The sequence below is a fragment of the Exiguobacterium sp. s161 genome (assembly GCF_018619045.1).
In the GTDB taxonomy this organism is placed as follows: domain Bacteria; phylum Bacillota; class Bacilli; order Exiguobacteriales; family Exiguobacteriaceae; genus Exiguobacterium_A; species Exiguobacterium_A indicum.
In genome coordinates, this window is record NZ_JACSNH010000004.1 from 1 (window position 1) to 115,343 (window position 115,343).

Genomic DNA, 115,343 nt, shown 5'->3' on the forward strand with positions numbered 1-115,343 from the left:
AGTCACGATTGACGAAGCTTGCGCTTCATTCGTTTTTGTATTCCGTAGAATACGATTTTTGCCTCATCGTTCAGTTTTCAAAGTTCGTCCGCGCCTGTTTTGGCGACTCAATTAGAATACCAAGTCTGAAACAAGAAGTCAACAACTTTTTTTGAAATTGTTTTTCTCGTTTGTTTCAAGCGCTTGTCGTTGTTAAGGACATGTAATAATATATCATGCGTTTTATTATTGTGCAACACTTATTTTAAAATTGTTTTTAAAATCATGAACAAGCCTCTTGAACCTTGCGATTCCGGCTCAAGAGGCTGTTTATTCCCTATTAATCCATCAACTGAATAATACTATGTTGTCGTTCTTCCATTAAATCAATGATCGTCATCCGTCCTTGTTCTTCATAAGAAATGACAGGTCGATCAAAGACTGGATTCTTTCGCGTGATGGTTGCAATCTTTCCGTTACTCATCAGCACGCGATCACCGACTTCTATTGGTAGAAGTAATTGTCCGAGCAACAATACATACTTTGAGCAATATTGCATCGGTCTTGCTTTCAAATGACGATAGGCATCAAACGGCGTATAAGCTTCCCGATACGGACGCCAACTCGTCATTGCAGCAAAGACATCCGCTACGATGAACAATCGTGTGTGATCTGCGATCTTATCTCCTTTTACCTTTAAAGGGTAACCTGTTCCATCTAAACGTTCATGATGTTGAACAATTAAACGATTTACTGTATCAGAGATGATCGTCTCCTTTTGCAAGACTTGATACGCCATAGCCGGGTGACGTTGAAAAATTTCTTGTTGCATCGCTTCATATCGTTTCGTGTGACGCCATTCCATGATTCGCGCTAGTCCATAGTCTGCAAAATAGGATGCGGTCCACAACTCATGAATCATTTTCCGTTCTTTTCCGACTGCTTCCGCCAGCATTTGCGCAATTGCCCCTCGATAAATGGCATGTCGCACTGTATAAGCTTCCGTTCCCCGCTCTAGGAAGAATGGTAAGACATCTTGTCTCGTAATCCGTTCTGGGACGGACTGTTTGACCCAACTCAAGGCTTCGTATACATTCGGCTTCATTCCTTGTTCCCATGACATGAAGACTTTATTGTAAAAGCGAATAAATTCTTCAAAGGGATGTTCCACATGGGCTTCAACTGTTTCAGTCTGCACTTGTTCATCTTTACTGAAATCAGGTCGATCTTCAATGACGACTTCCTTAATTAAAAAACGCTGGATTCGTCGTAACTCATCGCTTCCTATTTTTTTCCCTGCTTCTACGATCGGATGATCCGTATGTAAATAGATGGATTCAGTCAAACGATCCCCGATGCGTAATTGGTCACTTGCCACTCGCATATCGCTTCGTTCCTTTCTCTTCTTTCTATATATGTAGATAAAAGCAGCAGAGTAGTATATCACTCTGCTGCTTTCTTGCTGACGTCTTGCTTACTCTTCCGCTTCTTCTGGAACATCCGATTCGACTACATTCTCTTCAGACACGATGTCAGTGTCTTCTTCCATTTCATCAGTCTCTTCTCGTTTCAGTTTGGCAACCGTTGCAACACGGTCACCTTCTTCAATTCGAATGACCTTCACCCCTTGGGTATTCCGGCCGACACGTGAGATGTATTGCGAGTCTGTCCGAATGACGATCCCGCTCTCTGTCATGATCATGATGTCATCGTCGACATCAACGATTCGCATGGCAACGATTTGACCGACACGTTCCGTCACCTTACTCGCGATCAATCCTTTACCACCACGAGACTGGCTACGAAACTCGGTCATCGGTGTCCGTTTACCGAATCCTTTTTCCGTAATGACAAGAACATCTTGGGCATCACGTGCAAGTTCCATCCCGACGACGAAATCGTCTGGACGTAACGTCATCGCTTTGACACCACGAGCGCCACGTCCCATCGAGCGGACATTCGTGATTGGGAAACGAATCGCTTTCCCACTTGTTGAAACAGCAAAGACTTCATCGTCCGTCGATGCGAGACGAACCGATGTCAACTCGTCGTCTTCAAACAATCGAATCGCGATCAAACCGTTTTTGTTGATCCGTGCGTACGCAGACAACGGTGAACGTTTGACGCGTCCTTTACGTGTCATGAAGATCAATGATTTTTGCTCATCTTGAACGACTTCTTCCATTTCGAGCGTTTCTTCCGTCTCTTCAATCTCTCCCTCAATCACCTCGACAGGTGCTTCAGTTGCTTGTTGCTCCTCGAGATAACGTTTGAAGTTGACTGGAATCATCGTCTCGACCTTTTCGTCGCGTTCGATTTGGATGAGGTTGATGATCGGTACACCTTTTGATGTCCGGCTCATCTCCGGTACTTCATATCCACGAATCCGGTAGACTTTTCCGCGGTTCGTAAAGAATAGGATCGTATCATGAGTCGAACAAGATAAGAGACGCGTGACGTAATCCTCGTCATTCGTTCCGATTCCCTGAACCCCACGTCCGCCGCGACGTTGTGTCCGGTACGAATCCGTCGTCATCCGTTTGATGTAGCCACTGCTTGTCAACGTGATGATGATATCCTGTTCCGGAATCAAATCTTCGTCTTCGAATTCGATGTGGTCCATGCGGATTTCCGTCCGACGTTCGTCGTTGAAACGTTCTTTCAACTCCTCAAGTTCTGTCCGGATCAAATCAAGCAAGACTTCCTCACTCGCAAGGATGCGGTTCAGTTCCGCGATCAATTGCATGATTTCGTCATACTCTGCTTCAATTTTCTCCCGCTCAAGACCTGTCAGGCGTTGCAAGCGCATATCAAGAATCGCTTGTGATTGTTTCTCGGATAACGCAAAATGCTCCATCAACTGTTCACGCGCTGCGTCCGCTGTCCGGTTCCCGCGGATGATTTGAATGACTTCATCCAAATGATCGAGTGCAATCCGTAGACCAGCGAGTAAGTGTTCACGTGCTTCTGCTTTTTCGAGATCGAACTGTGTCCGACGACGCACGATTTCTTTTTGATGCTCGAGGTAATGATAAAGCATTTCCTTGAGCGTCAATGTTTTCGGACGTCCGCCGACGATCGCTAGCATATTGACACCAAACGTCGTTTGCATCGACGTCTGCTTATACAAGTTATTTAAGATGACGCTCGCATTTGCGTCACGACGGATTTCCATGACGATGCGCATACCGCGGCGATCTGACTCATCTCGTAAATCGGTGATACCTTCGATCTTTTTCTCGCGAACGAGATCGGCAATCTTTTCAACGAGGCGGGCTTTATTGACCTGATAAGGCAGCTCCGTCACGATGATCCGTTCCCGGTCTTTTTTCGTCTGTTCGATTTCAGCTTTCGCACGGACGATGATTGAGCCACGTCCTGTCTCATAAGCGCGACGAATCCCGCTACGACCAAGAATTTCACCAGCTGTCGGGAAATCAGGTCCCGGAATGTGCTGCATCAGTTCTTGGATCGTGATTTCTGGGTCGTGCGACAAGGCTAAGACACCATCGATGACTTCGCCAAGCTGATGTGGTGGAATGTTCGTTGCCATTCCGACCGCAATCCCGCTCGAACCGTTGACGAGTAAGTTCGGGAAGCGTGACGGTAAGACTTCCGGTTCGCGTTCCGAACCATCGTAGTTATCTTTGAAATCGACTGTGTTTTTGTTGATATCGCGAACGATCTCCATCGCGATTTTTGACATACGAGCTTCCGTATATCGCATTGCAGCCGCCGAGTCCCCATCGACAGACCCGAAGTTTCCGTGTCCATCGACGAGTTCGTAACGGTAGCTGAAGTCTTGCGCCATGCGGACCATCGTGTCATAGACGGCAGAATCCCCGTGCGGGTGATACTTACCGATGACTTCCCCGACGATACGGGCAGACTTTTTATGTGGTTTATCGGCACGAATACCGAGGTCGTTCATCGCATAGAGAATCCGGCGGTGTCCGGGTTTTAAGCCGTCCCGTACGTCCGGAAGAGCACGTGCGACGATGACGCTCATCGCGTAGTCCATGAAGGACGTACGCATCTCTTGACTGATATTAATATCCTTGATGATTCCGTGATTTTGTTCGGACATGCTTCTGGCCACCCTCTCTGTTCAGCGTTAAATATCCAGGTTCTTGACGTAATGTGCGTGTGATTGAATGAAGTCGCGTCGTGGTTCGACTTGATCTCCCATCAAGATATCAAAGACTTCATCTGCTTCGATTGCATCTTGAAGCTCGACACGCAACATTTGACGACCACTTGGATCCATCGTAGTTTCCCAAAGTTGCTCTGGATCCATCTCCCCAAGACCTTTGTAGCGCTGAATGTCGTACCGTGCGTTTTCAGGAAGCGCTGCAAGCGCCTCTGTCAATTCACGTTCGTTATGCACGTACGTGATGTTCTTCCCTTGTTTGATCCCGTATAGCGGTGGCTGAGCGATATAGACATACCCATGCTCGACAAGCGGACGCATGTAACGGTAGAAGAACGTCAACAAGAGTGTCCGGATGTGGGCACCATCGACATCGGCATCGGTCATGATGATGACTTTGTGATAGCGTGCTTTTTCGATATTGAACTCAGAACCGATGCTTGTTCCGAGTGCCGTGATGATCGTCCGAATCTCATTGCTTCCGAGAATCTTATCAAGACGTGCTTTCTCAACGTTCAAGATTTTACCGCGAATCGGTAAGATCGCTTGGAAATGACGATCGCGTCCGGATTTCGCAGAACCACCCGCCGAGTCACCCTCAACGATGTACAATTCGGAAATCGAGGCATCACGTGACGAACAGTCGGCCAGTTTACCTGGAAGCGAGCTCACTTCAAGAACACCTTTACGGCGTGTCAATTCACGGGCGCGTTTCGCTGCCATCCGGGCGCGTGACGCCATCATCCCTTTTTCGACGATTGCGCGTGCATTCGTCGGGTTTTCGAGCATGAACTGCTCAAACGCACCAGAGAAGAGTGAATCCGTAACCGTACGCGCGTCGGAGTTCCCGAGTTTCGTTTTCGTCTGACCTTCGAACTGTGGGTTCGGGTGTTTGACGGAAACGATCGCGGTCATTCCTTCACGTACGTCCTCACCGGATAACGTACCGTCCGCATCCTTCATCAAACCGAACTTCTTCGCGTAGTCATTGATGACCCGTGTCAGAGCTGTCTTAAAGCCCGTCTCATGCGTACCACCCTCATGCGTCGGGATGTTGTTCGTGAACGAGTAGATGTTTGACGCAAATCCGTCGTTATACTGAAGCGCGACTTCGACTTCGATGCCGTCTTTTGTTCCGTGCACATAGACCGGTTCCGCATGAACGACTTCTTTTGAACGGTTCAAGTGTTCGACGTAAGACTTGATCCCACCTTCGTAGTGGAAGCTACGCGTCATCGGCTCATCCGCACGATCGTCCGTGATGATGATCTTCAAGCCTTTGTTCAAGAAAGCAAGTTCCCGCAGGCGTGTCGCTAGCAAATCATAGTCATACTCGAGCGTCTCTTGGAAAATCTCACCGTCTGGGAAGAAACGAATCGTCGTTCCTGTCTCTTCTGATGTTCCGATGACTTCGAGATCTTGCGCTGGTACACCGCGATGATACGCTTGGTAATACAGCTTCTCGTTCCGTTTGACGAATACTTCAAGTTTCGTCGACAGGGCGTTAACGACCGAAGCCCCAACACCGTGTAGTCCACCCGATACTTTATATCCGCCGCCGCCGAACTTACCACCGGCATGGAGGACTGTCAAAATGACTTCAACGGCAGGACGACCCATCTTCTCTTGAATGTCGACTGGAATACCACGTCCGTTATCCTCGACTAAGATCGAGTTCCCTGGTTCAATCGTGACCTTGATCGTGTCACAGTATCCTGCGAGCGCCTCATCGATCGAGTTATCGACAATCTCCCATACGAGGTGATGGAGACCCTTTGATGCCGTCGAGCCGATATACATCCCTGGACGTTTACGTACTGCTTCTAATCCTTCAAGTACTTGAATCTGATCGGCACCGTACCCTTGTTCCAATTCCATATCTTCATGATTACTCATCGGTTTTCTCACCTACTGTTTCTTTATATGATGTCTCTTCCAAATCGACCGTCCCTTGTTTCACGTGGAACAACTTCGCTTGGTTGATCGTTTCATGCGCAATCCCGTCGACGCTTGTCGTCGTCAGGATCGTCTGGACCTTTTGTTGCATCGTATCGAGCAAATGTGTTTGACGATGATCATCAAGCTCGGATAAGACATCGTCGAGCAGAAGAAGTGGATATTCCCCTACTTCCTCATGAATCAATTCGATCTCCGCAAGCTTTAACGAGAGAGCTGCTGTTCGTTGTTGTCCTTGTGAACCATACGTTTGTACGTTTCGTCCATTGACTTCCATCTCGAAGTCATCGCGATGTGGTCCAAACAACGTAACTCCTCTTCGGATTTCATTTTCTTTTATTTTACCAAACTTCCGCGTGTAGGACGCAGTCATTCCTTCGACATCGAGTAATTCGTCGCCGAATGTGTCCGAACGATAGATGAGCGCGAGTTCTTCCTGTCCACGACTGATTCCGTCATGAATCGGTCGTGCCCACTTTTCGAGTTGGGCCATGAAATGATGCCGGCGCTGAACGATTTTAACGGCTAGCGTAATCATTTGCTCCGTCAAGATATCAAGGAAGGTCTCGTCTCCTCCCTTCATGGACAGTTGTTTCAGCAATGCATTCCGCTGCTTCAACACTTTCAGATACTGGCTCAATTCATGCAGATAGACCGGGCTGACTTGACCGATCTCCATATCGAGAAATCGTCGGCGGACTTGTGGACTACCTTTGACGATATGCAAATCTTCTGGGGCGAATAAAACGATGTTCAGTGCCCCGACATAATCACTCAAGCGTCGTTGCTCTAGATGATTCAGCTTTGCTTTTTTCCCGCGACCCGAGATGACGATCTCTTGAACATGGGAGCCGGTCCGCTTGACGACACGTCCTTCGACGCGCGCTGTTTCCTGGTCCCAACCGATCAGTTCCTTGTCATGCGTCGTCCGGTGCGACTTCGCGAGAGCGAGGACATAGATCGCTTCCAATAAGTTCGTCTTCCCTTGTGCATTTTCACCAATCAGGACATTCGTTTTTTCGGAGAATGACAGTTCGAGTGCGTCATAGTTGCGATAATGACTGAGTCGGACTGAATCCAGCCGCACGTTAGTTGCCCTCGTTCTTGATGATGAACTGACCGTAGTCTTCTACATCAATGATGTCTCCATCCCGTAATTTACGACCACGTCGCTGATCGACCTCGCCGTTGACTAGAATCGGTACCTCTGCTAAAAACGGTTTGGCTTGTCCTCCGCTTGAGATGATATCCGATAGCTTCAGGAACTGCCCTAATGTGACGTATTCCGTTGTAATTCTGATTTCTTGCATGGATTGACTCCTCCTACCTACATATTATAAATGACGTACTCTTTATTGTACTAAACATTGAGCGATTTAGCAAAATCCCCGAACGTATATACGGTATACGAAAAAGACGGGTCCGATGTCGAAACGATCGAACCCGTCTTATCACGTATTTTGTGTTGATGCTTACGCCGTCCGTACTGGAAGAATCAGTTGCAGGACGTTATCTTGATCGACTGGATGCAAGATGAATGGACGAATCGAACCCGTGAACTGGATTTCGATATCTGTCGCGTCAAGCGCCTTCAAGGCATCCATCATGTACTTCGAGTTGAACGAGATTTTCAGCTCTTCTCCTTCAAGCGACAGGATGCTGACTTGCTCCGAGACTTTCCCGACTTCTGGTGAATGCGAAGAGATCTCGACCGCTGTCGTTCCTTCAGCTGCGAACTTGATGACATTGTTACGGTCCTCACGTGCAAGCAGCGACGCGCGATCGATCGCTTGAAGCAATTCTTTCGCATTCATGCGGACAGCTGTCCGGTACTCTTCTGGAATCAAACGTGATGTATCCGGATAGTTTCCGTCGAGTAGACGCGAGAAGAAGAGGACGTGCTTCATCTTGAACAAGATTTGTTGGTTCGTGATCGTGATATCCACATGACCATCCCCAAGCAACTTCGATAATTCATTTAAGCTCTTCCCTGGAACGATGACGTTCTGGAACGAGATATCTGTATCTGTCTCAAACTGAGCACGACGAAGGGCTAGACGGTGACTATCTGTTGAAACACACGTCAAGATGCCTTTGTCAGCTGAGAAGTTCACACCTGTCAGAACAGGACGTGTTTCTTGAACAGCGACAGCAAAGCTTGTTTGACGAATCATCGAACGTAAGAGATCAGCCGGTAAACGGAAACGTTGTCCCCCATCGACTTGCGGAAGGCGTGGGAACTCATCTGGATCAAGACCGTTCAAATGGAATTCCGCTGTTCCTGACTGGATCCGTGTCATGAAGTTCGGTGAGACTTCGAGTGTGACTTCGTCTTTTGGCATCTTTTTGACGATATCGCCGAAGAAGCGGGCATTCAAGACGACACTACCAGCACGGTGAACCGTGACATAAGATGTTCCATTCTCTTCTGCATAGATCGTCCGTTCAATCGAGATTTCTGTATCGCTTCCTGTCAGCGTCATACCATCTCCATGAGCTTCGAGTTTGATTCCTGTCAGAATCGGAATCGTCGTGCGGGATGAGACCGCTTTGGCTACATCTTGTACTGCTTGAATTAAAGCTTCGCGTTGAATGGTGATATGCATATCGTCGTTAGACTCCTCTCGAAAATAATGGGCATGCGCCCATCATAACATAATAATATATTTTTTTAATAATAGTCTTAGGGGCTGTGGATAGTGTGGATAAGTCGGTGGATAACTTGGTATAAAGCCAAAAACGGTGTGGATAAGTTGTGGATAACTACCCTACTTTATCCACATGTTTATCCACAGTTTTATGAATGCTTCAATTCATGTTTGATTTGTTCGATGACTTTTCCCGTTTCCCCATCCGATTTGATCAACATGCTGATCTTTTCATGGGCATGGATGACGGTCGTATGGTCGCGTCCCCCGAATTCTTCTCCGATTTTCGGTAAAGAGCTTTCTGTCATCTCACGCGAAAGATACATCGCGATTTGACGTGGGAAGGCAATCGATTTCGTTCGTTTCTTCGCCTTCAGATCATCAAACGGCAAATTGAAGTGCTTACTGACCGACTCCTGGATGTCACGAATCGTAACTTTACGCGGTTCAGCGACCGGCATGATGTTATGCAAGGCTTCCGCAGCAACATTTGGATCGATTGGTCGTCCGACGAGATTCGCATAAGCGATAACGCGGGTTAACGCCCCTTCGAGCTCCCGAATGTTCGTATCAATTTGACTTGCGATGTAAAGCATGACTTCGTTTGAGACGTCAAGTTGCTCCGCATTCGCCTTTTTCCGTAAGATCGCAATCCGTGTCTCGAGATCCGGTGGCGTGATGTCGGTGATTAATCCCCATTCGAAACGAGAACGAAGCCGATCTTCAAGCGTTGGAATCTCTTTTGGTGGTCGGTCACTTGAGATGATGATTTGTTTTTGGTCGTTGTGCAGGGCATTGAATGTGTGGAAAAACTCTTCTTGCGTCTGTTCTTTGCCCGCAAGGAACTGGATGTCATCAATTAAGAGGACATCGATGTTACGGTATTTATTTCTAAACTCAACCGTCTTATTATCACGGATGGAGTTAATGAAGTCATTCGTAAAGCGTTCAGAAGAGACATAGGCAATCCGTGTCCCGAGATTTTGATCTTGAACGTATTGTCCGATGGCATGCATCAGATGGGTTTTGCCAAGACCAACGCCACCATAGATGAAAAGCGGATTGTATGCTTTAGCAGGCGCTTCCGCAACAGCAAGTGAAGCGGCATGCGCAAAACGGTTCCCCGATCCGATGACGAATGTATCGAACGTATACTTCTCATTCAATTGTCCGAGTTCACTCATCGTCAATTCCTCTGTTGGTCTCCGCATGTTCGATGGACGCGATTTCGGAGTCGGTGTTGCCTCAACACGTTCCTCTTCTTGTCGATCGAGCATTTTCTTCGCTTGTCCCTCTTCGATGAACTGAATATCGAGTCGGCTTCCTGTTACTTCCTCAACTGTGTCTTCGAGTAAAGATAAGTACTGGCGCTCGAGCCATGTCACCGTAAATGCAGCTGGTGCTGAAACGAGTAGTGTCGTTCCATTTAGCGTGACGCCTTCTGTGGATTTCAACCACATATCATAACTAGCTTTCGGTGTTCGTTCCTCTTCCTCGATCACAGATAAGACATTATGCCAAAGTTCGGCAGCGTTTTTCATAAATACCCCCCTTTTTTTATCAAGATAGAAAATTTTTGTACACAGGCTTATACACAGACAAAGTTAATGAAGAAACTCGACTTATCCCCATAACGTAAAAACTGTGGATAACGTTATCCACAGGCAGTTGAATCTGTGTATAAAGTTATCCACAGGGTGTGTATAACTTGTTTTGTCCTGAACGATCAGGATCATGTTATGCACAATTAGTGTATCAAAAGAAATGAGCCCTGGCAATGGTTGGAATGATTTATCCACAAGTAAATTAAACCGTCCACAGGTAGTTACCCACAAGCTGTGGATAGTGTGGATAAATTGTGGATAAGAGGTGGATAACTTTTCAAAAGAGGAAGCGTTGAAAAAGAGTTATTCACAAAATACAAAAGAAGTGGAAAAAGGAAATCCAAAATCGAGGATTGACGTCGATTTTAAAAAATACTATCGTAGACAAAGTGAAGAGTTATCCACGGAAAGTGTGGATAATGTGGATAAGTCTGTGGATAGGTGGATAAGTCTACACACATCCCCTCTATGACCCATATGTATTCTATCGCGTAATAGAGTTTGCACAGTCGAATCCTATTGCCTGTTTTCAAACTAGAACTCCCTTAAGCAGGACAAGAAATCTTCTGAACTTTCATTGACAATGCCACAATCAGTTTATATAATGTACAAGACTGCCTTAAAGTAGAAAATAACAATTGGTTATAAAGATCTTTTAAAGGAGGTGCAGACGAATGAAACCAACTTTCAACCCAAACAACCGTAAGCGTAAAAAAGTTCACGGATTCCGTGCGCGTATGGCTACGAAGAGTGGCCGCCGTATCTTGGCTGCTCGCCGTCTTAAGGGCCGCAAAGCCTTGACTGTCTAATGCATTGATGCATCCATCACTTCGGGCATGGTCCGAGGTGATTTTTTTTTATGTTTTTTCGTGTGTTCGTGCTTTTGTCACATGCGCCCTATCGCGTCGCATGTTTATTCTATGATATGATGAGAGACGACGAATTTTCGTAGTGTCAGGATGGAGTGTGAATAAGGTGAAGAAGGAATACCGCGTCAAGAAAGACAAGGAGTTCCAAGCGGTGTTTACTAAAGGAGCCTCTGTCGCAAATCGGCAATTTGTCGTGTATGCCTTGAAAAAGGAGCAACAGACTCACTTTCGGGTTGGTTTATCCGTCAGTAAGAAAATCGGGAATGCCGTCGTCCGGAATCAGGTGAAACGGTATCTTCGGGAAGCATGCCAACAGCATGAAGCCTCGATTGCCCCGAATTATGATTTGGTGATCATCGCGCGCAATCCGGCCGCGAAGATGACCGCGCAAGAAGTGGCTGACAGTCTCCGTCACGTCCTCAAACGTTCCGGTGTCTGGATGCGATCAAAAAAATGAATCGTAGCAATGCATCCTGTTGATTTGTACGGCGCTCCCTTTCCTTGCCTTACTATAGAAGAAGATGGCGTTCGACAAAGCGTAAACAATTTCTAGGAGGAATTATGAACAAGAGAACTAAGATTTGGTTAACTCTCGGACTCATGTCCGTGCTCGCGATCGTATTATCCGGCTGTACACCTAGCACGTATGGTACAGGTGAACCGATCACAGCAGACACAGAAGGTTTTTGGAAACATTACTTCGTTTGGCCGATGGCGTGGTTGATTCGTGAGATTTCACAGTTCTTTAGCGGTGATTACGGTATCGGAATCATCATTACGACACTTCTCGTTCGTCTTGTCATCCTTCCATTGATGATCAAACAAACGAAGAGTATGGGTGGAATGCAAGTCATCCAGCCTGAAATGATGAAGCTTCGTGAGAAATACAGCTCAAAAGACCAAGAGACGCAACAGAAATTGCAACAGGAAATGATGAAGCTCTACCAAGAGCACAACGTCAATCCACTCGCAGGCTGTTTACCGATCTTGATCCAAATGCCGATCTTGATCGCGTTCTATAACGCCATCATTTATACACCGGCTATTTTCCAACACACATTCCTCTGGTTCGACCTTGGTAAACCGGATCCATTCTTCATCTTGCCGATCATGTCTGCGGTACTGACGTATCTGCAACAAAAGATCTCGATGGCAGGTCAAGAAGACAATCCACAAATGAAAATCATGCTCTACGTCTTCCCAATCATGATCTTCATCATGGGTGTTACACTCCCATCTGCCCTTTCGCTTTACTGGGTCGTCGGTTACATCTTCTCGATCATCGTTACGATCGTCATCATGAAGCCGATGCGTGAAAAGATTAAGTTGCAGACGGAAGCAACAATGGCTGCTAAACGTGAAAAAGAAGCAGCACAAGCAGCTCCGGCTCCTAAAAAATCGAAAAAGAAACGCTAATACGTGAAGAGCGACGCTTTGTTTTGACAGAGTGTCGCTCTTTTTCTTTTGCGTCATTTCGTGTATAGTTGTTTCGTTATACCCATTGCAACGATTAAGGATTAAATACTCATAAAAAGACAGAAGAAAAACGAGGTGGAAGAACGGATGATGGAATTTGATACGATTGCCGCGATTTCGACGCCGATGGGAGAAGGGGCGATTGCGATCGTGCGCTTATCAGGTCCTGATGCAGTCGCTGTAGCCGACCGTGTTTATAAAGGGAGCAACCGCTTGACGGAAGTACCAACCCATACGATTCATTACGGGAAATTGGTCGACCATGAGGCGGACCGTGTCGTCGATGAAGTGATGGTGAGTGTCATGCGCGCACCAAAGACGTTTACACGTGAAGATGTCATCGAATTGAATTGTCATGGAGGAGTCGTCGCGGTCAATCGTGTCCTCGAACTCATCCTCGCCCAACCGGAAGTCCGGCTGGCGGAACCTGGTGAATTTACGAAACGTGCGTTCTTGAACGGACGCATCGATTTATCACAAGCGGAAGCCGTCATGGATCTGATCCGGGCGAAGACGGACCGAGCGATGCATGTCGCCGTCAGTCAGATTGAAGGACGTCTCTCGAAACTCGTCCAAGACTTACGTCAACAATTGTTACAGACGATTGCTGCGATTGAAGTCAACATCGATTACCCGGAATACGATGCAGAAGAGATGACGCAACAGATCGTCGAACGTGATGCGGGTGCTGTCCGCGCGATTTTAGCAGAGTTATTAACAACGGCACGCCAAGGAAAAATCTTGCGCGAAGGGTTATCCACAGCGATCATCGGTCGACCAAACGTCGGAAAGTCGTCTTTGCTCAACACATTGGTGCAAGAAGCAAAGGCCATCGTCACGGATATCGCGGGAACGACGCGCGATACGATTGAGGAATATGTTAACGTTCGCGGTGTACCGTTGAAGTTGATTGATACGGCAGGGATTCGTGAGACGGAAGATATCGTCGAACGGATGGGTGTCGAAAAGTCACGTCAGGCTTTAAAGACGGCCGACTTGATCTTACTCGTCCTCAACGGAAACGATGTTTTGACGGATGAGGACGTCTTGCTGTTTGAAGCGATCAAAGGGATGAACGCGATCATCATCGTCAACAAGAGTGACTTGACGCAACAGATTGATTTAGCGCGTGTCACGGAACTTGCTGATGGTCGACCAATCGTCACGACATCCTTGCTCGAAGAAGCAGGCGTCAACGATCTCGAAGCAGCGATTGCGAGTCTGTTCTTTGAACAGGGTGTCGAAAGTCAGGATATGACGTACGTCTCAAATGCGCGTCACATCCAGCTCATCAAACGAGCGAGTCAAATGATTGAAGATGCTCTCGGTGCAGCAGAAGCAGCGATGCCGATCGACATGGTACAGATCGATTTACGACGAGCGTGGGATACGCTTGGCGAAATCAATGGTGATACAGCACAGGATAGTTTATTGGATCAGTTGTTTTCGCAGTTCTGTCTCGGGAAATAACTTGAGACGACTGCGTGTGGAATAAGAAGGAGGAACCAGTACTATGGCTTATCAAGCAGGTGAATTCGACGTCATCGTCGTCGGAGCCGGACATGCCGGCATCGAAGCCTCTCTTGCTGCGGCACGAATGGGCTCGAAAACGGTCATGTTGACAATGAATCCCGATATGGTCGGATTCATGTATTGCAACCCGTCGATCGGTGGTCCAGCAAAAGGAATCGTCGTCCGGGAAATCGATGCGCTCGGTGGCGAAATGGCACGCGCGATCGATGCAACGTATATTCAAATGAAAATGTTAAACACATCAAAAGGTCCTGCCGTGCGAGCACTACGGGCACAGGCGGATAAATTCGAATACCAAAACCGAATGAAAAAAGCGCTCGAGGATGAGCCGAATCTGCTCTTACGTCAAGCGCTCGTCGAACGGTTATTGATTGACGACGAAGGACGTTGCGTTGGTGTCGTCACGAATACAGGGGCGGAGTACCGGGCGAAAGCGGTCATCATCACGACAGGAACGTTCATGCGCGGAAAAATCATCATCGGTGAATTGTCATACGAGAGTGGTCCGAACAATCAGATGCCGTCGATCAATCTATCGAAACATCTTGAAGAACTCGGATTTGAGCTCGCGCGTTTCAAGACAGGTACACCACCACGAATCGACGGGAAAACGATTGACTACTCGAAGACGGAGATCCAACCAGGTGACGAAGTAGCACTTCCGTTTAGTCATGAAACGACTCAGATGATCACGGAACAGATTCCATGCTGGTTGACGTATACGACGGAGTATACGCATCAATTGATCGATGCGAACCTGCACCGCTCCCCGATGTTCTCTGGAATGATCAAAGGAACAGGTCCACGTTATTGCCCATCGATCGAAGATAAGGTCGTCCGGTTCAACGATAAACCGCGTCACCAAATCTTCCTTGAGCCAGAAGGTCGCGATACGGAAGAAGTCTACGTGCAAGGATTATCAACAAGCTTGCCGGAAGACGTCCAACACGATATTCTCCGCTCGATTCCAGGGCTTGAGAATTCAGAAATGATGCGTCCTGGTTATGCGATTGAGTACGATGCCGTTGTTCCGACACAACTCTGGCCAACGCTCGAGACAAAACGGGTTCCTGGTTTATTCACAGCGGGTCAAATCAACGGAACAAGTGGGTATGAGGAAGCAGCGGGGCAAGGAATCATGGCAGGGATCAATGCCGGACTACAAGTCCAAGGCAAAGAACCACTTATCTTGTCACGTTCACAAGGCTATATCGGTGTCATGATCGATGATCTCGTCACGAAAGGTACGAACGAACCATACCGTCTCTTGACGTCACGCGCCGAGTACCGGTTGTTGCTCCGTCATGATAATGCGGACCTTCGCCTATCGGAAATCGGACATGAACTCGGATTGATCTCGGAAGAGCGCCAAGCGAAGTTGATTGATAAACAAGAACAAATCCGTCTTGAGATGAAACGTCTTGAGAAGGTCGTCATCAAAGCGACAGCGGACGTGAATGCACAGCTAGAAGCAATTGGTGCATCACCACTCAAGGAAGCGCTGCATGCGATCACGTTGCTGAAACGCCCGGAAATCACGTATGCGATGATCGCGCAGATGACACCACCGGAAACACCACTGTCTGCAGAAGCAGCAGAACAAGTCGAAATCCAAGTCAAATATGCCGGGTACATCGATAAACAACTTGATCAAGTCGAAAAAATGATGCGGATGGAGCAAAAACGGATTCCGGATCGTCTCGATTACGATGCGATCAGTGGATTAGCGATTGAAGCGAAACAAAAACTAAACCAAGTGCGTCCGCTCTCGATCGGACAAGCATCCCGGATCTCAGGGGTAAACCCGTCTGATATCTCGATTCTGCTTGTCTACATCGAGCAAGGCCAATACGCATTGACTGCGGAGTGAACGAGATGAACCAACAGCAATTCGTAACAGCATTGGCAGCACAGGGACTTGAGGTCTCAGAACATCAGTTGCATCAATTCAAACGGTATTATGAACTGCTCGTCGAGTGGAATGAAAAGATGAACCTGACGGCGATCACGGACGAAGAAGATGTCTATCTCAAGCACTTCTACGATTCGATCACAGCAGCGTTCTATTTCGATTTCACGACGGTCACGACGGTTTGTGATGTCGGAGCGGGCGCTGGTTTCCCAAGTCTGCCGATCAAGATCATGTTCCCACATCTCCAAGTGACGATCGTCGATTCACTGAACAAACGAATCGGCTTCCTCAATCATTTGGCGACGGAACTCGGACTCGAAGGTGTCGCGTTCCATCATGGACGCGCCGAAGAGTTCGGTAAAAATAAACAATTCCGCGAACGGTTCGACGTCGTGACAGCACGTGCGGTCGCCCGGATGTCCGTTCTCGCGGAATATTGCCTACCGCTTGCGAAAGTCGGTGGACAATTCGTTGCCTTGAAGGCAGCGAAAGTCAGTGAAGAGCTCGAGGATGGTGCGATTGCCTTAAAAGTACTCGGTGGGAATTTACGGGAAAGTTTCCAGTTCCAATTGCCAGGCGAGGAAAGTGAGCGTAATATCGTTATTGTAGATAAAAAACGAACAACACCCGGGAAATATCCGCGTAAAGCGGGTACGCCTGCAAAAGATCCATTAAGCTAAACACCGTTTCACGTGAAACGATGACTGATAAAGGTGAGGTGCGCCAACGTGAGAAATGCAATTGCCAAGCTGCTCGGTAAGGGAGGGCAACCTGCTACGATCGAGCTTGACCCACAAGAGACGGTTCAGGAATTACCATTGACAGAACTTGTCGCGAACCAGTTCCAACCACGGACAGTGTTTGATGGGGACCGAATTGAAGAGCTAGCCGTTACGATCGAAGAGCATGGATTACTCCAGCCGATCGTCGTTCGAAAACAAGGAACAGGATACGAAATCATTGCGGGAGAACGAAGATACCGGGCAGTGCGCTCGCTTGGCTGGGAAACGATTCCTGCCATCGTCAAAGAGATGACGGACGAGACGACTGCTTCACTGGCATTGATTGAAAATCTGCAACGCGAAGATTTGACACCAATCGAAGAAGCGGAAGCCTATGAGCGCTTGCTTGCGTTACAAGAGATCACGCAAGAGGTGTTAGCCCGTAAGCTCGGACGTAGTCAATCGACGATTGCTAACAAATTGCGTTTGCTTCGATTGCCAACGGATGTCCGGGAAGCATTGAAGAAACGGACGATCACGGAGCGTCATGCCCGTGCGTTATTGCCGCTCAAGGATGAAGCGCTACAAGTAACGGTACTCGCTGAAATCCTGGAACGGGAATGGAACGTCAAGGAGACGGAGCGCCGGGTGGAACGATTGATGACACCACAGCCACCGAAGAAAAAACGTCATAAGAGCTTTGCTCGCGATACACGGATTGCGTTAAATACCCTTCGCGATTCTGTCGATATGATCGAGCAAACTGGATTGACGATTGAAAAAGAAGAAGTCGATTGTGAAGAATATGTAGAGGTGCGGATTCGCATCGTGAAGGCACGTCCGGAATAAGCGGTCGTGCCTTCCGCTACGTTTAGGAGAGAAGGCAAGTGAACGAATTACCTGTTCGGGCGATTCGCCCGAATCCGACTCAACCCCGGAAACGATTCAATGAAAAAGCATTAGAAGAGTTAGCCCAATCGCTCGTTCGACACGGGATGATCCAACCGATCGTCGTCCGACCACGTGATGGCTATTATGAAATCATCGCCGGCGAACGACGGTATCAAGCAGCAAGTCGAGCAGGATTCGAACGTGTACCGGTCCTCGTGATCGAAGCAGACGAGACACGCGTGATGGAGCTCGCTTTGATCGAAAACATCCAACGGGCGGATTTATCCGCGATTGAAGAGGCGATGGCGTATGCGGAGATGATCGAGGAATTCGGCATCACGCAAGCAGAGCTTGCGCAGCGTGTTGGCAAAAGTCGTTCGCACATCACGAACAGTCTTCGGTTACTACAATTGCCACTACTCGTTCAACAAGCCGTCATGGATGAGCGGCTATCGATGGGACATGCCCGTGCCCTATTGTCGCTGAAGCATCCAAAGAAGATTGAGCAGATGGCAGAACGCGTCATGGCGGAAAACTGGAACGTCCGTCGGTTGGAGCAGGCACTTCGGGAGCGAAAGGAAGCCGTCCGTCCGCAACAAGCGACCGCTGTCCAATTCGTCGAAGAGTCGCTTCGCGAAAAATACGGGGCGACGGTACGAATCAAACAAGGCAAACAGGCGGGGAAACTCGAGATTGATTTTGCAGATGAAGACGACCTCAATCGGTTGCTCGATTTGTTATTACCTGAATCGGATCAATGAAAAAGAAGCGTTCCGGTAACGGTTCGCTTCTTTTTGATTACATCGAACGTGGCGTGAAAGAAATCGTCGTCCGTGTGGATTCAGCGGAGAGTTTCGCATCAAGTAAGTGGAAGCTGTTCGCGACGAGTTCCGCTAGTTCATAAACAAGGTGTAACCGTGTGTTCTGGAGAATCATCATCTCCATGAAGCCACTGACGTTAACGACAGCCTTAATGTTGAAGTCACCGACCGCAGGCAATTCTTTTTGGACGCCGGCACCGGGTGCGAGTGGACCTTCCGAGAAGAAGACGTGCCCAACGCTTGAAAGTCGACCAAGACACGCATCAATTGCGATGACGAGCGGACGGTAATGGGTCGTTTGGATTGAGTGAATCGTTTCAGCGAGATTCAGTGCATGGACGGGTTTAGCGAGTGTACCGTAAACGTGGAGATGAGCAGGTGCTTGTTTTTCAAGGAATGTTCCGACGAGTGGACCGAGTGAGTCGCCCGTCGAACGATCAGAACCAATGCAGACGAGTACGATTGGTCGTTTTTCCTGGACTGCGGAGATTTGTTCGAATAATTGTTCAGCTAAGCGTTCTTTCGCGAACGGTTCCGTATATTCTAAAAAGAAAGAATAGGGCTTGGGCTCGTGCGAATGAAAGCGGAAATTCATCGAAATCATCCTTTCTTCTCTTGGTGTCGGTGTCGTGGTGGATTGGCAAGAGTGAAGGGTTCTTAGATGATTTTCCTTTCCCGGTTTTTCCAAAAATCTAACGTCAAAATCGGCTCTTTGGTTGAAACTCAATTAAAATCACGTATACTGTCGTAATAGAGAGAACAAGAAAGGATGAGAGAATGGCTACCAATCAAGATGTACAAGAATCCGTCGCCCAAGTCGATAAACTAATCAATCAAGTAATGGATGCGGATATGTGGATTCGTTTTGGGATGAAACTACTGATTGCGCTCATCATCATCGCGGCGTTCTATGTGTTAACGCGCGTTTTGACTGGGGCAGTCTCGCGTCTCTTTACGATTAGGAAAATCAATGAACAGGACTACTTGGCGCAACGTCAGAACGAGACATTACTGAAGTTGCTCCAAAATGCGATTCGTTACGTGCTCGGAATCGTCATGTTGTTGACGGTACTCAGTCAGTTCGGAATCAACATCACGGGTCTTGTCGCCAGTGCCGGAATCGCCGGTCTTGCGATTTCGTTCGGTGCGAAGAACTTGGTGCAAGATATCATTACCGGAGCGTTCATCATCTTCGAACGCCAGTTCAAAGTCGGAGATTATGTACGCGTCGGTGTGATTGAAGGGGTCGTCACGGAACTTGGGATCCGGACGACGAAACTCAAAGGACTCAACGGGGAGATCCACATCATCCCGAACGGTCAGATTTTGCAAGTCACGAACTATTCGGTCGACAACAGTTTCGCACTCGTCGACGTCCAAGTCTCCTATGATGAGGATCTTGAACGGGTCGAACAAGTCTTGCATGAGATCGCAGACCGGACGACGAAGAAGTATGTCGATATGTTCGTCGAACCGATTCAGATGCTTGGCGTCCAGACGCTTGGTCCTTCTGAAGTCGTCTATCGTTTGATGGCAGAAGTACCACCGATGCAACATTTCCAAGCTGGTCGTCTAATCCGGAAGGAATTGAAGCAAGGACTCGAAGAAGAAAACATCAAGATCCCGTATCCACGGATGGTCATGATGAATCCAGAACAAAAGAATGGTGGACAAACGGATGATTCCAAAAACGTATCAACTCCATGATTATGTTGAGATGAAGAAGCAGCATCCATGTGGTACGAACCGATGGCAAATCATTCGGGTCGGCATGGATATCCGAATCAAATGTCAAGGTTGCGGGGCAAGCATTTTGATGCCACGTCGTGATTTTGATAAACGATTGAAAAAAGTCTTACCAGAGTAATGAAAAGCGGATCTGATCCTCGTGATTAGATTCGCTTTTTTGTTGTCTTGCTTAAGTGGAGCGGTTGCGTTCGGTTAGGACGTGAGTAAAAAAGACGGTCGAGCTCCTTGCTTAAAAAAATTGAACTATCTATAATTGTGAAAGATGTGCTGACGTGGTGTAATCATTCTACCCACTGCGGCCGCTAGCACGGATTTCCTAGGAAATACCGAAAAGGAGGAATTCCAAGTGGGATTAACAGCAGGAATCGTTGGCTTACCAAACGTAGGAAAATCAACACTTTTTAACGCCATCACACAAGCAGGTGTAGAGGCAGCGAACTACCCGTTCGCAACGATCGACCCGAACGTCGGTGTCGTTGAAGTACCAGATGCACGTCTTCGGAAATTGACGGAACTCGTCAACCCGAAAAAGACGATCCCGACAGCATTCGAATTCACGGATATCGCAGGTATCGTAAAAGGCGCGTCTAAAGGGGAAGGTCTCGGAAATAAATTCCTCGCGAACATTCGTGAGGTAGATGCGATCTGTCAGGTCGTGCGTTGTTTCGTCGATGAAAACATCACACACGTGGCCGGAAAAGTCTCACCGATCGATGACATCGAGACGATCAACCTCGAATTGATCCTCGCAGACCTCGAGCAAGTCGAAAAACGGATTCAGCGTGTCCAAAAACAAGTCAAGTCACGCGATAAAAACGCAGCGGCTGAACTCGAAGCACTTGAAATCGTGCAAGCATTACTCGAAGACGAGAAACCAGCACGTCTCGCTGAATTGAACGAAGATCAAGCAGCTCTCGTCAAACACTTCCAATTGTTGACGATGAAACCGATGCTTTACGTTGCAAACGTTGGCGAAGATGAAGTCGCAGACGCGGACAATAACGAAAACGTCCGTCTCGTACGCGAATTCGCAGAAAAAGAAGGTTCTGAAGTCATCGTCATCTGTGCTCGGATTGAAGAAGAGATTGCAGAGCTTGAGCCAGAAGAACGTCAAGAGTTCCTCGTCGATCTCGGAATCGAAGAATCAGGTCTTGATCAATTGATCCATGCAGCATACAGCACGCTTGGTCTTGCGACATACTTCACAGCAGGTGAAAAAGAAGTACGCGCTTGGACGTTCAAAAAAGGGATGAAAGCTCCGCAATGTGCGGGTGTCATCCACTCGGACTTCGAACGTGGATTCATCCGTGCAGAAGTCGTTTCGTACGAAGATTTAGCAGCAGCAGGCAACATGGCTACAGTCAAGGAACAAGGACGTTACCGTTCAGAAGGTAAGGAATATGTCTTCCAAGACGGCGATGTCGTCACATTCCGCTTCAACGTCTAATCGAAATCGAATCGTTATTGCATAAAGCAAAATACTTTGGTAGTATTAACGAATGTGAGTAATGAATTATTGCTCCTTGCTCGAACATTCGAGCCGCCAGTCCAAGAGGAGGTGACAGATATGCGTAAATACGAAGTACTTTACATCATCCGTCCGGAACTTGATGAGGAAGCACGCAAAGCAACAGTGGAGCGTTTCAACAAAGTCCTCACTGATAACGGTGGTACAGTTGATAAAACAACTGAAATGGGTAAACGTCGTTTCGCTTACGAAATCAATGATATGCGTGAAGGGTTCTACGTTCTTCTTAACGTTTCTGCTGAACCAGCAGCTACAAAAGAACTTGACCGTCTCATGAAGATCAGTGACGATATCGTTCGCTTAATGATCACAAAAGACGAGAAATAAGCTGAAACAGGAGAGTGATTCTGATGATTAACCGCGTCGTTTTAGTCGGTCGGTTAACTCGTGACCCGGAAATGCGTTATACGCAGAGCGGGATTGCGGTAACGCGATTCACACTCGCATGTGACCGTCCTTTCACAGGGCAAGATGGGAAGCGAGAAGCTGATTTCATCGATTGCGTCGTTTGGCGCAAGCAAGCAGAGAACGTTGCTCAGTATTTGAAGAAGGGTAGTCTTGCTGGTGTAGAGGGTCGCCTCCAGATTAGCAGCTACGACGATAAAGAAGGGCAACGCCGTTATCGTGCGGAAGTCGTCGCTGATAGCGTCCGCTTCCTTGAGTCACGTAACGCGAGCCGTTCTTCGGATGGTAGCGAAGGCTACGCTTCATCTACTGGTGGAAACGGGAATGCTGCAGGATGGGGTTCACAGCAACAGCAGAACAACTCTTCCTCGCCAGCACCCGCTTCATCGAATTCGGGCTTCGGCGCTGATCCGTTCAGCGGCGGTAGTTCGATCGACCTTTCAGACGACGACCTCCCGTTCTAAGGAAATCGTCCTGAAAAATCCAAGTTAAAAAGGAGGTTAATCACATGGCACGTCGTCCAGGTGGAAAACGTCGTCGTAAAGTATGTTACTTCACGTCGAACCACATCACTCATATCGATTATAAAGACGTAGAACTTCTCAAACGTTTCATTTCGGAACGCGGTAAGATTCTTCCACGTCGTGTGACTGGTACTTCAGCGAAATACCAACGTCCACTTACAATCGCAATCAAACGCGCACGTCAAATGGCTTTAATCCCATACGTGGCTGACTGATTTCGTAGCACCATCCTCATGCGTGAGGATGGTGCTTTTTTTCGCTTCCCTTTCATCCCCTCCTGCTTTTCGGTTATAATAAACAAGTTACTAAAAATTTAAATGAACCCTATAGAGCATATAAGGAGGACACGATGGAGTCAGGTCAACAAGTATCACCGGAACGAGAACGACGCATCGTTCGCTTCATTCCGTATCTATTAATCGTCGGTCTGCTTCTCGTCGTCGCTGTACGTGAACCGATCATCTCTGCTATCGGAGCCGTCGTGACTGCCCTCCTCTTCGGATTGCACCTATTCGAAGAACGCCGTGCACGCAGGGCATGGGAGGCATACGTCGCCGGAATCTCGATGCAAGTCGAGGAGACGGGACAAGATGCGTTGACGAACATGCCAATCGGGATTTTGTTATACGATGAGGAAACCCTCGTCACCTGGTTCAATGATCCGATGCGGGAGATCTTTGATGATGTAGCGATGGGACAGACGCTCAATGAGCTCGATCCCTTATTCATCGAAATGGTCGCGACGAACGAGGACCAAGCGACGCTTGAAATCGGTGATGCCGTATATCGCGTCTTTTCAAATCATGACAATCGGACGTTCTATCTGTTCGATATGACAGAAGAAGCACAAGTCGAACAACAACTCGTCGATAATCAGACAGTCATCGGCGTTATCTATCTCGATAACTACGATGAGATGACACAAGGTATCGAAGATCAGTTGCGCAGTGAGTTGAACAGCCGAGTTACGCAACTGTTGAATCACTGGGCAGCCGAACACGGAACGTATATCAAACGAACCGCATCTGATCGATACTTCATCGTCACGACAGAAGAGAATCTTCGGATTCTCGAACGATCGAAGTTCACGATTCTCGATACCGTGCGCGAAGAGACGAGTCAGCGTGGTGTCCAGTTGACGTTATCGATCGGAATTGGTTGCGGAAGTGACCCGATTCCGGCGCTTGGTCTGATGGCTCAGTCGAGTCTCGATCTCGCATTAGGACGGGGAGGCGACCAAGTCGTCATCAAACGCGACGGGAAAGTCCGCTTTTATGGCGGCAAGACGAATCCGACAGAAAAACGGACACGTGTCCGAGCACGTGTCATTGCCAACTCGCTTCGTGACTTAATGCAGGAATCGAGCCGTGTCCTGATCATGGGGCATAAGAATCCGGATATGGATGCACTCGGATCAGCGATCGGCATTTTGAAGCTTGCGGAAATGAACGATAAGGAAGCGCATATCGTTTTACCGCCAGAAGAAATCGGTCGCGGGATTCGCCGGATGATGGACGAGATCGCTGAAGTACCACAACTCGAGACACGGTTCGTCAATGCGTTTCAAGCCGATCAGTTGATTGACGATCAGACGTTACTCGTCGTCGTCGATACCCATAAGCCGTCGCTCGTCGTCGTGCCGACGTTACTCGATCGATTCGAGCATATGGTCGTGATTGATCATCACCGGCGTGGGGAGGACTTCATCGAAGATGCGGTCCTCGTTTATCTCGAGCCTTACGCATCGTCGACGTCAGAACTCGTCACCGAGTTGATCGAGTACCAGCCGACGAATCAGAAGCTATCGATGCTTGAGGCGACGGCGTTACTTGCCGGCATCATCGTCGATACGAAAGGCTTTGCCCTTCGGACCGGCTCGCGGACGTTCGATGCTGCATCTTACTTGCGTTCACAAGGTGCTGACACGGTGCTCGTGCAAGAGTTCCTCAGTCAGGATCTTGAGACGTACGTTGAGCAGTCACATATCCTCGAGCGGTCCGAGGTCTATACGAAAGGGATGGCGATTGCGACAGCAGAACCTGGCGTCATTCACGATCAAGTCTTGATCGCACAAGCGGCTGATCAATTGTTGTCGCTTCAAGGCATTCGTGCTGCCTTCGTCATCGCGGAACTTCAAGACGGACGGACAGCGATCAGTGCCCGTTCACTTGGGGAAGTCAACGTCCAGTTGATCATGGAGACGCTCGGAGGCGGCGGTCACTTGACGAACGCGGCGACACAGATGTCAGAATCGGTCGTCACGGTCGCGGATGCGTTGCGTAAAGCGATCGATCAATATCTAGAAGATGAGACAAAAGGAGAGGAATCAGAATGAAGGTTATTTTCTTACAAGATGTAAAAGGACAAGGTAAAGCAGGAGACGTCAAAGACGTGGCCGATGCTTATGCAAATAACGTACTCTTCAAGAAAAAGTTGGCGCGTCCTGCGACGACTGGCAACTTGAAGCAACATGAAGCACACGAACGTAAAGCAGCAGAAGAAGCGAAACAGAACTTGCTTGACGCGCAAGCGTTAAAAGAGAAAATCGAAAAAGAGACGATCGTCGTCTCGACGAAAGCCGGTGAAGGCGGTCGTGTCTTCGGTTCGGTCACAAGCAAACAGATCGCGGAAGCACTCAAGAGCATGGGTTACAAAATCGACAAACGTAAAATCGAGCTCGAGCACCCAATCAAGGCACTCGGCTTTACGAAGGTACCATTGAAGCTACACAACGAAGTGACAGCGACGCTGAACGTTCAGGTCAAAGAGGCGTGAGTAGAAAAGGGGAACGGTGATGAGTGAAGTCATGCAAAATATGCCTCCCCAAAGTATCGAGGCAGAACAAGCCGTCCTAGGGGCGATCATGATTGATGCGGATCGTTTGATCAGTGCATCAGAACGTCTGTTACCGCAGGACTTTTACCGTGCCTCTCACCAACGGATCTTCGAAGCGATGCTCGTGCTGTCCGACCGAGGTGAAGCGATCGACCTCGTCACGGTCACAGCCGAGCTGAGTACGCTTGGTATCCTAGATGAGATCGGTGGTCTACCGTATCTAGCGGAACTAGCGGAAGGTGTACCAACCGCAGCCAACATCAATTACTACGTCAACGTCGTTGACCAGAAGTCGACGCTTCGGCGTCTCATTCGGACAGCAGGCGAAATCGTCACTGATGGATACGAGCGGCAAAATGAAGTCGATGTCCTGCTGAACGAGGCAGAACGGAAGATTCTCGAAGTATCGCAAGGAAAAGGAAGCGCGAGCTTCATTCCGATTTCGGACGTTTTGACGAGTGCCTATGCAACGATTGATAAATTGCATAAGCAAAGCGGTGAGACGACGGGGATTCCGACGGGTTTCCAGGATCTCGATAAGATGACGGCTGGGTTCCAGCGCAACGATTTAATCATCGTTGCAGCACGTCCATCGGTCGGGAAGACGGCGTTTGCCTTGAACATCTCGCAAAACGTCGCGACACGAGCTGACGAGAACGTCGCCATCTTTAGTCTTGAGATGGGTGCCGAACAGCTTGTCATGCGGATGCTCTGTGCTGAAGGAAACGTCGATGCGCAACGACTCCGGACCGGTCAACTTGAAGAAGAGGACTGGGGTAAGTTATCGCTTGCGATGAGTAATCTCTCTCAAGCTGGTATCTACATCGATGATACACCTGGTATTCGTGTCAACGATATCCGGGCAAAATGCCGTCGTTTGAAGCAGGAGCATGGTCTTGGAATGATCATGATCGATTACTTGCAGTTGATTCAAGGGAATGGTCGCTCAAGCGACAACCGCCAACAAGAGGTTTCGGAAATTTCCCGTTCCTTGAAATCGCTCGCGCGGGAACTCGAAGTTCCCGTCATCGCCTTATCTCAGCTCTCTCGTGGTGTTGAGAGTCGTCAAGATAAGCGACCGATGATGTCGGATATCCGGGAATCGGGAGCGATCGAGCAAGATGCCGATATCGTCGCCTTCTTGTACCGTGACGATTACTACAATAAAGAAACGGAAGATGCGAATACGATTGAGATCATCATCGCGAAACAGCGGAATGGTCCAACCGGTACCGTCAAACTCGCCTTCCGAAAAGAATTCAACAAGTTCGTGGATCTCGAGCCGAGTAACTCGTACGCGCCACCAGCTTAATCCAAGCTACGTCTTGTCTTCGATTGATCGGAGACAAAACGTAGCTTTTTTTGTTTTCACCTAAAGATTCTCAGTTTATTCATCAAAAACGATAATTAAACGAACGAAAGAGAAATGTAACAATTAATTGTTCGGTATTTGGTTGACTTCTTTTTTTTATCGCGTTACACTTAGTCGTGGTTTTGAATCGTACGTGGAGGTGGATGATAAGATGTCATCAGTAGTAGTAGTCGGAACACAGTGGGGCGACGAAGGAAAAGGGAAAATTACCGATTTTCTTTCAAAACAAGCCGATGTCGTGGCACGTTATCAAGGTGGAGACAATGCAGGACATACGATCGTATTCAATAACGAGACGTACAAATTGCACTTGATCCCATCAGGTATTTTTTACTCGGATAAGAAATGTGTCATCGGGAACGGTCTCGTTGTTAACCCGAAATCACTCGTCAAGGAATTGAAGTATCTACACGATCGTGGTGTCTCAACGGATAACTTGTTAATTTCGAATCGGGCGCATGTCATCTTGCCGTATCATCAGTTGCAGGATCAGTTAGAAGAAGAAGCGAAGGGCGATGCAAAAGTCGGAACGACGCTGAAAGGAATCGGACCGTGTTACATGGATAAAGCCGCACGAATCGGTATCCGGATGGCAGACTTACTCGACAAAGAAACGTTCGCTGAGAAGTTGAAGATCGTTCTCGACCAAAAGAACCGGATGTTCACGAAGATGTATGACGCTGAACCAATCGCGTTCGACGATATCTTCGAAGAGTACTATGCGTATGGACAAGAGTTCGCGAAATATGTCTGCGATACATCTGTCGTCGTCAACGATAGCCTTGATCACGGCGAAAAAGTGTTGTTCGAAGGCGCACAAGGTGTCTTACTCGACCTTGATCACGGAACGTATCCGTTCGTTACATCATCGAACGCATCTGCTGGTGGTGTCGCATCAGGCGTCGGTGTCGGTCCAGCTCGGATTGACCACGTCGTCGGTGTCTGTAAAGCGTACACATCACGTGTCGGTGACGGTCCGTTCCCAACGGAATTGTTCGATGACATCGGTCACCAAATCCGTGAAGTCGGTCGTGAATACGGGACGACGACAGGACGTCCGCGTCGTGTCGGTTGGTTCGACTCCGTTGTCGTTCGCCACTCGCGCCGTACAAGTGGATTGACGGATCTTGCGCTCAACTCGATCGACGTCTTGACAGGACTCGACACGTTGAAGATCTGTACATCGTACGAATTCAACGGTAAACAGATCGATGAGTACCCAGCAAGCTTCCGTGATCTCGAAGCATGTGTTCCAGTTTACGAAGAACTGCCGGGCTGGAAAGAGGACATCACAGGTGTCCGTCGCTTTGAAGATCTACCGTTGAACGCACAGAACTACGTTAAGCGGATTGCGGATCTCACAGGTATCTCGCTCGTCACGTTCTCGGTCGGACCGGGTCGTGAACAGACAGTCGTCTTGCGTGATCTCTACGAAGAAGCATAAGTCTCAACAGGACTGACTTAAAAAAGAATGACGCGTCTTTTCACGCCCTTTCCTCAGGCGAGACACAAGCCAGTTTTCCTGCTTCATTTAAGCAGGAAAGCGGGTCCTGTTTGTCTCTGACAGCGCATCAATGCGCTTTTCCTGTAGGAGTGGCGTGTGAGCGTCATTCTTTTTATTACGGAATAGGGGTGGCAGATCATCATTCTGCCACCCCTATCTTTGTCGAGACTGACTTTTGAGTCAGCACCGTTTTTTGTGCGAAATGGTTCACAAACGGAAGCAAAAACAGGTATACTAAATACAGTGTTTCACGTGGAACCTCTCTCGTGAGACGACGAACAGCAGAGAGAGTGGCGCCGGGAGTTTCCGTCGCCACCTTTCTATATGCCGAAAAAACAGGTAAAATAGATTGAATAGAAATTTTTAAGGGGGCACACCCAGTGACGGAACGCAAAATTCTAGTCGTCGATGACGAGTTACCGATTGCAGATATACTCAAGTTTAAATTAGAAAAAGAAGGCTACCAGGTCGCGATCGCAAATGACGGCGTGGAGGCATTAGAGAAATTCGAGGAGTTCAAACCGGATTTGATGTTACTCGACATCATGCTCCCGTTAATGGACGGGATGGAGGTCTGCCGGGAAGTCCGGAAGACGTCGAAGATTCCGATCATCATGTTGACAGCGAAGGATTCCGAGATCGATACGGTACTTGGTCTTGAGCTTGGCGCGAACGATTACGTGACGAAGCCATTCAGCTCGCGCGAGTTACTTGCCCGCGTGAAAGTCCATTTACGCAACACGAGTCCGGAAGCTACACCACAACCGGTTGGACCAGGTCCACTCAAAGTCGGAGAACTGTATATCGATACGAATTCGCATACGGTGACACGTAAGGATCAAAAGATTGAGCTGACGCAGCGTGAGTTCGAATTGTTGCACTACCTCGCGAAAAACATCGGGCAAGTCATGACCCGTGAGCATTTGTTGCAGACGGTCTGGGGCTATGACTACTTCGGTGATGTCCGGACAGTCGACGTGACAGTACGTCGTCTCCGTGAGAAAGTCGAAGACAACCCAAGTACGCCGGTCTATATCATGACGCGTCGTGGGGTCGGTTACTATCTCCAAGACGGGGAGAATGAATAACGATGTTAAAAGGAACGAACTTCTTTAAATCCATCCAATGGAAACTCGTCGTCATCTATGCCTTATTGATTTTAGTGGCGATGCAGGTCATTGGCGTCTATTTCGTTCGTTCCCTTGAAAAGCAGTACATTACGAACTTCTCGAAGTCGGTCGAGGACCGGGCAGGTCTTGTCGCCTATAACGTCGGGAAGGAATTCGATAAAACAGGCGATGATGAAGCCTCCAAACGGCAGTTGTCCCAATCACTAGGGCAACTGCTGTCTGAGTTTAGTAATGGCTCCACCTCAAGGAACGACATCCTCGAAGTTCAAATCATCGACCAGGACTCGATCATCCAGGCGACATCGGATAACGAGAACCAGTCGGCGGTCGGACAACGAGCGACGAATTCATTGATTAAAAAAGCACAGGCAACGAGCTCGACCCGGACGGACACCGTGCTTGATCCGGAATCAGAGGATAAGATCCGGATCTTTGCCGTACCGGTCACCTCGGAACGAGACGGCGTCACGACCGGTATGATTTATGTCCGCGCCTCGATGGAGTCGATCTATTCGCAGATGCAACAGGTCACGCGGATTCTTGCGACCGGAACGGTCATCGCTCTCGTCATCACGTCGATTCTTGGTGTCTTGCTGTCGCGGACGATCACGCGCCCGATTTCCGATATGCGGCGTCAAGCGATCGAGATGCGACGCGGGAACTTCTCGCGGAAGGTTAAGGTCTATTCGGACGATGAGATCGGTCAGCTTGCCCGTTCGTTCAACGAATTGACGGATGAGTTGCTCGAAGCAAACGCGACGACGGAAGCGGAACGGCGGAAGTTGACGAGTGTCCTAGAGAACATGACCGATGGCGTCATCGCGACGGACCGGACGCTGCGCGTCATCTTGATGAACGATCAAGCGAAGGATATCGTCGGTGCAGATGATGCGAGCGTCGTCGGCACGAACTTGAAGGACTTACTGGCACTCGGTGACGATTTCATGATTCCGGAAGACGGTACGATGCCACCGCGTCTGCTTGATTTCAGTAGTGAGGATGAACTGTTCCTCGTTCGGGCATTCTTCTCGCCCGTCAAGAAACACAGTGGTCCGATTACCGGGATGATCGTCGTCCTGCATGACGTCACGGAACAGGAGCAAGTCGAACAGGATCGTCGCGAATTCGTCGCGAACGTCAGTCACGAGCTCCGGACACCGCTGACGACGATGCGCAGCTATCTTGAAGCCTTGGCAGAAGGAGCGTATCAGGACGAGGAACTCGCCCCGCGTTTCCTTGAGACGACACAAAACGAGACGGAGCGGATGATCCGCCTCGTCACCGATCTCTTACAACTGTCGAAGATGGACAGTAAGGAATACAAAATGAACAAGGTCCGCTTCGATTACATTCAGTTCCTGAATGAGATTCTCGATCGCCATGACATGACGAAGCCGGAACGAATTCGTTTCCGTCGTAAGATCATGAAGCGGAAAGTCTATATCCGTGGTGATCAGGATAAATTGATTCAGGTCGCAGATAACATCCTGACGAATGCAATCAAGTACTCACCGGAAGGCGGAACGATCACCGTCCGGACGATGCTCCGGGCAAAACGGATCGTCATCAGCATCAAGGATGAAGGTGTCGGAATCCCGAAAGCGAATCTCCAAAAAATCTTCGAACGCTTCTATCGAGTCGATAAAGCCCGCGCCCGTAAAATCGGCGGCACCGGTCTTGGTCTGTCGATCGCAAAAGACGTCGTTTCGGCACATGGTGGCGACATCTGGGCAGAAAGTGAATGGGGACGCGGCACGACGATTTACTTCACGCTTCCGTATGAGGTGATCGAAGAGGTGGATGCCGGATGAAGAAACAACACTGGAGTTCGCTGTTACTCGTCCTGCTCGTCGCCGGTTCGATCGCTCAGACAGCGATGCTCTGGACCTATCATCCAAGCAGTGAATCAATCGAGCGGGAACAGGTCTCGTTCAACGAGATCGATGCCTCAAAGACGATTGAAAGCAACCAACTGATCAACCCGGAACTACTCGTCTATTCGGATCAGGAAGGGATCTATCAGACACAAATCATCGGTCGGACCTTCCTTAACCGAATCGGTGCGTCGTTTAACATCGGTGTCCTCGTCTTGACGGATAAAGCGAACAACATCCCGGTCGGTGACCGGAGTGTCGAGATGATCTTCCCGACACCGATCAGTGCGACGATTCTTGAAGAGTTACTCGGAGAAAAACAGATCGCCTTCTCGGAACCGATCAAACGACTCTATTTACTCGATTATGATGGACCAATCCTCCGTCTCGAGTCGGCGACCGGTCGCCTGAAGGACTTCAAGCTCGTCGGCGATGAGACGGTTCTGAAGCGACTGTTCGCGCATGATAAGAAAAAACCGATGACACGCGTCGAACTCAAAGGTGGCGATTATACGTATGTCGCGAGCGGTACGACGCGACTAGAGCAAGTCTTCGTCTATGACGAGGTCGGGCAATCGCCGAAACCACTCGACCGCATTCGGAGTGCCTTTTTTGCCGAGAACTCGAACGTCCAGCAAATCAAGAGTCGGGATGATCTCGACGTCTTAACGGACGGCGTCAGCGTTTCGACGTATGACCGAAACTATAATGTGTATCGTTTCAATACATTATCGCCGAATACGCAAAGCTCGACGGTCGATTACAGCACGCTCGTCAGCTATGTCAACATTCATGGGGGCTGGCTCGATCAAGATACCCAACGCAGTGGTTTCCGGTATTACTTTGATCAGATGAGTAAAAAGAGTGAGGAACAGACGGCGACGTTCCGGTTGTACTTGAACCGGTATCCGGTATTTGGGGAGAGTGGTCCGCTACTCGAACAGACGAAGTTCGATCTTGCGACACTGAAGATCATGTATGAGGAAAATCAAGTCCGGTCGCTCAGTCGTAGCATGCTCCGAGCGAAGCGGAAGCTCATCCTTCGGGAAGAAACGGTGCCAGCTGTTGAAACGGTTCTCGAACGTCTGAGTCGTGCTGACCTCTTAAAAGAGATCAGTGGAATCCGGATTGGATATGAGATGACGTATAAGATTTCAACGAGCCGCTATGCCGTCTTTGAGCCGACGTGGTTCATCAAAATCGATGGCGTCTGGCAATCGATCAATCAAGCTGTCGGGAATGAGGAGTGAGGATGAATGGACTGGAGTAAAGCGAAGACCTTATTGATGCTGACCTTTTTGATCCTGAACGTCTACCTCGCCATTCAATTGATGGACCGGATGGTCGAGCCGCGGATCGTCGCGACGAGTGCGACCGGTAAATCGATCTTGAAGGATCGTCAAATCGATGAGAAAAAGCTACAACCGGTTACGCGAGACATCGGCTATTTAACAGCCGAAGTCGATGCGCGGACGCTAGCGCCACTCGCGAGTTCACCGATTCGTGACGCGGTCGCCTCCGTCAAGAACGATGTCGAGTGGTCGGTCCGGTTGATGAAACCGTATCGACTCGATGCGAAGACGATGCGGGATTCTGCTTCATCGTTCGTTCAAGCATCAGTTCGATATGGTGCCGAATATACATTTTGGAAGTATGATAGTAAGTATCAGGAGATGACATTCGTTCAGACGTATAAGGGACAGCCGCTCTATTCGACACCACAGCAGTCGCGTGAGGACGATGCGATGATTGGACCGTCCCTGCTCGTCTTGCAACTCAACGATGCGAAGGAAATCGTCAGCTACAAACAACGCCACTTGAACAAGGTCGTCCGGCAAGCACAGGACGTGACGTTGTTATCGGCAAGTGAAGCGATCGTCCAGTTGTCGGAGCAAGGTTTGTTCCCGGCATCGAAACGGTTGACGAGTCATAAGCTCGGATATTTCTGTCTCGTCACGGAAGGAACGGAATCCGTTCAAATCCTGCCGCCGACGTGGCAAATCGAGCTCGACAACGAGGAAGTCTACTTCGTCAATGCGATTGACGGCGGCGTCCAGACCGTCGAACGATTGGATACAGTCTCAGAGAAATGAGGAATGCACGATGAGCCTACACTACAGCGTCATGGCCAGTGGCTCGACGGGGAACGCCCTCTATATCGAAAGTGAACAGACCCGCTTGCTCGTCGACGCGGGACTGACCGGTAAGGCGATGCTCGCCTTGTTCGACCAGATCGACCGGTCGCCGCATGGCATCGATGGTCTGTTCGTCACCCATGAACACTCCGACCATATCAAAGGCGTCGGCATCATGGCACGGAAGTACAATATCCCGCTTTATGCGAATGAAAAGACGTGGGCAGCGATGGAAGCGAAGATCGGTAAGATTGATCCGGCGCTGAAGTTCCTCTGGGAAGTCGGAGAGGTCAAGCAGTTCGGTGACATCGAAGTCGAATCGTTCAACGTCAGTCACGATGCAGCCGATCCGATGTTCTTCCAGTTCGCCCATGAAGGAAAACGGTTGGCGCACATCACCGATACCGGATACGTCTCGGACCGGATGAAAGGTGTCATTCGGGGCGCTGATGCTTATATCTTCGAAGCGAACCATGATATCGGCATGCTCCAGATGGGACATTATCCGTGGAGCGTCAAGCGGCGGATCCTCGGCGACTACGGACACGTCTCGAATGAGGACGCTGCGATCGCGATGAGCGAGGTCCTTGACGACCGGACGAAACGGATCCACATGGCCCATTTGAGCAAGGATAACAACATGAAGGAACTCGCCCGGATGAGTGTCTCCCAGACGCTCGCGAGCCGTGACGTCGATCTGAGTAAGATTCAGCTTCTCGACACGGATCCGGTCATTCCGACACCGCTCCTGAAGCTTTGATTATGGGAAATTACTGAATATGCTCAAAAGACCCCCACATTTGGCTCACTTGCCACGTGATGGGGGTATACTTGTGTAAAGAGAGTCATAAAGGAGGCGTATGTCGATGGATCGACCCGAAGAACCACGGAACGAATCCGAACGATACGAACAGTCATCCGATGAGAGCGGCTTCCCGCCCCGTCAACCGGCAACGAGCGAACCGGTCAGCCCTTATCGTGAACCATATGAAGAACAACCAGAACCACCGCGTCGTCGCGGTGCCGGAAAAGCCTTTTTCGTCGGTCTGATCGGCGGAATCGTCGGAGCCTTGTTGATCGCCCTCGTCGCGTGGCCGTTCGTCCGCGATGAGATGACGAGTCCGACTCCGGTTTCGTCGACGACAGCGGAACAGACTGCGACACAGACGACAGAGGATGAAGCCGACATCGTCGGTGCGGTCGGTAAGACGAAGGAAGCCGTTGTGAGCGTGACGAACCTTCAGAGCTCGTTCCAAGGAACCGATCAGGAAACGGGTGCGGGGTCCGGCGTCATCTATAAAAAAGACGGCAATAAAGCCTACGTCGTCACGAACTACCACGTCGTCGAAGGCGCGAGCCGCCTGTCTGTGACGTTATCCGATGGAACAGCACTCGAGGCAAAAGTCCTCGGGGAAGATCCGACGTACGATTTAGCGGTCTTGTCGATTGATTCATCGAAAGTGACACAAGTCGCAAAACTGGGGGATTCGGATACGTTACGTGCCGGTGAAACGGTGCTTGCGATTGGAAACCCACTCGGAATCTTCGCGAACTCCGTCACACGCGGTGTCATCAGTGCGCAGAAACGGACAGTTCCAGTCGATACGAACAAGGATGGACAGCAAGACTTCAACACGGAAGTCATCCAAACCGATGCAGCGATCAACCCGGGGAACTCGGGTGGAGCGCTCATCAACACAGCCGGTCAATTGATCGGGATCAACTCGATGAAGATCGCGGAAGCAAGTGTCGAAGGAGTCGGGTTTGCGATTCCGATCAACGAAGCGTTACCAATCATGCGTGATCTCGAGCAAAATGGTGAAGTCGTTCGTCCACAGCTCGGGATTCAGATTCGTGACGTGCAGGAATTCCCAAGCGGATATCGCGAAGATCGTCTGAAATTACCGAATGATGTCACGAAAGGAATCGTCGTCGTCGGTCTGACACGTAACAGCGGAGCCGAAAAAGCGGGTATGAAGGCAAACGATGTCATCGTTGAGATCAACGGAAAAGCGATCGCATCGTTCGCTGATCTAAAAAGTGTTCTCTACCGGGATGCAAAAGTTGGCGAAACGGTCAAAGTCACGTTCTACCGTGGCGGTGAAAAACAGACAGCAGATGTGAAGTTGTCAGCTCAGTCACCAACTGTTCAGTAAAGCATAATCTGAAAAACCATCCACAGGTCCGACCTGTGGATGGTTTTTTTGAGTGAGGAAACCTGCGCCTTTTCCGGTCAGGAAGGTCGATATTTGTTATACTGGAAGCGGATAAATGTGGATAAGTGAAAGGAGGAGACCACCTGTGGATAAGTACGTCTGTTTAGAACATGTCGAGCTCGCGCTTGACGAAATCGTAGATGAAACAGAACAATACCCGATTCTCGATCAGCTAAATCCAGAAAAAAACAACATCTGTGAATACTGTGACGCACCGGCAACATATCTTGTGTCAAGCAAAAAATAAATATCAACATGTGGATTTGTGGATAACTCTGTGGATAACTCCTGAATTTTCTGTCAGAAAGCGAGAAATAAGATGCAAATTACCATCATTACGGTCGGAAAGCTAAAAGAGAAGTATTTGAAGCAAGGTATCGCCGAATATACGAAGCGTCTCGGCGCCTACTGTTCGATCCAAGAAATCGAGGTCGCGGACGAAAAGGCACCGGAGCAATTGAGTGAAGCGGAGATGGCGCAAGTGAAGAAAAAAGAGGGCGAACGGATTTTAGCGAAGATCGGACCGGACGTTCACGTCCTCGCACTTGCTATTGAAGGAAAACAACGGACGAGCGAACAGTTTGCAAAAGAACTCGATCAACTCGCGACATACGGCAAGAGCAAGATTGCTTTCGTCATCGGCGGATCACTCGGTCTTGCACCAGAAGTAATGCAGCGTGCGAACGATACGATTTCGTTTTCAAAGATGACATTCCCGCATCAATTGATGAAGATGATTCTCTGTGAACAGATTTATCGGGCGTACCGGATTAATCGGAATGAACCGTATCACAAGTAAGTGCGGTTTTAAATAAATCATCAATGACAGTGGTTTTACTGTAGTTGGTGGTTTATTTTTGTTTGTAAGAGATTGAAGATTTGCAGGTGATTTAGAGGAGGGCGTAACATACTCTAAATAGATATTTAAGTTGAGGATTCCGAAAAAAGAAAAAACTAAGGCCGATTTTCTTTTTATAGAAAATCGGCCTTTACAAATCATTTATGGGTTTTTCATGAACCTTATTAGATGTTTAATATGTCTTTAAATGTAAGGTAATTACATTATACATCGGTGATAATTCAGCTTTTACTGAGGGTCCAGCAAAAGGTGGAGAAATCTTTAACGGTGCAAATAAATTTGTTCTAGGTGTTTATAATTAATTTTTGTAACCATTAAATATATTGATAAAGCAATCCGTCTCGTGTATCAAACCAAAGTAATTTCGCATGTTTTTTCTTTGGAATATTTACTTGTAACGCCCATTCTGGAAACTGTTTATATATTTGAATTTGGTCTCCTGTTGCAAGTGCAATAAATGATACATAATGATCCTTTGTCATAGGATGCTCGGCTGAAATCGAATATTGCATATCAATCTCTTCTATTTTTAATTTTTGTTCATCATTTGCTTTTGTTGCGACTAAAGCATCTAATTTTCTTCCACAACAAGAAACGACGAAATTTCCTGTTGCTAATCCTATATTTGAACAGTTTGGACATACATAATAACTTGAGTTTTTCATATTTCCTCCTACTACATCTACTGTTTTGATTTCACCAGTTAGTAAATTTTCTATTGGAATATCAAGGAGGGTTGCTAGATGAGGAAGAAGTGTAATATCGGGACATCCAATGCCTCTTTCCCATTTTGAAATGGTACGGTCCGATAAATATAACGCCTCAGCTAATTGCTTTTGCGTCATGTCCTTTTCCTTCCGTAATGTATAAATTAATTGACCAATTTTTTCATTATCCATTTTTTCTCCTCCTACTTCCTTATCATAAGAGCAATCGTGATTTGTGACAACAAACGGAGAGTAGAGTTTGGTGTTAGGTACCAGATACTCAAACAATTCACGGAGAGCCGTATCATTAGTAAGTACGATTTAATAAAGTATCAATTGCAGTAGTTTTCTTGTAGTTGATGGTTTGTTTTTTTTGGTATGTAAAAAATTAAAGATTTGCAGGTTATTTTGAGGGAACTGTATAGTAAGCAAGTGCGGTTTTTTCAGAAATACAGAAATAGCATCAGCCACTATTATTTTAGATAGGCATTTGTTGTATGGATGTTTGTTTTTGTTCTTGAAGTGTGAGTAGTCTCTGTTATTCTAAATAATTTTTTTTGGAAATTTATTTATAAACGAAAATTTACGTAGAACGAACTACTATAAACAATTAAAATTACAAATTGAAAATCATGCGACCGAAAAGTAATGTTATTTCATAAAGAGAGATATATTTAGTTTCCAAGCATTATACTTTTAATAAAAGGTTGGATAAAAATGAACAGTAATAAGTATAAAGATTATTTTACAAAAGATTATTTGATGGGGCCGAATTCGGTACGACTTGTCGAGGAACTTCTAATTAAAAATCCAGATGCCATAACGGGTGGAACAGTTCTTGATCTTGGCTGTGGTAAAGCACTAACATCGGTTTATATTGCCAATGAAACGAATGCAAAGACTGTTTATGCAACAGATTTATGGATTTCTGCAACAGAAAACTGGGAAACAATACAGGAGTGGAAGCTTGAGGATAAAATGATTCCCATTCATGCGAATGCACTAGACTTACCTTTTGCGAATGATTTTTTTGATGCAATTGTGAGCATCGACTCTTACCATTATTACGGCTGTGAGGAGGAATTTTTTGCGAAAAAAATGCTTCCCCTTTTAAAAAGTGGTGGGTACGTACTCATTAGTGTTCCTGGTTTGAAAACAGAGCTTGAGCAAGTGCCTGAGGTGATGAGTGAATGGCTGGAAGATGCGGTTGATACTTTCCACAGTGCCGATTGGTGGGAAAAACATATTCAACAAGGCTGTGAGGATTTAATCGAAGTGACGGTGTATGAATCGGATCAATTCGAAGCATGTTGGCAGGACTGGATCAATACGGGCAACGAATATGCGATAAATGATGAGAAATTTTTAAACCGTGGCTTAAAGGAGTTATTAAACTTTGTCATGATTGTTGTTCGTAAAAAATAGCAACTGTTCAGCTAATATAAAAACATAAATGCTTTTAATGACATGCTTCCCAGTTTGCGAGAAAAGCTTTTTTAGACTGGACATATAACTCAAAGGCGATCGAAGGTAATACTTTAACGATTAACGAAACAAAAGTTGTGTTAGAAGGTATTACAGTTGGTGGCAAAACAATGCGTGAACATTTAGAGGTCATTAACCACCGCGATGCAATTTCTTATGTTGAAGATGTTATGCATAAAGAGGAGCCATTTTCAGAGTGGCAAATCAAAAATTTACATCGTCTTGTATTAAAAGGCATTGACGATAGCTATGCCGGTGTTTACCGAGACCAGCAAGTATTTATTTCAGGAGCAGTGCATACACCTCCGCCACCATTTAAAATTCAAGAAGAAATGGATGTATTAATGCCTTGGTATGACGGAAAGGCGCAAAGCTTACATCCAATCGTACTTGGTGCGATGTTGCATGCAATATTTGTGGGCATTCATCCATTTATTGATGGAAATGGTCGAACTTCACGACTTTTATTAAACTTAAAGTTAATGAAGTCAGGCTATCCACCAATAATTATTCGTGTAGAAAACAGATTAGCTTACTATAATGCTTTAAATAAAGTACATACAACGAAGGATTATGCTGATTTTATAGAGCTTGTTGCGAAGGAAGTAGAAGCTTCATTAGATTTATATTTAAGCGCAATTTAAAACCGCACTTAACTAACTACATTACGGAGAGCCTTATCATAAATAAACAGTATTTAGATGACCGCCTTAAGTGTAGTAACTGATACTCGAGGTGGTCTTTTTTAAATAATAAGATCAACCCCTTATATCACAATTAACATAATAAATATAAATGAAAGGTATACATAATGGTTATTCAGATTATAGAACAGAAAACACGTAGTCAGATTAAAGACTTTTTTACTGTGCACTGGGGCAGTTCACAAATGGTAACGTCAACAGGTGTTCATGATTGCAGTCTGTTGGATGGATTTTATGTTACGAATGATGATCATGAAATCATTGGACTAATCACCTATCATATTACTTCACAGACGTGCGAAATCATTTCACTGGATAGTCTTGAAGAAAATAAAGGAATCGGTTCACAATTGATGCAAATGGTAGAAGAAAAGGCAACACAGCAACAATGCAACTTGCTGACGCTCGTTACGACAAACGACAATGAACGTGCGATACGTTTCTATCAACATCGGGGATATACAATATCGCAGGTGATTCCGAATGCCGTGGACCTTGCACGCAAAATAAAACCGGAAATTCCGTTGTACAATGAAAAGAGAGTTCCGATTAAAGACGAAATCGTCTTGATAAAACATTTATGAGTTACTTATTCGTTGTTGATGATAGAACTTCTAAATAATCCTTCTCACTCTTGAATTGATCATTCACAATCAAATCTGGTGAAATCAAATAGGTTCCGGCATATTCACCGTGCTTAATTTTGAAATAGCATGTCTTATGTGCAAGTAGACTTTTCGATCGATGAATCTGCTCTCGTGATAGTTGCGTCCAATCTGATTGATCTTGTGAATTAGCGAAAGAGACAATAATCGATTGGTCCGCTTGAATCAACAGTACAAGATCGTTGTCTTGTAAACGCGATGGATTGACGTGGGCTAGGATCGGGTCGGCAGACTTAGCGATAAAACCGCCAATAGTACGGTGCGACTGTTGTTCCTTGATGAATTGTTGAATCATAGTTATCCCCCTGACTGGATATATAGATTACTCCGACTTTTCTTTTGTGATGAGACCGATACCGCAACCAAACAACATGATGATGCCCGTAACGAGTAACGCAGGCACGTGACTTTCTAGTGCCATATAGAGACCTGCACCACTTAAGATGACGCCGGTTGGAATCAAAATATTTCGCATAAGCTATACCTCCTTGAAAGGATAGTGGCCTTGTCTACACTATACCGAATAAATAGTCAGATAAGCTCTTACGATTTGGTAAATAATAACAATTTGATTTTGAATACTCAAGAGTGAAACAAACGCCGCCCACTAACTTGGACAGCGTCTGTTTTTCATTATGTTCGCTCTAGTACATTGACGAGCATCTGATGGATGACGTCATGATCCCGAACGTCATGGACACGATAACTGCCAGGTAACGTATAGACGTCTATCGCCCCGACATAAGCAATCTTCAGTTCCAACGTTCCATCCTCCTGACAGGTCGTCCGGAGTTCGAGTTCACCGCTGATGACACCGACTTCTTGCGTCATGACACCATGTGTGGCGGTAAAGGTAGAGGTTTTCGTTTCCATCGAATCGACTCCTTTTTAGTATGTACATGTGTTCAACATCGTTTGTAGAGCTGTTTTTTCACTCGACTGTAAGCTGAGGTTCCAGCGGCTCTTCGTATTGATCCACATCTTCGAGTAGGCACAGCTCGCACCTGCCCGTGTCGGCTTCCATGTCGACGGATCCTGGTCCCCTTTTGAACGGTTCGAGCTTGCAGAGACAGCAATCAATTGTGGACCTGTCAAATCGTTTGCGAATGCTTGACGTGTCGTCGTCGTCCAGCTGCTTGCTCCTGAACGCCATGCTTCGGCAAGCGGTACGACGTGATCGATGTCGAGGTCAGACGGATTCGTGAATGTCAGTCCGTCATAGTAACTATACCAAGAACCGGATGTAACGGGGCACGATCCGACATATGAATCAGCGTCACGTTTTAAGACTACTTGTCGTGTATCACAGCCGCCTCCTTGACTGCTCCAGTGCGGGAACAAATCACGCGAATAACCGGTCATGCTGCCTTCTGTTTTAACCGTTAAGGCATCGAGTTGAGACTGGGCCGTCGCTTTCGATGAGATGCCCGACGGTAACGCGGAAACAGACGTCGTATCGAATTGGAAAGCGGTCAGGCAGACGAGCGTAGTGATGACGATGGACTTGATGACTTTGAACACGTGTCATTCCTCCTATGTATGAGACGAGATGATGTGAAGACACCCTTCACAATTTTTAGTATGGCATCACTTATTTAGGAGAAAATAAATATTGTGTAAATGTTATTAAAATAAAATTTTTGTCATTATATAAAAGGGTCTGATGTTAGGATTTAGGTGGAGAAGAAAGGGGACTACATAATGAACGAACGAATCAGAGGATGGTTGATCGTGTTTGGTATCTTTTTAGTCGTAAGTGGCACGTTGACGGAAGCGCAACGTTATTTCAACACAAAAGAACTAGATAATTGTATCGCGCAAGCTCGCGCTGCCCACCAGGAATATGAATATGAGATCGTTAATCCTGTCACGCGCGCGTATTCGTTCCGTGCGCATTGATTTTCTAAAAGATGTCGGGTCATCTCGCATATGGTACGCTTTTCAGGAAGCAGGATTTTAATGATTCGAGGAGCTGGTATGCATGAATAAAAAAGACATCGCCGACATCCGTCGTCACTTCAAAATGGATGCCGATTTACTAAAAATCCATGAAATCTACAACGTCTATATCCGAAAAGAGACGAGCGAAATTTATCATGAGGAAGCCCGACCATTTCCATTGCTTGATCCGGAGCAACAGGAGCTGTTCCTTGCGAACTTCAAAAAGGTACTAGGTGGAAAACTCGACGTCAAGCTGTTCGAGGTCAAGTTCACGCATCCGGAAGAAGGGGAGACGGATCATACGCAGCAGCTCCTTTATGAAGGACTGTATGCGGAAGAGCCGGAGGACTGGGTCGAGCAGATGCAGACGATGGCGTTGAAGATGGTCCAGGACGTGCAGTACGAGAACGACCTCGTCGTCACGTTCATTCGCGGACAATACTATAAAACGACGAAGCGCCAAGCGGATGAGACGGAGATCGATCCGAATGACGACGTCTATACGACGCCGTTCATCCTCGGTAGCCTTAATTTAACGGAGTTACCGAAACAATCACTCGTCTTTGATTTCGTTGAACGGGAATTCAAGTCGAACTTATTCATCAATCCGGTCATCAAACTGGCGTCGCCGATCGGTGGATTCCTCTTCCCGACCTTCACCGACAACGCAGCAGACGTCAATCATGTCTTGTATGCGGCGGGCAAGCCGAATAAACCGGATTTCGGCTTCCTTGAAAACGTCTTGAACGGTCAACCGATCGTCACGGCAGATGAGGATAAAGCGATCTTCGAGGAAATCGTCAAATCGGTCGTCGGTGAATCGATGGATACGAAGACGTTAGCCGGTGTCTATGAAAACATCAACCAGTTGATCGTCGTCGAAGAGGATCAAGATGAGGAAGAAGTACCGATGCTCGACGTCCAAGAAGTCGAGCGTGTGCTCAAGGCAAGTGGCGTCGAAGATGTCAGCACGGAGCAGGTCGAACGGGCGTTCAAGACGGTCGTTGACGACCCGACATACGAGATGAAGGCGAGTAACATCGTTCCTAACTATGAAGCGAAATCGATTAAAATCAATACGAAGGTCGCGAACATCGCGATCAGTCCGCAAGACTTGAAGTATGTCAAACAAGTCAACTATCAAGGGAAACGATGCCTGTTGATCGAGGTCGAGGAAGACACGGTCATCGATGGTTTTACGATCGTTTCCCAAGAACAATTACGATGAGGATCAGCGCAGGCGACTGCGCTGATTTTTTTAGGTGAAACATTTGCTTCTCCTGCCAAAGACAGGTATATTGTGATGTAAGCGGTCTCTTTTTCAAAAAAGTGGCATTCGAAATTTTTTTAACGGTTATCGAAAGCGCTTTCGATAACCGTTTGATAAGAAAGGAAGCGATCCAATTGTCTACTGCATCGATGCAAGATTTACTACGAACGTTACGAAATTGTTCATCGATTCATCAAGACGGACTTGAAATCGTCGATAAGCCAATTCCTGACGTTTCGACTCCGGGAACACTTGATCCACGTGTCCGTGAGGTTGTTCTCACGCAGCGTCCATCGGTCTCGATTCCAGAAGGGGCGTCGCCAGTCGAACTGGCGCGTGCCGGCATGGGGTGGGATAACGAAGACGTGTCGACACGGCAGATTTCAACGGACGTCCTCGCGATCCCAAGACCCAGTACCACGATCGAAGCACGGCTGTATCGTCCGGAAGCGGCGCGTCCGCTCCCGCTCGTCGTCTATTTCCATGGCGGTGGTTTTTTCGGTGGCACGCTCGAGACGGTCGAGAATCCATGTAAGGCATTAGCCGATAAAGCGAACGTCGCCGTCTTGTCGGTCGGCTACCGATTGGCACCCGAGCATCCGTTTCCAACAGGGCTTATGGATTGTCATGCAGCAATCGATTGGGCAGTCGAACACGCTGATCGACTTGGGATTGATCCGGGTGCAATCGCTGTCGCCGGCGATAGCGCCGGTGGGAATTTGGCGACGGTCTGTTGTTTGCTCGACCGCGAGCGTCCGACGCCGTATATCCGCTATCAAGTCTTGTATTATCCGGTCGTCAATGTCGGTGAACATCCGAATTCGGAATATGACTGGACGCTTGAAGCGTATGATCGACAAACGGAACCGCAGTTCCTCGAACGGATCATTCTCTCACTTCAAGATGAAGAAGGTATCCTCGAGCAATGGTACGTTCAAGCAAGTGATTCGACGGATCGACGAATCTCACCGTTGTTCGCGACGCTCGACGATCTACCAGAGGCACTCGTCATTACGGGAGAGTTTGATTACTTACGTCTCGAAGGAGAAGCGTACGCGAAAAAGCTCGCGCGCGCTGGCGTCAAGACCCGCTATCTCCATTACCGCGGGATGGAACATGCCTTTCTTGATAAACTCGGTCTGTATCCGCAAGCCGAGGACAGCTTAGACGAAATCGCGAAAGACTTAAAACGACTCTTTTCTCAAACTAACTAACAAAGGTGGATGACGTATGACATACACACTCGATTGGCAAGCCTATACAAAACTCGCACGACAAACGGTCGCGGAAGGGGCGGTCCTCTTACAAAATGATGGTGTGCTCCCGTTGCAACCCGCATCGACGGTCGCTGTCTTCGGACGTAATCAGTTCAACTACTATAAAAGTGGAACAGGATCAGGTGGGATGGTCAACGTTACGAACGTCGTCAGTCCACTCGATATGCTACGCGAAGACGTGACGTTGAACGCAGACGTCCTCAAGGCGTACGAGAACTGGCTTGAAGACCATCCGTTTGACCAAGGGGAAGGCTGGGCAGCTGAGCCGTGGTCGCAAGAAGAGATGCCGCTTGACGCGACACTCGTTCAGCAAGCAGCGCTTGACTCCGATGTTGCCTTGATCATGATTGGTCGTACGGCTGGGGAAGATCGCGACAATACAGCGGATCCAGGGAGTTATTTTTTAACGGAGACGGAACGGGAGATGCTCCGACTCGTGACGACACACTTCAAACAAACTGTGGTCGTCTTGAACGTCGGGAATATCATCGATATGCGCTGGGTCGAAGAGACAGCGCCAAGTGCTGTCCTTTACGCGTGGCAAGGAGGGATGGAAGGCGGAACTGGACTGAGTGATCTTTTGCTCGGCCGCGTCTCGCCGTCTGGGAAACTACCGGATACGATCGTCCGTTCACTCGATGATTATCCGTCGACACCATACTTCGGTCATGCCGATCGCGCGTTGTATCAAGAAGACATCTATGTCGGGTACCGTTACTTCGAGACGTTCGCACCGGAAGCGGTCTTGTATCCGTTCGGTTATGGATTATCGTATACGTCGTTTGACCTTACGACAGACGTGACGACGTCAGCTGATGCTTGGACGGTTACGGCGACGGTGACGAATACCGGTCAGACGAGCGGGGAGGAAGTCGTACAAGGATACCTCGAGAAACCACAAGGACAACTTGGGAACCCAACGCGTCAACTCGTTACGTTCGGCAAGACAAAAGAACTCGCACCAGGCGAACAAGAGTCTTTCACACTCGTCGTACCGTTCGCCTCGTTTGCGAGTTATGACGATAGTGGCGTTACCGGGCATAAGTCGTCTTATGTCATCGAACCTGGCACGTATCAGCTTTATCTCGGAACGGACGTCCGGTCGGCGGTTCCAGTCGCAAGCCATTCCGTCGAGACGCTTGACGTCACGGACGTCTTAACGGAGAACATGGCACCGGTGACGGCGTTTGAACGCATCAAACCGCAAGCGACCGAAACGGGATATACGGTGACGTATGAAACAACACCACTGCGGACGATCGATCCGGAACAACGCCGTCAACAGGAACGTCCCGTTGACCGGACGCAGACGGAAGATGCCGGTTGGAAGTTACGCGACGTCAAAGAAGAGCGTGTTACGCTCGAGACGTTCCTCGATCAATTGACGAATGCGGATCTCGCCGCGATCGTCCGGGGGGAAGGGATGAACTCACCGCGCGTTACACCGGGAACGGCGGGCGCCTTTGGTGGCGTGACGGCAGAACTCGAAGCACTCGGTATTCCAGCAGGCTGTTGCGCAGATGGTCCGTCTGGGATCCGGATGGACATCGGAACGAAAGCCTTCTCGTTACCGAACGGAACGTTGCTTGCCTCGACGTTCAACACAACATTGATTGCCGATCTATTTGAGATGACAGGTCTCGAGTTACGGAAGAACGAGATTGATACGTTGCTTGGACCCGGGATGAACCTCCATCGTCATCCACTCAACGGACGGAACTTCGAGTATTTCTCGGAAGATTCGTATCTGACTGGAAAAATGGCCGTGGCACAGCTCGACGGAATGCACCGGGTTGGTGTGACAGGAACGTTGAAGCACTTCAGTGCCAACAACCAAGAGTTCCACCGACACGATCTGGATTCAATCGTATCAGAACGGGCGTTACGTGAGTTGTACCTGAAAGGGTTCGAGATGGCCGTCAAGGACGGGAAAGCCTACTCGATCATGACGACGTATGGTGCCGTCAATGGCATCTGGACTGCTGGCTTATATGATCAGAACACGCGCATCCTACGTGATGAATGGGGCTTTGACGGAATCGTTATGACGGACTGGTGGGCGAAGATTAACGCTGAAGGGTTAGAAGCAAATCGTCAGCAAACGGCGACGATGGTCTGTTCGCAAAACGATCTCTATATGGTCGTCGGCGAACCGGGAACGAATCCGTTCGAGGATGATACGCTGACGGCTCTCGCTGACGGAACACTTCGACGTTCCGAGTTACTGCGCAGTGCCGCGAACATCTGTCAGTTCCTGTTGCGTTCACCAGTCATGGACCGCGTGATGGGAACAGCAACATCGATTGAGGTCCTCGGGGCACCGGTCGAAGAAGAGACGCTCGAAGATCAAGCCGTCTCACACCAACGTCTCGTCAGTGGAGATGCCTTCCCGTTAACGGACGTCACGACGACGACAGGCAGCAGTCACGTCTTCGCTGTCACGGCGGAAGAGACAGGAATGTACCAGGTCACGTTGACGGCACGTTCGAATGCCGGTGAACTGGCGCAAATGCCGGTGACACTATTTGCGAACAACATGCCGGTTGCAACCTTCACCTTCAACGGAACGAACGGCGAGTGGGTCAGTCAGACGAAGGATGTCTTCGTCTTCAATCCGCATAACTATTTAAAACTCTACTTTGCACTCGGTGGTCTGGAGTTAAAAGAGTTGACGTTCACGCTTGCGGAATCGTTTAATATGAAGAACGGCTAATCACATTAGCCGGACGGAAAGGACGGATTGCGTGCAGTTTTCCATCATCAAAAAGCGGGTCGAGCAACTGCTCGCCCCGTCGTTACAGGGACGGATTGCTTTTCATGCAACTGTCTACCGGATTCAAGATAACCCCAGTCGTGTCTGGATGACGTTTGACGGAGAAGAGATTCTTGGAGCAGACGACTTTCACTTCGAGCGGGAAGTCGAGCGGCGTTATGCAGTACAAGCTGCACAGTTACCGGAAAAACCAGCCGGAGCGTTATGGCAGTCCGACTGGTTGAAGCAGTCGCATGCGTTATCCGCTGAGATCGAACGACAGGTCAAACAAGACGGGTACATGGAGAACTACGAGATGCAACAGGACTTGTTGCAGTACCCGAACCTTGCGTTTGAACAAGCGCTCGTTCATCCACATCCTTTCATCCGCGGCATCGCACGGCTCGATCGGCGACTCGGCAAACGACGTTTCCTGTCGCTGACGCATCAGTCTGACTTTGAACAATGGTGTGCAGATACACGTCAAACTATCGAACACTGGTGACACGAAAAAAAGCACGCTTCCTCAAGACGAGGAGGCGTGCTTTGTTGTTAGATTGAAAACGAGTTGACCTCGTGAATCCCTTCTTCTTCAACGAAGGCGTCGAGTAAGGCACGCACTTCGTCCGTTGAGTTCGTCTCCATCAATTTGACCCGCAGTTCACTCGCGCCACGGAATCCGCGGACGTAAATCTTGAAGAACCGGCGTAATGGCTTGAAGAGACGGGGCTCGAATTGAGCCGAGTAATGATCGTGCAGATCGAGCTGGAGACGTAACAAATCGAGGAGTTCTTGGCTCGAATGTTCTTTTTTCTCGACTTCGAACGCAAACGGATTGTGGAAGATCCCGCGACCGATCATGACACCGTCGACACCATATTTCTCGACGAGTTCAAGACCGTGTTGGCGATCGTTGATATCCCCATTGATCGTCAGTAACGTCTGTGGTGCGATCTCATCGCGTAACTTTTTGATTTCCGGAATCAATTCGAAGTGCGCTGGAACGGCGCTCATCTCTTTACGTGTCCGGAGATGAATCGAGAGGTTCGCGATATCTTGCTCGAGGATGTGGCGCAACCAATCGTGCCACTCTTCGACCTTCGTGTAGCCAAGACGCGTTTTGACGCTGACTGGGAGACCGCCCGCTTTTGCAGCTTGGATCAGTTCAGCCGCGACTTCCGGACGATTGATCAAGCCGGAGCCTTTTCCGTTCACGGCGACGTTATGGACGGGACAGCCCATGTTGATGTCGATCCCGCTAAAGCCCATCTCTGCCATGCCGATACTCATTTCGCGGAAATATTCTGGTTTGTCGCCCCAGATGTGAGCAACCATTGGTTGTTCATCTTCCGTGAACTCGAGACGTCCGCGGACGCTCTGCTTGCCTTTCGGATGACAATAGCTTTCTGTATTCGTGAATTCCGTGAAGAAGACGTCCGGACGCGCCGCTTTTGCGACGACGTGGCGGAAGACGACGTCGGTGACGTCTTCCATCGGTGCTAAGACGAAAAATGGTCGTGGTAAGTCCTGCCAAAAGTTCTTTTTCATAGTATATTAAACCCTTTCCTTAAGGTAATGCACATGTGTGGTTAAAGAATTTCATCAACTATACACTTTAAGCGCTCTGGCTAAAAAGTGCAAGTGAGTGCTATTCGTTACCGTGAGGAAAGAGAGCGATCCATCATATGCCGTGTCATCCAGTCCGGTCCCGGAATCAGGTGTCCGGCTTCGTCCTTATAGATGACGTGTTCGGGGCGAAGTTCCGTCGGCGAGACGAGTCCTGCTGCCGCTGTCAGATTGTAGAGTCCTTCTCGTAACGAGATGATGTAGTTCGTCACGCGGAAACTTTTTTCGTCGACGATCAGCGCCTTCTGCAGTTTCGGATCAGTCGTCGCGACGCCGACTGGACAGTGATTCGTATGACAGACTTGGGCTTGAATACAGCCGACATTAAACATCAGACCACGTGCGATGTTGACGAAGTCAGCGCCGAGGGCGAGAGCGATCGCAATCTTATCAGCACTGATCAGCTTACCAGATGCGAACACTTTGACCTTGTCGCGTAAACCGGCTTCTGTCAAAAGTTGATGGACGAACGGTAATGCGGAAAAGAGTGGTAGACCGGCAGCATCCGCGAGTTCTTGGAACGTCGCGCCTGTTCCTCCTTCACCTCCGTCGACCGTCATGAAGTCCGGATGACGTCCGGATTCTTTCATATAAGCAATCAACTGCCGCATGTCTTCAAGATTACCGACGACGACTTTGATTCCGACCGGTTTCCCGCCGATCTCACGTAGACGTTCGACCCAGTCGAGCATCGTCTCTGGTGTCGTGAATTCGTTGAAGCGGTTCGGACTATCGATGCCGACACCGACTTTGACCTTCCGGACAGCAGCAATCTCTTCCGTGACCTTTGATCCTTCGAGGTGACCACCGCGTGTCTTAGCTCCTTGAGCGAGCTTGAGTTCGAAGGCTTTGACTTGCGGTAACTCACTTTTTTTCTGGAACTCATCGAACGAAAAATCACCGTCTTCCGTTCGGACACCGAACAGACCGGGACCGATCTGACAGATGATGTCGACGTCACCTTTAAGATGAAAGTCAGACAGCCCGCCTTCACCGGTATTCATCCAGCTCCCTTTGGCGCGACCCAGTCCGATCGAGAGCGCGGTAATGGCACGGTCACCGAGCGCTCCAAAACTCATTGCTGATTGACCAATCAGTCCTTGGATTTGATAAGGGTGTCGACATGTCGTTGCGCCAATGACTGGTGCATCCTCCATTTTCAAGAGATACGGTGAAATTTGCTTCGCAACGAGATGTTCTTTACGTGTAAATAGTTCATCGCGGTCAATCTGATAGATATGCGTATCAACACGTTCGGATTGATCGATCCGTAATTCCTGACGATTCGTTGGAAAGAGGGCGTTTTGTACATAAAACCCAGCTTCTTCAAAATCACGTTCCGATCCAAAACCGAGAATCCGACTTTGATATTTGCCGGAAAGGACGGCCGTCTTGTATTCATTACGGGAGAAGGGTTTCCCTTCGTTATTGTTGAGAAATAAGTATTGGCGGAGTTCCGGTCCCATGTTCTCGAGGATATAGCGCATTTTTCCAAGAACAGGGAAGTTTCGCAGGACCGCGTGTTCTTGCTGGCGGCGATCGGCGCGCCAGACATGCCAAAGAAGAAGCGGTGGGACAAGGATGATCAATAGGGCGATGGCGAGTAAAATGAAGAGAACAATCGTATCGATAGACATCAAAATTCCTTCTTTCCCGTAGATTCGTGATATGTAAGTTGATACCACTGAAAGTCCGGACACAAACGATAATTTCCAGATATTGAATCTTTTCCGTCGATGATCGCGTAAATGAGACTATACACTAAAGGAGGAGACCGGGATGCATACACTCTATATGAAAGAAAAAGCGTTCAGTTTACGTGGACGATTCTCGATTCAAGACGAGGCAGGGCACGATGCCTATCACATCGAGGGTAGTTTTATGAAATTACCGAAGACCTTTACCGTAACGAACCGAAACGGAGAAGTCGTCGCCGAAATCGAGAAGAAAACGTTCAGTTTCCGACCGGTCTTTTATGTCGAAGCAGCAGGGCAATCATTTGAAATTATTAAAGAGCTTACCTTCTTCAAGGACCGCTATACGATCAACTCGGATCAGTTCGAAGTGACGGGTGACTGGTGGGATGTCGATTTTGAAGTTCTACAACAGGGACAACGGATTGGTCGCGTTCAGAAAAAATGGATTTCTTGGACCGACCAGTACATGATTGAAGTCGAAGATGAAGCGATGGAAGAATTGTTGATCGCTCTCGTCGTCGCGATTGATTGCGTCAAGGCGGAGGAAAGTTCGAACTCTACATCTTTCATTGATTAAAAAGGGGCATGATTTAGGATGGAACAGTGGGACGTATACACAGCAGATCGTAAGAAAACAGGACGGCTCTGGACACGGGGAACGCCACATACAGCCGGCGATTATCACATGACGATTCACGTCTGTGTTTTTAACGCCAAAGGAGAGATGCTCGTCCAACAACGGCAACCGTTCAAATCCGGTTGGCCGAACATGTGGGATGTGACGGTCGGAGGCAGTGCGATTAGTGGGGATACGAGTCAGATGGCAGCGCAACGGGAACTGTCGGAAGAGCTTGGACTCGATATCGATTTCACAGGTGTCCGTCCCCATCTGACGATCCCGTTTGAGATCGGTTTTGATGATTATTATCTCGTCGAGCAGGAGGTGGATTTGACGACGCTGACGCTGCAGGAAGAAGAAGTCCAACGCGTCGCTTGGATGACAGAAGAAGCGATCGTTAACGGGATCAAAGAAGGATGGTTCATCGGTTATCATGAATCATTGATTCAACTATTGTTTGCCCTTCGTCATAGTTATGGCGCGCATAATGAAGCATAAGAATAAGCCCTTCCGGTGATCGGGAAGGGCTTGTTTCTTGATTAAGCGGATTTTCGAAGTGCATCCGTCCGTTTTGGTTTTGTTTCTGGTAAGAAGAACGTGAAGAACAGATACACGGAACAGCAGAGGAAGAAGACGATCATTGAGACCGTATATCCCGCATGTCCAAGTGCGTAACTCCAAATGATCGTAAAGATCGTCTGCGTCGCATAAGCGATTGCCCAGAAGAGGCCGAATAAAACGGTGATCTTTTGCGGTGTCATGCCTTTTCGTTCGTGTGCCAAGTTCATGAAGATCGGATACTGGATGTACATCGCAAATCCGGAAATGAACGCAAAGACATACGAAACGACTGGCGAGATGTTTCCGAACAAGACCGTGACGAGGAAACTCGCGATCATGACCGTCCCGCTGATCAACAGAATCGGTTTACGAGGTGTCCCTTTGTTACCGATCCGTAGACCTACGAACGTTCCGACGATTCCGGCACCGGAGACTAGCAGATTGACGAGCGAACCGTTCAACTGCGTATACGTATCGAACACAGGTTTCAAGCCGACGAGCGATAAGATATAGAGCGTCAAGAAACCGCCGAAAGCAACCGCATATTTCCAGAGGAATGGATCGCGAACAGCGTCTCCGTAACCGTAAGGCGTTTCGTCCGTGTCTGTAGCATCGTTCAACTCGAACGACTCACCACCGATCCACCATGCGAAGAAGAGAATCGCTGTCAGACTCGCGAAGATCGTCAACGTCAATTTCCAGTCACTGACGAATTGATCAGCGAACAAGGTGAACAAGAGCGAAACAACGAATGCACCGACGTTATAGGAGACAGTATTGAAAGCGTTGATGCGTAATTTTTCAGCCGGATCTTGAACGTAACGTGTCACGACCGGGTTCATATAGACGATGACCATTGAACCACCGAGTCCCATGACCATGCGAGCGACCGTATACGCCCAGTAGTTCGGCAGGTAGATGGCGACAATCGACATCATCAGGAAGAACAGTGCGAGTAACGGTGCTTTTTTCGGACCGAGCTTCATCAAGATGAGCGCGGCGAGAATGTTGGCGAAGACACGCGCCGTCGTAATCGAATAATTGACGAGTTGTGAGATGAGGGGGTCAACGGTCTGATTGCCGAAGAAATGCGCCGTGATTTGTGGCGTCAACGATGAACCCGCGACCCAGTTCATGGCGAAGGTCGCATAGGCGAACCAGAGGACGATCATCATGAAATAGCCTTTTTTTGTGGTAGACATAAAAATCCCTTCTTTTCTGAAGTTCCGCTTCATACATGAATCGAAAACTACTTAACTTTATTATCAATTCATTCAATATAAAGCCGTTCCGAAGGGAAGTAAAATAGATAGTTCTTATGAAATCTATAAGCAAATTGAATGAGTAGAGTTCATTATTATTCTTCAAATGAATAATAATAAGAAAATAAATGCCTATAATTGTAATAAAAGGAGTTGTTCATTTGAAACCTAATATTTTTAATTATGCCACCAGTGAATTATCGCAAGATGCCTTTCTATGTTGGTTATTGAAGTGGGCGGAAGAAGGAGCACGAAATCACGATCCACAACTCCATGCGATTGCGAATGGATTCGTACGCGAAATGTTTTACCTTCATGATTGCTCATTGCCGGAGCCTATTCACAGTGTCCGTATTAGAAGACAGTTCAATAGTCTAGATATATTAGCGATCATTAATGAGACATATGCCATTTTGATCGAGGATAAAGTCTTTACGAAACATCATTCCAACCAATTAAAGCGATATCTTGATATGGTCAAAACGCATCCTGAAACATGGTATTTGAAGCCGATACCGATTTATTACAAAATCGTAGAACAAGGCGACTACTCCGGCGTGACAGGAGCAGGATATCAAGTATTTACGCGAACGAAGATGATTGAAGTACTGAGCGGCTTTCCTGCTTCGACGAGAAATGATATTTTGAATGATTATCTTCAGTATCTCAAGCAGATTGACACCTCGATCGAATCCTATAAATCATTACCTCTCACGGAATGGAGCAATTTCTCTTGGCAAGGATTCTTTAGAGATCTGCAAAAAGAATTGAAGCACGGAAACTGGGGGCGTGTGGAAAATGCCCGCGGTGGATTTTGGGCATTCTGGTGGAAGGGAGATGATAGTCAACCGCACTATTGGTAGTTAGAAGAATCAACGTTAAAAGCTAAGATAGAAGCTGCTGATAGTCAAAATATGAGAGCGTATCGGGATCAGTGCATGCAAGCATTATTGGAGTATTCTCAAAAGAATGATTTGAATTTAAGTCGACCGAAAAGTGTTCATAGCGGAAAAACGATGACAATTGCACAACGCCCCGATTACATACAAGTCTTTGATGATCAAACAGTTAATTTTGAACAAACCGTATTCGAATTGAAGCGTTATGCATATTTGAATCAGGCTCCGTTAGTGTAGATCGATCGATTGAAAGGATATTACATCACCTACTTGCGTCACCTTAAAAATATCCGGATTTTTCAGCTGTAGACTTTCTTCGAATCCGAACGTTGGATCAATCGAATGCAGGTATAAAGACAACAAATTCCCATGTGTCACGAGAATGGAACCATCATGCTGTTGCAACGCTTCTTCAACGACACGCGTGATGCGCTTAGTTGCTATCCGGCTAGATTCACCACCAGGACACGTATAGTCTGGATCGATGAACGTTCGACGAAGATGGTCCTGCCAATCGTCAAGTGGAACAGCACTTAACCGTCGCTCTTTTAAGTCTTCTTCTTGTGCAACGGGTAGTTTCAGAGCAGTCGCAAGTGGTTGAATCGAGTCGAGCGCTCGGCGATACGGACTCGAAAGAAGATGTGTGATTGGAAGCTCAAATAACTGCGTACACAGTCGTTGCGCCTGTTCTTCTCCACGAGGTGTTAACGGGGCTTCCGGTGCTTGACCAGTCGTTTCACAGTGGCGAATCAAGTAAATCGTCGACATGAATGTTTCATCCTTTCGTGATCAAGTGGTGCTGTATGATTTCTGGAAAAGATGGTAAAGTCCTTTTCATAGATTGAAAAATCATTTTGAAAAAGGCGTTGACAAACGCTGTCGAGATTACTAGAATTAGAAACAATTCATCGATGCAGCGACGCATCGGATAATCAAATAAAGAGAAAGCTATGATTGTCATGGGTCACACTATGGCAGGAGCAGCTTCTGGAGAGACCGTGTCGACACGGCGCCGAAGGGTTCACAATCTCAGGCAAACGGACAGAAGAGTAATCACATGCAGCGACGGGCATTCATGGAATGTCGTAGTGGCGTGTATGGGTTATTCCTTTGATTTTGTTGAGATTGGACATTCGTCCAGTCTCTTTTTTTCTTTTTCAGGACCGACAGAACGGTCTGAAGCGTAGAGAAGCCACCATAAGGAGGAGTTCAGGTTTGGAACAGCAAGGATTAAAACGAGATTTATCGAATCGTCATGTACAGTTGATTGCCATTGGTGGAACGATCGGAACAGGGTTATTTTTAGGATCAGGAAAAGCGATCCAACTCGCCGGACCATCGATCATTTTTGCCTACTTACTCGTCGGGATCGCGATCTTCTTCGTCATGCGGGCACTTGGGGAATTGTTATTGTCAAAAGCAGGTTATCAGTCACTCACGGACATCGCAGAAGATTATCTCGGACCACGTGCCGCGTTCGTGACCGGTTGGACGTATTGGTTCTGTTGGATCATGACAGCGATGGCAGACATCATCGCTGTCGGTCTGTACGTCAAGTATTGGTTTGATATCCCGCAATGGATTCCAGCCGTTCTTGCGCTCTTGATTTTACTTGGCTTTAACTTGTTGACCGTTAAATTGTTCGGTGAACTAGAGTTTTGGTTTGCCTTGATCAAGGTCGTGACAATCCTTGCTTTGATTGGTGTCGGAATCGTCTTGCTCGCGATTGGGTTTAAAACAGACGCGGGTCCGGTGACGGTCTCGAATCTCTGGTCACATGGCGGTTGGATGCCAAATGGAATTACAGGATTCCTGCTATCGTTCCAAATGGTCGTCTTCGCTTATGTTGGCGTTGAGCTCGTCGGGGTATCCGCAGCAGAGACAGCAGATCCGAAGAAGAACATTCCATCCGCAATCAATAAGATTCCACTTCGGATCTTATTCTTCTATGTCGGTGCCTTACTCGTCCTATTGATGATCAACCCATGGACAGGATTAAGTGCAACAGAGAGCCCGTTCGTCAAGACGTTCAGTCTGATTGGGATTCCGCTCGCAGCAGGAATCATTAACTTCGTCGTACTGACGTCCGCTGCTTCTGCGTGTAACAGCGGAATGTTCTCAACGAGCCGGATTCTGTATAACCTGGGAAATCAACAGCAAGCATCGAAAAAGTTCTCGAAGTTGAACAAAAACCATGTTCCGGCAAACGCCTTGTTCGTCTCGACGATCGTCGTCTCAGTCGGTGCTTTGCTCAGTAAACTGTTACCAGGACAAGCATTTAGTATCGTCACGACGATTAGTGCGATCTGCTTCATCTGGGTCTGGGGTGTCATCCTCGTCTGTCATCTCCGGTACAAGAAACAAAATCCGGAACTGCATGCGGCGTCGACATTCAAAGCGCCATTGACACCACTCGTCAATTACCTCGTACTCGGATTGTTTGCAGTCATTCTCGTCGTCATGCTGTTTGCTGACGATACACGTCCAGCCTTGTTGCTGACACCGGTCTGGTTCCTCGGACTATTCGGACTGTATCACCTCCGGAAAAAGAAACAACAAGCAGCTAATCAAAAAAGTGCGTAAGCCAAAACAAGCCGGTCGGATCTAATCCGACCGGCTTGTTTCATGGTGTATCGAAAGCACCATCCTGCAGTTGTTTCCGGAGTGCTTTCGCTTTCTTTTGAATATCGCGTTTGCTGTCCGCATCGCGCTTTCCCCATTGCCGATACATCATCGACATCCGCGGATTATCAGCGAACCGTTTTTCGTGCCGGTCGATAAAGTCCCAGTACAAGGCGTTAAACGGACAGGCATCCTCTCCGAGCATGTCCTTTTGATGGAACGGACATCCCTTGCAATAATCGCTCATCTTATGGATGTAATTCGCCGAAGCGATGTACGGTTTAGTCGATAATGTTCCTCCGTCGGCATGAAGCGCCATCCCGAGGACGTTCGGTAAGACGACCCAGTCGTAGGCATCGATGTACATCTCGTTGAACCAATCTGCCGTCTGTTGCGGCGAGATCGCAAACAGATTAGCGAAGTTCCCGAGCACCATCAAGCGTTGGATATGGTGATTATGAGCATGCTCGACGACAGGACGTAACGATTCTGCGACACAGTTCATGTTCGTCTTCCCGGTCCAGAAAAAGTCCGGTAGATCCGCTTCATGACGTAGCGCATTGACGGAAGCATAGTCCGGCATCTCGGCTAAGTAAACAGCGCGCATGTATTCACGCCAGCCGAGAATTTGCCGAATGAAACCTTCGACCGCATTGAGCGGAGCATCTTGATCTTCAAGGGCAGCCTCGACTTGACGAATGACCTCTTCCGGTGTCAGCAAGCCGAGATTGATTGCTGCTGACAAGAGTGAGTGCGATAACGTATCTTCACCGGTCAGCATAGCGTCTTGATATGTCCCGAACGTCTCGAGTCGTTCTTCGACGAAACGATGGAGAGCCCGCGTCGCTTCCTTTCGCGTAACCGGCCAATGGAAGGAATCAAGTGCTCCCGGATGATCGGAAAAATCACGCTCGACCTTGTCGATGACGTCCTTTGTGATACGATCGGGACGAAACTGAACGGGATCCGGAAACGTCGTTCCGGACTTCGCTGGTTTTCGGTTCTCGGCGTCAAACGACCACTTTCCACCAATCGGTTTAGAGCCGTTCATGAGAACGTTTCGTTCCTTACGCAGTTTGCGATAAAACCGATCCATCTTGTATGGTTTGTCGCCGATTGCTTCAATCGCTTCTTCCTGTGTCAGTAAAAACAACGGAACGTCAGAACAGACCTCGACCGTGATCTTCTTCGGTAAGGCGTCTTGCCACTTGTGCATTGCCTTGCGCATCGGTTCGTCCGTAATCGCCGTATAGAATACATGATCCGGATCATGATCTTTCCGGTGCGCCTTGAATGCCTGATCGAACGAGTCGGCTTCCCGGTAATCAACGGTGAAGCCTTTTTCGCGCAGTTCTTCCGCGAAATGACGCATCGCCGAGAAGACGAGGACAAGTTTTTGTTTATGGTACGTCTTCCACTTGGAGCGTGAGGACGCTTCGACCATTAGGATGACGTCATCTTGTTTGTTTGCTTCCTGCAATAAGGGGAGATCGTGATTCAATTGATTACCAAATATCCAGCGTGTCGCCATGAGAGTCCCTCCTTTATCTTTGTTATATGATTACCGTTTTTGAATAAATTCATACGTTCGTGTGTGTTCCAAACGATACTTGCAGGACAATTAAATTTTGTTTATACTATAAGTATTTTACATTAAAAACCAATATAGTTGATAAATTGAATCACCTTTGAGGATGAGGAGTGAATCAAGTGAGGTCAAAGATTTCATCAGTACCAAAAGACTATGAGGTTTTAAATGCAAAACGTCTAAGACGTCATGTTGCTGTTACAGTCGTTATTCCAGTGTACAACGCGATTATCTATCTTGAACGAACGATTAACTCCGTTTTAGTACAGACGATCGGTATTCGAAACGTGACGATCATTGCGGTAGATGATAAATCCACAGATGGCTCACGCCGTCTGTTAAGACGCTTATCTTCCTTATATCCTCAACTTGTCAGCATACTGCTGAAAAACAATACGGGCACGCCTGCGATGCCACGTAATCTAGGTTTGGCTCTTGCACGATCGAAATATGTTACGTTTTTGGATGCGGACGATTGGTTAGCGCATGATGGATTACGAATTTTGAATGAGACGATGGATCGAACCGGAGTGGACTACGCCGTCGGACGTACGATTCAAGTGTCTACGAATCAACCGAACCGAATCATCGGTGTTCACGAATCGAATCGTAATCGTGATCACGTTTCTCCTTATACGTTAAAGCATGCGTTTTATCATCTCGGTCCACGTGCCCGTATGATGCGTCGAGACTTTCTGCTACGTCATGCGATTCAATTTCCTTCGATGAAATTCGCCGAAGATAAACAATTTTTTATCGATGTCTTAATACGAACGGATGCGATATCAACGGTCACTGCTCCCATCTATTATTTGAACCGTCTCGAGGAAAATGACTCATTAACGAAGCAGACTGATATCATGGAAAAGATGGAAACAAATCTTATCGTCTTACGACGTGTGTTGGAATATAAATTACCTGTTGAAAAGGAGCGTCTCATCCTCAATCGACTGATTGAGTTTGACTGCATCACACGCTTATATGATCGTAAGCACTTTCTCAAAAGTCATGATCCGTCAGCCTATCATCAAATGTTTGCGCGCGTCGTTGCCTTATTTACGCAACACCGTTCCTATCCCATCGATTCATTGATTGAAAAGCCGTTCAATCGTCTGTTGTATCATTACTGGAACACCGGACGTTTTGATGATTTCATGGATGCTGTCAAGTGGTCGAAATCGAAAGAAACAAAGGAAATCGAATGGGTGGATGATCAACCTTACTGGAGTATTCCATTAGGCAGTGGTCAGAAACAAATGCTAGCTCTCCCTCTATATGTGAAGGTGCACGAATTAGAACTGACAGAAAAGGGACTCGAGCTAACGGTTCAAACACTTGGAGATCGTCGAATTCGTGTAGAAGGGATTTCGTTACAACATCGTAATTGGATGGAAGAAACGCATCTTTTAAAGACAGATGTCACAGATCTTGAAAATCATTATTATCGCTTGCGGGTAGAGCTACCCAAACAAATGGAGCGGGGGAGTTATCTTGTTTATCTACGCTTTGATGACTATGGGCAGCAGGTAATGGCTATTTCGATGGAGGAGCCAGTGATTCAAAAAAGCCATCACACCTATCGTTGGTATGAAACCATTAAAGGAAACTTAGGATTACGCATCAAATGAGCGGAATCGTCTGCTTCGAAAAGAGGCAGACGATTTTGTAAAATCAGCTGCCTCGGCACATTTCTGAATGTAAAAGAAGTTCCTTTCTGCGCAAGCTATGATAGGGTTATAATGGAAAGGTAAGTTGTCGTCATGAGGGGGAAGTTTTTCATGACAGGTAGTCCATAATATCAACGGGGATAGGAAGGATATCATGAGCAGTATGCCTAAAAAAACAGACGTTATTTTAATTGGTGCCGGAGTCATGAGCGCGACGTTAGGGGTCTTATTAAAAGAACTCGCGCCTGAGATCAACATCAAGGTATTCGAGAAACTCGCGAGTGCCGGGGAAGAGAGCTCGAACGAGTGGAACAATGCAGGAACAGGTCACGCCGCATTATGCGAACTGAACTATACGACGGAAAATGCTGATGGTTCGATCGATATCAGTAAAGCGGTCAAAGTAAACGAACAGTTCCAACTATCACGTCAATTCTGGTCGCATCTCGTCAAGGAAGGTGTCTTGCCGAATCCGAAAGAATTCATCATGCCGATTCCACATATGAGTATGGTTGAAGGAACAGAAAACGTCGAATTTCTGAAAAAAAGATTGGAAGCGCTATCAGCAAATCCGTTGTTTGCGGGAATGGAATATTCAGAGGATCCAGCGAAATTAGCCGAGTGGATTCCACTCATCATGAACGGTCGGACGTCACCTGAGCCGATCGCTGCGACAAAAATCGATTCAGGAACGGACGTCAACTTTGGTGCGTTGACACGAATCCTGTTTGAATATCTCGAACAGCACGATGTAGAGATCAACTATCAGCACGGTGTCGAGGATTTGAAACGTGTTGACGGAGGTTGGGAAGTCAAAGTGAAGAATGAGCGCGATCACCGGATCGAGCATCATACGGCTCAGTTCGTCTTCATCGGGGGTGGCGGCGGTAGTTTACCATTGCTCCAAAAAACAGGCATCGAGGAATCGAAGCAGATCGGTGGTTTCCCAGTCAGTGGCTTGTTCCTCGTCTGTAAAAATCCTGAAATCATTGAACAGCATCATGCGAAAGTCTACGGAAAAGCGAAAGTCGGAGCACCGCCGATGTCAGTACCGCACTTGGATACACGATATATCGATGGGAAGAAATCACTCCTCTTCGGACCGTTCGCAGGCTTTTCACCGAAGTTCCTCAAGACAGGATCAAATCTGGATTTGATCGCGTCCGTCAAACCGAACAACGTCTTGACGATGCTTGCTGCGGGAGCTAAAGAGATGGGATTGACGAAGTATCTAATCGAACAAGTCCTCTTGTCGACGGAACAACGGATGAACGAATTACGAGAGTTCATTCCGAATGCGAAGACAGAAGACTGGGATGTCGTCGTCGCTGGTCAACGTGTCCAAGTCATCAAGGATACACCACAAGGAAAAGGGACACTCCAGTTCGGAACAGAGGTCGTTAGTGCAGCCGACGGATCTGTCGCTGCCTTACTTGGAGCGTCTCCAGGTGCCTCAACAGCGGTACCGGTCATGCTCGAAGTACTCGGAAAATGTTTCCCGTCCGAATTACCGGCGTGGGAAGCAAAAATCAAGGAGATGATTCCGTCTTACGGAATCTCACTCGTTGAACATCCGGAGCTGTTCGAACAGATCCATGCCGAAACAGCAAAAACGCTCGAACTCGAACAAGGTCAACCGATTCGCTAAACGAAAACCGTCCGACTCTAAGAGGAGCCGGACGGTTTTTTTGATTTAGCGGAAGTTACGGAAGAAGCGTGCTTTCTTCAGTGCGATCCCGACTGGAATCGCGACAAGGATTCCGAGGACGTTTTGAATAATGTTTCCTGTAATGGAACCGAATGGTGCGACCCAGTTGCTGAACATAATCCCTTCATGCACGAAGTAGACGAGCAGCATGACAGGAGCGGAAGCGATCATCCCGATCAAGTTGAACGTGACATTCGTTCCGTTGCGACCACCTGACCACGCGATGTAACCAACAATCAGCCCTTGAAGTCCACGTGCGATGATCGTACCAGGTGCCCAAATCGTATAGCCCAATAAAAGATCAAATAACCCCATTCCAACAGCACCGGCAATCAATGCTGTCCGTGGACCGAATAAAATGGCAACAAGAAAGAGCATCGCTGTTCCCATATGAATGAGACCACCGTTTGGAGCGATAGGTAATTTAATATTGATGAACATCGTTGCAACAAGAACAAGTGCGATTGACATCGCAGTGATGACGAGCTGGCGGGTACGAGTGCTAGAATACGGTGCTGCTTTTTGCATGTGGCTAACCTTCTTTATGATAGATTTTAAGATATCTTCAATCTATCAGATGACTGGACTAGTCAAAAGTGTCAACTTTGAATTATTTATAGGGGTCAGTTTTGAATACAAATCTTGATCTGTTCTTAATTCCATAAGAGTACGATCTATTGATACACTCTTGAATGAAAAAATCCATAAAACGGTTGTCGTTTTCGAATCTATTCCTCGTTTTTTTCGTACAATGAACAGCGAAAGGGAGGGGAAGTCAGTGAAATATCAGATTGCGACAGCTGTTTTTTTATTCGCTTCATTGTCATCAGTCACATCGGAGGCAAAGGACCAGACGACACAACACCAACGTTATTACGCAGCATATGAAAAAATCGTGGAAAACATAAATCGGACACATGAAAATGCGGACGTCACGTTGCTTGCAGCAAATCAATTCGTAGACGAGGACTGGGTTTCGCCGGAACGTTTTCAAGAACGGGCACTCGAACGGTTGAAGCCGCTACGTGTCCAAACGAGCTTAGAGTGGGATAGTGAACGAACGATTGAACGTACGGAACGTGGAAACGATGTCCGGATCATCGGAAATTTCGAGACGGAACTCTTGGAACAGAGTAAACGCCAACGATTATCCGATGTCTTTTCGATGACGTCTCTTGCGATCGATGGTGGAAAGTGGACGCAAACCGGATTCTCCGGTACTCCAATCGATGCTTTGCAAACGATGGTCGTAACGGTCAGTGGTACATACGCGAAGCAAGGCATCTTAACAAGACATCACATCACGAAAGAATATCATTGTTCATGGTACGGTGAAATCTACTATTGAGGCAGAAAAAGAGCGAAACTCGTTTGAGTTCCGCTCTTTTTCATTAATTCCGGATCAAGTGATCGAAAGCACCGAGTGCAGCTGTTGCACCAGATCCCATCGAGATGATGATCTGTTTATACGCGCTATCTGTGCAGTCTCCTGCAGCAAAAACGCCTGGTACGTTCGTTGCGCCGTGGCGATCGACTTGGACTTCACCGAACTTGTTACGGTTCACCGTTTCACCGAGCCAGTCTGTGTTCGGTACGAGACCGATCTGGACGAAGACACCCTCGAGCTCGACGTGACGTTCGATGTTCGTTTCGCGCTCGATGTACGTGATACCGTTCACTTTGTCCGTTCCTGTGATTTCCTTCGTCTGTGCGTTGACGACGACCGTGACGTTCGGAAGTGAAGCGAGGCGTTCTTGAAGAACAGCGTCCGCTTTTAGTTCCGGTGCGAATTCAAGGACTGTGACATGCTTGACGATTCCTGCGAGATCGATTGCTGCTTCGATCCCTGAGTTTCCGCCACCGATGACTGCGACACGTTTTCCTTCGAACAATGGACCATCACAGTGTGGGCAGTAGGCGACGCCTTTGTTCTTGAATTCGAGTTCGCCTGGGACACCAACGTTACGCCAGCGTGCACCTGTTGAAAGAATCAAACTCTTCGTTTTCAAGACAGCACCATTCTCAAGCTCGAGCTCGAGGAGGTCCTTCTTCTCAAGACGAGTTGCTCGTTGCAGGTTCATGACATCGATGCCATATTCCTTGACGTGCTCCTCAAGACTTGCGACGAGTTTTGGTCCTTCCGTGTACTTCATGCTGATGAAGTTTTCGATGCTCATCGTATCCATGACTTGTCCACCGAAGCGTTCTGCGACGATTCCTGTCCGGATACCTTTACGGGCTGCATAGATGGCAGCACTCGATCCAGCTGGACCACCACCGACGACGAGGACATCGTATGGATCTTTATCAGCGAAATCAGAAGCATCGGCACCTGTGCCAAGCTTCGCCAAGATTTCTTCGAGTGACATCCGTCCGTTACCAAACGCTTCGCCGTTGACGAAGACCGTCGGAACAGCCATGATCTCTTTTTGTTCGACTTCTTCCTTAAATGCTGCGCCATCAATCATCGTGTGACTGATGTTCGGGTTGAGGACGCTCATGACGTTCAATGCTTGTACGACATCCGGGCAGTTGTGGCAGCTCAAGCTGATGTACGACTCGAAGTGGTACGTTTCTTGAATGCCTTGAATCTGCTTGATGACGTCCGCATCGACCTTCGGTGCTCGACCGCTGACTTGTAGCAGAGCGAGAACGAGGGACGTGAACTCATGACCGAGTGGGATTCCCGCGAACGTAATGCCGCTTGTCTCACCGACACGGTTGACTGTGAAACTTGGTGTCCGGGGAAGGCTTGCCTGCTCGACGGAGATGCGTGGTGTCATGCTTGCGATCTCTTCGACGAGTGCGCTCATCTCAAGCGAGACGGCGTCCGTCCCAGCGCTAACCGCTAGGACGAGATCGCCTTCGAGAAGCTCGAGGTATTGCGCGAGTTGTGCTTTAATATCTGGTGCTAAAGCCATCGCGAATCCGCTCCTTAAATTTTTCCGACGAGGTCAAGGCTTGGTGTGAGTGTTGCAGAGCCTTCTTCCCATTTCGCTGGGCAGACTTCGCCTGGGTTGTTACGTACATATTGTGCTGCTTTGATTTTGTTGACGAGCGTGCTCGCATCACGACCGATACCGCCTGCGTTGATCTCAACTGTTTGGATGACGCCGTCTGGGTCGATGATGAACGTACCGCGGTCAGCAAGACCATCTTGTTCGTTCAAGACTTCGAAGTTACGTGAGATGACGTGTGATGGGTCGCCGATCATGATGTACTCGATTTTACCGATTGTTTCTGACGTTTCGTGCCATGCTTTATGTGTGAAATGCGTATCTGTTGAGACAGAGTAAACTTCAACGTCAAGCGCTTTGAGTGTTTCGTATTGGTTTTGGAGATCTTCGAGTTCTGTCGGGCAAACGAATGTAAAGTCTGCAGGGTAGAAACATACGACACTCCATTTACCGCGAAGGTTGGCATCCGTTAGGTCAACGAATTCTCCGTTGTGGAATGCTGATGCACTGAATGGTTTTACTTCACTTCCGATTAAAGACATGATAAAAATCCTCCTCAAGGGTTCTATTTTTAGAATCTGTTCTAGTGCATACAAGGAATCTGTATTTATCACACTAGAATAATTCTAATCTAATACTAATTTCATATAGACCAACACTTTTGTCAAGGTATAATCGGCAATTTCTTATTTCAGGAAAGATTGTGTGAACAAAAAAAGAAATCCCGACTCCTAAATGAAACAGGAGTCGGGAGCTGTATTCTTTATTGCCAGTCCGTGTGGAAGATCCCTTCGCGGTCTGTCCGAGCATACGTGTGAGCACCGAAATAATCGCGTTGTGCTTGCAACATGTTGGCATTCGAATTCGCTGTCCGGTAGCTATCGTAATACGTCAGTGACGTCGATAGAGATGGGAGTGCAAAACCAGATAATGCACCCTCGGAAACGACGTGACGTAACGATTCTTGATACGCCTGTACTTTCTCAGCGAAGAACGGGGCGAGCATCAAGTTCGAGAGGTTCGCATCATTTTTGAATGCTTCACTGATGACGTTCAAGAAGTCGGCCCGGATGATACATCCACCACGGAAGATCAAGGCGATCTCCTCGAGGCGTAAGTTCCAGTCATACAACTCAGACGACGTTCGGTACTGGGTGAAGCCTTGCGCGTATGCGGCAACTTTCCCCATATAAAGCGCTTGACGAATCCGTTCGACCCACGCGTCTCGCTCAAGCGTTGACAAGTCTTCTGGTCCCTTTAGGACAGCAGACGCTGCGACGCGTTCTTCTTTGATAGCTGAAAGGTAACGCGCGAACAGGGCTTCTGTAATGATCGAAGAGGCGATCCCATTATCAATGGCTTGCAGGCTCGTCCATTTTCCAGTTCCTTTTTGACCGGCTTGATCGAGAATGACATCAATCAACGGTTGCCCTGTCTCGTCATCCGTTTTTCGGAGGATATCCGCTGTGATCTCAATCAAGTAACTTTTCAGTTCACCTTCGTTCCATTCAGCGAAGATGTCCGCGACTTCCGTGACGTCGAGTCCAAGACGGAAACGGAGGAAGCTATACGCTTCAGCAATCAGTTGCATGTCCGCATACTCGATGCCGTTATGGACCATTTTGACGAAGTGACCAGCGCCTTTCGGACCAATATAAACACAACATGGATCTCCTTCGACGTGAGCGGCGATCTTCGTCAAGATTGGTGCGACATGTTCGTAAGCTTCTTTCGATCCACCCGGCATGATCGCAGGACCGGTCCGCGCACCGACTTCACCACCCGATACACCGACGCCGATGTATTCGATCCCGTGGCGTTGTAACTCGTCGAAACGACGCTCTGTATCGAGGAAGTGAGAGTTCCCACCATCCATGATGATATCGCCTGTTTCGAGATGCGGAAGCAACGATTCGATGACCGAATCAATCGCGCTACCAGCCGTGACCATCATGAAGATTTTACGTGGGTGAGCGAGTGATTGAACGAATGCTTCAATGTCATAGTACGGATGAAGAGGTAGTCCCTCATCATGTGCGACGAGATCGTCCGTTAAATCACGTGTGTAGTTATAGATGGCGACTTCTTCTTGATGACTCGCCATATTCAGTGCCAGGTTGCGTCCCATGACGCCAAGCCCGATGACTCCGATAGAATGTTGCATAAGTAGAACGACTCCTTTTCTTAGACGACGAGGCTGAGGAGAAGAACGAACCCAAGTCCACAAACGGAAATGATCGTCTCAAGCACAGTCCATGTCGCAAACGTTTCTTTTAATGATAATCCGAAATACTCTTTAAACATCCAGAAGCCTGCATCATTGACGTGTGAAGCGATCAGACTACCTGCACCAGTCGCGAGAACGACGAGCGCTAAGTTGACGTCGGATTGCTCCAGTAACGGAATGACGAGACCTGCCGTTGATAAAGCAGCGACTGTCGCGGAACCGAGTGAGATCCGGAGAATCGCAGCGATCAACCAAGCGAGTAGAATCGGAGATAACGCTGATCCTTCAAATAATTGTGCGACGAACGTCCCAACACCACCGTCAATCAAGACTTGTTTGAAGGCACCGCCACCGCCGATGATCAATAGCATCATTCCGATTTGAGCAATTGCCGTCGTACAAGATTCCATGACCGTTTGCATCGGAATCTGACGCGCGATCCCCATCGTGTAGACCGCGACGAGTAATGAAATCAACATCGCTGTCGAGGCGTTTCCGATGAACTCGATTGCCGAGATGACGCTGTTTTCACCCCAGCCGAGTGTTTCTTGTAAGAGCGTGAAGATCGTTGCGACCGACATCAAAAGAACCGGTAGCATCGCCGTGAAGACACTGATGCCGAAGCCTGGTGTCTCGTCTAAATCAAATTCTTTTTGTTCCCCGAGTGACGCGATATTTCCTGTCCGTGTAAACGATTCAGGAACGAGTCGTTTGGCGATTTTCGTAAAGATAGGACCGGCGATGATGACGGTCGGAACAGCAACGATGAAACCATACAATAAGACTTCCCCGATATTGGCTTTATATTCTCCAGCGATGACGGTCGGACCCGGGTGAGGTGGTAAGAAGCCGTGCGTGACAGACAGGGCTGCGACCATCGGGATCCCGAGATACAGGATCGAGACGCGGAGCTGACGTGAAATCGCAAAGACGATTGGAATCAACAGGACGAGTCCGACTTCGAAGAAGAGAGCGATCCCGATGATGAATGAAGCGACGACGACTGCCCATTGGATGTTCTTTTCCCCGAATCGAGCGACAAGCGTCATGGCGATTCGCTGCGCCCCCCCGGCGTCAGCGATCAGCTTTCCAAGCATGGCACCAAGACCAAAGATCAATGCGAGGTGACCAAGCGTTCCGCCGATACCAGCTTCGATCGTCTTGACGATCTGATCGAGCGGCATGCCGAGTAGTAGTGCAACGCCAAAGGAAACGATGATGAGTGAGACAAACGTATTTAATTTCAACCCCATGATGAGAACGAGCAACGCGACGATCCCAATTCCTACGATGACTAAAGGCATGATGACTTCCCCCAAAAGATTAAGTTAGTTTTCTTCTTGAATCAAGCTCCGTTGATACGTAGCGATTCGTTTATGATCCTCAGACAATGTTCGAGCCAAGCTAATGAAAATTGGTAAGAGCTGACGATATTCATGCATCGCTTCTTCATTTGGTACATGACGATGCGTTTCCCCAATCATCTCGGAGACGACTTCGAACGAATCGACTTCCCCCGTCGCATACAGTCCGAGAATACAAGCACCGAGACATGAACTTTCAAAGCTTTCTGGAATGACGACTTCCGATTCAAAGATGTCCGCCATCATTTGGCGCCAGACTTCAGACCGAGCAAACCCACCCGTTGCCTGAATCCGTGTCACGGGACCGTCCATGCACTCGACGAGTGCGAGGAAGACGGTATACAGATTGTAGATGACGCCTTCTAGTGCCGCCCGGATCATATGCTCTTTTTTGTGCGAAAGCGTTAAACCGAAGAACGAACCGCTGACATCCGGATTCCAGAGTGGCGCTCGTTCACCGGACAAGTAAGGATGGAACAATAGCCCGTCGGATCCAGGACGGACGCGTTCGGCAATCTTCGTCAAAACAGCGTACGGATCGATGCCAAGGCGTTTTGCTGTCTCGACTTCGGCTGACGCGAGTTCGTCTCGGATCCACCGTAAGACCATTCCGCCATTATTGACGGGCCCACCGATGACCCAGTGGTCCTCGGTCAGCGCGTAACAGAACGTTCGTCCTTTTTCATCGGTCTGCGGACGATCAATGATCGTTCGGATAGCACCGCTCGTTCCGATCGTGATCGCAATTTCCCCTTTGCGAATCGCGTTGACGCCTAGATTGGAGAGGACACCGTCACTAGCACCGACTAAGAACGGCGTATCAACGGATAGTCCCATTTGTCGTGCGTAATCGACATTCAGTCCAGTGCATGACGTCGTCGTCGGTACGGGTTCTGATAAATAGCTTGCATCGATTCCCGCGACATGTAACGCGCTCGTATCCCAGCCTAATTCATGAATGTTGAAGAGACCGGTTGCTGAAGCGAGAGAGTGGTCGATGACATATCTGCCGAACAGTCTTTGGAACATGAATTCCTTGATCCCGACATATTTTTCCGTTTGAGCATGGAGCTCCGGACGATCTTCGACGAGCCAACTGATTTTGCTGAGCGGTGACATCGGATGGATCGGTGTTCCGGTCCGGTGATAGATTGATAGACCATATTGTTCCTTGATCTTGTTCGACCATGCTTCACTCCGACTGTCTGCCCATGTGATGCAGGCAGTCAATGGTTGATGTTGTGCGTCCATCGCGATCAAGCTGTGCATAGCACTACTGAACGCGACGAACTTCGGTGGCATGCTCGGATGACGTTTCGTGATCAAACGGATTGATTCGAGAACCGCATCGAAAATTTCTTCCGGATCCTGCTCCGCCGTCGAGCGGTTCGGTGTATGGAGCGGGTAACCGACGTTCGTTTGTCCGACGACCTCTCCTTTTGTCGTAAATAAGACTGCTTTCGTACTCGTCGTTCCGATATCGACGCCTAACATGTATTCAGTCATGTGAATCGACTCCTTTCGACATCATTTGTTGCGTTTTCCAGAGATCTTCGACTTCCTGGACGTCATCAAAGTTCTGATGTAAGGAAGCAACCATCCGTTCACGATCCCCTGTCTCGATCGCTTCGATGTACAAGGCGTGGTTCGCGAGGATGCGTTCGAAGTCTTCGATGTCTTCCTCGAATCGTACCCGCATCGATAGGAGGATGAAACTTTCCATGACCGGTTTGAGATTTTGCCAAATCATGCTGACATATCCATGATCAATCGAGCGGATGATCGTTTCGTGAAACAGTACGTCCTGGAAGGAGAATTCATCGGCATCCTTGTATTTGATGGCAACTTTCATCATTTCGAGAATTTTACTGAGTTCACGGACGAGTTCTGCCCGTTCGATTTTGACGAGTCGTTCGAAGACGAACGTTTCAATGAGTAGCCGGACATCATAGATTTCCTGAATGTCGCGCTCAGACAAACCGACGACGACCGCTCCCATTCGTTCGAGACGAATCAATTGTTCGGATGCAAGGACCTTTAACGCATCACGGACGGGCGAGCGACTGACTGAAAAATCAGAGGCTAATTTGTTTTCGGATAAAATGGTACCGCTTTCAATCTTTCCTGAAATGATGCGCATCCGTAGCTCGTGTGCGACACGATCTCCAGCGGAAGCTTTTGCTAACCACTTCAAGGGGTATAACAGTTCTGACATGGAATCACCTGATTTCTAAAGTGAGTATACTTGTATACAAGTTAGTATAAACGTTTTTTTCTAAAATGCAAACGCTTAACTTACATTTTAGTGATTCAAGCAGGAATCAGGAAAATGGTTTCCGATATGTTAGGGTGAAGGAGTAAGTAACGAATCGATTAGTTAAAAAGGAGGTAATGCATATGCATGTTTTAGTCGTAGGTGCCGGAGCAGTTGGAGGTTATTTCGGGGGACGTCTTGCTGAGCAAGGGGAACAGGTGACATTCCTTGTTCGTCCGAAGCGCTATGAACAATTACAAAAGACAGGGTTACAGATCACTAGTCCTCATGGTGATGTTATGATCACGCCTCAGTTAGTGACACGAGACATGCGACTGAATCACACATTTGATGTCGTCTTACTTTCGACGAAAGCCTATCACTTGGATGATGTCCTACAGGATCTTGCGCCATTTGTTTCGAGCGAGACGTACATCATTCCTTTGTTGAACGGCATGCAGCATATACGACGGTTAACAGAAGTCTTCGGAGAAGATCGAGTACTGGGCGGACTTTGCTTCATTGAATCGACGCTTGATGCAGAAGGGCGTATTGTACAGACAAGCCCGTCGCATCGGCTATTGTTTGGTTCACGAACCGGTAAACCAACAGCGCGTTTAGAGGAGATTGCAACACGTTTTGCGAAAGCGAAGGCACCGATGGCGTACTCGATGCATATCATGGATGACATGTGGCAAAAGTACCTCTTCATTTCGACATTTGCGGGCGTGACGACACTATTTCGCTCTGCCATCGGTCCAATTCGCAAGGACCCAATTGGTCATCAGATGATTCAAGACGTCATGAAGGAAGCGAAGCGAGCGATGGAAGAACAAGGCGCAGTCTTTAATGACGATGTAGAAGCGGTCTTGCTGAAGCAGATGCATGCAATGGAAGACACGATGAAATCATCGATGTTACGGGACATGGAAAAGGGTCAGCCCGTCGAAGTGAAACATTTCTTTAGTACTTTGCTCGAAACACGCTCTTCACGTCATCTTCAACTGATTGAATCTAATTTATGGATCTATCAAAAAAATCGGGAAATGCCTGTTGACTGAATTATCTGCATTCTGATATGGTTAGGAACAATTACATACTTATCCAGAGAGGTGGAGGGACTGGCCCTATGAAACCTCAGCAACAGGTCGAAAGATACTGTGCTAATTCCTGCGGGTGCTGCACCCGATCGATAAGATTTCCGAATTGTCGACCGACGCATCCGTGAGGATGCGTTTTTTGTTTGAAATAGGTGGAATGAGGAGGAAATGGATTCATGAAAACGAGCGGAGCATTTCGACGCAAGATGGAATCACGTCATCTGATCATGCTGTCGTTAGGTGGTGTCATTGGAACCGGATTATTTTTAAGTACAGGTTATACGTTGGAACAAGCAGGACGTGTCGGAACGATTTTATCGTATTTGATTGGGGCCGTCGTCGTTTACTTAGTCATGTTAAGTCTCGGTGAACTCGCCGTGCACATGCCGGAAACCGGATCATTCCATAAGTACGCAACGAAGTACATCGGACCCGGCACCGGTTATACAGTGGCCTGGCTCTACTGGCTGACATGGACGGTCGCCCTTGGTTCAGAATTCACGGCAGCAGGCATTTTAATGCAACGTTGGTTCCCGTCGATTCCTGTATGGGTGTTCAGCGCATTGTTCGCTGCGATGATCCTTGGTATCAACGTCTTGAAGGTTCGCGTGTTCGCTGAAGTCGAGTTTTGGTTTTCCGCCATTAAGGTCGTGACAATCATTGCTTTCATTTTACTCGGTGCGGGAGCGATCGTCGGCTTTATTCCACTGCAAGATGGTAGCCCGGCTCCATTCTTTTCTTCGTTAACCGAAGGCGGGTTGTTTCCAAATGGCGCTTTCGTCATCTTCATGACGATGCTTGCCGTGAACTTTGCTTACTCGGGAACGGAACTAATCGGTGTCGCGGCGGGTGAAGCAGTCGATCCGAAACGGACGATTCCGCTTGCGATCCGAACGACGATTTTGCGACTCGTCCTCTTCTTCGTCGGTACGATCATCGTATTAGCCGTCTTATTGCCAACGGATGGGAAAGGTGTACTCGAAAGTCCGTTCGTCGCCGTGTTCGAACGAATCGGAATTCCCTACGCAGCAGACGTGATGAACTTCGTCATTTTGACAGCGATCTTGTCGGCAGCGAATTCTGGACTTTACGCCGCCTCTCGGATGCTCTGGTCGCTTGCGAACGAACGCATGATTCCACGCTTCTTCGCCCAGGTGACGCCAAGTGGGGTTCCACTTCGAGCCGTATTATTCAGCATGCTTGGCGGAGGACTTGCCTTGCTGTCTAGCATCTATGCAGCAGGGAGTGTCTATATCGCGCTCGTCTCGATTTCCGGTCTTGCTGTCGTCGTCGTTTGGATGTGTATCAGTGTGGCCCAGTATCGCTTCCGGAAGCAATTTCTTCGTGAAGGGCATACGGTCGACGAATTGGTCTATCGCACACCACTCTTTCCATTCGTACCGATCGCCGCTTTCGTCGTTTGTTTGATTTCTCTGATTGGTATCGGATTTGATCCGACACAACGAATTGCCTTGTACTGTGGTATTCCATTCATCGTGATCTGTTATGTCGTTCATGCGTTCACGAATTCTTTTCAGAAACGGAGTGTTGAAGATGTACCGAATCAAAAATCCAGTTGATCAACGATTACAGGAAGTTCCCTTTCTCATTTTAGATGGTGCCCTTGCAACCGAACTTGAACAGAAGGGATTCGATCTGAACGACCCGCTTTGGTCAGCACGTCTCTTGATCGAAGCACCGGAACAGATCGAGCGTGTCCATCGTGATTACTTTGAAGTAGGTGCTGATGTCGCCATCACTTCAAGCTATCAAGCAAGTATCGAAGGCTTCAAGCAACGTCATATCACGACAGAGGAAGCACAGGCGCTGATTCGACAAACGGTCACCTTGGCGCAAAGCGCACGCACGCGTATCGGGAAGAGTGACGCATTGATCGCGGGATCAGTGGGTCCTTATGGTGCCTACTTAGCAGATGGTTCTGAGTATCGCGGTCATTATGGGGTGTCAGTGGATGTGCTAGAAGCCTTCCACAGGCCACGGATCGAAGCGTTGATTGAAGCGGGGGCTGATCTGCTAGCATTCGAGACGATTCCGTCGCTCGAGGAAGCTGTCGTGTTGTTCCGGATTCTCGAAACGTATCCGGAAGTGTCCGCTTGGCTGACGTTTTCGCTTCAAGATGCGACGCACATTAGTGAAGGAACGGCACTTGCGACGTGCATCGAGACAATTGGGCAACATCCACAGCTCGCAGCAATCGGTGCAAATTGTTTTCCGGCATCTTACGCGACCGACTTTATCCGTCACCTCAAGGCGTTGACGGATGTGCCAATCATCGTCTATCCAAACTCCGGTGAGGTCTATGATCCGGTCGCAAAAACGTGGTCAGGTACGAATCAGTGTACATCGTTCCAAACCGTCGCGAAGACATGGTATGAGGCAGGGGCACGATTGATCGGTGGTTGTTGCCGAACGTCACCCGAACACATCGCACAAATTCGTTCAGTTTGTCAGGTTACTCATACATCATGAATAATGACGAAAAAACGGAGGCGAAATCGATTGATTTCGCCTCCGTTCCTATAAATGGTGTAATTTCGTTAACGCTCGCGCAAGGCACGGTTGAATTGTTGCAACAGACGTCCAAAATCTTCAGCATCGTCCGATGGCCAATCCGTCAGGAGACGTTCGATGCTCGCGAGACGTGCTGTCCGGTAAATCGTGAGCTCTTCTTGTCCTTTATCCGTAATATGATAGAAGAAGGCACGACCATCTGTCGGATCTTTTACTTTTTCCACGAGTTGCTTTTGATCGAGCGCTGCAGCTTGGCGACTGACGGTCGAGACATCAAGCTGGAGTTCACGGGCAAGTGTTTTGACACCGACGTTGCCGGAATCCGCTAGTTGTCGCAGTAAGAGGTAGGAAGCACGATCCAAATTACGATTGTCTGCCGTCGCTGTCGTCAAGCGCCGGATCAGAATCGCTAACTCCAATTCAATGGTTTCGAGTGCTTGTTGAGACATCGGGTATCTCCCCTTTCAAAAAAGTCTCTCTGTCCCTCATGATTACCCAATGTGGATAAGCTGTCAATGCGAAAAGCAGGAGGCTTGACAGAGTTGTAGTTGTATTATACAATCATTTTTGTTCTTTTAATTGTATCATACAACTTTTTCATATGAGAAATGAACGACAAAGGAGAATTCAGATGAAAGCTTATGAGTCGATGAAACAAGAGGTCATCACAGTAAACGATACAGATCTGATTCGGACGGTCATCGAACGATTCATTCAATCTGGTATTAGCGGCGTACCTGTCATTAATGCTGAGCAAGAGGTAGTCGGGTATATCAGTGACGGAGATATCATGCGCGCGATCGGAAAACACAAGGACATCATCGTCGATACATTCTTATATGTAGATGTCATCAAAGGAGACGAAGAAGATTATGAAGATCGGATTCGTCATATTTTGAATCGACCTGTCATGGAACTGGCACGCCGGAAAGTCGTAACTGCGGACGCTGACACAGAAATGGAAGAGATTGCAGCAACGCTCGGCGCAAAACGGATTAAAAAGCTTCCGATTCTGAAAGCAGGACGTCTTGTTGGGATCATTAGTCGAGGCGACGTCATCCGCCATTCGTTTAAACAGTTCATGTAACACATTCAATAGAAAGAAGGGACACTATGGCACTTGCTGAAAAAACAACGACGCTTGAGCCGGAAACGGTATTAGCAGAAAGCAAACATGGATTATTCCATCAACCGGTTGCTGTCTGGGCAGTCTTTTTCGCCAGTATCACAGCATTCATGGGAATGGGGCTCGTCAATCCCGTCTTACCGACGATTGCCGAGAATTTAGAAGCATCAAAAAGTGAAGTAACGCTCTTATTTACAAGTTATAACGCCGTCATGGCATTCGCGATGTTGATTACAGGCGCGATTTCATCACGGATTGGTCAAAAAGGAACGTTAATGCTCGGAATCGCCGTCATCGCAACCGTTGCTGGTTTTGCTTCACAAGCTGACAGCATCTGGACGCTCGTCGCGTTACGCGGTGGTTGGGGGCTTGGGAATGCCTTATTCGTCGCAACTGCACTCGCTGCGATCGTTTCCTTATCGTCAGGCGGAACAGCCAAAGCGATCATTTTGTATGAAGCAGCCGTTGGTCTTGGGATTTCGATTGGGCCATTGTTAGGCGGAACGCTCGGTTCGATCACATGGCGCGCGCCATTCATGGGTGTTGCAACAATCATGGTCATTGCGTTCCTCGTTTTGTTCTTCTTGATGCCAAAACCAGCAGCATCTGCTGCACCGAAACAGAAGTTATCATTAAAAGCACCGTTCCAAGCGATGAAGCATCGTTCATTGCTGACACTCGGAATCGTTGCGGCGCTTTATAACGTGGGATTCTTTACAATCATGGCCTATGCACCATTCGTCATGAAACTACCAGCACAAGGACTTGGATTCGTTTTCCTCGGCTGGGGAATGTTGCTTGCGATCACATCGGTCTTAACGGCTCCGAAACTGAAACAATGGTTCGGGACGATCAAAGCGATGGTCATGATGTTGATCACATTCGCAATCTTGCTTCTATTAATGGGAATCTTCACGGAAACACCTGCCGTCGTCATCGTCTGTGTCATCTTAGCGGGAGCCGTGCTTGGGAATAACAACACGCTCATCACGACCGCTGTCATGGACGCAGCACCTGTCGAACGTTCGACAGCATCTGCGGCATACAGTTTCCTACGTTTTCTCGGGGCAGCCATTGCGCCATTCATGGCCGGGAAATTGGCTGAAATCTTCAACGCAAACTTACCATTTTATGTCGGAAGTGGCTTTGTCCTCTTATCCGTCATCATCATCGGGGTCAATCTCAAACACATTCGCCATATCGATCGGACAGAAGGCGGACATTAATTTCAAAAAAACAGCCGAAGCGAATCCGCTTCGGCTGTTTTTGATTGAAATCAAGACGGGTACATGTCTTTTAACGTGCGGATCGAGTACTTAATCATTTCCCGAAGGACGTTTAAATCGATGTCAGTCAGTCGTTTTACGTAGAGGCAGGACTTGCCGCGTCGATACGTACCGAGAGTGGCAAGCAGTCGTTCCGATACATCGTCTTCACCAAGCGCGAGGTAAAGGACGAGGTTCGTCTTGCGCGGAGAAAAGCCGACATAAAAGCTGTCGCCCTCGTGACCAGAGGCATAGCGATAATGATAGGCACCAAAACCAATCAAGGAAGACCCCCAAATGACGGCTTCGTATCCCGTGACATCTTCGAAGAACTGACGTAACGTGATACCATCTGCTTGACGTAGTGGTGGTTCGACTTGTGCCAGAAAAGCATCAACGGACTGTTCAGTAGGACCTGTCTTTGGCGTATGAGACATAAGCAGACTCCTTTCGGATGAAGAAGATATCGGTTACTTTCGAGAAAGACTAGTAAATATCCTGTAACTCAGAGGTGGAAATCGAATGAAGCATCGCATCGTGTTTCGAGGAGAAGAAAGCAGTCTATCGTGGGACATCTTACACGTATATCCTAAACAAGAGGAACTAACGATTCAAATGACGGGAGAAGATAGTAAACACGACATTTCAGTTTCATTCGACGAATATGATCTGTTCATCCGTGATTTTGCCCATGTTCATGAATCGTTACAGGGAGAAGTCGTATTTGAGCAGGGCGTGATACGTCTCCGTTTACGATATGACCGGCTTGGTCGTGTCTTCATCAGCTGGTCTGATGGGCAAACAAGTCAAGAATTTCGCAGTGATCAAAGTTATTTAAGTGAGGCGTTGGCACAACTTGGTGTGTACTAAACTAAACACAGTAAAAGTAGAAGGGACGACTCTGGGTACTCCACCCAAAAGTCGTCCCTTTTTTATTTAAAGCGATGGAAGCGATTGATGTAATGGTGTGTTGATCAAGTTAAAGCAAAACGCAATCGTTTGTTCATACTCGGATAACAGAATCGACTCATCGACCTGATGCGCAAGACGGAAATCATGGAAAGAAGCAATCGCAATCGGGAATGCTTTTTTTGCTTGGCTGAACATCGCACCATCCGTTCCGCCTGGGATGGCGATTTTTCGCGGTGTCACGCCGCTGACCTGCTCCATCGTATCCGCGACCTGTTGCAAGAAAGGCGCTTGTTCATCGGTTTCACAGGAAGGAATATCCTTGATGACGGTTACGCTCATGTCAAAGTCAGGATCTTCGGCAACAAGTCGACGCTCCATATCCGTAAAGGCAGCAAGAACATCCGCTCGACCGAATCCAGGAATCGTCCGAATATCCATATAGAACGAGGCTTGACTCGGAACGACGTTCGGTCCTTCGCCTCCTTTTATGGATGTGATTGACGCGACGACCGGACCGAGTGCTGGGTGATGATTCGTCGTGATCGAGAAACGTTCTGACTTCACTTCCTGGATGACACGGTATACGTCATCAATCGCATTACGTCCGAGTTGCGGAGCAGAACTGTGCGCACTTTTTCCGCGGCATGTCACTTCAATCCCAACGACCCCTTTTTGTGCATAACCGATCATCCCACTCGTCGGTTCTGTGATCAGTAGAGCATCTAAATCATCCGCATGCCCTTGTTCCGTCAAATGCCGAGCTCCTGTCATGCCATTTTCTTCATCGGATGTAATCAGAAGTTTGACGGTGTTCGGGCGGTTTTGACGTTCCTTGTATTGAATGAGCGCTTGCACCATCGCCATGACACCTGACTTCATATCCGAAGCCCCACGACCATAAATGCGTCCGTCTTCGATTTCACCACCGTATGGATCTTTCGTCCAGCCGTCCCCTTGCACAGGAACCGTATCGAGATGACCAGATAGCCCGAGTACGGAAGGGCGTGAAACCTCTTCGCTCGCAGGAACGGTCGCAACAAGACAAATCCGTTTCGATGAGACTTCAATCCATTCTGTCGAGATCTGATGATCAATCAGTACATCGTACACATAACGTGCGACGGCTTCTTCTCCGTCCGTCGGATTAACGCTTGGAATTTGAAGACACCGTTGTAAGTAAGTAATTGCTGTTTGCATAAGTATTTCCTCCTTTACCTATCCTGTACCCTGATAAAAATACTTCAGGGAGGTAAACGAATTCGGAAAATAATTTACGGAGCTGAACGTCTTGAGATAAAAGAAAACGGTGCAACCAGAAGGTTACACCGTACCTTACTCATTCACTTTTTTCTGCTTCGTCTTTCCACTTCGAATCGATTAACATCTCTCCCGGCCATGTATAAGCCATGATGCCGCCGTCTGCTGTGATATCCTCACCTGTAACATATGAGCTGTCGTCAGAAGCGAGGAAGAGGGCGACTGTTGCCATCTCGCGTGGTTTACCGAGTCGTCCGAGTGGTGTAATCCAAGCGTTCGCATCGCGGAACTGTTTGCCTTGCTCTTTTTCTTTTTCACCGACAAGTGTATCGATGAGTGGTGTTTCGATTGTTCCTGGTGATAACGAATTGACACGAATGCCATGACGCGCATAATCGATTGCCATCGCGCGCGTGAAGTTCGCAATCCCACCTTTCGCTGCGTTATAACCGGATCGGTTCAAGTCAGCTGCGCGACCAGACATCGATGACGTATTGATGATTGAACCACCGTTATCAAGCATGAGTGGAATCAAGAATTTACTGACGAGGAATGTACCGCGCAAGTCGACCGCGATGATCCGGTCGAAGAGATCGATTGGATACTCGTGGACTTTCCCGCCTTGTTCATCGATTCCGGCATTGTTGAAGAGGACGTCGATCGTACCGTATGTCTCTTTGACGTGCTTCGCAAGTTGCTCGACACTCTCGACGTCTGAGACATCGACATGGACGGCTTCCGCTTTCCCACCTTGTTGTGTAATCTGTTCTACTGTTTGTTGTGCTTTTTCAAGTGAGACATCGGCACAGACGACCGTTGCTCCCTGTTCTGCGAAGACAAGTGCAGTCGCTTGTCCAATCCCTGTTGCCGAGCCGGTAATGACAGCTACTTTTTGCTCGAGTCTACCCATTATTAAATCCCTCCTAAGTCGTATCGTTCACCTTATGAAACATTCCCGGAGAAATGGAGATTAAACCCATCGATGCGTCTAGTGTTAGAGGATAGGGGGTACATCTACAACAGCACAATCGCTGTATAGAGGGAGATGAGAACGCTGACATCCGATCAATGGCAACTTGCCAAAAAATTATTACACGAAGCCGTCCAGTACCAAATGACACTCGAGAAGAGTGCATTTGCAAGTGAATTGATCGACCAAACGACACCTGTCCTCTGGTTTGGTGATGCGACGCGTAGCAGTTGGGTGACGATCGCGACGAACCCATCCCGATCGCAGTTTTTAGACCGAACAGGTGCATTACGATTTGACGAGCACGGTCCACTTTTCATACGTCCACAATCCATGACGTGGAATGCGTATTTACAAGAAGAGACATTGACGGAATCGATCCGACGCTTCAATCGTTACTTCAAACAACCAAATGTGTACCGAACCTGGTTCGGTCGACCAGGTGGCGGTAAGCTCGAAGGATTCTTGAACGGACTCGGTGCGTCGTTTTACGAGACGACGTTTGATCCGGTCATTCATCTGGATTTTTTCCCGTTTCCGACACACCACTACATGGGAGCGATCAAAGAACGCAGCGTGTTGGAAGATAGTCCGTTCGGTCAGACATTTTTGTTACGTCTGCTTGAACTGTTCTCGATAAAAGGAATCATCCTGCTCGGTAAGGAACACACGGAACGATTTGCGAAGCTCGAACCAGACATCGCTTGGACGACCTATCGACCAACGGATTATCCGGACGCGATTTTTCAAATCGGCTTCTCGTCACGATTTCAGGTATCCGTCGTCGGACTCCACTTCAAACCGAGTGAGCAGTTCATCGGTCTCGGTAATCGAATGGATGAAAACGGTGTCAGCCATGGCACCTATGGGTCAGCAGAACACTTACGTCAAATCGGAAAAATCGTCCGTGAAAAAGTCGTGACATACAGTAAAAAAGGTGATTGACAGATATTTCGAACTCCCTAATAATAGGAGATGAATTAGCACTCTGTATGATTGAGTGCTAAAAAAGGGAGGCAGAATGAGCATGGAAACGAAACAATTTAAGGCGGAATCAAAACGATTGCTGGAGATGATGATTCATTCCATCTATACGCATAAGGAGATTTTCCTGCGCGAATTGATCTCGAATGCAAGTGACGCCATGGATAAGATGTACTACAAAGCATTGACGGACGAGACGATTTCGTTCGAAAAGGAACACTACAAAATTACGATCGAACCAAATAAAGAAGCGCGTCAACTCATCATTCGTGATACGGGAATCGGAATGACGAAGGAAGAACTAGAAGAAAATCTCGGTACGATCGCGAAGAGTGGATCGCTTGCCTTCAAAGCAGAAAACGAAGCACAAGATGGTCATGATATCATCGGTCAATTCGGTGTCGGATTCTATTCCGCTTTCATGGTCGCAGACGTCGTCACTGTCGTTACGAAACCATTCGGCGGTGCGGTCGCTTATAAATGGGAATCGCGTGGTGTCGAAGGTTATACGATCGAGGAAGTCGAAAAGGAAACCGTCGGAACGGAGATTACACTCCACATCAAGGTGAACGAGGAAGAAGAATCGTATGATGAATACCTCGAGACATATCGTCTGCGTAGCATCATCAAAAAATACTCGGATTTCATCCGTTATCCGATCGAGATGAAGGAACTCGAACGTCAGCCAATCGAAGGCAGTGACGAGACGGAAGAGGTCGAAGTCGTCAAGACGATCAACAGCATGGTGCCAATCTGGCGGAAGAATAAACGGGAATTGACAGACGAAGACTATACGAACTTCTACCAAGAGAAGCGGTATGGTTTCGACACACCGGCGAAATACATTCATATCAGTGTCGACGGCGCTGTTCGTTATCAATCGATCTTATTCATTCCAGAGCAGGCACCGTACGATTATTATTCGAAGGAATTTGAAAAGGGTCTTGAACTCTATGCCAACGGTGTCTTAATCATGGAAAAATGCAGCGACTTGTTGCCGGATCACTTCAGTTTCGTCAAAGGGATGGTCGACTCGGAAGACTTATCGCTCAACATCTCGCGCGAGTTACTGCAGCACGATCGTCAATTGAAATTGATCGCGAAAAATATCCAAAGTAAGATCAAGACACAACTCGAAGCCCTCCTGCGCGAGGATCGCACGAAGTACGAAACATTCTATCAAGCGTTCGGACGCCAGCTGAAGTTCGGTATGTATAATGATTATGGCATGCATAAAGAACAGGTGCAGGATCTGGTCCTCTTCTACTCGGCGAAGGAAAAGAAGTTGATCACACTCGCAGAATACGTCGCAGCGATGCCGGAAGATCAGGCACATATTTACTACGCCGCTGGTGAGAGTACGAATCGTCTGGATAAATTACCACAATCCGAGCTCGTCCGTGATAAAGGGTATGATATCTTGTACTTCACGGAAGAGATCGATGAGTTCGCGATCCAGATGCTCGTGACGTACAACGAGAAGACGTTCAAGTCGGTCACGAGCAGCGATTTAGGGATTGAAGCGGAGGAAGCGGAGACGACGGACGCACAAGCAGAGATGTTCCAAGCCATGCAGGAAGTGCTAAGTGGGCAAGTCAAGGAAGTCAAAGCCTCAACACGTCTAAAATCGCATCCTGTCTGCTTTGCGACGGACGGCGCTGTCTCGATCGAGATGGAGAAAATTCTGAAGGCGATGCCGAATAATGAAGGGGTAGAAGCGGTCAAGATTCTTGAATTGAATCCGTCACACGCAGTGTTCGAGTCTCTTGAAACGGCGTATCAAAACGATCGTTCAAAATTCGAGCGCTATACCAAACTGATGTATCAACAAGCATTACTTGTCGAAGGGCTTCCACTCGAGGATCCGGTAGCGTTCGCGAATGATGTGTGTGAACTTATGGTATAAGACATGACATGAAGTCGAAAAAAAGGGGCTGACTCAAAGTTGGTCTCTACAAAGATAAGGGTGGCAGAATGATGATCTGCCACCCTTATCTCGTAACAAAAAGAATGGCGCGTCACACGCCACTCCTACAGGAAAAGCGCATTTATGCGCTGTCAGAGACGAACGAGACCCGTTTTCCTGCTTCATTTAAGCAGGAAAACAGGCTTGTGTCTCGCCTGAGGAAAGGGCGTGAAAAGACGCGTCATTCTTTTTTGAGTCAGTCCCTTTTTCATTTCATCAATCCGTTTGTAAATCCGAAGCAGTTTCGCCTTTTTTCGAGAGAACGTTCAAGACGACGACGAAGAGTACGAATGTGACAAGAGCTCCGATGAAACCGAAGACCGAAGACTCCGTGAAACCGATGACTAAATAACCTACTGCCGCAGTGACGGCACCGACTAGCGCATACGGTAACTGTGTCGTAACGTGATCGATATGATGGGATCCAGCCCCTGTCGAACTGAGGATCGTCGTATCGGAAATCGGTGAACAATGGTCACCGAAGACAGATCCAGCAAGAACAGCAGCAAGCGTCGGTAATAAGAGTGAGGCATCGACAGCCATGACGAGATCCGCACCGATTGGCAACATGATCCCGAATGTGCCCCAACTTGTTCCTGTCGAGAATGCCATCAAGCAGGCAATCAAGAATAATAAGAACGGCAAGTACGAAGCAGAAATCGAGTTGCTGATGAAGCTTGCGAGATAATCGCCTGTTTTCATATCACCAATAACAGCGATGATCGTCCAAGCAAATAATAGAATCACGACTGCTGGCCACATCGAACGCATACCAGCGACGATGCTTGCACGGTAATCGCGACCCGGAATTTTTCGTCCGATCAGCATCAAGAAAGCGACGATTAAACTGATGACGACACCTGCGACAAGTGAGCGTGTGACGTCTGTTGCCTCAAATGCTCCAATTAAAGTAAACGGACGGTTGTCGGCTGCAAGTGCCTGAGCACCTGTCCCGAGTAACGCACTGATCGTAGCAATGACGAGAACGACGATCGGAACGACGAGATCCCGGACTTTTCCGTTCGTATGTTCGTTGACCTCTTTTGCCATCCCCATCGGTGTTCCTTTTGACGCATCAAAAAGTTCACCATTCGCAGCGCGGCGTTCATGCTGTTTCATCGGTCCGACAGAGACGCCAGAGTAAGCGATGTAAAGTGTTAAAAGTAACGCGAAAATCGCATAGAAGTTCATTGGAACGATCATCATGAAAGCACTAAACGCTGAGTAATCCGTAATCGAGTGCGTCGTTAAGATACCGGCGATGATGGAAATGATGAATGCGCCCCAACTCGAAAGCGGACTGATGACACAAACAGGCGCAGCTGTTGAGTCAATCAAATAGGCAAGCTTCGCACGTGAGACACCACGGCGATCCGTTAGCGGACGACTGACATTGCCGACAGCGAGACTGTTGAAGTAATCATCGATGAAAATCAAGATACCGAGACCGAAGGCGACTAAGCGTGCACCACGCGCTGTCTTGACGTGTGTAGAAGCCCATTCACCGAAGGCGCGAGCGCCACCAGATGTTTGAATTAATGTGGAAAGGACACCGAGCAATAACAAGAAAACAAGTAATAAAACGTTCCACTCGTTCAAGGCACCATCCGCCCAAAAGAGGCTAAAGATATTCTTGCCGAGATAGGTTACCGTATCGATCGGGTTAAAACGGTGAAGTAACAGGGCACCGACGAGAATGCCGACACCTAACGAAAGAACGACCTTTCGGGTAAAGATGGCTAATAAGATAGCTAGTAAAGCAGGTACAAGGGCAATAATGGAATCTGAATAGTTGACCATGAAAAATATCCTCCTCTTTAAAAATGGCTTAAAGATGAGACCCCGCGGCACAAAAAAAGCAAGGGCACCGGCAACAAAGCCGACACCCTCGCTGGATGCGTCTTTCTTAGCCGAATTGGAGCGCTCCATACAACTGTTATGTATGGCAATCGATCGGGTATTTCCCGAATCGACCAACGACGGTATGCTCGACGCATACTGTCATTTCGGCGATGTCACCTTTCCTGTAGTCGTCTTCGTTGTCATCCTCGGACCAAGTACTGATTGAAATCGCGCCTCTACCTCATCGATAGAATAGTCATATTCTGTTCTTATGGACACTTTATCACGTATTTCAAAAAAGATTCAACCATATATTCTGATAATTTAAGACAAAGTTGCTCATTCGGCAAAATGTTGAATGAGCTGTTTCATCAAATAGGCTTGGTTTTCTTCGAATTGTTTTTTTCGATGACCGTTCGCGCCAGATGGATGGGGGAAGTTGGAAAGAAGCTGATGTTGTTCGATTCGTCCATCCTGAATCAATCCACGGACTTGCGTCTCGACGACCCGACCGAGTGGAATTAATAACGCTGGTTTTTGTAACTGATTGATCTCAGCGACGAAGTGTTCTTCCGCGTAGTGCCTCAATAAAGGACTACGACTAATTTTCGGTTGATGACCCGAGTAATTCTTTTCGCGATAAAAGACGGGTTGCTTTAACAGTGATGTTGGATGCAATAATTTCTGATGTTGATGGAATAAGCTAGTAGCCGTCTCAATTCCGAGCAATGCTGGAAGCTCGAGTGTATCAAGCATCTGGACGAGGTTACGTCGCATCGTTCCGGCAAAACTGGCTGCATATTTGACGATGCGTGCCGTCCCTTCTAGTGAAGCCCCATGATGGAGGGCATCCGTTGCTTCTTCGAAAGCGATTCGCATCTGTTCAAAACCTGGTGTGATCCCGATGATGACGACTTTTGCTTCAGTATTGACATATTCGCCAATCGGAGAATAATAGACGGTCAGCTCGTTCTCCTGTTGCAATAAAAAATCGTCCGTCCATAATTCATCACGTCGTAACGTACGATCATCAGGTAAGCTACGAATGGCTTGTTCAAATATAGTTAATGAATTCATGAAGAACCCTCTCTCTCTGTATTGGCACTATAATAACAAATAATACCATTTGAGACAATTAAACCCTTTCACTATTTGTGTATAGGTATATAAAAAAGGACTCGAGACGAGTCCTTTTCGTGCATCATGCGCGTTCTTTGACCGAAGCAACTTCATATGTCAGAATCTCGCTGCCGAGCATTGGCGATTCTCCTGCCTCACTACTCGCAGGTCGACTATGTGACGCTTTGAAATCGTCACTCTCACGCCATGCTTGAAAACTCTTCATGTCTTCCCAGTACATGTTGACGTTCATTTCATCATGTTCTTCGATGTTTTGCGTCAATAAGACCTCGACGCGGATGAATCCGTCCATCGTATCAAGTCCACTTGGACGCGTAAAACGAGGAGCGAGAGCTGCAGCCATCCCTTTTTTGACTTTAATCCGGTTCGTAACGACGATCATCATAAAATCCCCTTTCAAAAAACGAGTAACGTACTTCTTCAGTATAGTACGATGAAGGCAAGAATGCCGGAAAGAAGGAACAAACGACAATGAATGAACAGGAATACGATCAACGATTACGAATCGAGACCATTGAGATGCAACACCTCTATGGTGTGTTTAGTCACTACAATCGCTATGAACCAACGCCTTATGCGGCACTAGACGAATTATGCGAAACGTATTTGTTTCAAAAACAGGACACGGTCATTGATTTCGGGTGTGGGAAAGGGCGTTTGAACTTTTACTTACACGACCGATTCGATTGTTCCGTCATCGGAATCGAGATGAACGGACAATTTTACGAGGACGCACTCCGGAATATGGCGAACTACCAAAGTCGACGGAAGCGGCGTTCCGGAAGTTTGCGATTTGAACAGACGTATGCCGAGCAGTATGCCATTCCGGATGAGACGAATAAGTTTTATTTCTTCAATCCATTCTCTTCACAAATTTTCATGAAAGTGATCGATCACATTTTAAGTTCGGTCGAACGTTCCCCGCGTTCGGTTGATCTCATCTTGTATTACCCGACCGATGAATACCGGGAGTACTTGGAGCGTCATACCGTATTCGAGCAAGTCGATGAGATTCGATTACGAGACCTCTATGAAAAAAATCATGACGAGCGGTTCGTCATCTATCGCTTTGATCCGAACAAACTGCTTCAAAACGGGTATGAATACAGTGAGGAAAGAAATAAAAGATAAGGAGGTCGGATGATGATCCGTTTAGAGCATGTCACGAAAGAGTTTGCACCGGGGCGTGGAATATTCGATGTCAGTTTTACAGTTGATCCGGGTACGATATTCGGTTTCATCGGACCAAATGGATCTGGAAAATCAACGACACTCCGACATTTGATGGGACTATTGGCTGCGGATGGTGGAAAGGCGACGATCGGTGGTTTTGATTGCTGGAAGCAAAGTAAAGAAGTGAAGAAATTGGTCGGTTATTTGCCGGGGGAGATTAGTTTACCTGGAGACATGACGGGAGCAGACATGCTGGATTTGATGCAACGACTACACGGTAGCGATCCGGCACGGCGACAACTGTTGTTGAAACGATTTCCTTTTGAGACGAAGACGAAAATCCGCAAGATGTCAAAAGGGATGAAACAAAAATTGGCACTTGTCGGTTGCTTCATGAAGGATGCACCCGTCTATCTACTTGATGAGCCGACCAGTGGACTCGATCCTTTGATGCAAGAGCGTTTTTTAGAGTGGATTGAACAGGAGAAGCATGCTGGAAAAGCGATTCTGATGAGTTCACATCACTTTCCGGAGATGGAAAAATCGTGCGATCGAGCGGCTTTAATCAAAGCAGGGCGCATCATCGTCGAATCGGATATTCATGAGTTGGTTCGATCGAGTCGAAAGACGTACACGATCGTCTTCCGAACGGAGGTGGAAGCAGCACAGTTCGCGATGCAAGTCGGTGTTGAACCGAAGCGGCTGGAAGTCAGTTTTCAAACGGATGAGACGCTGAGCTTGAATCAGGCGATCGCTTATTTAACCCAGTACGATGTACGGCTGATTCGTCCGTCAGCAGATGATTTAGAACAGGTCTTCTTGCATTATTATGGAGAGGAGGAATCGTCGTGATATTGTTGATCCGCTCTTTATTCAAGCAGGTCAGAAAGCCCGTGCTTGCTTATGCGATTGGAACGAGTCTCTACTTATTGATGCTTGCGTTGCTTTATCCATCGATGATGAAGACTGGTTTACTAGAAACAAAACTAGAAGCGTTACCTCCAGAAGTCTTAAAAGCATTTCAATACGATAAGGTGACGGGATTCGATAATGTACTGGATCTGCTCGGAGGGAACTATTATGGATTGATCTTTCAAGTCATTGCGAGTCTATTCTTGCTCTCATTAGCAGCGCGCCTCGTTGCGCGACCGATCGACAACGGAGAGCTGATCGTCTATCTCGCAGCCCCGATCACCCGGAATGCGTATACGTTTGCTGTCGCGATCGTCATGGGTATCGCAAGTATGGTTCTCGTAGGACTGAATGGACTTGTCTTGATGGTATCCGACTGGTGGATGACAGATATTTCGATCAATGACGTCATCTTATGGCGGATTCAGCTCAATGCGCTATTGTTACTCTTGGCGATCGGCGCCTTTACGTTATTCGTTGCGACGTTATTTGACGAAGAACGTCGTGCTTTTTCGCTTGCCGGTAGTGTGCTGGTTCTATCGATCGTCTTGACGATTCTGTCGGAGCTAAGTGACAAGACGGAGTGGCTCCGTTATCTATCCGTCTTCTCCTTATTCAATACGACGCAATTACTAGAAGGAACGAATCATTTTCTTCTTCATTCCATTCTTTTACTTGTCCTCTGTCTCGTGTTCTTGACTGGAGCAGTCGTTCAATTCGGACGTCGGAGTCTGTCGATTTGATCGAAAGTGGCGCAAAAAATTTACAGAAAGTGAACATTTAGGATTTGAACGTTGCGTCACGCGCTGATTTTTACTAAGATAAAGGAATGTTGTAGTTCTGGAAAAAGAAATGAGGTCTTTCGAAATGAATAAACCATCCATTTATGGATTAACGCTTGAGCAGATGACAGAATGGTTATCGAATCAAGGGCACAAACCATTCCGTGCCAAACAAGTATGGGATTGGCTCTACCGTAAACGTGTCACGACTTTCGCGGAAATGACGAATGTCAACAAGGATTGCCTTGAGTTGTTAGATCAGAGTTTTACGATTGACTCGATGACAGAAGCGGTCAAGCAAGAATCAGCAGACGGAACAATCAAGTTCCTTTTCAAATTATATGATGGCAACTTGATTGAAACGGTTCTGATGCGTCATAAGTACGGTCTTTCTGTCTGTGTTACGACACAGGTCGGCTGTAACATCGGCTGTAGCTTCTGTGCAAGTGGTCTGATCAAGAAGAGCCGCGACTTGTCAGCAGGCGAAATCGTTGAGCAAATCATGAACGTCCAACATCACCTCGATGCAGTCGGTAACGAAGAACGTGTCAGCCACGTCGTCGTCATGGGTATCGGTGAACCGTTCGATAACTTCGACAACATGGTTGACTTCTTAAACGTCATCAAGGACCACAATGGTCTTGCGATCGGTGCACGTCACATCACGGTTTCAACAAGTGGTTTGGCAGACAAGATCTACAAGTTCGCTGACTTGAAACTCCAAGTCAACTTAGCCATCTCGCTTCACGCACCAAACAATGAATTGCGTACGCAAATCATGAAAATCAACCGGGCGATCCCGCTTGAGAAATTGATGCCAGCGATCGATTATTACGTTCAAACGACGAACCGTAAAATCACGATCGAGTACATCTTGCTTCGTGGCGTCAACGACCAAAAAGAACACGCAGTCGAACTAGCAAAACTGTTCGAAGACAAACGTCACCTGACGTATGTCAACTTGATTCCGTACAATCCAGTCGATGAGCACGGTCAATATCAGCGCAGTACGTCTGAAGATATCACGACGTTCTACGATACGTTGAAAAAGAACGGCTTGAACTGTGGTGTTCGTCTCGAGCACGGAACAGACATCGATGCGGCATGTGGTCAATTACGTAGTAAGCAAATCAAAAAAGATAAAGTAGCATCCAAATAATTCGTTGGGCTTCTCATCGTTTCGGTGGGAAGCTTTTTTTACGATAAGAAATGAGGACATTCTATGACACGTACACGATTCAATGATTTTAACTTAAGCACACCGATTCTCGATTCGATCGAGCAACTCGGTTACACGACACCAACCGAAGTCCAACAATCGGTCATCCCCGTCGTATTATCCGGAAAAGACGTCATCGTCAAATCACGGACGGGGAGCGGAAAGACGGCATCGTTTGCGATCCCACTGTGTGAACTCGTCGAGTGGGAAGAAAACAAACCACAAGTCTTAGTCTTGACGCCAACACGTGAGCTGGCCTTGCAGGTCAAAGAAGACATCATGAACATCGGACGCTATAAGCGGATCAAAGCGACGGCCGTCTTCGGCAAGCAACCGTTCCGTGGACAAGTCACGGAACTCAAACAAAAGACACACGTCGTCGTCGGTACACCGGGACGTGTACGCGATCATATCGAGCGGGGCACGCTATCGCTTGAGAAAATCCGTTACGTCGTCTTGGATGAAGCCGATGAAATGCTGAATATGGGCTTCCTCAATCAAGTCGACGCTATCTTGTCCGAGTTACCAAAAGATCGGATGACACTCTTATTCTCTGCGACCTTCCCAGAAGACATCGAACAGTTGAGTGATCGTTACATGGAGGCACCAAAACGAATCGAAGCGGGCGAGACCGTCGTCTCGACGATTACGCATAGTTATATTCCGGTGACGGACAAGACGAAGTTCGCCATTTTAAAAGATGTCCTCGTCGCTGAAAACCCGGATCGTTGCATGATCTTCTGTCGGACGAAAGAACACGTTGATTTCGTCGCGAATGGTCTACGCGCCCATGACTATCCAGTTGAAGCAATTCACGGTGGGATGGAACAAGACGATCGACTCGATGCGATGAAAGCCTTCCGTGCCGGGAAGTTCCGAATTCTTGTCGCAACAGATGTCGCAGCACGCGGCATCGATATCGAGAACATCACGCACGTCATCCAGTATGATCTCCCTGTCGAACGAGAAAGCTACGTTCACCGGACCGGTCGGACGGGGCGGGCAGGAGCAGCCGGACAAGCAATCAGTCTCGTCACACCGGCAGACGAACGTCGCCTAAAGGAAATCGAGCAGTATCACGGGAAACTGACACGTCGCCAAGCACCAACGGAAAAGGACTTGATGCGGACAGCGGATGCATTCGAAGAGAAAATGGCGACGGAAGATACGCGTTCTTCGAAAACGGAACAGCTTGATGCGGACATCATGAAATTGTTCTTTAACGGTGGGAAGAAGAAAAAACTCCGTGCCGTCGACTTCGTTGGAACGATTGCGAAGATTGAAGGCGTCACAGCAGACGACATCGGCATCATCTCGATTCAGGATACGTTGACGTATGTCGATATCCTCAACGGGAAAGGTCCGCTTGTCCTCCGGGCGATGAAGACGACGAAGGTCAAAGGGAAACAATTGAAAGTGTACGAAGCATTCAAGAAATAAGACAAGCCGGTCATTCTCCGCTTAAGCGAAGAGGGACCGGCTGTTTTGCGTCAAGGCATGTCCAAGATGGAGTCCGCTAGCAGCTGCTTGGGCAAGCGAGTGTGTGGCACCGGAACAATCCCCGATCGCATAGACACCGGGACATGTCGTCTCAAACGTCTCTGACGTCTCAAGCATCGGTGCGTAAAACTTGCTATCTAATCCGTAAAGCAACGTATCTCCCGGAAGTTCCACTTCAAGGAGTTGCTCAAGGCGCTCTAAAAACCCTTCTAAGACGAGCAGGTCTTCTGTAGGCACTTCTGCATGCAAATTACCGGGGGACGCGGTTAGAGAAGGGACAATGGTGTTACGACTCAGTTGATCGTTTGCCGTCGCTCGCGATGCTCGGAAATCACTGAGTCGCTGAACGAGGATGCGATCACCACCTTGGTTGATTCCGCCAATGATGCGTGCGGCATACGCATTCGCTTTCGCTAGCGTCGAAAAATAACGCGGGAGAAATAGTGTAAAGTTCAGATTCGTCGAGCCGTCTGCCGTCTCGTGGACGTTTTGGCCGTCCGGCATGACGAGTCCTTCTTGATATTTGCGGATGATCCGTCCGCGCGGATTCATGCAATAGGTGACGGCTTGACCGTAAGGCGAGTCGTAACCGAGCTTCGTCTCGAACGTCTCCTGTAACAATGTCCGAAATAGCGCCTCATCCGTCTCGATTCGCACCCCGAGATCAAGTCGAGTCCGCTGTGGGGTGACACCAAGCGTCGCTAACTTTTGCAACGTAAAGTCTGCACCTGAACGACCTGTCGCGAACACGATCCGTTGACTGACGAAGATCTCGTCCGCTGTTTTGATCGTAAACGGCTCTGATTTCGTGATCTGCTCGATTGTCGTTTCGAACCGGGCACCGAGACGCGGTAATAAGGCGTCCTCAAACGCCGTGAAGACAGCAGCTGTCCGTACTGTGCCTAAATGACGGACGGTCGTCTCGACCGAATGTAGACCGGCGCGACGGGCACGAGACGCTACAGTAGAGGAATGCGTCGAGTAGGTCTCAACTATACCTCCACCATATGTACATAAAAGATTATCGACTTCTTGGAACAGTCGTCGTGTCGTCTCTTCACCGATTTTTGAGACGAGTTCCCCGCCGAATCCTGTCGCATAATTGAACTTTCCTTCTGATTTGCCAAGCCCTGCGAATCCAAGATACGCATCTTCTGTCGTTCGTTCACGGATTGGTTTTCCGGCATCGAGCAGTAAGACGCGTTGCCCGTCTTCAACAAGCTGATGGGCGAGGAAAATTCCTGCCACACCGGCTCCGATAATCGTCACATCATACATTACTGACGCCTCCTTTTCTTTGAGTATATAAAAAAGCCGGATTCCTATGAAAGGAATCCGGACTGAGTGAGATCGCTTATTTCCACTCTGCGATGTCAGCGATTGGTAGACGAACCGATGGGTATCCTGCGTCCACGGCTTTACCGATTGAAAGCAACATGACTGGGAGGTAACGCTCTTTTTCAAGACCGAATGCTTCTGCGATTTGGTCTTTTTCGTAACCACCGATTGGGTTTGTATCGTAACCGTGTGCACGAGCGACGAGCATCAATTGCATTGAAACGAGACCTGAGTCGATCAAGATGCTATCACGTAATGTTTCAACGTCTTCTGGACGGTAGAAACCTTTGATGGCTGGTACTTGGCGATCACGTACTTCTTGTGGCATAAGACCTTTTTCAACAGCCATGTCGTAGATTGTCTCGATGCTGTCGACCGCGTTCATGTCACCGAAGACAGCGATGACAGCAGAAGATGTCTCGACTTGAACTTGGTTGAATTTTGCGAGTGGTGCGAGTGTCGCTTTACCTTCTTCGCTATCGATGACGAGGAAACGCCATGGTTGCATGTTAACTGAAGATGGAGCAAGTGTTGCTTCTTCAAGGATTTGTGTCATTTCTTCTTTTGAAATTTTTACGTTCGTGTCGTAGTTACGAATCGAGCGACGTCCTTTAACGATTTCCATGAAGTCCGTTGTTGTTTGAGTAGTCATAATTATTCAATCTCCCTTGTGTGTTTTTTCTTTTTTATAGTGTGAAAAAACTTATTTCCAGTCTGCGATGTCGTTGATTGGTAGGCGAACCGATGGGTATCCTGCGTCCACCGCTTTACCAATCGATAGCAACATGACCGGTACATAACGCTCTTTTTCAAGACCGAATGCTTCCGCGATTTGATCTTTCTCGTAACCGCCGATTGGGTTCGTATCATATCCGTGCGCACGAGCGACGAGCATCAATTGCATCGAGACGAGACCTGAGTCGATCAAGATGCTGTCTTTCAAGTCGTTTGCTGATACGCTGCTGTACATCCCTTGGATCGCTGGTACTTGGCGATCGCGTACTTCTTGTGGCATGAGCCCTTTTGCGACAGCTGTATCGTAGATGTTCTCGAGTTGATCAACAGCGTTCATGTCACCGAAGACGGCGATGACAGCAGAAGATGTTTCGACTTGGACTTGGTTGAATTTCGCGAGTGGTGCAAGTGTCGCTTTGCCTTCTTCGCTATCGATGACGAGGAAACGCCATGGTTGCATGTTGACAGAAGAAGGTGCGAGTGTTGCTTCTTCAAGAATTTGTGTCATTTCTTCTTTTGAGATCTTCACGTCTGTATCGTAGTTACGAATCGAACGGCGTCCTTTGACGATTTCCATGAAGTCTGTTTGAGTTTGCGTTGCCATATTAAAGCGACTCCTCTTTTAATTTAGGTAATGTTTCGGCGTTCGCTTCGATGCGTTGAATCATCTCAGCTAAAGTCCGTTGTTCTTCAGCAGAGAATCCTTCGAGTAAGTTCTCGAGGAACTCCTCTTTTTGTTCGCGTAATCGTGCAATGCGCGTCGCCCCTTGTTCCGTTAAGGAAACAAGAATCACCCGATTGTCAGCGGCTGAACGCTCGCGAGCAATCATCCCTGTCGATTCCAGGTGTTTGAGGTGACGGGTCACCGCCGCGTGATCGACATTGACGCGTTTTTGCAATTCTTTTTGACTGATCGTTTGATCGACTTGTAGTTGAGCAAGTAGGTCCATTCGCGTCTGACTGAAACCATCCGTACAGAGATCGAATTTTTGAGCAATCGTCTTATTGACGGAGACGAGTGCATAGATCAAACGTCCTTTTTCGGTGCAGGAAATACTCAATCCATCACATCCTTCCCTTCGTTCGAAGAAACCTTTGACGTATCAAAGATTGATATGTAAACGAATATAACGTGTTTATTTTGATGACGCAACTTATCTGCTTCTGACATAAAAAAAGATATCATTCACGCGGAATGATATCGAGTCAGGCGACTTAGCTAATTTGGCGTTTAGACGCTGGAATTCCTTTTGCATCGATCGCTGCAATGATCCGACGGAAATAGAACAACCAAAATTGTAGGAATGGTCCGATTAAGAAAATCGAGAGGATCGTACCGAAGAAAACAGGTCCCCCAAGCAACCAACCGATGCCGCATGCCGTGACTTCCATGATCGTCCGCATCAGACGAATCGACGTTCCGAAGCGCTCTGCAAGTGTCAGCGTTAACCCATCACGTGGACCAGCCCCGTATCCGACAGCGACATACAGACCAGCGCCCATCCCAATGATGAAGATACCGAAAATCAGCCAGAGCGTATTCAACCAGATCGATTCAAAAGAGGGTAAGAGATGAGAACCAAGCACAAGATTCATGAAGACACCAACGAAAATCGCGTTGACGAGCGTTCCGATTTGCGGTGTGACGCGGTCTAATGCGTACTTCACGAAAACGAGTAATAGACCAACAAGTAAGATGATCGTTCCGACGGATAGTGGCGTCTTCTTTTGGAGACCGAGATGCAATACATCCCACGTCGAGACACCGAGTTCAGCTGTGATCATCATCGATGAGCCAAGGGCGAGTAAAAATAAACCAAGTAGGAAGAGCCCCCACTTTAACGTAGCGCGTAACAACCAGGAAGCGCGATGACGCGTCATGTCTGGCACCTCATTTCTTAAAATAATTGATTCGTTAACTGTATCATGAGGAAAGTGGAAGAAGAAAGACGAAATTTTCCGTTTTTTCCATCTTAAGAAGGAGGGGAAGGAGGATTGAGACCCGTATACTGAAGAAAAAAGGAGATGACCGAATGAAAGCGATCCGGCACCTGATTCGTTTTACATATATAGAAGCCATCTGTTGCGTCTTTCCCGTGATGATTTTCGCAGCGCTTGCTCTTTCACGTTATCTTCCTACTGAAACGGTTGCTCGATATGATCTCTTGTTGCTATGGTGTATTCTCGTCCAAATCGTCTTACTCGTCACACGTTATGAAACGATGGAGGAATTCAAACTGATCTTATTGTTTCACGTCATCGGTCTAGCACTTGAACTGTTCAAAGTGAACGTCGGGTCTTGGAGTTATCCGGAAGAAGCTTTGACGAAAGTGGCTGGTGTTCCATTGTATGCAGGATTCATGTACGCAAGCGTCGCGAGTTATGTCTGCCAGGCTTTTCGGCGATTTCATTTACGATTCATAGCATTTCCTCCCCCGTGGCTTGCGATCAGCGTCGGTAGTCTCGTCTATCTCAACTTCTTCACCCACCACTGGATCTTCGATGCACGCTGGCTATTGATGGTTCTCGTCGTCCTCGTTTTCTATAAGTCATGGGTTCATTTTACGATCGAGCAGACGATTTATCGGATGCCGCTCGTCCTGTCCTTTTTACTGATCGCCTTTTTCATTTGGATCGCAGAGAATATCGTGACGTTTTTTAAAGGCTGGGTCTATCCGCATCAAGAAGGAGGCTGGGCAGTCGTTGATCTTGGAAAATTATCTTCTTGGTTCCTGCTTGTGATCATCACGGTTTTGATCGTCATCGTCGCGAAATATAAGCGTCAGGATCCGGCTGTGGAGATATATCAGCGTACATAGACGAAAAACATGACATTTCGTTTGCGATGAAGCGCTTCGATGTTCAACGTTCGTTCTAACATGTGGACGACAACTTGAGCGTGCTTGGCTCAACCAGCAACGAGACGGGAAATTATTGAAAAAAGAGTGAAACATTAGAAATTTTAAGCCGTAGAGTAAGGTGAGAACTTATTTTTCAAGGAGGACCTTACTCATGTCATCTCAATTAAAGAAAGCAGCGAAGGAGTCGCTCAGCGGTCGTTGGGGATTTGCAGTCCTAGCTTTTCTGCTGTTTAGTATTATTCAGGGTGTTCCTAATTTATTTGGATCGGATATCGATGAGCCGTCTAGTAGTATAGATCTCGTTGTATCATTGGTGTCGATTTTATTGATTCCAGTAGGAGTCGGTTGGACATGGATTGCCATGTCGATTGCTCGTGGCGAAGAAACGAAAGTGACGGATTTGTTTGAGCCATATGGTATGTTCCTGAAAGTGGTGGGGCTGGCCATTGTTCAGTTCATCTTTATCGCGCTCTGGACGTTACTCTTAATCATCCCTGGTATCATCAAGTCGTTCTCTTACCTGTTGACGTTCTACATCCTTCGAGATGAACCATCGATCGGTATCCTCGAGGCCATCACGCGTTCACGCCAACTCATGGATGGTCATAAGATGGAAGCATTCTTACTCTTCCTATCATTCATTGGTTGGGCATTACTTGTAATCGTTACACTTGGTCTTGCTGTCTTATGGGTTGGACCATACTTCAGCGTCACGCTTGCCAAATTCTATGATCGTGTTCGTGGTGAACAAGCACCAGAGCCAACATCAGATTTCGTCGCACCATATTAATCCGGAATCCCGACACGACGTCGGGATTTTTTTATGCGCGAAATAATTCCGATTGGAAAAGACGGTTTAATGGTTGCTTTAGTTCAGTGAATTTTGTACGATGAATGCAACACATCTTATCTAGAGAAGTCGAGGGACTGGCCCGAAGACACTTCAGCAACCCCGCTATGGCGGAAGGTGCTACTTCCAGGAAGGAATACCTTCTGAAGATAAGAGCGGACAGGACAAGATACCGTCGCTCTTTTCGAACTTCGAAAAGAGCGTTTTTTTATGATAAGGGGGACGATGGAGTGGAGTATGGTTTTTGGTTACCGATTTTTGGGGGATGGTTACGTAACGTCGAGGATGAACAGATGCCAGCAACATTCGATTATGCGAAACAAGTCGCACAAACAGCTGAACGCATCGGCTTCTCGACGACGTTGATTGCGGAATTGAACTTGAACGATATCAAAGGCATCAAGGAACCGAGTCTTGAGGCATGGACAACGGCAGCGGCGATTGCTGCAACAACAGAACGCCTTGAGATCATGACAGCGGTTCGTCCCGGGTTCCATAATCCAGCGACGACGGCGAAGATGGCGGCAAACATCGATCAGTTGAGTGGAGGGCGATTTACGCTCAATGTCGTCTCAGCCTGGTGGGCAGAAGAAGCAAAACAATACAACGGTATTTTTACTGCACATGATGAGCGCTATGCCCGGACGGAAGAGTTCGTCACGGTCATGAAAGGACTATGGGCAGATGCGTCACCATACAGCTTCTTCGGTCATCACTACACGATCGAACAGGCAGAACTCCATCCGAAACCCATCCAGCGTCCGGGGATTAAGCTCTACGCTGGTGGAGAGAGTGAAGCCGGAAAACGGACGATCGTCGAACATTGTGATGCCTACGTCATGCATGGAGGCACTGTTGAAGAAGTAGCTCATAAAATCAATGATATGAAAGTACGCCGGGAAGCGACGGGACACGCACCGCTTGAGAGCTTCGGTCTTGCTGCCTACATCATTTGTCGGGATACGGAAGAAGAAGCGCTTCTTGAGTGGCAACGCATCACGGACGTTAAGGAAGACAGCGCCGGTTATGCCGGTTATCAAGATTTCATCAGTAAATCGCAACTCGAACAACAGGTCGAACGAAACGATTATTCCGTCTCGAACCGTGGTCTACGTCCGAATTTAATCGGAACACCAGAACAAATCGCTGAACGGATTCTAGCATTCGAAGCTGTTGGTGTCACGTTACTCTTATTACAATTCTCACCACAACTCGAAGAAATGGAACGTTTTGCTCGTGACGTAATGCCACTGGTCGAAGCGAAACGAAAGGTAGGTCAACAATCATGACAAAAATTCATATTCTCCACGAAAATCAAGAATGGACGGACCATCTCATCAAACGTCTCGAAGAACTCGAGTTACCGTATGAAGAGTGGCACTTGAATGAAGGGATCGTTCCGCTGGACGAACTGCCGCCAGAAGGCGTCTTTTACAGCCGGATGAGTGCCTCTTCGCATACGCGGGGGCATCGTTACGCGCCGGAATTGACGGAAGGGGTCCTCGCTTGGTTAGAAGAGCATGACCGGACCGTCTTTAACGGAACGCGTGCGCTTCGTCTTGAAGTCAGCAAAGTCAATCAATACACGGCGTTGCGGAAGGCTGGGATTCGTGTACCGAAGACGACGGCTGCCGTCGGACGCGATCAAATCGTACAAGCAGCAAAAGAAATCGGTGTTTCGTCATTCATCACGAAACACAACCGTGCCGGAAAAGGTCTCGGCGTCCAGCTGTTCCACTCGATTGAAGCACTTGAAGCTTATCTCGACGGTCCGACATTCGACGAACCAGTCGATGGCATCACGTTGATTCAAGAGTATATTCAAGCACCAGAACCGTACATCACACGTTGTGAGTTCGTAGGTGGAAAGTTCGTCTACGCGGTTCGAGTCGATACATCAGAAGGTTTTGAGCTTTGCCCAGCGGATGCATGTGTGATCGACGACTTGTTCTGCCCAGTTGGTGAAGAAGCGCCACAAACGCCGATGAAGTTCCAAATCGTTGAAGGCTTCGATGACCCGATCATCCAAAAGTATGAAGCATTCCTCCAAGCGAACCAAATCGCGGTCGCAGGCATCGAGTTCATTAAGGATGCGTCAGGTACGATCTATACGTATGACGTCAATACGAATACGAACTATAATTCGGATGCCGAGGCAGCTGCAGGACGCTACGGCATGCTCGAACTAGCGAAGTTCCTCGGTGCAGCCCTTGAAACAAGCACAGTAAAATAAGAATCTGCTCCCGCCCTGTCACCGGACGTTACAAGACCGGATGACAGGGTATTTCTATAGAAAAGGGGGCGGATCTATGATTACGTGGAGAGAAGAACGACAGCTCGATATCCCGATTGAGGAAGCATGGCACTTGTTTGATCACACGCGATTGCAGCGTTTGATTCCAAACGTCGTCCAGCACGAGGTGATTGAACGAAAACCGGGTGTCGTCGGTTCGACGTATCGTCAAACATACATGCAGGGTAATCGACTCGAAACCTATATCGTGACCGATTTAGCCTATACGAACGAGCCTGACTTCAAGCAAAATACGATTGGATTCACATTGGCTAAAATATTCAAGATCGAGATGACGTTTACGCTCAAACCACTTGGACACGATCGTTGTCTGTTGATTTATACAGGAAAAAATGAAGGAGTGAACTTCGTTGGGAAAAGTCTCTTGTCACTCGGTGGCGAACGAGAAAACGAGAAAATTGTTCAAGGCTTGTTGCAACGTGTCGAAGAAGAGGCAGCGAAACAAAAGAAGAACAATGCATGAAAAAACGGATTCCCGCACTGGGGAATCCGTTTTTCATATCTTATCGATTCGTATACGATTTATGATCACTCGGTAAAACGGATAGGCAGTCGACACCTTGATAACGTTCTCGTTTTCTATCGCTGGATCGAGCGATTTTGGATTATCAAAATGCTTAGTTACCGACTACTATTTTTAAGTATAAATACGGTTATTAAATTTTCATTTAATCCAAAGATTATATCGTTACGATAGTAGACGCAAACGAGAAATCTGTGAATCATTTTGCATCTCATTCAGTGGTCGAAACCGAACAGCTCGTAATTCTTGTTGATTAAGCGATAGTTCAGGATCGATCCCGAGTCGAGGTCCAGGACTATCTAAGGCACGGCGAACGAGAAAACATGTCTCTGTTCCTTGATCCATTGAAATCTCGTAAAGTTTCCGTTCGACCGTGACGTGAAGATGCGTTTCTTCTAACACTTCTCGCATGATGGCTTGCTCTTTTGTTTCACCATTCGCGACACCTCCGCCGGGTAACGTCCAAAATGTCCGGGAAGGGGTATGTAATTCGACCATTAGGATCTGTTGCTCTTCAATCAACGCAGCGCATACCCGATGTCGCATATCGCATTCCTCCTTCAACATGTTCAAAAAAAGACCGAAACGACAGTTCCGGTCTCTTTTAAATCATTGTGCGTATAACGCTGTTAATTGCTGTTGAATCGTATCGTTGTTCAAATACTCATCGTATGTCGTTTCTTTATCGACGATACCGTTTGGCGTCAACTCGATGATGCGGTTCGCGATCGTTTCGACGAACTGGTGGTCATGCGAGCTGAAGAGCATTGCGCCTTTATAAGCGATCAAACCATCGTTGAGTGCCGTGATCGATTCGAGATCCAAGTGGTTCGTTGGATCGTCGAGTACAAGGACGTTAGCACCACTGAGCATCGCTTTTGAAAGCATACAACGGACTTTTTCGCCCCCGGATAAGACAGATGCTTTTTTCATGACTTCTTCTCCAGAGAAGAGCATCCGACCGAGGAATCCACGGAGGAACGTATCACTCTCATCTGCCGGTGAATACTGACGGAGCCAATCGAGGATCGTCTTATCCGAGCCTTCGAAGAATTCCGAGTTATCTTTCGGCAAGTATGACTGGGAAGTCGTGACGCCCCATTTGAACGTACCGCTATCCGGTTCCATCTCACCCATAAGGATTTTGAATAGTGTCGTGATCGCGATATCGCTTTGGCTGATGAACGCGACTTTATCCGTCTTGTTCAACGAGAAGCGGACGTTATCAAGGACTTTGACGCCATCGATCGTCTTCGAGATGCCGTCGACCATCAAGAGATCATTTCCGATTTCACGTTCCGGTGTGAAGCCGACGAACGGATAGCGGCGTGACGATGGACGAATGTCGTCGAGTGTGATTTTATCAAGCAATTTCTTCCGTGACGTCGCTTGTTTCGCTTTTGAGGCGTTTGAGCTGAAACGTGCGATGAAGGCTTGAAGTTCTTTAATCTTCTCTTCTTTTTTCTTGTTTTGGTCACTTGCCATACGCGAAGCAAGCTGACTTGATTCATACCAGAAATCATAGTTTCCGATATACAGTTGGATTTTACCGTAATCAAGATCCGCCATGTGCGTACAGACGTTGTTCAAGAAGTGACGATCGTGGGAAATGACGATGACCGTGTTCTCGAATCCGATCAAGAATTCTTCAAGCCATTTGACAGCTTTCAGGTCGAGTCCGTTCGTCGGCTCATCGAGTAAGAGAATGTCTGGTTTACCGAACAACGCTTGCGCAAGCAAGACTTTAACTTTTTCAGATCCTGTCAGCTCAGCCATCGTTTTCGAGTGAAGGTCTTCCTTGATGCCGAGTCCTTGAAGAAGCATCGCTGCTTCCGACTCCGCTTCCCAACCGTTCATCTCAGCGAATTCACCTTCGAGTTCAGCAGCACGCATGCCGTCCTCGTCTGAGAAATCTTCTTTCATATAGATGGCATCTTTTTCTTTCATGACTTCATAGAGACGTTTGTGTCCCATCATGACCGTTTCGATGACTTGGAATTCTTCGTATTCGTAATGGTTCTGACGGAGAACGCCTAAACGTTCGCCTGGTGTGATGATGACATCGCCTTGTTGTGCTTCGATGTCACCAGCGAGAATTTTCAAGAATGTCGATTTACCAGCGCCATTTGCACCGATCAGACCGTAACAGTTACCTGGTGTGAACTTAATGTTGACGTCTTCGAATAATTTTCGATCTGCAAAGCGAAGACCGACGTTTTGTACTGTAATCATATAGAGATGAACCCTCGTTTCTAGTAAGTGATGTGCTCATTCGAGTGTACCACAAATCGTGATCTGTCGTAGAGCAGGCAAAGTTCCCTCCATATTAGGACAGAAATTAAAAATAAGCAACTGGACATTTAAAAAAATGAAACATTTTCCAGATGGATACGTAGAACAAAGTAAGGAATTCGTTAGAGGAGGGGTTAGATGGCCATCTTTTTCACATTATTGTTTTTCGCCCTCATCGTTTTGCTTGGCATGGAACTCTACCGCTATATCCAAGAAAAGATCGATAAAGGAGATTCAGAATGAGAGAAATCAAACCGAAGAAAAAAATTCGCCCATCGATGATCATCGCTGGTGTGCTCGTACTAGCGTTGCTTGCAACAACGCCGTTCATCGTTGAACAAATCGAACCCGGACAAGTTGGGGTCGTCTATACACCGTCAAGCGGTGTCAAAGATGAGACGTTATCGCAAGGCTGGCATGTCGTTTCACCGATCACGCGGGTGACGGAGTATCCGATCCGGACACAGACGAAGTCGCTTGAGAACATGACACTTGCAACCAAGGATGGAAAGAACATCGTCGTTGACTTTACATACAGCTTCTCCGTCTCACCGGATAAGGTGACGAAAGTCTTCAACAAGTTCGGACCGATCGAAATCGATGAGATTGCCAAAGGTTACTTGAAACAACGACTCTATGATGCGTCGCGTGAGCAAATCTCGAAAGTTACCGTCCTTGAACTGTTCGGTGAAAAATCAGGAAACGTCTCGACGAGCATTCAGACGCAGTTTGCAGAAGACGTCAAGGATATCGGTTTCATCATCGAGGATGTCGCACTCGGTGCACCAAAACCAGATGAAAAGACACAGGAAGCAATCGATGCGCGTGTCAAAGCGTCGCAGGAACTCGATAAAAAGAAAACGGATCTTGAAATCGCTAAAGCAGAGGCAGAACGTCTTCGCGTAGAAGCAAAAGGAGCAGCCGATGCGCGTTTGATCGAAGCTCAAGGGTTGGCAAAAGCACAAAAAGAATTACAGAAGACGTTGACGAAAGAAATGATTCAATACGAAGCTGTCAAGAAGTGGGACGGGAAATCACCACTCGTCAGTGGATCAGGGAGTATGGTTCAACTACCGATTCCTGACGGTACGACACAAGAAAAAAACTAATTGAAATATGTCTAAGATAAACCGCTTAAAGACCACAACGGTAGACGTGAAAAAAGCAGATTCTCAGCGCTGAGAATCTGCTTTTTGATTAGCGCGAAGCTTGTTCAAATCCTTGAGCGATGGCAATGATCACTTGTGTTGCTTTGACCATATTATCGACCGAAATGAATTCAAACTTGCCGTGGTAGTTCTCGCCACCAGTAAAGATGTTCGGTGTCGGAAGACCCATGTATGAAAGTTGTGATCCATCCGTTCCACCACGGATCGGCTTAATGATCGGTGTGATGTCAAGCGACTCCATCGCTGCATGAGCGATATCAATGATGTGCATGTGGGGTTCGATTTTTTCGCGCATATTGTAGTACTGATCGTGTAAATCGATTTCCACACTACCTGCGCCATACTTTTTGTTCCACTCATCGACAAGGGCAGATAAGAAGTGTTTCCGTCCTTCGAATGCCTCACGATCAAAATCACGAATGATGTAGTCGAGTGTCGTTTTTTCGACAGAACCGTCAAACGAAATTAAGTGGAAGAATCCTTCGAAACCATCCGTGAATTCAGGAGACTCTTCTCCAGGAAGACGATCGTGGAATGCCATCGCATGTTTCTGCGAATTGACCATCTTATCTTTTGCTGTTCCTGGATGGACATTCGTTCCATGGAAGACGATTTTGGCCGCAGCCGCATTAAAGCTTTCGTATTCGAGTTCACCAAGCGGACCGCCGTCGACCGTATAAGCATACGTGGCATCGAATGCTTCGACATTGAAGTGATGTGGTCCACGACCAATCTCTTCATCTGGTGTGAAGGCAACACGAATGCGACCATGCTTGATTTCTGGATGTGAAATCAGATGATGCATGGCTGTCATGATTTCTGCGATTCCGGCTTTATTATCGGCACCGAGTAATGTCGTACCATCCGTTGTCATTAAGGTATGACCAACATAGTTGTGTAGTGCCGGAAAATCAGTTGGAGACAGGATGACGGACGGTACTTCACTTAACGTGATGGGATTTCCGTCATATGCTTCCACGAGTTGCGGACGGACATTCGTACCTGTAAAGTCCGTTGCCGTATCAAGGTGAGCAAGGAAACCAATTGTCGGAATGTCTGCATCTGTATTAGCGGGTAACGTAGCCATGACATAACCATTGTCATCGACCGTGACCTCTTCCATGCCAATTGTCTTTAATTCTTCTACGAGCAAACGAGCCAGTGTCCATTGCCCTTCAGTTGTTGGAACAGTTGTACTCTCATAGTTCGACTGTGTATCGACTTTCACGTATGTAGTTAGACGATCAATCAATTCTTGTTTCAAATCAAAAACGTCCCTTCTCGTCATAAGATACCTTCATCATAGCATGAACGACTAATGTGAGAGAATTCTGAATCATGATAGACTAATAATGAAAAAGGGGGAATTCTTCATGAGAGCATTCGTAGTCGATCAGTATGGAAAAGACGCATCACTGACAGAAAAAGACGTCACACCTGAAAAAGCGGGGAAACACGAATTACGGGTTCAAATCGAGGGGTCGAGCATCAATCCACTTGATACGAAGATGTTCTTCGGACATGTGGCGGCGGCTTCGACGACTGGAATTCTCCAGGGCGATGTAACGGGGAAAGTCATTGAAATCGGCGAGGGTGTGACGTCTTTTTCTATCGGCGATCGCATCGTCGCATTCGGTGGCGGACTTGGAACACGTGCCGGTGCGCTAGCGGAAGAAATGCTTGTACCTGAACAGATGGCAGTCTTACGACCGGAAGGGGTCTCGGCTGAGGTTGCTGGTTGTTTACCGGTGATTGGGTTGACGGCGATGGAAATTTTAAAAGAGCGAATCGCGATTACCCCAGGCATCCGTGTATATGTAGCAGGTGGAACGGGTGGAGTAGGACATCTTACCGTACAACTTGCTCGTCATTATGGATGTGACGTCACAGCGAGCGCCTCTTCTGACGAGAAGGCAGCTTGGCTAGAAGCAAAAGGGATCCGCGTTCATCGGTACAAGGAAGAATCGGCTGAAGCGTTGCTAAACCGACTGGATCTGGACGGATTCGACGTCGTCATTGATACAGTCGGCGGTGACCATTTACAAGAATCGTTCATACTCGCTAAAGAGCGGGGACGCATCATTTCGATCGCGACACGGACGACACAAGATTTAACCATGATGCATAGTAAAGCTTTGTCACTTGAAGCTGTGTTCGTCGCGCTTCCGTTGCTGAAAGGAAAAGTAGATGAGATGAAACAACAGCAACGTCACTTATCAGAACTCGTTCATTTAGTGGAAGAGGGTGTCCTCGAGATTCGGATTGAAGAGCAGATTCCTTATGAACGCGATGCATTAAACGATCTCTATCAACGATTTGATCAAACATCACACTTTGGTAAAGTGAGTGTATATCCAACCCCTAAAAAATGATTCTCCATTCATTTTACATTTCCTGTTAAAAATATAAAAAAATCCGCTACTGAAAAATTCGGTAGCGGATTTTTTAGATAACAGATCATTTACGGCGAACAAGAATGCTTTTTGGAGCGAGTTGTGGCATGGAAGGAGGAGTCGGGAAATCTTTCTGCTCCGGTTGCTCCCACACGACTTCGAATTTTTGACGCAACTTGTTGAATGCTTGCTCGACAGCTTTTTTCAATTGTGATGCATCAAGAGCAGGACTATCTGTCGTAATCGCAAGCAGTCCTCCACGATTCGTCAGATGAATGACTTTTTGGATCCAAAGGGCGAGATCCTGTTCCGTCCGAAACTGACGTGTCCGTGTATTGACTTGTACGGGTGGATGGAACAAGACGACGTCAAAACGAGTCTTCTTATCCGCTTGTTCGATGTAGTCGAACGCATCCTGAACTAAAATCTTCTGTTTTTCGGGAGTAAAACTGTTCAACATTAGATTATCTTTTGTCTTATTTCGACTACGTGTCGAGAAATCAACGCTTGTCGTTCGAGCAGCTTCACCATAAAGGGCAGCTACCGTTAACGTTCCTGTATCGGAAAAGAGGTTAAGTACGGTCTTTCGTTCGACGGAATCGAGAAGGATTCGGCGAAGTTCACGTTGGGCAATGTCAAAACCAGTCCGCATACCAGCATCCAAGTCATATTCATACAACACACCATATTCTTGTGCGACTTCAGGAAAATCGCCTCGTTCGCCTTTCAAAAAGTCGTCGCCTTTGACCGGTTGAAGATCGACGAGGAAGTCTCGTTTTTCATAAATGCTTCTATAATTCAGTAGTGATTCAAGAGCTTCAAGAATCAGTGGGCGGAATGTATAGATGCCTTCATTTTCGAATGTAATGAGGTAATGATGATCATAACAGTCAATCGTCAAACCACCAATACCATCTCCTGCACCGTTAAAGATACGGAAGGCTTCTGAATACTCTTCAAAAAATTCATTTCGTTTGTCTAACGCTTTTTCAAAAAGTTGTTTGAAGAAGGCGACATCAATCGCTTCTTGCTCGTCCATTGAGAGAGTCCAACCGACACCTTTTTCCTGCTTGCCAAAATAACCGGTCGCGAGGTATTCTTTATGTTCTGTCATCAGATGAAGCAGTCCGCCTGCCTCTTTGACATGGTGCAAAGCTTCGAACATTTCCTTGCGTAAGGCGGGATACCCGCTTCGAATCGATTCAATCCATTTTGGTTTGACGACAATTGGATAAAGTTCACGAGACATGTTAGTTTCCTCATTTCTACTTGTGGATAAGTGCCATAAGTATACCATAAATGGGGTTATCCACATGTGGATAACTGGATATAATAAAACCGCTATTCTTTGCATAAGTCAAAGGAATAACGGTTTTTGTTATGATAAGCAGAGAACTGAAAAATCTATAATGATTTGGAGTGAAACATAAAAAATGAAAAAACATGTTCAAGTCGTAGGGGCTGTCATTCGCAACGATCATAATGAAATATTGTGTGCACTTCGTAGTAGCCAAATGTCATTGCCCAACTTATGGGAGTTTCCTGGTGGGAAAATTGAGCTACATGAAACGCCTTCACAGTCTTTAGTTCGCGAGATCAATGAAGAATTAAAATGTAATATTAAGGTCAAACAACCAATTGAAAAAACGACGTACGAGTACGATGCTATTATTGTTACATTGCATACGTTTGAAGCTGAAATCGTAACAGGAGAACCGATTGCCGTAGAACATGCAGAGCTTCGCTGGGTATCTGTTTCAGACCTTGATCAGCTTGAATGGGCTCCTGCTGATATTCCTGCAGTTGAGTACATTAAGAAAGAGTTTGCCACTCCTTAAACAGTTCAATTGATAGTGGAGAATGAAGTGACCAAGTCACACTAATCGGTTTAGAACCTGTACTTTGAAGATGCTTTAACTGGCCAAAGTATGTGAACGGTAGCGTTTTTCCTTGTTCTTTATCTGCTTTACGCATAAACAAATGAATACGAATTCCTTCGCTCTCATGGTTTTGATATAAAGTACCCGCTTTACCTGTAGCAGTTGCATTACTTTGAGACTGCCAGTGGAAACGATATTGATCTAAGAAATAATCGTTATATTTTAGTTGCTCATCAATGGCTTCATCTTTGTGTAAATTCACGAATAAAATGTAGTCGTCACCAGCTTGAGCTACGCCCTCACGCCAAGAACCTTCCTGACTTGGTGAACAAAGAAGACGTTGGATAACAGAACGATTGTATGTTTGATGTAATAGAAACGCCTGGTCTTCGATCAACCAGTTGATTCGATCTGGTAGTTGATGAAATGCAAGTAGACCTGCTTGGATAAAATGTATCATATATGAACGTAATTCAGTTGATTGTTGAAGTGCTTGGCCGACTGTATTTGAAAAGCGATAGCGCTCTTTTGATACAGCATCTAGCAATTGAATACGATCATTTTTAAACGCAGTAGACCAGCGTTTAAAAAGATGATGAATAATAGGTCGCTTTGAGAAAGAGTGATTCGTCGATAAGGCGAATTCTTTGAAAACTTCTTGTTCAATATCTTGAACTGAAGCAGAAGGATGATGCAGTAAATGTTTTAAAATCAGTAAGCTGAAGGGCTCACGAATTGGGAATAGTCCTTCGAACTGTTCCACAATTTTGCGTGTAGTGTCATCGAGCAATAAACGTAGTTCTTCGTCGGTAGCATGTTTTTCAAGTTGTTTAAGACGTAATGTACTTCTCCATTGCTGAACAATACTTTCAATAGCTGGTGCGTCTTTATGCGTAACTAAATCATTTAAACTCGGAGGATTTCCGATCATGCGTGTCAGCCTTTGATAACTTTCACGGAGCTGTTTGCTAGCTGAAAACTCTATTTTTTTCATTTGTTCAATAATAAATCTTTCTGTAATTGAATCTAGAATGGCTAAAGATCCTTCCGGTAAAATCGGAAAATGCTGTTTTACAGCAGTAGCAATTTTATAACGATCAATAGAATGAAACGATTGTTGACCAGACAACACAAGCGGTGCAACAAAAGCCTTTTGGCTATTTCCGATAAAATCTAAAATCGTAACAAATTCTTTTGAGCTATGTTTACGTAAGCCTCTCCCCAATTGTTGAATAAAAATAGTAGGAGACTCCGTTGGACGTAAAAATAGCATTAGATTGACTTTTGGAATATCGACGCCTTCGTTAAACAAGTCAACTGTAAAAATATATTGCAGTGGATCTTGATCGTCCTCTAGTCGGCGAATGGCCTCTTCGCGTTCATCTTCGGACTGTTTACTTGTAACAGCCATTGCTTCAATCTGATGTCGTTTAAATTCCTGCTCCATAAACTCTGCATGATTAATATTGACGCAGAATCCTAGTCCAACAGCCTGATTACCACTGAACCCAAATTTACGAATCATTTCAACAATATAATCTGTTCGTGTTGATCGTTCGAGTGCAACAACAAGATATTGTTCTACATAAAATCCGTTTTGTTGAGGAATAAGAGAATAATCAATCGATTCATCATCTTGAATCCCAAAATAATGGAATGGTGAAAGTAAATCTTGTGCTAAGGCATCATACAGACGTACTTCGTAAGCAACATTATAGTCAACAAGCTGAAAGATATTTTGACCATCCATTCGTTCTGGTGTTGCCGTTACGCCAAGCAAAAATTGGGGCTTAAAATAGTTAAGAATGTTTTGGTAAGAAGCAGATGAAGCATGATGGAATTCATCAATGATGATGTAGTCAAACGTATCCTTTAAAAATTGATTAAGATGAACCTCTTTTGAGAGTGTTTGAACGGTAGCGAAGGTAAATTGTGCATCTTGAATTTGTTGTGATCCTGAATATCTACCAAATGTATAACTTTCATTTGAAAAAACTTGTCTAAATGTATGCTCAGCTTGTGATAGCAATTTTCCGCGATGTGCAACAAATAACACTTTTTTAGCCTGAGCTTGACGGACATCAAATGCTGCTAAGTACGTTTTCCCCGTTCCTGTTGCCGCAATGACCATTGCTTTTGTTTCTTTTCGCTCGCGCAAACGATCCAGTTCTTCTAAAGCCGGAATCTGCATGAGGTTTGGTTCAATAACGGTGTAATCGACAGCGGGTTCGGCAATTGTATCGCGGATAGAAAATGATTTTATAGGTGGTGTTTCTTGTTGGTACTGTTCGTATTGAAGTAATAATTCTTCTGTACATACAGTCGCTTCGTGGCTGTTCCAAAGCTGTTCAAACAAGCTTTTCGCTTGAGTGACTAATGTTGTGACGGGTGTAGAAGGTATACGAATGTTCCATTCCATACCGTGTGTTAAAGCCGACTTTGATAAATTAGAGGAGCCAACAATAGCACTATCCAACTGATCAGGACGAGAAAATAAATATGCTTTCGGATGGAACGCATGATTTTTTTTAATCGGTTCATAAATTTTTACTTCGATATTGCTGAATTCCATCAAATGCCGGATAGCCTTCGCTTCTGTAATATTCATATAAAATGAAGTCAAAATGCGAATTGGTTTGTTTTGAGCTTCTGCTTCTTTTAAAGCTGGTACAAGCGTTTGGATTCCAGAATGTCGTGTAAAACTCACCATCCAATCAGCAGCAGATGCTGTCCATAATTCTTGATTGATATGATGCAATAACTGTTCTTGTTCGAGTTGGCCAGGAGCGATGAGTTCCCAAGCACGCAAAGAATTTTTATATTGTGTAGGTAAAGCATGAGTTGTGCTAGTAGAGAGTTCACGATGAAGTGGCGAGTCGATCGGAGGTTGATTTAAATGCAGGAGCCATTCATTGACTGTTTCAACCATTTGATCAGGTTCATCTTGTTTTTGTAAATGGTCTAAAGATTGATATAGTACTTGATTGAGATGTGTAAGTAATTCTGTTGTGTAGTCATGTGCTGGTACAGAGACACTTGTTGTATCGGATTGTGAGTTAGTTTCAGTTGAAGAACGTAGTGTTTCATAATAAGACATGGTTATCCTCCGAATGATAGTAAATGGTATTTAAAATGAATAAATCATCAATAATATACCAATAAATAGATAAATAAAGTAAAAAAATCATCATTTAACTAAAAAGTTAAACGATGATTTTTATTTGTTAATTTGAGATTCGCTCCACAACAGCCTCAAGCGATACTTTAACATTACCAGCTAGCGCCCGCGTAATCATACACGAACCTTCCGCTTTTTCAGCAAGACGTTGTGCCTTCTCCACATCACGATCCGACAGATCAGATGGCAATAAGAGTTTCGGACGATGAATGATCGCGTCGTATGTGAAGACACCGTTCGTGACATCGACGATGCCTTCAGATTCCATCGTTAACGAGACTTTTGGAATGTGACTACGCTCAAGCATCGCGGCAAGCGTGATGATATAGCACGTAGCAGCTGCCCCAAGTAACATCTCATCTGGATTCGTACCAACCCCTGGACCATCCATGGCGTCCGGAATTGAGATTTTTGTTTTTAGTTCACCCGTCTCGATCTGACCAACATCATTGCGATTGCCCGGCCAGTCTGCGGTTAAATGAAAATGGTGCTTCATGATCAATCGCCTCCATGCCTCCATCATACGTAGTTCAGCATGATTTTTCGCCTATTCTGCTCATGTACATACGAAGAGAACAATTAGCTAAAAATCTGGTCGATTTTTTCGATATCCTCTTGTGACAACTGAACATCTAACGTACGTAACGTATCCGTCACCTGATCCGGTCGTTTCGCACCAGGGATGATGGCATCGATACCGTCCTGTGCTAAATACCACGCGAGTACGACGTGTGCGACTTCCGCATCATGTGCTTCTGCGATCGGACGCAGTTGATCAACTTTTGCGAGGTTTTCTTCGAAGACATCTTTTTGGAACAAAGGATCGTTTTTTCGTAAATCATCAAACGTCGTCTCTTTCGTATATTTCCCTGCCAATAATCCAGCAGCGAGTGGGAAATACGGGACGAAGGACATACCGTTCTCAACAATATACGGGAGTAACTCTTTTTCCGCATCCCGTTTGAATAGGTTGTATTCCCCTTGGTAGACGTCGACATGTCCGTCTTTGTTCGCTTCCTTCAGTTGTTCGAGTGAGAAATTCGAGACACCGATTGCGCGAATCTTTCCTTCTTTTTTCAGTTCAGCGAGTGCTGCGACTGCTTCATCCTTTGGTGTCGATTCATCCGGAAAATGAATGTAATACAAATCGATATAGTCTGTTTGAAGACGTTTTAAACTCTCTTCGACCGATTGACGGAGAAAGTCTGGTGAATTGTTCATGACGACATTTCCGTCAACGAACTGATGCGCACCTTTCGTCGCGAGGACGACATCTTCTCGAGCGACCGTGTCGTTCCAGACCTCACCGACGAGTTCTTCCGAACGTTCTGGTCCGTAGATGAAAGCTGTGTCTAGGAAATTGATTCCTTGCTTCAAAGCGACACGAACGAGATCGCGTCCGGCTTGCTCATCGAGATTCGGATATAAGTTGTGTCCACCGACAGCATTCGTACCGAGACCGATGGGGTGAACGAATAAGTTAGATTGACCGAGTTGAACATGTTTTGTCATGAAAATGACCTCCTTAAACGATATCGAGTGGTTCTTTTTTCGTTGGTGCTGGGAACGCTTGATCAAGTGCAGCGAGCTCTTCCTCTGTTAAATTCAGAAGCGCAGCGCGACCATTGGCTTCGACATGATGTGCCTGACCAGCCTTAGGAATCGCGATGACGTCACCTTCACGAATCGCCCATGCGAGTAGAATCTGTGCCGGATCCACACCGTGTGTCTCAGCGAGTTCTTCGACAGTCGGATGATTCAGAAGTTGATCGCGTAATGAACCACCTTCTGCTAGTGGGCAATACGCCATCACTGGTATACCATGCTCACGTAGTAACGGTAATAGTTCATACTCGATTCCCCGTGATCCAAGGTGATAAAGTACCTGATTGACAGCGCATTGATCACCACCTGGCAGTGCCAACAGTTCCTTCATGTCTGATACGTCAAAGTTCGATACACCCCAACGGCGAATCTTGCCTTCTTGTTTTAAAGCTTCCAGCCCTTCGACGGTTTCTTTGAGTGGAATATCACCACGCCAGTGAAGGAGGTACAGATCGAGATAATCGGTACCAAGACGTTCAAGTGTGTTGGAACAAGCCTGCTTCAATGCTTCTCCGCCAGCGTGATGCGGATACACTTTCGAGACGAGAAAGACTTCCTCTCGTCGATCTGCAATCGCGTCGCGAATTAATTCTTCAGAAGCACCTTCCCCGTACATCTCTGCCGTATCGATGAGTTCCATTCCACTATCGAGACCGACACGGAGTGCTTCGATTTCTGCTTCGTGCTTCTCCGACTCTTCTCCCATCCGCCATGTGCCTTGTCCGAGTGCCCGAACATGTGTCTGATCGGGAAATGCCACCGTTTTTTGCTTTAATGCAGCAAGTATCAACGTCTTTTCTGTTGCGTTCATCGTTCTTCCTCCTTTAGTAGAGAGACAATAGTAGGGTTTACCACACGAACTCCGAACAAAAACGTCTTCTTCAAAAGAAGGAGACGTCACCAATGCTCAAACAAGGGACCGTGATCACCGAATACAGGATCTTGAGTTGGACGCATCACCTGACGAATACGTTGAAGATTTTCCGGGCGTTCACTTGTTTGACCTGTCAGCGTGTCGTAATCTTGACCATCCGGATAGGCACCGATTACTCGAAAGTGTCGGCTTGTATCAAGTGCTTTATGTCCTGTACCGGCAGGAAGTAAGAGAACATCTCCACTCGTCAAAGTGAAGGTCTTACCGAGCGGACCACCCAGCTGAACGGTTGCATGCCCTTCAAGAATCCCGATCACTTCATGGGCAATACTATGATAATGATGAAAGTCAAAAATGCCATCCACCCAGCTGTTACGCCAGTCATGTGCATGGAAGGTCTGTTCGATGTGTGATGGCTCTGCAAATGCATGTCGATAAATCAACACGGGGAATGTCGGGTTGTTCGGAATGTGCCCGTCATCCTCAAAGTAAAATACCTCAACGCGCATCTTCGTTGCTCCTTTCTCTGATGTGGCACAAAGTAATAATTACATCTGTAATTACCCGTAATTAAATATCATCAATCGTCCGAGCATCTTTATGGCGTAACGAATTCGGAGGTGCTAAGATGCTTAAGTTAACGAAATTACAAAGGAGGCTTTTCGATGATCGCCATCGAAGCAAAATTAGAAGTACAACCAGCAAAACGAGAAGAGTTTTTAGCAGCAACAAAAACGTTAGTAGAAGCATCACGTGCTGAAGCTGGAAACATTGGCTACGACTTGTTCCAAAGCACAGAAGACGAAAATGTCTTCATGATGATTGAAAAATGGGAAGACCAAGCTGCAATCGAAGCACACAACACGAGTGCTCATTTCGGACAGTTCGTTGCGTTTGCACAAACGGCTCTCGCTAAACCATTAGACGTTCAATCGTTCCAAGCATAATCATAAGCGATTGACGAGACACATAAGGAAGGTATTCTAGGTTCGTGACCTAGCATATCTTCCTTTTTTTGTTTCATGCGACATGATCGGTTAAAGCCCTTATTTAAATTAGAAGTATTCCACTTTTCTTTTACAATCGTATGACATTTCACTGAAACTGTTAGTTTTTCCCTGATTAGGGCATTATTCTTATAAAGACACAAAAAGGAGGCTTTTATCATGAATGAACGAACGAATGCACCAGAGTCGAAGCGATCATTCTTCAAGATGCCTCATACATATGCCATCATCATGGCAATTCTCATCATCTCAGTCATCTTGACGTATACACTTCCAGCAGGACAATTCGATCGTGAAAAGCAAGACGGACAGACTGTCGTCATCGACGGTACATATCGCGCGGTAGAGTCTGCACCTGTCAATCTTTTTGGTTTATTTGAAGCAATCCCAAAAGGTATGGAAGCAGGTGCTGCGATCATCTTCTACATCTTTCTTGTCGGTGGTGTCTTCGGTATCATTCGCCAAACCGGCGCCATTGAAGCAGGAATCAATCAATTGATTCGCCGATTCGGTCAAAAGGGGCACATCATGATTCCGATGACGATGTTCGTCTTTTCGATTGCCGGGGCGACGATCGGGATGGCAGAGGAGACAATCATCTTCGTGCCGATTGGGATCATGTTAGCGCGTGCCCTTGGATATGATGCGATGACAGGAGCCGCGATCGTCAGTCTAGGGGCGGCGGTTGGTTTTGCCGGCGGGATGTTGAATCCGTTTACGGTAGGTGTCGCTCAATCAATTGCGGAAGTACCGCTCTTTAGTGGTCTCGGGTATCGAACGGCTGTTTATATTATATTTTTAGCGGTGACGATTCTTTATGTCATGAATTACGCACGGAAAGTTAAACACGATCCGGCGCGTAGTCTTGTTTATGATCTTGAGCAACGTCGTTCGGAAGAAGCAGCGACGACGATTTCACGCTTTTCGAAACATCATGCCTTCGTCTTACTCATTTTAATCGGTGGCATTACGCTCAATGTGATCGGAATCTTTGAGTGGGGCTGGTATTTGACGGAATTAACCGCATCCTTCTTGATCATCGGTATGATTGCGGGAATCGTTACGCTTGGTGTGAACGGTACGTTTGAGAGTTTGATTGA

The 115,343-nt window shown here is 47.3% G+C and carries 110 protein-coding genes and 4 riboswitches (1 of these 114 running past the window's edge); of the genes, 64 read left to right on the top strand and 46 right to left on the bottom strand.

Annotation, left to right across the window (positions count from 1 at the left end; all coding sequences use genetic code 11):
- Positions 1 to 319 precede the first annotated feature (319 nt).
- The 7 genes from KNQ14_RS11225 to dnaA form a co-directional block, all read right to left on the bottom strand.
- A complete protein-coding gene (locus KNQ14_RS11225; RefSeq protein WP_214861053.1) occupies positions 320 to 1,363 on the bottom strand; it encodes an HD-GYP domain-containing protein in 1,044 nt (347 codons plus the stop codon).
- A gap of 90 nt (positions 1,364 to 1,453) precedes the next feature.
- Positions 1,454 to 4,066: a DNA gyrase subunit A gene (gene gyrA / locus KNQ14_RS11230; protein WP_214861055.1), complete on the bottom strand. Its 2,613-nt coding sequence runs from the start codon at positions 4,064 to 4,066 to the stop codon at positions 1,454 to 1,456.
- A 27-nt stretch (positions 4,067 to 4,093) separates the two neighbouring features.
- On the bottom strand, positions 4,094 to 6,007 hold the full coding sequence (gene gyrB / locus KNQ14_RS11235) for a DNA topoisomerase (ATP-hydrolyzing) subunit B (protein ID WP_200864062.1): 1,914 nt from the start codon (positions 6,005 to 6,007) through the stop codon (positions 4,094 to 4,096).
- Positions 6,008 to 6,017: 10 nt separating this feature from the next.
- A complete protein-coding gene (recF, locus tag KNQ14_RS11240; RefSeq protein ID WP_023469866.1) occupies positions 6,018 to 7,172 on the bottom strand; it encodes a DNA replication/repair protein RecF in 1,155 nt (384 codons plus the stop codon).
- A 1-nt stretch (position 7,173) separates the two neighbouring features.
- Positions 7,174 to 7,395 (bottom strand): S4 domain-containing protein YaaA, encoded by a 222-nt coding sequence (gene yaaA / locus KNQ14_RS11245; RefSeq protein ID WP_023469865.1) that lies wholly within the window; start codon positions 7,393 to 7,395, stop codon positions 7,174 to 7,176.
- A gap of 162 nt (positions 7,396 to 7,557) precedes the next feature.
- Entirely contained in the window at positions 7,558 to 8,691 is a 1,134-nt protein-coding gene (gene dnaN / locus KNQ14_RS11250; RefSeq protein ID WP_023469864.1) for a DNA polymerase III subunit beta, read from the bottom strand.
- Positions 8,692 to 8,882: 191 nt separating this feature from the next.
- Positions 8,883 to 10,274 carry a chromosomal replication initiator protein DnaA gene (gene dnaA, locus KNQ14_RS11255; RefSeq protein WP_023469863.1) on the bottom strand — a complete coding sequence of 464 codons (1,392 nt, stop codon included), beginning with the start codon at positions 10,272 to 10,274 and terminating at the stop codon, positions 8,883 to 8,885.
- Between the two features lie 737 nt (positions 10,275 to 11,011).
- Here dnaA and rpmH point away from each other — a divergent pair.
- The 8 genes from rpmH to KNQ14_RS16870 all read left to right on the top strand — a co-directional run bounded on the left by rpmH (position 11,012) and on the right by KNQ14_RS16870 (position 18,501).
- Positions 11,012 to 11,146, top strand: a complete 135-nt coding sequence (gene rpmH / locus KNQ14_RS11260) for a 50S ribosomal protein L34 (protein ID WP_012371910.1) — start codon at positions 11,012 to 11,014, stop codon at positions 11,144 to 11,146.
- A 166-nt stretch (positions 11,147 to 11,312) separates the two neighbouring features.
- Positions 11,313 to 11,663, top strand: a complete 351-nt coding sequence (rnpA, locus tag KNQ14_RS11265; protein WP_023469862.1) for a ribonuclease P protein component — start codon at positions 11,313 to 11,315, stop codon at positions 11,661 to 11,663.
- A 104-nt stretch (positions 11,664 to 11,767) separates the two neighbouring features.
- Positions 11,768 to 12,622: a membrane protein insertase YidC gene (gene yidC / locus KNQ14_RS11270; protein WP_035395434.1), complete on the top strand. Its 855-nt coding sequence runs from the start codon at positions 11,768 to 11,770 to the stop codon at positions 12,620 to 12,622.
- Positions 12,623 to 12,769: 147 nt separating this feature from the next.
- Complete coding sequence (gene mnmE, locus KNQ14_RS11275; RefSeq protein WP_058713714.1) at positions 12,770 to 14,152, top strand: tRNA uridine-5-carboxymethylaminomethyl(34) synthesis GTPase MnmE; 1,383 nt, start codon at positions 12,770 to 12,772, stop codon at positions 14,150 to 14,152.
- Between the two features lie 43 nt (positions 14,153 to 14,195).
- Positions 14,196 to 16,085, top strand: a complete 1,890-nt coding sequence (mnmG, locus tag KNQ14_RS11280) for a tRNA uridine-5-carboxymethylaminomethyl(34) synthesis enzyme MnmG (RefSeq protein WP_214861057.1) — start codon at positions 14,196 to 14,198, stop codon at positions 16,083 to 16,085.
- Positions 16,086 to 16,090: 5 nt separating this feature from the next.
- On the top strand, positions 16,091 to 16,807 hold the full coding sequence (gene rsmG, locus KNQ14_RS11285; protein WP_023469858.1) for a 16S rRNA (guanine(527)-N(7))-methyltransferase RsmG: 717 nt from the start codon (positions 16,091 to 16,093) through the stop codon (positions 16,805 to 16,807).
- A 48-nt stretch (positions 16,808 to 16,855) separates the two neighbouring features.
- Complete coding sequence (noc, locus tag KNQ14_RS11290) at positions 16,856 to 17,698, top strand: nucleoid occlusion protein (RefSeq protein WP_149428089.1); 843 nt, start codon at positions 16,856 to 16,858, stop codon at positions 17,696 to 17,698.
- 38 nt (positions 17,699 to 17,736) lie between these two features.
- Positions 17,737 to 18,501, top strand: coding sequence for a ParB/RepB/Spo0J family partition protein (locus KNQ14_RS16870; protein WP_023469856.1), 765 nt, complete (start codon positions 17,737 to 17,739; stop codon positions 18,499 to 18,501).
- Positions 18,502 to 18,538: 37 nt separating this feature from the next.
- Here the strand turns inward: KNQ14_RS16870 and yyaC are convergent, their stop codons facing one another.
- Entirely contained in the window at positions 18,539 to 19,156 is a 618-nt protein-coding gene (gene yyaC, locus KNQ14_RS11300) for a spore protease YyaC (RefSeq protein WP_214861059.1), read from the bottom strand.
- Positions 19,157 to 19,338: 182 nt separating this feature from the next.
- Between yyaC and KNQ14_RS11305 the strand changes: the two genes are divergently transcribed.
- The 18 genes from KNQ14_RS11305 to rlmH all read left to right on the top strand — a co-directional run bounded on the left by KNQ14_RS11305 (position 19,339) and on the right by rlmH (position 36,632).
- A complete protein-coding gene (locus KNQ14_RS11305) occupies positions 19,339 to 20,268 on the top strand; it encodes a mechanosensitive ion channel family protein (RefSeq protein ID WP_023469854.1) in 930 nt (309 codons plus the stop codon).
- Complete coding sequence (locus KNQ14_RS11310) at positions 20,240 to 20,428, top strand: DUF951 domain-containing protein (protein WP_023469853.1); 189 nt, start codon at positions 20,240 to 20,242, stop codon at positions 20,426 to 20,428. Before KNQ14_RS11305 ends, KNQ14_RS11310 begins: the two co-directional genes overlap by 29 nt.
- A 228-nt stretch (positions 20,429 to 20,656) precedes the next feature.
- Positions 20,657 to 21,757, top strand: coding sequence for a redox-regulated ATPase YchF (gene ychF, locus KNQ14_RS11315; protein WP_023469852.1), 1,101 nt, complete (start codon positions 20,657 to 20,659; stop codon positions 21,755 to 21,757).
- Between the two features lie 120 nt (positions 21,758 to 21,877).
- Positions 21,878 to 22,165 (top strand): 30S ribosomal protein S6, encoded by a 288-nt coding sequence (rpsF, locus tag KNQ14_RS11320; RefSeq protein ID WP_023469851.1) that lies wholly within the window; start codon positions 21,878 to 21,880, stop codon positions 22,163 to 22,165.
- A gap of 23 nt (positions 22,166 to 22,188) precedes the next feature.
- Positions 22,189 to 22,707, top strand: coding sequence for a single-stranded DNA-binding protein (gene ssb, locus KNQ14_RS11325; protein ID WP_023469850.1), 519 nt, complete (start codon positions 22,189 to 22,191; stop codon positions 22,705 to 22,707).
- A gap of 44 nt (positions 22,708 to 22,751) precedes the next feature.
- Positions 22,752 to 22,982 carry a 30S ribosomal protein S18 gene (rpsR, locus tag KNQ14_RS11330; RefSeq protein WP_023469849.1) on the top strand — a complete coding sequence of 77 codons (231 nt, stop codon included), beginning with the start codon at positions 22,752 to 22,754 and terminating at the stop codon, positions 22,980 to 22,982.
- A gap of 134 nt (positions 22,983 to 23,116) precedes the next feature.
- The gene (locus KNQ14_RS11335) at positions 23,117 to 25,102 is read left to right on the top strand and encodes a DHH family phosphoesterase (RefSeq protein WP_214861061.1); all 1,986 of its coding nucleotides are present in this window, start codon (positions 23,117 to 23,119) and stop codon (positions 25,100 to 25,102) included.
- Entirely contained in the window at positions 25,099 to 25,542 is a 444-nt protein-coding gene (rplI, locus tag KNQ14_RS11340) for a 50S ribosomal protein L9 (RefSeq protein WP_023469847.1), read from the top strand. The genes KNQ14_RS11335 and rplI overlap by 4 nt, the downstream gene beginning before the upstream one ends.
- Positions 25,543 to 25,561: 19 nt before the next feature.
- Positions 25,562 to 26,914 carry a replicative DNA helicase gene (gene dnaB / locus KNQ14_RS11345; protein ID WP_023469846.1) on the top strand — a complete coding sequence of 451 codons (1,353 nt, stop codon included), beginning with the start codon at positions 25,562 to 25,564 and terminating at the stop codon, positions 26,912 to 26,914.
- 211 nt (positions 26,915 to 27,125) lie between these two features.
- Entirely contained in the window at positions 27,126 to 28,418 is a 1,293-nt protein-coding gene (locus KNQ14_RS11350) for an adenylosuccinate synthase (RefSeq protein ID WP_023469845.1), read from the top strand.
- A 440-nt stretch (positions 28,419 to 28,858) separates the two neighbouring features.
- Positions 28,859 to 29,566: a response regulator YycF gene (gene yycF, locus KNQ14_RS11355; RefSeq protein WP_023469844.1), complete on the top strand. Its 708-nt coding sequence runs from the start codon at positions 28,859 to 28,861 to the stop codon at positions 29,564 to 29,566.
- A gap of 2 nt (positions 29,567 to 29,568) precedes the next feature.
- A complete protein-coding gene (walK, locus tag KNQ14_RS11360; RefSeq protein ID WP_055969786.1) occupies positions 29,569 to 31,419 on the top strand; it encodes a cell wall metabolism sensor histidine kinase WalK in 1,851 nt (616 codons plus the stop codon).
- Complete coding sequence (gene yycH, locus KNQ14_RS11365; protein WP_214861063.1) at positions 31,416 to 32,732, top strand: two-component system activity regulator YycH; 1,317 nt, start codon at positions 31,416 to 31,418, stop codon at positions 32,730 to 32,732. The genes walK and yycH overlap by 4 nt, the downstream gene beginning before the upstream one ends.
- Before the next feature lie 6 nt (positions 32,733 to 32,738).
- Positions 32,739 to 33,575 (top strand): two-component system regulatory protein YycI, encoded by an 837-nt coding sequence (locus KNQ14_RS11370; RefSeq protein ID WP_214861065.1) that lies wholly within the window; start codon positions 32,739 to 32,741, stop codon positions 33,573 to 33,575.
- A gap of 10 nt (positions 33,576 to 33,585) precedes the next feature.
- Entirely contained in the window at positions 33,586 to 34,377 is a 792-nt protein-coding gene (locus KNQ14_RS11375; RefSeq protein WP_023469840.1) for an MBL fold metallo-hydrolase, read from the top strand.
- Between the two features lie 106 nt (positions 34,378 to 34,483).
- On the top strand, positions 34,484 to 35,773 hold the full coding sequence (locus tag KNQ14_RS11380; protein WP_214861067.1) for a S1C family serine protease: 1,290 nt from the start codon (positions 34,484 to 34,486) through the stop codon (positions 35,771 to 35,773).
- 145 nt (positions 35,774 to 35,918) lie between these two features.
- A complete protein-coding gene (locus tag KNQ14_RS11385) occupies positions 35,919 to 36,080 on the top strand; it encodes a CxxH/CxxC protein (RefSeq protein ID WP_214861069.1) in 162 nt (53 codons plus the stop codon).
- 72 nt (positions 36,081 to 36,152) lie between these two features.
- A complete protein-coding gene (gene rlmH / locus KNQ14_RS11390; RefSeq protein ID WP_023469837.1) occupies positions 36,153 to 36,632 on the top strand; it encodes a 23S rRNA (pseudouridine(1915)-N(3))-methyltransferase RlmH in 480 nt (159 codons plus the stop codon).
- A gap of 374 nt (positions 36,633 to 37,006) precedes the next feature.
- Here the strand turns inward: rlmH and KNQ14_RS11395 are convergent, their stop codons facing one another.
- On the bottom strand, positions 37,007 to 37,591 hold the full coding sequence (locus KNQ14_RS11395; protein WP_214684918.1) for a helix-turn-helix domain-containing protein: 585 nt from the start codon (positions 37,589 to 37,591) through the stop codon (positions 37,007 to 37,009).
- Positions 37,592 to 38,116: 525 nt separating this feature from the next.
- Here KNQ14_RS11395 and KNQ14_RS11400 point away from each other — a divergent pair.
- The 3 genes from KNQ14_RS11400 to KNQ14_RS11410 all read left to right on the top strand — a co-directional run bounded on the left by KNQ14_RS11400 (position 38,117) and on the right by KNQ14_RS11410 (position 40,172).
- Complete coding sequence (locus KNQ14_RS11400; RefSeq protein WP_214861071.1) at positions 38,117 to 38,824, top strand: SAM-dependent methyltransferase; 708 nt, start codon at positions 38,117 to 38,119, stop codon at positions 38,822 to 38,824.
- 137 nt (positions 38,825 to 38,961) lie between these two features.
- Positions 38,962 to 39,528, top strand: coding sequence for a Fic family protein (locus tag KNQ14_RS11405; protein WP_371743352.1), 567 nt, complete (start codon positions 38,962 to 38,964; stop codon positions 39,526 to 39,528).
- Positions 39,529 to 39,695: 167 nt separating this feature from the next.
- Entirely contained in the window at positions 39,696 to 40,172 is a 477-nt protein-coding gene (locus tag KNQ14_RS11410; protein WP_214861073.1) for a GNAT family N-acetyltransferase, read from the top strand.
- Position 40,173: 1 nt separating this feature from the next.
- On the opposite strand, the gene KNQ14_RS11415 is transcribed toward KNQ14_RS11410, so the two are convergent.
- From KNQ14_RS11415 to KNQ14_RS11430, 4 genes are all read right to left on the bottom strand, one after another.
- A complete protein-coding gene (locus KNQ14_RS11415) occupies positions 40,174 to 40,548 on the bottom strand; it encodes a hypothetical protein (protein ID WP_214861075.1) in 375 nt (124 codons plus the stop codon).
- 27 nt (positions 40,549 to 40,575) lie between these two features.
- Positions 40,576 to 40,728 carry a hypothetical protein gene (locus KNQ14_RS11420; protein ID WP_214861077.1) on the bottom strand — a complete coding sequence of 51 codons (153 nt, stop codon included), beginning with the start codon at positions 40,726 to 40,728 and terminating at the stop codon, positions 40,576 to 40,578.
- Positions 40,729 to 40,886: 158 nt separating this feature from the next.
- Positions 40,887 to 41,126 carry a hypothetical protein gene (locus tag KNQ14_RS11425; RefSeq protein ID WP_023469834.1) on the bottom strand — a complete coding sequence of 80 codons (240 nt, stop codon included), beginning with the start codon at positions 41,124 to 41,126 and terminating at the stop codon, positions 40,887 to 40,889.
- Between the two features lie 15 nt (positions 41,127 to 41,141).
- A complete protein-coding gene (locus KNQ14_RS11430) occupies positions 41,142 to 41,762 on the bottom strand; it encodes an HNH endonuclease family protein (protein WP_029343013.1) in 621 nt (206 codons plus the stop codon).
- Between the two features lie 192 nt (positions 41,763 to 41,954).
- On the opposite strand from KNQ14_RS11430, the gene KNQ14_RS11435 reads away from it, so the two are divergent.
- From KNQ14_RS11435 to KNQ14_RS11455, 5 genes are all read left to right on the top strand, one after another.
- Positions 41,955 to 42,152, top strand: coding sequence for a hypothetical protein (locus tag KNQ14_RS11435; RefSeq protein ID WP_214748953.1), 198 nt, complete (start codon positions 41,955 to 41,957; stop codon positions 42,150 to 42,152).
- Between the two features lie 82 nt (positions 42,153 to 42,234).
- Entirely contained in the window at positions 42,235 to 43,422 is a 1,188-nt protein-coding gene (locus KNQ14_RS11440) for a DUF4317 domain-containing protein (RefSeq protein WP_214861079.1), read from the top strand.
- Positions 43,423 to 43,613: 191 nt separating this feature from the next.
- The gene (locus KNQ14_RS11445) at positions 43,614 to 44,678 is read left to right on the top strand and encodes an alpha/beta hydrolase (protein ID WP_214861080.1); all 1,065 of its coding nucleotides are present in this window, start codon (positions 43,614 to 43,616) and stop codon (positions 44,676 to 44,678) included.
- Positions 44,679 to 44,694: 16 nt separating this feature from the next.
- Positions 44,695 to 47,454: a glycoside hydrolase family 3 protein gene (locus KNQ14_RS11450; RefSeq protein ID WP_214861081.1), complete on the top strand. Its 2,760-nt coding sequence runs from the start codon at positions 44,695 to 44,697 to the stop codon at positions 47,452 to 47,454.
- Positions 47,455 to 47,485: 31 nt separating this feature from the next.
- Positions 47,486 to 47,998, top strand: a complete 513-nt coding sequence (locus tag KNQ14_RS11455) for an SF0329 family protein (RefSeq protein WP_214861082.1) — start codon at positions 47,486 to 47,488, stop codon at positions 47,996 to 47,998.
- A 47-nt stretch (positions 47,999 to 48,045) separates the two neighbouring features.
- On the opposite strand, the gene KNQ14_RS11460 is transcribed toward KNQ14_RS11455, so the two are convergent.
- Positions 48,046 to 49,041 (bottom strand): tRNA dihydrouridine synthase, encoded by a 996-nt coding sequence (locus tag KNQ14_RS11460; protein ID WP_029343007.1) that lies wholly within the window; start codon positions 49,039 to 49,041, stop codon positions 48,046 to 48,048.
- 107 nt (positions 49,042 to 49,148) lie between these two features.
- Positions 49,149 to 50,756: an FMN-binding glutamate synthase family protein gene (locus KNQ14_RS11465; RefSeq protein ID WP_214861083.1), complete on the bottom strand. Its 1,608-nt coding sequence runs from the start codon at positions 50,754 to 50,756 to the stop codon at positions 49,149 to 49,151.
- 142 nt (positions 50,757 to 50,898) lie between these two features.
- Between KNQ14_RS11465 and KNQ14_RS11470 the strand changes: the two genes are divergently transcribed.
- Together KNQ14_RS11470 and KNQ14_RS11475 are read left to right on the top strand one after the other, a co-directional pair.
- On the top strand, positions 50,899 to 51,393 hold the full coding sequence (locus KNQ14_RS11470; protein ID WP_035395470.1) for an LURP-one-related/scramblase family protein: 495 nt from the start codon (positions 50,899 to 50,901) through the stop codon (positions 51,391 to 51,393).
- Between the two features lie 18 nt (positions 51,394 to 51,411).
- Entirely contained in the window at positions 51,412 to 51,933 is a 522-nt protein-coding gene (locus KNQ14_RS11475) for an NUDIX hydrolase (RefSeq protein ID WP_214861085.1), read from the top strand.
- Positions 51,934 to 51,974: 41 nt separating this feature from the next.
- Here KNQ14_RS11475 and KNQ14_RS11480 read toward each other — a convergent pair whose 3' ends face one another.
- A complete protein-coding gene (locus KNQ14_RS11480) occupies positions 51,975 to 53,198 on the bottom strand; it encodes an MFS transporter (RefSeq protein WP_214861087.1) in 1,224 nt (407 codons plus the stop codon).
- 221 nt (positions 53,199 to 53,419) lie between these two features.
- Between KNQ14_RS11480 and KNQ14_RS11485 the strand changes: the two genes are divergently transcribed.
- Positions 53,420 to 54,121 (top strand): PD-(D/E)XK nuclease family protein, encoded by a 702-nt coding sequence (locus tag KNQ14_RS11485; protein WP_214861089.1) that lies wholly within the window; start codon positions 53,420 to 53,422, stop codon positions 54,119 to 54,121.
- A 264-nt stretch (positions 54,122 to 54,385) separates the two neighbouring features.
- Here the strand turns inward: KNQ14_RS11485 and KNQ14_RS11490 are convergent, their stop codons facing one another.
- Positions 54,386 to 54,925 (bottom strand): histidine phosphatase family protein, encoded by a 540-nt coding sequence (locus tag KNQ14_RS11490; RefSeq protein WP_214861091.1) that lies wholly within the window; start codon positions 54,923 to 54,925, stop codon positions 54,386 to 54,388.
- A 209-nt stretch (positions 54,926 to 55,134) separates the two neighbouring features.
- A riboswitch (glycine riboswitch) is annotated at positions 55,135 to 55,212 on the top strand.
- A 160-nt stretch (positions 55,213 to 55,372) separates the two neighbouring features.
- On the opposite strand from KNQ14_RS11490, the gene KNQ14_RS11495 reads away from it, so the two are divergent.
- A complete protein-coding gene (locus tag KNQ14_RS11495; RefSeq protein ID WP_023469822.1) occupies positions 55,373 to 56,740 on the top strand; it encodes an amino acid permease in 1,368 nt (455 codons plus the stop codon).
- A gap of 40 nt (positions 56,741 to 56,780) precedes the next feature.
- Here the strand turns inward: KNQ14_RS11495 and KNQ14_RS11500 are convergent, their stop codons facing one another.
- Entirely contained in the window at positions 56,781 to 58,310 is a 1,530-nt protein-coding gene (locus KNQ14_RS11500; RefSeq protein WP_214861093.1) for a cryptochrome/photolyase family protein, read from the bottom strand.
- A 179-nt stretch (positions 58,311 to 58,489) separates the two neighbouring features.
- Between KNQ14_RS11500 and KNQ14_RS11505 the strand changes: the two genes are divergently transcribed.
- Together KNQ14_RS11505 and KNQ14_RS11510 are read left to right on the top strand one after the other, a co-directional pair.
- On the top strand, positions 58,490 to 59,995 hold the full coding sequence (locus tag KNQ14_RS11505) for a glycosyltransferase family 2 protein (protein WP_214861095.1): 1,506 nt from the start codon (positions 58,490 to 58,492) through the stop codon (positions 59,993 to 59,995).
- Positions 59,996 to 60,188: 193 nt separating this feature from the next.
- Positions 60,189 to 61,682, top strand: coding sequence for a malate:quinone oxidoreductase (locus tag KNQ14_RS11510; protein ID WP_023469819.1), 1,494 nt, complete (start codon positions 60,189 to 60,191; stop codon positions 61,680 to 61,682).
- Between the two features lie 45 nt (positions 61,683 to 61,727).
- Here KNQ14_RS11510 and KNQ14_RS11515 read toward each other — a convergent pair whose 3' ends face one another.
- Positions 61,728 to 62,270: an ECF transporter S component gene (locus KNQ14_RS11515; RefSeq protein ID WP_214861097.1), complete on the bottom strand. Its 543-nt coding sequence runs from the start codon at positions 62,268 to 62,270 to the stop codon at positions 61,728 to 61,730.
- A gap of 250 nt (positions 62,271 to 62,520) precedes the next feature.
- Between KNQ14_RS11515 and KNQ14_RS11520 the strand changes: the two genes are divergently transcribed.
- Positions 62,521 to 63,090, top strand: a complete 570-nt coding sequence (locus KNQ14_RS11520; protein ID WP_214861099.1) for a hypothetical protein — start codon at positions 62,521 to 62,523, stop codon at positions 63,088 to 63,090.
- 43 nt (positions 63,091 to 63,133) lie between these two features.
- Here the strand turns inward: KNQ14_RS11520 and ahpF are convergent, their stop codons facing one another.
- The 6 genes from ahpF to KNQ14_RS11550 all read right to left on the bottom strand — a co-directional run bounded on the left by ahpF (position 63,134) and on the right by KNQ14_RS11550 (position 70,505).
- Positions 63,134 to 64,663 (bottom strand): alkyl hydroperoxide reductase subunit F, encoded by a 1,530-nt coding sequence (gene ahpF, locus KNQ14_RS11525; RefSeq protein ID WP_214861101.1) that lies wholly within the window; start codon positions 64,661 to 64,663, stop codon positions 63,134 to 63,136.
- A gap of 14 nt (positions 64,664 to 64,677) precedes the next feature.
- Positions 64,678 to 65,241 carry an alkyl hydroperoxide reductase subunit C gene (ahpC, locus tag KNQ14_RS11530; protein ID WP_214861103.1) on the bottom strand — a complete coding sequence of 188 codons (564 nt, stop codon included), beginning with the start codon at positions 65,239 to 65,241 and terminating at the stop codon, positions 64,678 to 64,680.
- Positions 65,242 to 65,462: 221 nt separating this feature from the next.
- Positions 65,463 to 66,863 (bottom strand): decarboxylating NADP(+)-dependent phosphogluconate dehydrogenase, encoded by a 1,401-nt coding sequence (gnd, locus tag KNQ14_RS11535; RefSeq protein WP_214861106.1) that lies wholly within the window; start codon positions 66,861 to 66,863, stop codon positions 65,463 to 65,465.
- 20 nt (positions 66,864 to 66,883) lie between these two features.
- Complete coding sequence (locus tag KNQ14_RS11540; protein WP_214861109.1) at positions 66,884 to 68,230, bottom strand: GntP family permease; 1,347 nt, start codon at positions 68,228 to 68,230, stop codon at positions 66,884 to 66,886.
- 24 nt (positions 68,231 to 68,254) lie between these two features.
- Complete coding sequence (gntK, locus tag KNQ14_RS11545; protein WP_214861111.1) at positions 68,255 to 69,796, bottom strand: gluconokinase; 1,542 nt, start codon at positions 69,794 to 69,796, stop codon at positions 68,255 to 68,257.
- Positions 69,789 to 70,505: a GntR family transcriptional regulator gene (locus KNQ14_RS11550; protein ID WP_023469811.1), complete on the bottom strand. Its 717-nt coding sequence runs from the start codon at positions 70,503 to 70,505 to the stop codon at positions 69,789 to 69,791. Before KNQ14_RS11550 ends, gntK begins: the two co-directional genes overlap by 8 nt.
- Positions 70,506 to 70,687: 182 nt before the next feature.
- On the opposite strand from KNQ14_RS11550, the gene KNQ14_RS11555 reads away from it, so the two are divergent.
- The 3 genes from KNQ14_RS11555 to mmuM all read left to right on the top strand — a co-directional run bounded on the left by KNQ14_RS11555 (position 70,688) and on the right by mmuM (position 74,134).
- Complete coding sequence (locus KNQ14_RS11555; protein ID WP_214748903.1) at positions 70,688 to 71,605, top strand: ketopantoate reductase family protein; 918 nt, start codon at positions 70,688 to 70,690, stop codon at positions 71,603 to 71,605.
- Positions 71,606 to 71,641: 36 nt separating this feature from the next.
- Positions 71,642 to 71,743: riboswitch (SAM riboswitch) on the top strand.
- A 77-nt stretch (positions 71,744 to 71,820) separates the two neighbouring features.
- Positions 71,821 to 73,224 carry an amino acid permease gene (locus KNQ14_RS11560; protein WP_214861113.1) on the top strand — a complete coding sequence of 468 codons (1,404 nt, stop codon included), beginning with the start codon at positions 71,821 to 71,823 and terminating at the stop codon, positions 73,222 to 73,224.
- Positions 73,199 to 74,134 carry a homocysteine S-methyltransferase gene (gene mmuM, locus KNQ14_RS11565; RefSeq protein WP_214748897.1) on the top strand — a complete coding sequence of 312 codons (936 nt, stop codon included), beginning with the start codon at positions 73,199 to 73,201 and terminating at the stop codon, positions 74,132 to 74,134. The genes KNQ14_RS11560 and mmuM overlap by 26 nt, the downstream gene beginning before the upstream one ends.
- A 68-nt stretch (positions 74,135 to 74,202) precedes the next feature.
- Here the strand turns inward: mmuM and KNQ14_RS11570 are convergent, their stop codons facing one another.
- Positions 74,203 to 74,625, bottom strand: coding sequence for a MarR family winged helix-turn-helix transcriptional regulator (locus KNQ14_RS11570; protein ID WP_035395500.1), 423 nt, complete (start codon positions 74,623 to 74,625; stop codon positions 74,203 to 74,205).
- Between the two features lie 182 nt (positions 74,626 to 74,807).
- Between KNQ14_RS11570 and KNQ14_RS11575 the strand changes: the two genes are divergently transcribed.
- Positions 74,808 to 75,263, top strand: coding sequence for a CBS domain-containing protein (locus KNQ14_RS11575; protein WP_035395501.1), 456 nt, complete (start codon positions 74,808 to 74,810; stop codon positions 75,261 to 75,263).
- Between the two features lie 26 nt (positions 75,264 to 75,289).
- A complete protein-coding gene (locus KNQ14_RS11580) occupies positions 75,290 to 76,528 on the top strand; it encodes an MFS transporter (RefSeq protein ID WP_214748893.1) in 1,239 nt (412 codons plus the stop codon).
- A gap of 50 nt (positions 76,529 to 76,578) precedes the next feature.
- Here the strand turns inward: KNQ14_RS11580 and KNQ14_RS11585 are convergent, their stop codons facing one another.
- Positions 76,579 to 77,004, bottom strand: coding sequence for a DUF1801 domain-containing protein (locus KNQ14_RS11585; RefSeq protein ID WP_214861115.1), 426 nt, complete (start codon positions 77,002 to 77,004; stop codon positions 76,579 to 76,581).
- A gap of 85 nt (positions 77,005 to 77,089) precedes the next feature.
- On the opposite strand from KNQ14_RS11585, the gene KNQ14_RS11590 reads away from it, so the two are divergent.
- Positions 77,090 to 77,437, top strand: coding sequence for a WapI family immunity protein (locus KNQ14_RS11590; protein ID WP_214748888.1), 348 nt, complete (start codon positions 77,090 to 77,092; stop codon positions 77,435 to 77,437).
- Positions 77,438 to 77,503: 66 nt separating this feature from the next.
- Here the strand turns inward: KNQ14_RS11590 and KNQ14_RS11595 are convergent, their stop codons facing one another.
- Together KNQ14_RS11595 and KNQ14_RS11600 are read right to left on the bottom strand one after the other, a co-directional pair.
- Entirely contained in the window at positions 77,504 to 78,676 is a 1,173-nt protein-coding gene (locus tag KNQ14_RS11595; protein ID WP_214748885.1) for a M20 family metallopeptidase, read from the bottom strand.
- Between the two features lie 139 nt (positions 78,677 to 78,815).
- Positions 78,816 to 79,646, bottom strand: coding sequence for an SDR family oxidoreductase (locus tag KNQ14_RS11600; protein ID WP_214861117.1), 831 nt, complete (start codon positions 79,644 to 79,646; stop codon positions 78,816 to 78,818).
- 135 nt (positions 79,647 to 79,781) lie between these two features.
- Here KNQ14_RS11600 and KNQ14_RS11605 point away from each other — a divergent pair, with 135 nt between their 5' ends.
- The gene (locus KNQ14_RS11605) at positions 79,782 to 80,651 is read left to right on the top strand and encodes a PDZ domain-containing protein (protein ID WP_214861119.1); all 870 of its coding nucleotides are present in this window, start codon (positions 79,782 to 79,784) and stop codon (positions 80,649 to 80,651) included.
- Between the two features lie 82 nt (positions 80,652 to 80,733).
- Entirely contained in the window at positions 80,734 to 82,596 is a 1,863-nt protein-coding gene (gene htpG, locus KNQ14_RS11610) for a molecular chaperone HtpG (RefSeq protein WP_214861121.1), read from the top strand.
- A gap of 276 nt (positions 82,597 to 82,872) precedes the next feature.
- Here htpG and KNQ14_RS11615 read toward each other — a convergent pair whose 3' ends face one another.
- The 3 genes from KNQ14_RS11615 to KNQ14_RS11630 form a co-directional block, all read right to left on the bottom strand.
- Positions 82,873 to 84,456 carry a Na+/H+ antiporter NhaC family protein gene (locus KNQ14_RS11615; protein ID WP_214748876.1) on the bottom strand — a complete coding sequence of 528 codons (1,584 nt, stop codon included), beginning with the start codon at positions 84,454 to 84,456 and terminating at the stop codon, positions 82,873 to 82,875.
- A gap of 110 nt (positions 84,457 to 84,566) precedes the next feature.
- A riboswitch (Lysine riboswitch) is annotated at positions 84,567 to 84,745 on the bottom strand.
- Between the two features lie 92 nt (positions 84,746 to 84,837).
- Positions 84,838 to 85,575 (bottom strand): uracil-DNA glycosylase family protein, encoded by a 738-nt coding sequence (locus KNQ14_RS11625; protein WP_055969705.1) that lies wholly within the window; start codon positions 85,573 to 85,575, stop codon positions 84,838 to 84,840.
- A gap of 124 nt (positions 85,576 to 85,699) precedes the next feature.
- The gene (locus KNQ14_RS11630; RefSeq protein ID WP_023469797.1) at positions 85,700 to 86,020 is read right to left on the bottom strand and encodes a heme oxygenase; all 321 of its coding nucleotides are present in this window, start codon (positions 86,018 to 86,020) and stop codon (positions 85,700 to 85,702) included.
- An 89-nt stretch (positions 86,021 to 86,109) separates the two neighbouring features.
- On the opposite strand from KNQ14_RS11630, the gene KNQ14_RS11635 reads away from it, so the two are divergent.
- The 5 genes from KNQ14_RS11635 to KNQ14_RS11655 all read left to right on the top strand — a co-directional run bounded on the left by KNQ14_RS11635 (position 86,110) and on the right by KNQ14_RS11655 (position 91,164).
- Positions 86,110 to 86,769: an SAM-dependent methyltransferase gene (locus tag KNQ14_RS11635; protein WP_081637345.1), complete on the top strand. Its 660-nt coding sequence runs from the start codon at positions 86,110 to 86,112 to the stop codon at positions 86,767 to 86,769.
- Between the two features lie 9 nt (positions 86,770 to 86,778).
- Entirely contained in the window at positions 86,779 to 87,663 is an 885-nt protein-coding gene (locus KNQ14_RS11640) for an ABC transporter ATP-binding protein (protein WP_251138389.1), read from the top strand.
- The gene (locus tag KNQ14_RS11645) at positions 87,660 to 88,466 is read left to right on the top strand and encodes an ABC transporter permease subunit (protein ID WP_311246990.1); all 807 of its coding nucleotides are present in this window, start codon (positions 87,660 to 87,662) and stop codon (positions 88,464 to 88,466) included. The genes KNQ14_RS11640 and KNQ14_RS11645 overlap by 4 nt, the downstream gene beginning before the upstream one ends.
- 124 nt (positions 88,467 to 88,590) lie before the next feature.
- Positions 88,591 to 89,664: a dual-specificity RNA methyltransferase RlmN gene (rlmN, locus tag KNQ14_RS11650; RefSeq protein ID WP_023469793.1), complete on the top strand. Its 1,074-nt coding sequence runs from the start codon at positions 88,591 to 88,593 to the stop codon at positions 89,662 to 89,664.
- A 63-nt stretch (positions 89,665 to 89,727) separates the two neighbouring features.
- A complete protein-coding gene (locus tag KNQ14_RS11655) occupies positions 89,728 to 91,164 on the top strand; it encodes a DEAD/DEAH box helicase (RefSeq protein WP_214861123.1) in 1,437 nt (478 codons plus the stop codon).
- A 21-nt stretch (positions 91,165 to 91,185) separates the two neighbouring features.
- On the opposite strand, the gene KNQ14_RS11660 is transcribed toward KNQ14_RS11655, so the two are convergent.
- From KNQ14_RS11660 to KNQ14_RS11680, 5 genes are all read right to left on the bottom strand, one after another.
- On the bottom strand, positions 91,186 to 92,502 hold the full coding sequence (locus KNQ14_RS11660; protein ID WP_214861125.1) for an NAD(P)/FAD-dependent oxidoreductase: 1,317 nt from the start codon (positions 92,500 to 92,502) through the stop codon (positions 91,186 to 91,188).
- 76 nt (positions 92,503 to 92,578) lie between these two features.
- Entirely contained in the window at positions 92,579 to 93,214 is a 636-nt protein-coding gene (locus KNQ14_RS11665; protein ID WP_023469790.1) for a nitroreductase family protein, read from the bottom strand.
- Positions 93,215 to 93,265: 51 nt separating this feature from the next.
- Positions 93,266 to 93,901, bottom strand: coding sequence for a nitroreductase family protein (locus KNQ14_RS11670; protein WP_029342971.1), 636 nt, complete (start codon positions 93,899 to 93,901; stop codon positions 93,266 to 93,268).
- Position 93,902: 1 nt separating this feature from the next.
- Entirely contained in the window at positions 93,903 to 94,358 is a 456-nt protein-coding gene (locus KNQ14_RS11675) for a MarR family winged helix-turn-helix transcriptional regulator (RefSeq protein WP_214856583.1), read from the bottom strand.
- Positions 94,359 to 94,512: 154 nt separating this feature from the next.
- Positions 94,513 to 95,178: a YczE/YyaS/YitT family protein gene (locus tag KNQ14_RS11680; protein WP_214748852.1), complete on the bottom strand. Its 666-nt coding sequence runs from the start codon at positions 95,176 to 95,178 to the stop codon at positions 94,513 to 94,515.
- Between the two features lie 152 nt (positions 95,179 to 95,330).
- On the opposite strand from KNQ14_RS11680, the gene KNQ14_RS11685 reads away from it, so the two are divergent.
- The 5 genes from KNQ14_RS11685 (at position 95,331) to KNQ14_RS11705 (ending at position 99,785) form a co-directional block, all read left to right on the top strand.
- The gene (locus KNQ14_RS11685) at positions 95,331 to 96,116 is read left to right on the top strand and encodes a DUF817 domain-containing protein (protein WP_214861127.1); all 786 of its coding nucleotides are present in this window, start codon (positions 95,331 to 95,333) and stop codon (positions 96,114 to 96,116) included.
- Positions 96,117 to 96,309: 193 nt separating this feature from the next.
- Positions 96,310 to 96,948 carry a DUF975 family protein gene (locus KNQ14_RS11690; protein ID WP_214748846.1) on the top strand — a complete coding sequence of 213 codons (639 nt, stop codon included), beginning with the start codon at positions 96,310 to 96,312 and terminating at the stop codon, positions 96,946 to 96,948.
- A gap of 113 nt (positions 96,949 to 97,061) precedes the next feature.
- Positions 97,062 to 97,164, top strand: a riboswitch (SAM riboswitch).
- Positions 97,165 to 97,238: 74 nt separating this feature from the next.
- Positions 97,239 to 98,297 (top strand): LLM class flavin-dependent oxidoreductase, encoded by a 1,059-nt coding sequence (locus KNQ14_RS11695; RefSeq protein WP_214748844.1) that lies wholly within the window; start codon positions 97,239 to 97,241, stop codon positions 98,295 to 98,297.
- Positions 98,294 to 99,241 carry an ATP-grasp domain-containing protein gene (locus KNQ14_RS11700; RefSeq protein WP_214748840.1) on the top strand — a complete coding sequence of 316 codons (948 nt, stop codon included), beginning with the start codon at positions 98,294 to 98,296 and terminating at the stop codon, positions 99,239 to 99,241. Before KNQ14_RS11695 ends, KNQ14_RS11700 begins: the two co-directional genes overlap by 4 nt.
- Positions 99,242 to 99,317: 76 nt before the next feature.
- Positions 99,318 to 99,785 (top strand): SRPBCC family protein, encoded by a 468-nt coding sequence (locus KNQ14_RS11705; RefSeq protein ID WP_214748837.1) that lies wholly within the window; start codon positions 99,318 to 99,320, stop codon positions 99,783 to 99,785.
- A 225-nt stretch (positions 99,786 to 100,010) separates the two neighbouring features.
- Here the strand turns inward: KNQ14_RS11705 and KNQ14_RS11710 are convergent, their stop codons facing one another.
- Positions 100,011 to 100,391, bottom strand: a complete 381-nt coding sequence (locus KNQ14_RS11710; RefSeq protein WP_214748834.1) for an NUDIX domain-containing protein — start codon at positions 100,389 to 100,391, stop codon at positions 100,011 to 100,013.
- 63 nt (positions 100,392 to 100,454) lie between these two features.
- A complete protein-coding gene (locus tag KNQ14_RS11715; protein WP_023469778.1) occupies positions 100,455 to 102,077 on the bottom strand; it encodes an ABC-F family ATP-binding cassette domain-containing protein in 1,623 nt (540 codons plus the stop codon).
- A 299-nt stretch (positions 102,078 to 102,376) separates the two neighbouring features.
- Here KNQ14_RS11715 and KNQ14_RS11720 point away from each other — a divergent pair, with 299 nt between their 5' ends.
- Positions 102,377 to 103,246: a prohibitin family protein gene (locus tag KNQ14_RS11720; RefSeq protein ID WP_214748831.1), complete on the top strand. Its 870-nt coding sequence runs from the start codon at positions 102,377 to 102,379 to the stop codon at positions 103,244 to 103,246.
- Positions 103,247 to 103,334: 88 nt separating this feature from the next.
- Here the strand turns inward: KNQ14_RS11720 and pepT are convergent, their stop codons facing one another.
- Positions 103,335 to 104,570: a peptidase T gene (pepT, locus tag KNQ14_RS11725; RefSeq protein ID WP_133208493.1), complete on the bottom strand. Its 1,236-nt coding sequence runs from the start codon at positions 104,568 to 104,570 to the stop codon at positions 103,335 to 103,337.
- Between the two features lie 109 nt (positions 104,571 to 104,679).
- Between pepT and KNQ14_RS11730 the strand changes: the two genes are divergently transcribed.
- Positions 104,680 to 105,678 (top strand): zinc-binding dehydrogenase, encoded by a 999-nt coding sequence (locus KNQ14_RS11730; RefSeq protein ID WP_214748828.1) that lies wholly within the window; start codon positions 104,680 to 104,682, stop codon positions 105,676 to 105,678.
- Between the two features lie 85 nt (positions 105,679 to 105,763).
- On the opposite strand, the gene KNQ14_RS11735 is transcribed toward KNQ14_RS11730, so the two are convergent.
- Positions 105,764 to 106,948 (bottom strand): class I SAM-dependent rRNA methyltransferase, encoded by a 1,185-nt coding sequence (locus tag KNQ14_RS11735; protein WP_214861129.1) that lies wholly within the window; start codon positions 106,946 to 106,948, stop codon positions 105,764 to 105,766.
- 184 nt (positions 106,949 to 107,132) lie between these two features.
- Here KNQ14_RS11735 and mutT point away from each other — a divergent pair, with 184 nt between their 5' ends.
- On the top strand, positions 107,133 to 107,537 hold the full coding sequence (gene mutT, locus KNQ14_RS11740; protein WP_058704348.1) for an 8-oxo-dGTP diphosphatase MutT: 405 nt from the start codon (positions 107,133 to 107,135) through the stop codon (positions 107,535 to 107,537).
- Here mutT and KNQ14_RS11745 read toward each other — a convergent pair.
- The 5 genes from KNQ14_RS11745 to KNQ14_RS11765 form a co-directional block, all read right to left on the bottom strand.
- A complete protein-coding gene (locus KNQ14_RS11745) occupies positions 107,512 to 110,676 on the bottom strand; it encodes a DEAD/DEAH box helicase (RefSeq protein ID WP_214861130.1) in 3,165 nt (1,054 codons plus the stop codon). The genes mutT and KNQ14_RS11745 overlap by 26 nt on opposite strands.
- A 127-nt stretch (positions 110,677 to 110,803) precedes the next feature.
- Positions 110,804 to 111,256, bottom strand: coding sequence for an OsmC family protein (locus tag KNQ14_RS11750; RefSeq protein ID WP_133208492.1), 453 nt, complete (start codon positions 111,254 to 111,256; stop codon positions 110,804 to 110,806).
- Between the two features lie 80 nt (positions 111,257 to 111,336).
- Positions 111,337 to 112,269, bottom strand: coding sequence for an aldo/keto reductase (locus KNQ14_RS11755; RefSeq protein ID WP_214748822.1), 933 nt, complete (start codon positions 112,267 to 112,269; stop codon positions 111,337 to 111,339).
- A gap of 13 nt (positions 112,270 to 112,282) precedes the next feature.
- Positions 112,283 to 113,173, bottom strand: a complete 891-nt coding sequence (locus KNQ14_RS11760) for an aldo/keto reductase (protein ID WP_214748818.1) — start codon at positions 113,171 to 113,173, stop codon at positions 112,283 to 112,285.
- Between the two features lie 86 nt (positions 113,174 to 113,259).
- Positions 113,260 to 113,745, bottom strand: coding sequence for a cupin domain-containing protein (locus tag KNQ14_RS11765; protein WP_214748814.1), 486 nt, complete (start codon positions 113,743 to 113,745; stop codon positions 113,260 to 113,262).
- Between the two features lie 156 nt (positions 113,746 to 113,901).
- Between KNQ14_RS11765 and KNQ14_RS11770 the strand changes: the two genes are divergently transcribed.
- Together KNQ14_RS11770 and KNQ14_RS11775 are read left to right on the top strand one after the other, a co-directional pair.
- Positions 113,902 to 114,183 (top strand): putative quinol monooxygenase, encoded by a 282-nt coding sequence (locus KNQ14_RS11770; RefSeq protein ID WP_087681678.1) that lies wholly within the window; start codon positions 113,902 to 113,904, stop codon positions 114,181 to 114,183.
- Between the two features lie 219 nt (positions 114,184 to 114,402).
- Positions 114,403 to 115,343, top strand: the 5' portion of a protein-coding gene (locus KNQ14_RS11775) for a YfcC family protein (protein ID WP_214861132.1). 463 nt of this gene lie beyond the right edge of the window; the window shows 941 of its 1,404 coding nt (coding positions 1-941); it begins with the start codon at positions 114,403 to 114,405; the stop codon falls past the right edge of the window.

Bases quoted from the DNA above. Each gene is read 5' to 3' on its own strand.
- KNQ14_RS11225 (WP_214861053.1), bottom strand. From the start codon at position 1,363: ATGCGAGTGGCAAGTGACCAATTACGCATCGGGGATCGTTTGACTGAA.
- gyrA (WP_214861055.1), bottom strand. From the start codon at position 4,066: ATGTCCGAACAAAATCACGGAATCATCAAGGATATTAATATCAGTCAA.
- gyrB (WP_200864062.1), bottom strand. From the start codon at position 6,007: ATGGAATTGGAACAAGGGTACGGTGCCGATCAGATTCAAGTACTTGAA.
- yaaA (WP_023469865.1), bottom strand. From the start codon at position 7,395: ATGCAAGAAATCAGAATTACAACGGAATACGTCACATTAGGGCAGTTC.
- dnaN (WP_023469864.1), bottom strand. From the start codon at position 8,691: ATGCATATCACCATTCAACGCGAAGCTTTAATTCAAGCAGTACAAGAT.
- dnaA (WP_023469863.1), bottom strand. From the start codon at position 10,274: ATGAAAAACGCTGCCGAACTTTGGCATAATGTCTTATCTGTGATCGAG.
- rpmH (WP_012371910.1), top strand. From the start codon at position 11,012: ATGAAACCAACTTTCAACCCAAACAACCGTAAGCGTAAAAAAGTTCAC.
- yidC (WP_035395434.1), top strand. From the start codon at position 11,768: ATGAACAAGAGAACTAAGATTTGGTTAACTCTCGGACTCATGTCCGTG.
- mnmE (WP_058713714.1), top strand. From the start codon at position 12,770: ATGATGGAATTTGATACGATTGCCGCGATTTCGACGCCGATGGGAGAA.
- mnmG (WP_214861057.1), top strand. From the start codon at position 14,196: ATGGCTTATCAAGCAGGTGAATTCGACGTCATCGTCGTCGGAGCCGGA.
- rsmG (WP_023469858.1), top strand. From the start codon at position 16,091: ATGAACCAACAGCAATTCGTAACAGCATTGGCAGCACAGGGACTTGAG.
- yyaC (WP_214861059.1), bottom strand. From the start codon at position 19,156: ATGAATTTCCGCTTTCATTCGCACGAGCCCAAGCCCTATTCTTTCTTT.
- KNQ14_RS11305 (WP_023469854.1), top strand. From the start codon at position 19,339: ATGGCTACCAATCAAGATGTACAAGAATCCGTCGCCCAAGTCGATAAA.
- KNQ14_RS11310 (WP_023469853.1), top strand. From the start codon at position 20,240: ATGATTCCAAAAACGTATCAACTCCATGATTATGTTGAGATGAAGAAG.
- rpsF (WP_023469851.1), top strand. From the start codon at position 21,878: ATGCGTAAATACGAAGTACTTTACATCATCCGTCCGGAACTTGATGAG.
- ssb (WP_023469850.1), top strand. From the start codon at position 22,189: ATGATTAACCGCGTCGTTTTAGTCGGTCGGTTAACTCGTGACCCGGAA.
- rpsR (WP_023469849.1), top strand. From the start codon at position 22,752: ATGGCACGTCGTCCAGGTGGAAAACGTCGTCGTAAAGTATGTTACTTC.
- KNQ14_RS11335 (WP_214861061.1), top strand. From the start codon at position 23,117: ATGGAGTCAGGTCAACAAGTATCACCGGAACGAGAACGACGCATCGTT.
- rplI (WP_023469847.1), top strand. From the start codon at position 25,099: ATGAAGGTTATTTTCTTACAAGATGTAAAAGGACAAGGTAAAGCAGGA.
- dnaB (WP_023469846.1), top strand. From the start codon at position 25,562: ATGAGTGAAGTCATGCAAAATATGCCTCCCCAAAGTATCGAGGCAGAA.
- KNQ14_RS11350 (WP_023469845.1), top strand. From the start codon at position 27,126: ATGTCATCAGTAGTAGTAGTCGGAACACAGTGGGGCGACGAAGGAAAA.
- walK (WP_055969786.1), top strand. From the start codon at position 29,569: ATGTTAAAAGGAACGAACTTCTTTAAATCCATCCAATGGAAACTCGTC.
- yycH (WP_214861063.1), top strand. From the start codon at position 31,416: ATGAAGAAACAACACTGGAGTTCGCTGTTACTCGTCCTGCTCGTCGCC.
- KNQ14_RS11370 (WP_214861065.1), top strand. From the start codon at position 32,739: ATGGACTGGAGTAAAGCGAAGACCTTATTGATGCTGACCTTTTTGATC.
- KNQ14_RS11375 (WP_023469840.1), top strand. From the start codon at position 33,586: ATGAGCCTACACTACAGCGTCATGGCCAGTGGCTCGACGGGGAACGCC.
- KNQ14_RS11380 (WP_214861067.1), top strand. From the start codon at position 34,484: ATGGATCGACCCGAAGAACCACGGAACGAATCCGAACGATACGAACAG.
- rlmH (WP_023469837.1), top strand. From the start codon at position 36,153: ATGCAAATTACCATCATTACGGTCGGAAAGCTAAAAGAGAAGTATTTG.
- KNQ14_RS11395 (WP_214684918.1), bottom strand. From the start codon at position 37,591: ATGGATAATGAAAAAATTGGTCAATTAATTTATACATTACGGAAGGAA.
- KNQ14_RS11400 (WP_214861071.1), top strand. From the start codon at position 38,117: ATGAACAGTAATAAGTATAAAGATTATTTTACAAAAGATTATTTGATG.
- KNQ14_RS11410 (WP_214861073.1), top strand. From the start codon at position 39,696: ATGGTTATTCAGATTATAGAACAGAAAACACGTAGTCAGATTAAAGAC.
- KNQ14_RS11415 (WP_214861075.1), bottom strand. From the start codon at position 40,548: ATGATTCAACAATTCATCAAGGAACAACAGTCGCACCGTACTATTGGC.
- KNQ14_RS11420 (WP_214861077.1), bottom strand. From the start codon at position 40,728: ATGCGAAATATTTTGATTCCAACCGGCGTCATCTTAAGTGGTGCAGGT.
- KNQ14_RS11425 (WP_023469834.1), bottom strand. From the start codon at position 41,126: ATGGAAACGAAAACCTCTACCTTTACCGCCACACATGGTGTCATGACG.
- KNQ14_RS11435 (WP_214748953.1), top strand. From the start codon at position 41,955: ATGAACGAACGAATCAGAGGATGGTTGATCGTGTTTGGTATCTTTTTA.
- KNQ14_RS11440 (WP_214861079.1), top strand. From the start codon at position 42,235: ATGAATAAAAAAGACATCGCCGACATCCGTCGTCACTTCAAAATGGAT.
- KNQ14_RS11445 (WP_214861080.1), top strand. From the start codon at position 43,614: ATGCAAGATTTACTACGAACGTTACGAAATTGTTCATCGATTCATCAA.
- KNQ14_RS11450 (WP_214861081.1), top strand. From the start codon at position 44,695: ATGACATACACACTCGATTGGCAAGCCTATACAAAACTCGCACGACAA.
- KNQ14_RS11460 (WP_029343007.1), bottom strand. From the start codon at position 49,041: ATGAAAAAGAACTTTTGGCAGGACTTACCACGACCATTTTTCGTCTTA.
- KNQ14_RS11465 (WP_214861083.1), bottom strand. From the start codon at position 50,756: ATGTCTATCGATACGATTGTTCTCTTCATTTTACTCGCCATCGCCCTA.
- KNQ14_RS11470 (WP_035395470.1), top strand. From the start codon at position 50,899: ATGCATACACTCTATATGAAAGAAAAAGCGTTCAGTTTACGTGGACGA.
- KNQ14_RS11475 (WP_214861085.1), top strand. From the start codon at position 51,412: ATGGAACAGTGGGACGTATACACAGCAGATCGTAAGAAAACAGGACGG.
- KNQ14_RS11480 (WP_214861087.1), bottom strand. From the start codon at position 53,198: ATGTCTACCACAAAAAAAGGCTATTTCATGATGATCGTCCTCTGGTTC.
- KNQ14_RS11490 (WP_214861091.1), bottom strand. From the start codon at position 54,925: ATGTCGACGATTTACTTGATTCGCCACTGTGAAACGACTGGTCAAGCA.
- KNQ14_RS11500 (WP_214861093.1), bottom strand. From the start codon at position 58,310: ATGGCGACACGCTGGATATTTGGTAATCAATTGAATCACGATCTCCCC.
- KNQ14_RS11510 (WP_023469819.1), top strand. From the start codon at position 60,189: ATGAGCAGTATGCCTAAAAAAACAGACGTTATTTTAATTGGTGCCGGA.
- KNQ14_RS11515 (WP_214861097.1), bottom strand. From the start codon at position 62,270: ATGCAAAAAGCAGCACCGTATTCTAGCACTCGTACCCGCCAGCTCGTC.
- ahpF (WP_214861101.1), bottom strand. From the start codon at position 64,663: ATGGCTTTAGCACCAGATATTAAAGCACAACTCGCGCAATACCTCGAG.
- ahpC (WP_214861103.1), bottom strand. From the start codon at position 65,241: ATGTCTTTAATCGGAAGTGAAGTAAAACCATTCAGTGCATCAGCATTC.
- gnd (WP_214861106.1), bottom strand. From the start codon at position 66,863: ATGCAACATTCTATCGGAGTCATCGGGCTTGGCGTCATGGGACGCAAC.
- KNQ14_RS11540 (WP_214861109.1), bottom strand. From the start codon at position 68,230: ATGCCTTTAGTCATCGTAGGAATTGGGATCGTCGCGTTGCTCGTTCTC.
- gntK (WP_214861111.1), bottom strand. From the start codon at position 69,796: ATGACTGAATACATGTTAGGCGTCGATATCGGAACGACGAGTACGAAA.
- KNQ14_RS11550 (WP_023469811.1), bottom strand. From the start codon at position 70,505: ATGTCAGAACTGTTATACCCCTTGAAGTGGTTAGCAAAAGCTTCCGCT.
- KNQ14_RS11555 (WP_214748903.1), top strand. From the start codon at position 70,688: ATGCATGTTTTAGTCGTAGGTGCCGGAGCAGTTGGAGGTTATTTCGGG.
- KNQ14_RS11560 (WP_214861113.1), top strand. From the start codon at position 71,821: ATGAAAACGAGCGGAGCATTTCGACGCAAGATGGAATCACGTCATCTG.
- mmuM (WP_214748897.1), top strand. From the start codon at position 73,199: ATGTACCGAATCAAAAATCCAGTTGATCAACGATTACAGGAAGTTCCC.
- KNQ14_RS11570 (WP_035395500.1), bottom strand. From the start codon at position 74,625: ATGTCTCAACAAGCACTCGAAACCATTGAATTGGAGTTAGCGATTCTG.
- KNQ14_RS11575 (WP_035395501.1), top strand. From the start codon at position 74,808: ATGAAAGCTTATGAGTCGATGAAACAAGAGGTCATCACAGTAAACGAT.
- KNQ14_RS11580 (WP_214748893.1), top strand. From the start codon at position 75,290: ATGGCACTTGCTGAAAAAACAACGACGCTTGAGCCGGAAACGGTATTA.
- KNQ14_RS11585 (WP_214861115.1), bottom strand. From the start codon at position 77,004: ATGTCTCATACGCCAAAGACAGGTCCTACTGAACAGTCCGTTGATGCT.
- KNQ14_RS11590 (WP_214748888.1), top strand. From the start codon at position 77,090: ATGAAGCATCGCATCGTGTTTCGAGGAGAAGAAAGCAGTCTATCGTGG.
- KNQ14_RS11595 (WP_214748885.1), bottom strand. From the start codon at position 78,676: ATGCAAACAGCAATTACTTACTTACAACGGTGTCTTCAAATTCCAAGC.
- KNQ14_RS11600 (WP_214861117.1), bottom strand. From the start codon at position 79,646: ATGGGTAGACTCGAGCAAAAAGTAGCTGTCATTACCGGCTCGGCAACA.
- KNQ14_RS11605 (WP_214861119.1), top strand. From the start codon at position 79,782: ATGAGAACGCTGACATCCGATCAATGGCAACTTGCCAAAAAATTATTA.
- htpG (WP_214861121.1), top strand. From the start codon at position 80,734: ATGGAAACGAAACAATTTAAGGCGGAATCAAAACGATTGCTGGAGATG.
- KNQ14_RS11615 (WP_214748876.1), bottom strand. From the start codon at position 84,456: ATGGTCAACTATTCAGATTCCATTATTGCCCTTGTACCTGCTTTACTA.
- KNQ14_RS11625 (WP_055969705.1), bottom strand. From the start codon at position 85,575: ATGAATTCATTAACTATATTTGAACAAGCCATTCGTAGCTTACCTGAT.
- KNQ14_RS11630 (WP_023469797.1), bottom strand. From the start codon at position 86,020: ATGATCGTCGTTACGAACCGGATTAAAGTCAAAAAAGGGATGGCTGCA.
- KNQ14_RS11635 (WP_081637345.1), top strand. From the start codon at position 86,110: ATGAATGAACAGGAATACGATCAACGATTACGAATCGAGACCATTGAG.
- KNQ14_RS11640 (WP_251138389.1), top strand. From the start codon at position 86,779: ATGATGATCCGTTTAGAGCATGTCACGAAAGAGTTTGCACCGGGGCGT.
- rlmN (WP_023469793.1), top strand. From the start codon at position 88,591: ATGAATAAACCATCCATTTATGGATTAACGCTTGAGCAGATGACAGAA.
- KNQ14_RS11655 (WP_214861123.1), top strand. From the start codon at position 89,728: ATGACACGTACACGATTCAATGATTTTAACTTAAGCACACCGATTCTC.
- KNQ14_RS11660 (WP_214861125.1), bottom strand. From the start codon at position 92,502: ATGTATGATGTGACGATTATCGGAGCCGGTGTGGCAGGAATTTTCCTC.
- KNQ14_RS11665 (WP_023469790.1), bottom strand. From the start codon at position 93,214: ATGACTACTCAAACAACAACGGACTTCATGGAAATCGTTAAAGGACGT.
- KNQ14_RS11670 (WP_029342971.1), bottom strand. From the start codon at position 93,901: ATGGCAACGCAAACTCAAACAGACTTCATGGAAATCGTCAAAGGACGC.
- KNQ14_RS11680 (WP_214748852.1), bottom strand. From the start codon at position 95,178: ATGACGCGTCATCGCGCTTCCTGGTTGTTACGCGCTACGTTAAAGTGG.
- KNQ14_RS11685 (WP_214861127.1), top strand. From the start codon at position 95,331: ATGAAAGCGATCCGGCACCTGATTCGTTTTACATATATAGAAGCCATC.
- KNQ14_RS11690 (WP_214748846.1), top strand. From the start codon at position 96,310: ATGTCATCTCAATTAAAGAAAGCAGCGAAGGAGTCGCTCAGCGGTCGT.
- KNQ14_RS11700 (WP_214748840.1), top strand. From the start codon at position 98,294: ATGACAAAAATTCATATTCTCCACGAAAATCAAGAATGGACGGACCAT.
- KNQ14_RS11705 (WP_214748837.1), top strand. From the start codon at position 99,318: ATGATTACGTGGAGAGAAGAACGACAGCTCGATATCCCGATTGAGGAA.
- KNQ14_RS11710 (WP_214748834.1), bottom strand. From the start codon at position 100,391: ATGCGACATCGGGTATGCGCTGCGTTGATTGAAGAGCAACAGATCCTA.
- KNQ14_RS11715 (WP_023469778.1), bottom strand. From the start codon at position 102,077: ATGATTACAGTACAAAACGTCGGTCTTCGCTTTGCAGATCGAAAATTA.
- KNQ14_RS11720 (WP_214748831.1), top strand. From the start codon at position 102,377: ATGAGAGAAATCAAACCGAAGAAAAAAATTCGCCCATCGATGATCATC.
- KNQ14_RS11730 (WP_214748828.1), top strand. From the start codon at position 104,680: ATGAGAGCATTCGTAGTCGATCAGTATGGAAAAGACGCATCACTGACA.
- KNQ14_RS11735 (WP_214861129.1), bottom strand. From the start codon at position 106,948: ATGTCTCGTGAACTTTATCCAATTGTCGTCAAACCAAAATGGATTGAA.
- mutT (WP_058704348.1), top strand. From the start codon at position 107,133: ATGAAAAAACATGTTCAAGTCGTAGGGGCTGTCATTCGCAACGATCAT.
- KNQ14_RS11745 (WP_214861130.1), bottom strand. From the start codon at position 110,676: ATGTCTTATTATGAAACACTACGTTCTTCAACTGAAACTAACTCACAA.
- KNQ14_RS11755 (WP_214748822.1), bottom strand. From the start codon at position 112,269: ATGACAAAACATGTTCAACTCGGTCAATCTAACTTATTCGTTCACCCC.
- KNQ14_RS11760 (WP_214748818.1), bottom strand. From the start codon at position 113,173: ATGAACGCAACAGAAAAGACGTTGATACTTGCTGCATTAAAGCAAAAA.
- KNQ14_RS11765 (WP_214748814.1), bottom strand. From the start codon at position 113,745: ATGCGCGTTGAGGTATTTTACTTTGAGGATGACGGGCACATTCCGAAC.
- KNQ14_RS11770 (WP_087681678.1), top strand. From the start codon at position 113,902: ATGATCGCCATCGAAGCAAAATTAGAAGTACAACCAGCAAAACGAGAA.